This is a genomic window from Mycolicibacterium grossiae (assembly GCF_008329645.1).
Lineage (GTDB): Bacteria > Actinomycetota > Actinomycetes > Mycobacteriales > Mycobacteriaceae > Mycobacterium > Mycobacterium grossiae.
In genome coordinates, this window is record NZ_CP043474.1 from 1,895,699 (window position 1) to 2,006,301 (window position 110,603).

The 110,603-nt window shown below is 71.5% G+C and carries 118 protein-coding genes and 1 riboswitch (2 of these 119 running past the window's edge); of the genes, 68 read left to right on the top strand and 50 right to left on the bottom strand.

Annotation, left to right across the window (positions count from 1 at the left end; translation table 11 throughout):
• The 3 genes in view from FZ046_RS09060 to FZ046_RS09070 are tightly spaced (each overlapping or abutting the next) and all read left to right on the top strand, a layout consistent with a single transcriptional unit that may run on beyond the window.
• Positions 1 to 247 carry the 3' portion of a rhodanese-like domain-containing protein gene (locus tag FZ046_RS09060; protein ID WP_070355692.1) on the top strand. The gene continues 167 nt to the left of window position 1, outside the view, so 247 of the gene's 414 nt are visible here — the last part of the coding sequence; its start codon lies beyond the left edge, outside the window; the stop codon is at positions 245 to 247.
• Positions 244 to 1,467 carry an O-succinylhomoserine sulfhydrylase gene (locus FZ046_RS09065; RefSeq protein WP_070355693.1) on the top strand — a complete coding sequence of 408 codons (1,224 nt, stop codon included), beginning with the start codon at positions 244 to 246 and terminating at the stop codon, positions 1,465 to 1,467. The genes FZ046_RS09060 and FZ046_RS09065 overlap by 4 nt, the downstream gene beginning before the upstream one ends.
• Positions 1,468 to 1,881, top strand: coding sequence for a hypothetical protein (locus FZ046_RS09070; RefSeq protein ID WP_070355694.1), 414 nt, complete (start codon positions 1,468 to 1,470; stop codon positions 1,879 to 1,881).
• A gap of 4 nt (positions 1,882 to 1,885) precedes the next feature.
• On the opposite strand, the gene FZ046_RS09075 is transcribed toward FZ046_RS09070, so the two are convergent.
• On the bottom strand, positions 1,886 to 2,743 hold the full coding sequence (locus FZ046_RS09075) for an SDR family oxidoreductase (protein WP_070355695.1): 858 nt from the start codon (positions 2,741 to 2,743) through the stop codon (positions 1,886 to 1,888).
• A 160-nt stretch (positions 2,744 to 2,903) separates the two neighbouring features.
• Between FZ046_RS09075 and FZ046_RS09080 the strand changes: the two genes are divergently transcribed.
• The 3 genes from FZ046_RS09080 to FZ046_RS09090 are packed head-to-tail and all read left to right on the top strand — an operon-like array spanning position 2,904 to position 4,852.
• Complete coding sequence (locus FZ046_RS09080) at positions 2,904 to 3,407, top strand: GNAT family N-acetyltransferase (protein ID WP_070355696.1); 504 nt, start codon at positions 2,904 to 2,906, stop codon at positions 3,405 to 3,407.
• Positions 3,404 to 4,525, top strand: coding sequence for an LLM class flavin-dependent oxidoreductase (locus FZ046_RS09085; protein ID WP_070355697.1), 1,122 nt, complete (start codon positions 3,404 to 3,406; stop codon positions 4,523 to 4,525). Before FZ046_RS09080 ends, FZ046_RS09085 begins: the two co-directional genes overlap by 4 nt.
• Before the next feature lie 33 nt (positions 4,526 to 4,558).
• Positions 4,559 to 4,852 carry a hypothetical protein gene (locus FZ046_RS09090; RefSeq protein ID WP_070355698.1) on the top strand — a complete coding sequence of 98 codons (294 nt, stop codon included), beginning with the start codon at positions 4,559 to 4,561 and terminating at the stop codon, positions 4,850 to 4,852.
• Positions 4,853 to 4,862: 10 nt separating this feature from the next.
• On the opposite strand, the gene FZ046_RS09095 is transcribed toward FZ046_RS09090, so the two are convergent.
• The gene (locus tag FZ046_RS09095) at positions 4,863 to 5,597 is read right to left on the bottom strand and encodes a class I SAM-dependent methyltransferase (protein ID WP_083298535.1); all 735 of its coding nucleotides are present in this window, start codon (positions 5,595 to 5,597) and stop codon (positions 4,863 to 4,865) included.
• A gap of 14 nt (positions 5,598 to 5,611) precedes the next feature.
• A complete protein-coding gene (locus FZ046_RS09100) occupies positions 5,612 to 6,340 on the bottom strand; it encodes an MBL fold metallo-hydrolase (RefSeq protein ID WP_070355699.1) in 729 nt (242 codons plus the stop codon).
• Between the two features lie 89 nt (positions 6,341 to 6,429).
• Between FZ046_RS09100 and fgd the strand changes: the two genes are divergently transcribed.
• The 3 genes from fgd to FZ046_RS09115 are packed head-to-tail and all read left to right on the top strand — an operon-like array spanning position 6,430 to position 10,723.
• Complete coding sequence (fgd, locus tag FZ046_RS09105; RefSeq protein ID WP_070355700.1) at positions 6,430 to 7,440, top strand: glucose-6-phosphate dehydrogenase (coenzyme-F420); 1,011 nt, start codon at positions 6,430 to 6,432, stop codon at positions 7,438 to 7,440.
• Positions 7,441 to 7,457: 17 nt separating this feature from the next.
• Positions 7,458 to 9,581 carry a phosphate acetyltransferase gene (gene pta / locus FZ046_RS09110; RefSeq protein WP_070355701.1) on the top strand — a complete coding sequence of 708 codons (2,124 nt, stop codon included), beginning with the start codon at positions 7,458 to 7,460 and terminating at the stop codon, positions 9,579 to 9,581.
• Positions 9,581 to 10,723, top strand: coding sequence for an acetate kinase (locus FZ046_RS09115; protein ID WP_070355702.1), 1,143 nt, complete (start codon positions 9,581 to 9,583; stop codon positions 10,721 to 10,723). Before pta ends, FZ046_RS09115 begins: the two co-directional genes overlap by 1 nt.
• 10 nt (positions 10,724 to 10,733) lie before the next feature.
• Here the strand turns inward: FZ046_RS09115 and FZ046_RS09120 are convergent, their stop codons facing one another.
• The 4 genes from FZ046_RS09120 to glnX form a co-directional block, all read right to left on the bottom strand.
• Positions 10,734 to 10,976: a long chain fatty acid-CoA synthetase gene (locus tag FZ046_RS09120; protein ID WP_099046068.1), complete on the bottom strand. Its 243-nt coding sequence runs from the start codon at positions 10,974 to 10,976 to the stop codon at positions 10,734 to 10,736.
• A 68-nt stretch (positions 10,977 to 11,044) separates the two neighbouring features.
• On the bottom strand, positions 11,045 to 13,291 hold the full coding sequence (locus FZ046_RS09125) for a serine/threonine-protein kinase PknG (protein WP_083298534.1): 2,247 nt from the start codon (positions 13,289 to 13,291) through the stop codon (positions 11,045 to 11,047).
• The gene (locus tag FZ046_RS09130) at positions 13,291 to 14,283 is read right to left on the bottom strand and encodes a glutamate ABC transporter substrate-binding protein (RefSeq protein ID WP_070355704.1); all 993 of its coding nucleotides are present in this window, start codon (positions 14,281 to 14,283) and stop codon (positions 13,291 to 13,293) included. Before FZ046_RS09130 ends, FZ046_RS09125 begins: the two co-directional genes overlap by 1 nt.
• Positions 14,283 to 15,602 carry a protein kinase G-activating protein GlnX gene (gene glnX / locus FZ046_RS09135; protein ID WP_070355705.1) on the bottom strand — a complete coding sequence of 440 codons (1,320 nt, stop codon included), beginning with the start codon at positions 15,600 to 15,602 and terminating at the stop codon, positions 14,283 to 14,285. Before glnX ends, FZ046_RS09130 begins: the two co-directional genes overlap by 1 nt.
• A gap of 133 nt (positions 15,603 to 15,735) precedes the next feature.
• Here glnX and FZ046_RS09140 point away from each other — a divergent pair, with 133 nt between their 5' ends.
• Positions 15,736 to 16,239, top strand: coding sequence for an NUDIX hydrolase (locus tag FZ046_RS09140; RefSeq protein WP_070355706.1), 504 nt, complete (start codon positions 15,736 to 15,738; stop codon positions 16,237 to 16,239).
• Here the strand turns inward: FZ046_RS09140 and thiE are convergent.
• The gene (gene thiE / locus FZ046_RS09145) at positions 16,223 to 16,906 is read right to left on the bottom strand and encodes a thiamine phosphate synthase (RefSeq protein ID WP_070355707.1); all 684 of its coding nucleotides are present in this window, start codon (positions 16,904 to 16,906) and stop codon (positions 16,223 to 16,225) included. The genes FZ046_RS09140 and thiE overlap by 17 nt on opposite strands.
• Before the next feature lie 140 nt (positions 16,907 to 17,046).
• Here thiE and thiO point away from each other — a divergent pair, with 140 nt between their 5' ends.
• Genes thiO through FZ046_RS09185 form a run of 8 tightly spaced genes read left to right on the top strand, consistent with a single transcriptional unit; the run spans position 17,047 to position 24,435 of the window.
• Positions 17,047 to 18,060, top strand: coding sequence for a glycine oxidase ThiO (gene thiO / locus FZ046_RS09150; protein WP_070355708.1), 1,014 nt, complete (start codon positions 17,047 to 17,049; stop codon positions 18,058 to 18,060).
• Complete coding sequence (gene thiS, locus FZ046_RS09155; RefSeq protein WP_407664475.1) at positions 18,060 to 18,254, top strand: sulfur carrier protein ThiS; 195 nt, start codon at positions 18,060 to 18,062, stop codon at positions 18,252 to 18,254. The genes thiO and thiS overlap by 1 nt, the downstream gene beginning before the upstream one ends.
• Positions 18,255 to 18,306: 52 nt before the next feature.
• A complete protein-coding gene (gene thiG, locus FZ046_RS09160; RefSeq protein WP_407664476.1) occupies positions 18,307 to 19,014 on the top strand; it encodes a thiazole synthase in 708 nt (235 codons plus the stop codon).
• A 29-nt stretch (positions 19,015 to 19,043) separates the two neighbouring features.
• Positions 19,044 to 19,787, top strand: coding sequence for an SGNH/GDSL hydrolase family protein (locus tag FZ046_RS09165; RefSeq protein WP_149484354.1), 744 nt, complete (start codon positions 19,044 to 19,046; stop codon positions 19,785 to 19,787).
• Between the two features lie 13 nt (positions 19,788 to 19,800).
• The gene (locus FZ046_RS09170; protein ID WP_070356422.1) at positions 19,801 to 20,712 is read left to right on the top strand and encodes an ABC transporter ATP-binding protein; all 912 of its coding nucleotides are present in this window, start codon (positions 19,801 to 19,803) and stop codon (positions 20,710 to 20,712) included.
• Complete coding sequence (locus tag FZ046_RS09175; RefSeq protein WP_070356420.1) at positions 20,712 to 21,476, top strand: ABC transporter permease subunit; 765 nt, start codon at positions 20,712 to 20,714, stop codon at positions 21,474 to 21,476. The genes FZ046_RS09170 and FZ046_RS09175 overlap by 1 nt, the downstream gene beginning before the upstream one ends.
• Positions 21,477 to 21,490: 14 nt before the next feature.
• The gene (locus tag FZ046_RS09180; RefSeq protein ID WP_246182946.1) at positions 21,491 to 23,014 is read left to right on the top strand and encodes a M28 family metallopeptidase; all 1,524 of its coding nucleotides are present in this window, start codon (positions 21,491 to 21,493) and stop codon (positions 23,012 to 23,014) included.
• The gene (locus tag FZ046_RS09185; protein ID WP_149484235.1) at positions 23,014 to 24,435 is read left to right on the top strand and encodes a M28 family peptidase; all 1,422 of its coding nucleotides are present in this window, start codon (positions 23,014 to 23,016) and stop codon (positions 24,433 to 24,435) included. Before FZ046_RS09180 ends, FZ046_RS09185 begins: the two co-directional genes overlap by 1 nt.
• Here FZ046_RS09185 and ddaH read toward each other — a convergent pair.
• A complete protein-coding gene (gene ddaH, locus FZ046_RS09190) occupies positions 24,432 to 25,205 on the bottom strand; it encodes a dimethylargininase (RefSeq protein WP_070355018.1) in 774 nt (257 codons plus the stop codon). The genes FZ046_RS09185 and ddaH overlap by 4 nt on opposite strands.
• Before the next feature lie 56 nt (positions 25,206 to 25,261).
• Between ddaH and FZ046_RS09195 the strand changes: the two genes are divergently transcribed.
• Positions 25,262 to 26,689, top strand: coding sequence for an HNH endonuclease signature motif containing protein (locus tag FZ046_RS09195; protein WP_070355017.1), 1,428 nt, complete (start codon positions 25,262 to 25,264; stop codon positions 26,687 to 26,689).
• Here FZ046_RS09195 and FZ046_RS09200 read toward each other — a convergent pair.
• The 8 genes from FZ046_RS09200 to thiC form a co-directional block, all read right to left on the bottom strand.
• Entirely contained in the window at positions 26,644 to 27,936 is a 1,293-nt protein-coding gene (locus FZ046_RS09200; protein WP_070355016.1) for a uracil-xanthine permease family protein, read from the bottom strand. The two genes, FZ046_RS09195 and FZ046_RS09200, sit on opposite strands and share 46 nt — an antisense overlap.
• A 19-nt stretch (positions 27,937 to 27,955) precedes the next feature.
• Positions 27,956 to 29,119, bottom strand: coding sequence for an APC family permease (locus tag FZ046_RS09205; protein ID WP_083298447.1), 1,164 nt, complete (start codon positions 29,117 to 29,119; stop codon positions 27,956 to 27,958).
• A gap of 54 nt (positions 29,120 to 29,173) precedes the next feature.
• Entirely contained in the window at positions 29,174 to 29,440 is a 267-nt protein-coding gene (locus tag FZ046_RS09210; protein WP_070355014.1) for a DoxX-related protein, read from the bottom strand.
• Positions 29,441 to 29,473: 33 nt separating this feature from the next.
• Positions 29,474 to 30,964, bottom strand: coding sequence for a flavin-containing monooxygenase (locus FZ046_RS09215; protein ID WP_070355013.1), 1,491 nt, complete (start codon positions 30,962 to 30,964; stop codon positions 29,474 to 29,476).
• Positions 30,965 to 30,992: 28 nt separating this feature from the next.
• Complete coding sequence (locus FZ046_RS09220; protein WP_083298446.1) at positions 30,993 to 31,613, bottom strand: septum formation family protein; 621 nt, start codon at positions 31,611 to 31,613, stop codon at positions 30,993 to 30,995.
• A gap of 19 nt (positions 31,614 to 31,632) precedes the next feature.
• Positions 31,633 to 32,250 (bottom strand): alpha/beta hydrolase family protein, encoded by a 618-nt coding sequence (locus FZ046_RS09225; protein WP_070355011.1) that lies wholly within the window; start codon positions 32,248 to 32,250, stop codon positions 31,633 to 31,635.
• Positions 32,247 to 33,083 (bottom strand): bifunctional hydroxymethylpyrimidine kinase/phosphomethylpyrimidine kinase, encoded by an 837-nt coding sequence (gene thiD, locus FZ046_RS09230; protein WP_070355010.1) that lies wholly within the window; start codon positions 33,081 to 33,083, stop codon positions 32,247 to 32,249. The genes FZ046_RS09225 and thiD overlap by 4 nt, the downstream gene beginning before the upstream one ends.
• Positions 33,080 to 34,630, bottom strand: a complete 1,551-nt coding sequence (gene thiC / locus FZ046_RS09235) for a phosphomethylpyrimidine synthase ThiC (protein ID WP_083298441.1) — start codon at positions 34,628 to 34,630, stop codon at positions 33,080 to 33,082. The genes thiD and thiC overlap by 4 nt, the downstream gene beginning before the upstream one ends.
• Positions 34,623 to 34,733, bottom strand: a riboswitch (TPP riboswitch). It overlaps the preceding gene by 8 nt.
• Before the next feature lie 113 nt (positions 34,734 to 34,846).
• Between thiC and FZ046_RS09240 the strand changes: the two genes are divergently transcribed.
• From FZ046_RS09240 to mbp1, 4 genes are all read left to right on the top strand, one after another.
• The gene (locus FZ046_RS09240) at positions 34,847 to 36,586 is read left to right on the top strand and encodes an MFS transporter (protein WP_407664454.1); all 1,740 of its coding nucleotides are present in this window, start codon (positions 34,847 to 34,849) and stop codon (positions 36,584 to 36,586) included.
• Between the two features lie 101 nt (positions 36,587 to 36,687).
• Positions 36,688 to 37,461 (top strand): response regulator transcription factor, encoded by a 774-nt coding sequence (locus FZ046_RS09245; RefSeq protein WP_070355009.1) that lies wholly within the window; start codon positions 36,688 to 36,690, stop codon positions 37,459 to 37,461.
• Positions 37,462 to 37,511: 50 nt separating this feature from the next.
• On the top strand, positions 37,512 to 38,960 hold the full coding sequence (locus FZ046_RS09250) for a sensor histidine kinase (RefSeq protein ID WP_083298445.1): 1,449 nt from the start codon (positions 37,512 to 37,514) through the stop codon (positions 38,958 to 38,960).
• Between the two features lie 54 nt (positions 38,961 to 39,014).
• Positions 39,015 to 39,245: a microaggregate-binding protein 1 gene (gene mbp1 / locus FZ046_RS09255; RefSeq protein WP_070355007.1), complete on the top strand. Its 231-nt coding sequence runs from the start codon at positions 39,015 to 39,017 to the stop codon at positions 39,243 to 39,245.
• 99 nt (positions 39,246 to 39,344) lie between these two features.
• Here the strand turns inward: mbp1 and FZ046_RS09260 are convergent, their stop codons facing one another.
• Together FZ046_RS09260 and FZ046_RS09265 are read right to left on the bottom strand one after the other, a co-directional pair.
• Positions 39,345 to 41,204, bottom strand: a complete 1,860-nt coding sequence (locus FZ046_RS09260; RefSeq protein ID WP_070355006.1) for a glycoside hydrolase family 15 protein — start codon at positions 41,202 to 41,204, stop codon at positions 39,345 to 39,347.
• Positions 41,205 to 41,214: 10 nt separating this feature from the next.
• Positions 41,215 to 41,526: a hypothetical protein gene (locus FZ046_RS09265; RefSeq protein ID WP_125939810.1), complete on the bottom strand. Its 312-nt coding sequence runs from the start codon at positions 41,524 to 41,526 to the stop codon at positions 41,215 to 41,217.
• Between the two features lie 206 nt (positions 41,527 to 41,732).
• Here FZ046_RS09265 and FZ046_RS09270 point away from each other — a divergent pair, with 206 nt between their 5' ends.
• The 3 genes from FZ046_RS09270 to FZ046_RS09280 all read left to right on the top strand — a co-directional run bounded on the left by FZ046_RS09270 (position 41,733) and on the right by FZ046_RS09280 (position 43,047).
• Entirely contained in the window at positions 41,733 to 41,960 is a 228-nt protein-coding gene (locus tag FZ046_RS09270; protein WP_070355004.1) for a hypothetical protein, read from the top strand.
• Positions 41,961 to 42,004: 44 nt separating this feature from the next.
• Positions 42,005 to 42,235 (top strand): hypothetical protein, encoded by a 231-nt coding sequence (locus FZ046_RS09275; RefSeq protein ID WP_070355003.1) that lies wholly within the window; start codon positions 42,005 to 42,007, stop codon positions 42,233 to 42,235.
• 74 nt (positions 42,236 to 42,309) lie between these two features.
• A complete protein-coding gene (locus FZ046_RS09280) occupies positions 42,310 to 43,047 on the top strand; it encodes a YoaK family protein (protein ID WP_070355002.1) in 738 nt (245 codons plus the stop codon).
• Between the two features lie 5 nt (positions 43,048 to 43,052).
• Here the strand turns inward: FZ046_RS09280 and FZ046_RS09285 are convergent, their stop codons facing one another.
• Genes FZ046_RS09285 through FZ046_RS09295 form a run of 3 tightly spaced genes read right to left on the bottom strand, consistent with a single transcriptional unit; the run spans position 43,053 to position 45,337 of the window.
• The gene (locus FZ046_RS09285; RefSeq protein ID WP_070355001.1) at positions 43,053 to 43,847 is read right to left on the bottom strand and encodes an exodeoxyribonuclease III; all 795 of its coding nucleotides are present in this window, start codon (positions 43,845 to 43,847) and stop codon (positions 43,053 to 43,055) included.
• Between the two features lie 3 nt (positions 43,848 to 43,850).
• A complete protein-coding gene (locus tag FZ046_RS09290; RefSeq protein WP_070355000.1) occupies positions 43,851 to 44,741 on the bottom strand; it encodes an N-acetylglutamate synthase, CG3035 family in 891 nt (296 codons plus the stop codon).
• Positions 44,742 to 44,743: 2 nt separating this feature from the next.
• Entirely contained in the window at positions 44,744 to 45,337 is a 594-nt protein-coding gene (locus FZ046_RS09295) for a peptide deformylase (RefSeq protein WP_070354999.1), read from the bottom strand.
• A gap of 144 nt (positions 45,338 to 45,481) precedes the next feature.
• Between FZ046_RS09295 and FZ046_RS09300 the strand changes: the two genes are divergently transcribed.
• The 5 genes from FZ046_RS09300 to FZ046_RS09320 are packed head-to-tail and all read left to right on the top strand — an operon-like array spanning position 45,482 to position 48,780.
• Positions 45,482 to 45,790 (top strand): nucleoid-associated protein NapA, encoded by a 309-nt coding sequence (locus tag FZ046_RS09300; protein ID WP_070354998.1) that lies wholly within the window; start codon positions 45,482 to 45,484, stop codon positions 45,788 to 45,790.
• A 40-nt stretch (positions 45,791 to 45,830) separates the two neighbouring features.
• A complete protein-coding gene (locus FZ046_RS09305; protein WP_070354997.1) occupies positions 45,831 to 46,301 on the top strand; it encodes a LytR C-terminal domain-containing protein in 471 nt (156 codons plus the stop codon).
• A 10-nt stretch (positions 46,302 to 46,311) separates the two neighbouring features.
• Positions 46,312 to 47,013, top strand: a complete 702-nt coding sequence (gene sodC / locus FZ046_RS09310; protein WP_070354996.1) for a superoxide dismutase[Cu-Zn] — start codon at positions 46,312 to 46,314, stop codon at positions 47,011 to 47,013.
• A gap of 12 nt (positions 47,014 to 47,025) precedes the next feature.
• On the top strand, positions 47,026 to 48,141 hold the full coding sequence (locus tag FZ046_RS09315) for a glutamate--cysteine ligase (protein WP_070354995.1): 1,116 nt from the start codon (positions 47,026 to 47,028) through the stop codon (positions 48,139 to 48,141).
• Between the two features lie 18 nt (positions 48,142 to 48,159).
• Positions 48,160 to 48,780 (top strand): LON peptidase substrate-binding domain-containing protein, encoded by a 621-nt coding sequence (locus FZ046_RS09320; RefSeq protein WP_083298444.1) that lies wholly within the window; start codon positions 48,160 to 48,162, stop codon positions 48,778 to 48,780.
• A gap of 22 nt (positions 48,781 to 48,802) precedes the next feature.
• On the opposite strand, the gene FZ046_RS09325 is transcribed toward FZ046_RS09320, so the two are convergent.
• The 12 genes from FZ046_RS09325 to FZ046_RS09380 all read right to left on the bottom strand — a co-directional run bounded on the left by FZ046_RS09325 (position 48,803) and on the right by FZ046_RS09380 (position 61,493).
• Positions 48,803 to 49,141 (bottom strand): cation:proton antiporter, encoded by a 339-nt coding sequence (locus tag FZ046_RS09325; RefSeq protein ID WP_070354993.1) that lies wholly within the window; start codon positions 49,139 to 49,141, stop codon positions 48,803 to 48,805.
• Entirely contained in the window at positions 49,138 to 49,413 is a 276-nt protein-coding gene (locus FZ046_RS09330; protein ID WP_070354992.1) for a monovalent cation/H+ antiporter complex subunit F, read from the bottom strand. The genes FZ046_RS09325 and FZ046_RS09330 overlap by 4 nt, the downstream gene beginning before the upstream one ends.
• Complete coding sequence (locus FZ046_RS09335; RefSeq protein ID WP_070355022.1) at positions 49,413 to 49,946, bottom strand: Na+/H+ antiporter subunit E; 534 nt, start codon at positions 49,944 to 49,946, stop codon at positions 49,413 to 49,415. The genes FZ046_RS09330 and FZ046_RS09335 overlap by 1 nt, the downstream gene beginning before the upstream one ends.
• An 11-nt stretch (positions 49,947 to 49,957) precedes the next feature.
• The gene (locus tag FZ046_RS09340) at positions 49,958 to 51,574 is read right to left on the bottom strand and encodes a Na+/H+ antiporter subunit D (RefSeq protein ID WP_070354991.1); all 1,617 of its coding nucleotides are present in this window, start codon (positions 51,572 to 51,574) and stop codon (positions 49,958 to 49,960) included.
• On the bottom strand, positions 51,571 to 52,035 hold the full coding sequence (locus tag FZ046_RS09345; protein WP_070354990.1) for a Na(+)/H(+) antiporter subunit C: 465 nt from the start codon (positions 52,033 to 52,035) through the stop codon (positions 51,571 to 51,573). The genes FZ046_RS09340 and FZ046_RS09345 overlap by 4 nt, the downstream gene beginning before the upstream one ends.
• Positions 52,032 to 54,908, bottom strand: a complete 2,877-nt coding sequence (locus tag FZ046_RS09350; protein ID WP_070354989.1) for a Na+/H+ antiporter subunit A — start codon at positions 54,906 to 54,908, stop codon at positions 52,032 to 52,034. Before FZ046_RS09350 ends, FZ046_RS09345 begins: the two co-directional genes overlap by 4 nt.
• A gap of 84 nt (positions 54,909 to 54,992) precedes the next feature.
• Positions 54,993 to 55,448 (bottom strand): DUF1707 domain-containing protein, encoded by a 456-nt coding sequence (locus FZ046_RS09355; RefSeq protein WP_070354988.1) that lies wholly within the window; start codon positions 55,446 to 55,448, stop codon positions 54,993 to 54,995.
• A 62-nt stretch (positions 55,449 to 55,510) separates the two neighbouring features.
• Positions 55,511 to 57,745, bottom strand: a complete 2,235-nt coding sequence (locus tag FZ046_RS09360) for an AAA family ATPase (protein WP_070354987.1) — start codon at positions 57,743 to 57,745, stop codon at positions 55,511 to 55,513.
• The gene (locus FZ046_RS09365) at positions 57,742 to 58,623 is read right to left on the bottom strand and encodes a CDP-alcohol phosphatidyltransferase family protein (protein ID WP_070355021.1); all 882 of its coding nucleotides are present in this window, start codon (positions 58,621 to 58,623) and stop codon (positions 57,742 to 57,744) included. Before FZ046_RS09365 ends, FZ046_RS09360 begins: the two co-directional genes overlap by 4 nt.
• On the bottom strand, positions 58,620 to 59,330 hold the full coding sequence (locus tag FZ046_RS09370) for a phosphatidylserine decarboxylase (RefSeq protein ID WP_070354986.1): 711 nt from the start codon (positions 59,328 to 59,330) through the stop codon (positions 58,620 to 58,622). Before FZ046_RS09370 ends, FZ046_RS09365 begins: the two co-directional genes overlap by 4 nt.
• A 50-nt stretch (positions 59,331 to 59,380) precedes the next feature.
• Positions 59,381 to 60,568 (bottom strand): molybdopterin molybdotransferase MoeA, encoded by a 1,188-nt coding sequence (gene moeA, locus FZ046_RS09375; RefSeq protein WP_070354985.1) that lies wholly within the window; start codon positions 60,566 to 60,568, stop codon positions 59,381 to 59,383.
• A gap of 1 nt (position 60,569) precedes the next feature.
• Positions 60,570 to 61,493, bottom strand: a complete 924-nt coding sequence (locus FZ046_RS09380; protein WP_070355020.1) for an SDR family NAD(P)-dependent oxidoreductase — start codon at positions 61,491 to 61,493, stop codon at positions 60,570 to 60,572.
• A gap of 21 nt (positions 61,494 to 61,514) precedes the next feature.
• On the opposite strand from FZ046_RS09380, the gene FZ046_RS09385 reads away from it, so the two are divergent.
• Genes FZ046_RS09385 through FZ046_RS09395 form a run of 3 tightly spaced genes read left to right on the top strand, consistent with a single transcriptional unit; the run spans position 61,515 to position 64,303 of the window.
• Positions 61,515 to 62,000, top strand: a complete 486-nt coding sequence (locus FZ046_RS09385) for a PH domain-containing protein (RefSeq protein WP_070354984.1) — start codon at positions 61,515 to 61,517, stop codon at positions 61,998 to 62,000.
• A gap of 38 nt (positions 62,001 to 62,038) precedes the next feature.
• Positions 62,039 to 63,433: a PH domain-containing protein gene (locus tag FZ046_RS09390; protein WP_149484355.1), complete on the top strand. Its 1,395-nt coding sequence runs from the start codon at positions 62,039 to 62,041 to the stop codon at positions 63,431 to 63,433.
• 57 nt (positions 63,434 to 63,490) lie between these two features.
• Positions 63,491 to 64,303, top strand: coding sequence for an HAD-IIA family hydrolase (locus tag FZ046_RS09395; protein WP_070356406.1), 813 nt, complete (start codon positions 63,491 to 63,493; stop codon positions 64,301 to 64,303).
• A gap of 4 nt (positions 64,304 to 64,307) precedes the next feature.
• Here the strand turns inward: FZ046_RS09395 and FZ046_RS09400 are convergent, their stop codons facing one another.
• Complete coding sequence (locus FZ046_RS09400; protein ID WP_070356405.1) at positions 64,308 to 66,026, bottom strand: DEAD/DEAH box helicase; 1,719 nt, start codon at positions 66,024 to 66,026, stop codon at positions 64,308 to 64,310.
• Between the two features lie 186 nt (positions 66,027 to 66,212).
• The gene (locus FZ046_RS09405; protein WP_070356404.1) at positions 66,213 to 67,106 is read right to left on the bottom strand and encodes an SDR family NAD(P)-dependent oxidoreductase; all 894 of its coding nucleotides are present in this window, start codon (positions 67,104 to 67,106) and stop codon (positions 66,213 to 66,215) included.
• A gap of 106 nt (positions 67,107 to 67,212) precedes the next feature.
• Between FZ046_RS09405 and FZ046_RS09410 the strand changes: the two genes are divergently transcribed.
• Positions 67,213 to 67,773, top strand: a complete 561-nt coding sequence (locus FZ046_RS09410) for a TetR/AcrR family transcriptional regulator (RefSeq protein WP_070356403.1) — start codon at positions 67,213 to 67,215, stop codon at positions 67,771 to 67,773.
• A 19-nt stretch (positions 67,774 to 67,792) separates the two neighbouring features.
• On the opposite strand, the gene FZ046_RS09415 is transcribed toward FZ046_RS09410, so the two are convergent.
• Positions 67,793 to 68,284, bottom strand: a complete 492-nt coding sequence (locus FZ046_RS09415; protein WP_070356402.1) for a cupin domain-containing protein — start codon at positions 68,282 to 68,284, stop codon at positions 67,793 to 67,795.
• 93 nt (positions 68,285 to 68,377) lie between these two features.
• Between FZ046_RS09415 and FZ046_RS09420 the strand changes: the two genes are divergently transcribed.
• From FZ046_RS09420 to FZ046_RS09435, 4 genes are all read left to right on the top strand, one after another.
• The gene (locus FZ046_RS09420) at positions 68,378 to 69,175 is read left to right on the top strand and encodes a polysaccharide deacetylase family protein (RefSeq protein WP_149484236.1); all 798 of its coding nucleotides are present in this window, start codon (positions 68,378 to 68,380) and stop codon (positions 69,173 to 69,175) included.
• Between the two features lie 223 nt (positions 69,176 to 69,398).
• Positions 69,399 to 71,024, top strand: a complete 1,626-nt coding sequence (groL, locus tag FZ046_RS09425; protein WP_070354125.1) for a chaperonin GroEL — start codon at positions 69,399 to 69,401, stop codon at positions 71,022 to 71,024.
• A 149-nt stretch (positions 71,025 to 71,173) separates the two neighbouring features.
• Positions 71,174 to 72,172, top strand: coding sequence for a zinc-binding alcohol dehydrogenase family protein (locus FZ046_RS09430; protein ID WP_070354143.1), 999 nt, complete (start codon positions 71,174 to 71,176; stop codon positions 72,170 to 72,172).
• 10 nt (positions 72,173 to 72,182) lie between these two features.
• Positions 72,183 to 72,992, top strand: coding sequence for an SDR family NAD(P)-dependent oxidoreductase (locus FZ046_RS09435; RefSeq protein ID WP_070354124.1), 810 nt, complete (start codon positions 72,183 to 72,185; stop codon positions 72,990 to 72,992).
• On the opposite strand, the gene FZ046_RS09440 is transcribed toward FZ046_RS09435, so the two are convergent.
• On the bottom strand, positions 72,989 to 74,740 hold the full coding sequence (locus FZ046_RS09440) for an N-acyl-D-amino-acid deacylase family protein (RefSeq protein ID WP_070354142.1): 1,752 nt from the start codon (positions 74,738 to 74,740) through the stop codon (positions 72,989 to 72,991). The two genes, FZ046_RS09435 and FZ046_RS09440, sit on opposite strands and share 4 nt — an antisense overlap.
• A gap of 81 nt (positions 74,741 to 74,821) precedes the next feature.
• Between FZ046_RS09440 and FZ046_RS09445 the strand changes: the two genes are divergently transcribed.
• The 6 genes from FZ046_RS09445 (at position 74,822) to FZ046_RS09470 (ending at position 79,777) form a co-directional block, all read left to right on the top strand.
• Positions 74,822 to 75,217, top strand: a complete 396-nt coding sequence (locus FZ046_RS09445) for a VOC family protein (protein WP_070354123.1) — start codon at positions 74,822 to 74,824, stop codon at positions 75,215 to 75,217.
• 38 nt (positions 75,218 to 75,255) lie between these two features.
• Entirely contained in the window at positions 75,256 to 75,789 is a 534-nt protein-coding gene (locus FZ046_RS09450) for a mycothiol transferase (RefSeq protein WP_070354122.1), read from the top strand.
• Entirely contained in the window at positions 75,790 to 76,377 is a 588-nt protein-coding gene (locus tag FZ046_RS09455) for a phosphatase PAP2 family protein (RefSeq protein ID WP_099045966.1), read from the top strand.
• 9 nt (positions 76,378 to 76,386) lie between these two features.
• Complete coding sequence (locus FZ046_RS09460) at positions 76,387 to 77,916, top strand: aldehyde dehydrogenase family protein (protein ID WP_070354121.1); 1,530 nt, start codon at positions 76,387 to 76,389, stop codon at positions 77,914 to 77,916.
• 82 nt (positions 77,917 to 77,998) lie between these two features.
• Entirely contained in the window at positions 77,999 to 78,856 is an 858-nt protein-coding gene (gene ppk2, locus FZ046_RS09465) for a polyphosphate kinase 2 (RefSeq protein ID WP_070354140.1), read from the top strand.
• A 48-nt stretch (positions 78,857 to 78,904) separates the two neighbouring features.
• Positions 78,905 to 79,777, top strand: a complete 873-nt coding sequence (locus tag FZ046_RS09470) for a hypothetical protein (RefSeq protein WP_070354120.1) — start codon at positions 78,905 to 78,907, stop codon at positions 79,775 to 79,777.
• Here FZ046_RS09470 and FZ046_RS09475 read toward each other — a convergent pair.
• The gene (locus FZ046_RS09475; protein WP_070354119.1) at positions 79,774 to 81,804 is read right to left on the bottom strand and encodes a prolyl oligopeptidase family serine peptidase; all 2,031 of its coding nucleotides are present in this window, start codon (positions 81,802 to 81,804) and stop codon (positions 79,774 to 79,776) included. The genes FZ046_RS09470 and FZ046_RS09475 overlap by 4 nt on opposite strands.
• A gap of 26 nt (positions 81,805 to 81,830) precedes the next feature.
• Here FZ046_RS09475 and FZ046_RS09480 point away from each other — a divergent pair, with 26 nt between their 5' ends.
• Genes FZ046_RS09480 through FZ046_RS09500 form a run of 5 tightly spaced genes read left to right on the top strand, consistent with a single transcriptional unit; the run spans position 81,831 to position 84,842 of the window.
• Positions 81,831 to 82,328, top strand: coding sequence for a DUF779 domain-containing protein (locus FZ046_RS09480; RefSeq protein WP_070354118.1), 498 nt, complete (start codon positions 81,831 to 81,833; stop codon positions 82,326 to 82,328).
• A gap of 27 nt (positions 82,329 to 82,355) precedes the next feature.
• Positions 82,356 to 82,634 carry a putative holin gene (locus tag FZ046_RS09485; RefSeq protein ID WP_070354117.1) on the top strand — a complete coding sequence of 93 codons (279 nt, stop codon included), beginning with the start codon at positions 82,356 to 82,358 and terminating at the stop codon, positions 82,632 to 82,634.
• Entirely contained in the window at positions 82,627 to 83,124 is a 498-nt protein-coding gene (locus FZ046_RS09490) for a hypothetical protein (RefSeq protein ID WP_070354116.1), read from the top strand. Before FZ046_RS09485 ends, FZ046_RS09490 begins: the two co-directional genes overlap by 8 nt.
• A gap of 45 nt (positions 83,125 to 83,169) precedes the next feature.
• A complete protein-coding gene (lpdA, locus tag FZ046_RS09495; protein ID WP_070354115.1) occupies positions 83,170 to 84,564 on the top strand; it encodes a dihydrolipoyl dehydrogenase in 1,395 nt (464 codons plus the stop codon).
• Between the two features lie 8 nt (positions 84,565 to 84,572).
• Positions 84,573 to 84,842, top strand: coding sequence for a hypothetical protein (locus FZ046_RS09500; RefSeq protein WP_070354114.1), 270 nt, complete (start codon positions 84,573 to 84,575; stop codon positions 84,840 to 84,842).
• Here FZ046_RS09500 and FZ046_RS09505 read toward each other — a convergent pair.
• Positions 84,839 to 85,420 (bottom strand): carboxymuconolactone decarboxylase family protein, encoded by a 582-nt coding sequence (locus FZ046_RS09505; RefSeq protein WP_246182948.1) that lies wholly within the window; start codon positions 85,418 to 85,420, stop codon positions 84,839 to 84,841. The genes FZ046_RS09500 and FZ046_RS09505 overlap by 4 nt on opposite strands.
• Before the next feature lie 10 nt (positions 85,421 to 85,430).
• The gene (ramB, locus tag FZ046_RS09510; protein ID WP_070354138.1) at positions 85,431 to 86,858 is read right to left on the bottom strand and encodes an acetate metabolism transcriptional regulator RamB; all 1,428 of its coding nucleotides are present in this window, start codon (positions 86,856 to 86,858) and stop codon (positions 85,431 to 85,433) included.
• 139 nt (positions 86,859 to 86,997) lie between these two features.
• Here ramB and FZ046_RS09515 point away from each other — a divergent pair, with 139 nt between their 5' ends.
• The 3 genes from FZ046_RS09515 (at position 86,998) to FZ046_RS09525 (ending at position 90,278) form a co-directional block, all read left to right on the top strand.
• Complete coding sequence (locus FZ046_RS09515; protein WP_070354137.1) at positions 86,998 to 87,774, top strand: acyl-[acyl-carrier-protein] thioesterase; 777 nt, start codon at positions 86,998 to 87,000, stop codon at positions 87,772 to 87,774.
• 257 nt (positions 87,775 to 88,031) lie between these two features.
• Positions 88,032 to 89,318, top strand: coding sequence for an isocitrate lyase (gene aceA / locus FZ046_RS09520; RefSeq protein WP_070354113.1), 1,287 nt, complete (start codon positions 88,032 to 88,034; stop codon positions 89,316 to 89,318).
• A gap of 144 nt (positions 89,319 to 89,462) precedes the next feature.
• Entirely contained in the window at positions 89,463 to 90,278 is an 816-nt protein-coding gene (locus FZ046_RS09525) for a 3-hydroxybutyryl-CoA dehydrogenase (protein ID WP_070354136.1), read from the top strand.
• Between the two features lie 53 nt (positions 90,279 to 90,331).
• Here the strand turns inward: FZ046_RS09525 and FZ046_RS09530 are convergent, their stop codons facing one another.
• The 3 genes from FZ046_RS09530 to FZ046_RS09540 all read right to left on the bottom strand — a co-directional run bounded on the left by FZ046_RS09530 (position 90,332) and on the right by FZ046_RS09540 (position 92,896).
• Positions 90,332 to 91,207, bottom strand: a complete 876-nt coding sequence (locus FZ046_RS09530; RefSeq protein ID WP_070354112.1) for an endonuclease domain-containing protein — start codon at positions 91,205 to 91,207, stop codon at positions 90,332 to 90,334.
• 113 nt (positions 91,208 to 91,320) lie between these two features.
• A complete protein-coding gene (locus FZ046_RS09535) occupies positions 91,321 to 92,199 on the bottom strand; it encodes a polyphosphate kinase 2 family protein (RefSeq protein WP_070354111.1) in 879 nt (292 codons plus the stop codon).
• A gap of 4 nt (positions 92,200 to 92,203) precedes the next feature.
• Complete coding sequence (locus tag FZ046_RS09540; RefSeq protein ID WP_099045972.1) at positions 92,204 to 92,896, bottom strand: TetR/AcrR family transcriptional regulator; 693 nt, start codon at positions 92,894 to 92,896, stop codon at positions 92,204 to 92,206.
• Positions 92,897 to 93,013: 117 nt separating this feature from the next.
• Here FZ046_RS09540 and FZ046_RS09545 point away from each other — a divergent pair, with 117 nt between their 5' ends.
• The 6 genes from FZ046_RS09545 to deoC all read left to right on the top strand — a co-directional run bounded on the left by FZ046_RS09545 (position 93,014) and on the right by deoC (position 97,053).
• Positions 93,014 to 94,324, top strand: a complete 1,311-nt coding sequence (locus FZ046_RS09545; protein ID WP_246182949.1) for a DUF445 domain-containing protein — start codon at positions 93,014 to 93,016, stop codon at positions 94,322 to 94,324.
• A gap of 88 nt (positions 94,325 to 94,412) precedes the next feature.
• Positions 94,413 to 94,829, top strand: coding sequence for a helix-turn-helix domain-containing protein (locus FZ046_RS09550; protein ID WP_070354108.1), 417 nt, complete (start codon positions 94,413 to 94,415; stop codon positions 94,827 to 94,829).
• 63 nt (positions 94,830 to 94,892) lie between these two features.
• Entirely contained in the window at positions 94,893 to 95,603 is a 711-nt protein-coding gene (locus tag FZ046_RS09555; protein ID WP_070354107.1) for a heparin-binding hemagglutinin, read from the top strand.
• Between the two features lie 80 nt (positions 95,604 to 95,683).
• Positions 95,684 to 95,950, top strand: coding sequence for a DUF2516 family protein (locus FZ046_RS09560; protein ID WP_176749589.1), 267 nt, complete (start codon positions 95,684 to 95,686; stop codon positions 95,948 to 95,950).
• Positions 95,951 to 96,376, top strand: coding sequence for a DUF2599 domain-containing protein (locus tag FZ046_RS09565; protein WP_070354105.1), 426 nt, complete (start codon positions 95,951 to 95,953; stop codon positions 96,374 to 96,376).
• Positions 96,376 to 97,053, top strand: coding sequence for a deoxyribose-phosphate aldolase (gene deoC / locus FZ046_RS09570; RefSeq protein ID WP_070354104.1), 678 nt, complete (start codon positions 96,376 to 96,378; stop codon positions 97,051 to 97,053). Before FZ046_RS09565 ends, deoC begins: the two co-directional genes overlap by 1 nt.
• An 8-nt stretch (positions 97,054 to 97,061) precedes the next feature.
• Here the strand turns inward: deoC and FZ046_RS09575 are convergent, their stop codons facing one another.
• From FZ046_RS09575 to FZ046_RS09590, 4 genes are read right to left on the bottom strand one after another with little or no spacing between them, the layout of a single operon-like run.
• Positions 97,062 to 97,982 carry an LmeA family phospholipid-binding protein gene (locus tag FZ046_RS09575; protein WP_149484237.1) on the bottom strand — a complete coding sequence of 307 codons (921 nt, stop codon included), beginning with the start codon at positions 97,980 to 97,982 and terminating at the stop codon, positions 97,062 to 97,064.
• Entirely contained in the window at positions 97,979 to 98,794 is an 816-nt protein-coding gene (locus tag FZ046_RS09580; RefSeq protein ID WP_070354102.1) for a carbon-nitrogen hydrolase family protein, read from the bottom strand. The genes FZ046_RS09575 and FZ046_RS09580 overlap by 4 nt, the downstream gene beginning before the upstream one ends.
• Before the next feature lie 9 nt (positions 98,795 to 98,803).
• Positions 98,804 to 99,604 (bottom strand): methylase, encoded by an 801-nt coding sequence (locus FZ046_RS09585; protein ID WP_070354101.1) that lies wholly within the window; start codon positions 99,602 to 99,604, stop codon positions 98,804 to 98,806.
• 54 nt (positions 99,605 to 99,658) lie between these two features.
• A complete protein-coding gene (locus FZ046_RS09590) occupies positions 99,659 to 100,165 on the bottom strand; it encodes a DUF2505 domain-containing protein (protein WP_070354100.1) in 507 nt (168 codons plus the stop codon).
• Between the two features lie 53 nt (positions 100,166 to 100,218).
• Between FZ046_RS09590 and FZ046_RS09595 the strand changes: the two genes are divergently transcribed.
• Both FZ046_RS09595 and FZ046_RS09600 read left to right on the top strand, forming a co-directional pair.
• Positions 100,219 to 101,289 (top strand): UDP-N-acetylmuramate dehydrogenase, encoded by a 1,071-nt coding sequence (locus tag FZ046_RS09595; protein ID WP_070354135.1) that lies wholly within the window; start codon positions 100,219 to 100,221, stop codon positions 101,287 to 101,289.
• A 15-nt stretch (positions 101,290 to 101,304) separates the two neighbouring features.
• Positions 101,305 to 102,612 (top strand): L,D-transpeptidase, encoded by a 1,308-nt coding sequence (locus tag FZ046_RS09600; protein ID WP_407664455.1) that lies wholly within the window; start codon positions 101,305 to 101,307, stop codon positions 102,610 to 102,612.
• On the opposite strand, the gene FZ046_RS09605 is transcribed toward FZ046_RS09600, so the two are convergent.
• Positions 102,609 to 103,370 (bottom strand): SDR family oxidoreductase, encoded by a 762-nt coding sequence (locus FZ046_RS09605; protein WP_070354098.1) that lies wholly within the window; start codon positions 103,368 to 103,370, stop codon positions 102,609 to 102,611. The genes FZ046_RS09600 and FZ046_RS09605 overlap by 4 nt on opposite strands.
• 192 nt (positions 103,371 to 103,562) lie before the next feature.
• Here FZ046_RS09605 and FZ046_RS09610 point away from each other — a divergent pair, with 192 nt between their 5' ends.
• From FZ046_RS09610 to FZ046_RS09620, 3 genes are read left to right on the top strand one after another with little or no spacing between them, the layout of a single operon-like run.
• On the top strand, positions 103,563 to 104,894 hold the full coding sequence (locus tag FZ046_RS09610; RefSeq protein WP_070354097.1) for an ROK family protein: 1,332 nt from the start codon (positions 103,563 to 103,565) through the stop codon (positions 104,892 to 104,894).
• Positions 104,895 to 104,938: 44 nt separating this feature from the next.
• Positions 104,939 to 106,219, top strand: a complete 1,281-nt coding sequence (gene mshA / locus FZ046_RS09615; RefSeq protein WP_070354096.1) for a D-inositol-3-phosphate glycosyltransferase — start codon at positions 104,939 to 104,941, stop codon at positions 106,217 to 106,219.
• Positions 106,216 to 106,713, top strand: a complete 498-nt coding sequence (locus FZ046_RS09620) for a type III secretion system chaperone family protein (RefSeq protein ID WP_070354095.1) — start codon at positions 106,216 to 106,218, stop codon at positions 106,711 to 106,713. Before mshA ends, FZ046_RS09620 begins: the two co-directional genes overlap by 4 nt.
• Positions 106,714 to 106,770: 57 nt before the next feature.
• On the opposite strand, the gene FZ046_RS27345 is transcribed toward FZ046_RS09620, so the two are convergent.
• Positions 106,771 to 106,938 carry a hypothetical protein gene (locus FZ046_RS27345; protein WP_099045965.1) on the bottom strand — a complete coding sequence of 56 codons (168 nt, stop codon included), beginning with the start codon at positions 106,936 to 106,938 and terminating at the stop codon, positions 106,771 to 106,773.
• A 154-nt stretch (positions 106,939 to 107,092) separates the two neighbouring features.
• Between FZ046_RS27345 and FZ046_RS09625 the strand changes: the two genes are divergently transcribed.
• From FZ046_RS09625 to FZ046_RS09640, 4 genes are all read left to right on the top strand, one after another.
• Positions 107,093 to 107,842: a phosphoglyceromutase gene (locus FZ046_RS09625; RefSeq protein ID WP_070354094.1), complete on the top strand. Its 750-nt coding sequence runs from the start codon at positions 107,093 to 107,095 to the stop codon at positions 107,840 to 107,842.
• 166 nt (positions 107,843 to 108,008) lie between these two features.
• A complete protein-coding gene (locus FZ046_RS09630) occupies positions 108,009 to 109,205 on the top strand; it encodes a sensor histidine kinase (protein WP_070354093.1) in 1,197 nt (398 codons plus the stop codon).
• The gene (regX, locus tag FZ046_RS09635; protein ID WP_070354092.1) at positions 109,202 to 109,888 is read left to right on the top strand and encodes a two-component sensory transduction protein RegX; all 687 of its coding nucleotides are present in this window, start codon (positions 109,202 to 109,204) and stop codon (positions 109,886 to 109,888) included. Before FZ046_RS09630 ends, regX begins: the two co-directional genes overlap by 4 nt.
• A 230-nt stretch (positions 109,889 to 110,118) precedes the next feature.
• A protein-coding gene (locus tag FZ046_RS09640) for a glutamate-1-semialdehyde 2,1-aminomutase (RefSeq protein ID WP_246182950.1) crosses the window boundary here: on the top strand, positions 110,119 to 110,603 show its 5' portion. It continues 871 nt past the right edge of the window; only the first 485 of its 1,356 coding nucleotides appear in the window; the start codon lies at positions 110,119 to 110,121; its stop codon lies off the right edge, out of view.

Consider the following 110,603-nt stretch of genomic DNA (forward strand, 5'->3'; position numbering starts at 1 on the left):
CGACGGCAGCCACAACGACGGCTTCGTCGACGACCTGGTGGCCTCCGGCGTCACGCCCGGCGAGCGTCCCGTCGTGTTCCTCTGCCGCTCCGGAAACCGGTCGATCGGCGCGGCCGAGGCCGCCACCGAGGCCGGAATCGTCCCGTCGTTCAACGTGCTCGACGGCTTCGAGGGCAACCTGGACGCCGACGGGCACCGCGGCACCACCGGCTGGAAGGCCGTCGGCCTGCCGTGGCGGCAGTCATGAGCGAGCCCCAGCAGCCCGACGTGCCGTCGGTCCGGATCCCCGCACCGCTGCCCGACGGCGTCAGCCAGGCCACCATCGGGGTGCGCGGCGGACTCCTGCGGTCCGGCTTCGAGGAGACCGCCGAGGCGCTGTACCTCACGTCCGGATACGTCTACTCCTCGGCCGCCGACGCCGAGAAGGCGTTCACCGGCGAGATCGACCGGTACGTCTACTCCCGCTACGGCAACCCGACGATCTCGATGTTCGAGGAGCGGCTGCGGCTGATGGAGGGCGCAGACGCGGCCTTCGCGACCGCCACCGGCATGGCCGCGGTGTTCACCGCGCTCGGCGCGCTGCTCGGTGCCGGCGACCGCCTGGTGGCGGCGCGCAGCCTGTTCGGGTCGTGCTTCGTGGTGTGCAACGAGATCCTGCCGCGCTGGGGCGTCGAGACGGTGTTCGTCGACGGCGACGACCTCGCGCAGTGGGAGGAGGCGCTCTCCGTTCCCACCCAGGCGGTGTTCTTCGAGACGCCGTCCAACCCGATGCAGTCGCTCGTCGACATCGCCGCGGTGTGCGAGCTGGCCCACGCCGCGGGCGCGAAGGTGGTGCTGGACAACGTCTTCGCGACGCCGCTGCTGCAGCAGGGCATCCCGCTGGGCGCGGACGTGGTCGTCTACTCGGGCACCAAGCACATCGACGGCCAGGGCCGCGTCCTGGGCGGGGCCATTCTCGGCGAGAAGGACTTCATCGACGGCCCGGTGCAGAAGCTCATGCGCCACACCGGTCCGGCCATCAGCGCGTTCAACGCCTGGACGCTGCTGAAGGGTCTGGAGACGCTGGCCGTCCGGGTCGACTACTCGAACCGCTCGGCCCAGCGCGTGGCGGAGTTCCTGGAACGTCAGCGCGGGGTGGACTGGGTGAAGTACCCGTTCCTGCCGTCGCACCCGCAGTACGACCTCGCCACGCGGCAGATGTCGGGCGGCGGCACCGTCGTCACGTTCGCACTCGACGGCGGCAAGCAGCGCGCCTTCGAGGTGCTCGATCGGCTGCGGGTCGTGGACATCTCCAACAACCTCGGCGACGCCAAGAGTCTCATCACCCACCCGGCCACCACGACGCACCGCGCGATGGGCCCGGAGGGGCGCGCGGCGATCGGGCTCGGCGACGGGGTGGTGCGCATCTCGGTCGGCCTGGAGGGCACCGAGGACCTCCTCGCCGACCTCGACCAGGCGCTCGGCTGAGTGTCGAGGTCCAGCTCGGCGAAGAAGGCGCGCCGGCGCAAGCGGGTGGCCTCGCGCAACGCGCGCTGGGTGCCGTCGGACGTGCACGCCGACCTCAGCACGGTGGAGGCGCTCGACGCTCAGTTGACCGGCCGCGGTTGGGAATTCGACGAGGAGTACTCCACCGACGAGTTCGTCACGTGGTTCTACCCGCCGTCGGCCGCCGAGTTCGATGACGAGGAGACCGAGCCCGTCACCCGGATCTGGGTCACCGACGTGCGGCGGCCCCAGGTGATCCTGGTCGGCTCCACGGCGTCCGACGCCGCGTACGGCCTCGACGCCGATGGCCTGGACGCCGACGATCCCGAGGCGGACCTCGCCGGAGCCCTCGCCGAGATCGAGGGCTACCGGGCGGGCGATCCGCGGCCGTTCTGAGGCGTCAGCCGCTCTTCTCGACGACGCCCTGGGCGGCGCGGGCGCGGTCCTCGTAGCTCTGCCGCGCGGTCTTGTCGAAGTCGAGGAACGCGCGGTCCAGGCCGAGCTTGCGGTTCATCCAGCGGCGTCCGCGCGGTCCGAGCATCGACGCGGCGGCGGCGGTGAAGCGCAGTGGCGGCGGCACCGAGACGTGGGTCTTCGGCTTGTCGAGCGTCTTGACGATGGCGGCGGCGATCTGTTCGGGCTCAACGGGTTTCGAGCCGGGCGTCTCGGCGGTGCCGGAGATCAGCTGGGTGTTGGTGAACGGCGGCATGATGACCGAGACGTCGACGCCGTGGGGCGCCATCTCGTCGGCCAGCGCCGCGGACAGGCCCACCACCGCGAACTTCGCGCCGACGTAGACCACCTGGCCCGGCAGCGGGATCATCCCCGACAGCGACGCGATGTTGATGACGTGTCCGCGGCGGCGCTTGACCATCTCCGGCAGCACCAGCTGGCAGCCGGTCAGCACGCCGTAGAAGTTCACCTCGATCGACGAGCGGATCGACTGCTCGGACTCCTCGAGGAACGGGCCGATCGGCATCACGCCGGCGTTGTTGATCAGCACGTCGATGTGCCCGGCGCCGTCGGTGCGCGCCTTGTCCAGGAACGTCTCGAACGACTCGCGGTCGGTGACGTCGAGCGGATAGCCCGTGACCTGCCCGTAGCGTCCGAGGGCCGTCACGGCGGTCTCGAGCACCGCCACGTCCCGGTCACCGATGACCACGCGGGCACCGCGGGCCAGCAGCGCCTGCGCGGTGGCGTAGCCGATGCCGCGGGCGGCGCCGGTGATCGCGATGGTCCTACCCCTGATGTTGTCCATGCGGCGGAACTTTACACCTGTCAAGTTCGGTGCGGAAACCACCGGTCGCCGACCCGGGCGCGTTCGGCTCGTGTTGAGTGGAACGTGCCCACGCGGAATGCCGAGTCCTCCGATGCGTTGCACCTTTGCGTGAGCGCCCGAGTGTGGTGGTGTCGTGGTGATGAGTGAAACCGCCTCCCGCCAGCCGATCTTCGTCGCCGTAGGCCAGGACGACCCGCTGGCCGCACCCCTGCTCGCCGAATTGGCGGTCGAGTACGCCACCCGCTACGGCGGCGCCGTCGAGCGCGTCGACCGCTGGCTGCGCAGCTATCCCGCGGCGGAGTTCGCACTACCGTCGGGCGGCATGCTGGTCGGCGTACACGACGGCGTCCCGGTCACCGGTGGGGCGTTCCGCCGCTTCGATCCCGAGACCGCCGAACTCAAGCGGATCTGGACCGACTCGCGGTACCGCAGGCGCGGCTACGCCCGCCGGCTGCTCGCCGCGCTGGAAATCGAGATCGCCGCACGGGGCTACCGGCGGATCTTCCTCACCACCGGCGACCGCCAGCCCGAGGCCGAGGCGCTCTACCTCGCCACCGGCTACCGCCGGCTCGACGAACCGCTGCAGCCCGAGGACGGCGACACCGAGGTCTACCCGGTGGCGTTCCTGAAGGAGCTGGCGTGAGCGTCCCCCTCTCCGTCCTCGACCTGTCACCGATCAGCGCCGGCAGCGACGCGGCGACCGCGTTGCGCAACACCGTCGACCTCGCCCGGCATGCCGAGCGGTGGGGATACCGGCGCTACTGGGTGGCCGAGCACCACTTCGCGGCCGTGGCCGGATCCGCGCCTGCGGTGCTGATCGGCCAGATCGCCGCCGCCACCGAGCGGATCCGGGTGGGCGCCGCGGCCGTCCAGCTCGGGTTCACCACGGCGGTCGCGACGGTCGAGGCCTTCGGCACCATCGACGCGCTGCACCCCGGCCGCATCGACCTCGGCGTCGGCCGCAGCGGGCAGCGTCGCCGCGAGGCCCTCGCCCAGCGCGAGCCCGGCGAGTCGACACCGCGGCCCGCCGCCGAGTGGCGCGAGGTCGACGGGGTGGTGGTGCCGGTCCCGTTCGACGTCGCCGCGCTGATGCGCGATCCACGACTGCGGGCCCGCATGGCCGCCCTGCAGCAGCCCGGCGCGCAGGCCCCCGACTTCGCCACCCAGGTGGACGACATCCTGGCGATGCTCGACGGCGACTACGCCACCGACGGCCACCGGACCGACGTCGTGCCCGGTGAAGGAGCGTCGTTGCGGCCGTGGGTGTTCGGCAGCAGCAAGGGGCGCAGCGCCGAGGTCGCCGGGTCACGGGGACTGCCGTTCGTCGCCAGCTACCACATCACGCCGGCCACCGCGCTCGACGCCGTCGACGCCTACCGCGCGGCCTTCCGGCCGTCCGCCGCGCTCGCCGAGCCGTACGTCGTGGTGTCCGCCGACGTCGTGGTGGCCGACGATCACGACACCGCGGTGCACCTCGCCTCGAGCTACGGGCACTGGGTGTACTCGATCCGGGCGGGCGGCGGCGCGGTGCCCTATCCCGACCCGGACACCGTCGCGCCGCTGACCGCGGAGCAGACCGCGCTCACCCGGGACCGCACTGCGACGCAGTTCGTGGGCGACCCCGACGAGGTGGCGCACCGGCTGGAGGCGCTGCGCCGGGTGACCGACGCCGACGAACTGGTCGTCACCTCGGTCACGCACCGGCACGCCGACCGGCTGCGCTCGCACGAATTGCTGGCCCGCCGCTGGCACCACCGGTGAGCGGCGGCCGGCCGGCGGCTACGCTCGACCAGCGTGTCGACGCAACTCGTGGTGGGGTGGCTGCTGCTGCTGGCCGCCGTGCTGGTGTTCGTCGGTGCCTTCGTGGTGCGCGCGCTGCTGGGCCGCACCCGCGACACCGGCGTCGTGCGCCGCGGCATCCGGGCGCTGCGGGCCACCGTCGTGGGCCGGGTGCTGTTCGGGCCGGTCGCCGGTGACGCCCTGGACGACGAGGAACTCGACCAGATGGTCCTGATGCCCGCGCTCACCGTGTCCTGCGGGCTGGTGCTGACTTCGATCTTCCTGCTCGGCTACGCGATCCTCACCTGAGCCGGCGGCCTCACCCGAGGGTCCCCACCACCGCCAGCGACCGGTTGACGGCCGCGACGCCGTCGTCGGGGATCAGGGCCAGCAGCCGCGCGCGCAGCTCGTCGCGGTCGGCCGCCGGCAGCGTCAGCACGTTGGAATAGGTCGTCACCATGTCGACCCACTGTTCGGCGCCGTAGTGCAGGTCCTCGACCACCTCTCGGTGCTCCACGGCGAACCCGGCACCGGTCAGCAGGCCGTCGAGTTCCGGACTAACCTCCAGACCCGCCGACGGCCGCTGCCAGTCGTCGAGCAGCCCGGCGTAGGCGCGGTCGAATTCCGCACGGGTGGGTCGCACCGAGGTGATCCGGTTCCACAGCAGCGCCAGCCGCCCTCCGGGGTCCAGCACGCCGGCGACCGCCGCGACGGCGGGTTCCGGGCGCACCCAGTGAAACGACTGCGCGAACACCACGAGGTCGAAGCGCCGTCCGCCCGGCTCCCACTCCTCGAACGTCGCCACCTCGACCGCGATACCCTTGGCCGCGGCCAGTTCGGCCATCTGCGGATCCGGTTCCACGGCCAGCACGTCGGCGCCCGCCTCGGCGAGCTGCACCGACGCGATGCCGGTGCCGGCGCCCACGTCGAGCACGCGCAGCCCGGGCCGGTCGACGAGATGCGCGATCACCTCGCGGGGGTATCGCGGCCGGTGGTCGTCGTAGCGGGCCGCCGCAGCACCGAAGGACCCGGCGCGCCGGCGGTCGTCGTGCAGCGGTGACCGGTCGGTCACCGCGCGGCCTGCTCGGCCGCCGCGCGGATCGGGCCGCGCCACACCGGGCCGTGGCCGGGCAGCATGACGTCGGTGTCGAGCAGGCCCAGCGCCGCGAGGCTGCGCACGCACGCCGCTTGGTCGTGGTTGAACAGCCCGGGCAGCAACTGCGGCCCCGACACGGTGGACACCGGGTGGGCGGTCACCAACGCGTCACCGCTGACCAGCACGCCGTCGACGACGTAGGAGCAGTGCCCGCCGGTGTGGCCGGGCGTGGGGATCGCCATCGGGGTGCCGGGCAGTGCGGCCGCCACCTCCTCGGTGAGCGCGTGCGCGGTGGGGATGCCGTCGCGCACCAGGGCGCCCTTGCGTCCGATGGTCGCCGACCACCGGGCGTAGCGGGGCCGCCACATCTTGGCGGCGAGGTCGCGCAGCGAAACCTGCTCGAGATACTCGCGGTGCGCGTGGCCCACTTCGTGGGCGTGGCAGAACACCGGCGTGCCATGGGTTTTCGCGAACCAGATCGCCGAACCCATGTGGTCGACGTGGGCATGGGTCAGCAGGATCGCATGCACGTCGTCGATCCCGAAGCCGAGTTCGCGCACCGACGCGACAACCTCGTCGCGGTGGCCGGGGAATCCTGCGTCGATGATCACCACGCCGCTGCCGTCGCTGACCAGCGTCCAGTTGACGAGGTCGGTCCGGGCGAAGAACACGGAATCGGTGATGGCTTCGAGGGCCGCCATGCGCGCGAGTCTATCGACTACGGGGGAATACTCCGCGCACCCCGAGGGGTAGAAAGAGACGAACGCCGTCGACATCGAGGAAGTGGGACATGCCGGAACTCAAGCTGGGATACAAGGCGTCGGCGGAGCAGTTCGCCCCGCGTGAGCTGGTCGAGCTGGCCGTGGCGGCCGAGGAGCACGGCATGGACAGCGCCACGGTGAGCGACCACTTCCAGCCGTGGCGTCACGAAGGCGGCCACGCACCGTTCTCGCTGGCGTGGATGACGGCCGTCGGTGAGCGCACCAAGCGCCTGGTGCTCGGCACGTCGGTGCTGACCCCCACGTTCCGGTACAACCCGGCCGTCATCGCGCAGGCGTTCGCCACGATGGGCTGCCTGTACCCGGACCGCATCTTCCTCGGCGTCGGCACCGGCGAGTCGCTCAACGAGATCGCCACGGGCTACGAGGGCGAGTGGCCGGAGTTCAAGGAGCGCTACGCCCGCCTGCGGGAGTCGGTGCGCCTCATGCGCGAGCTGTGGCTGGGCGACCGCGTCGACTTCGAGGGCGAGTACTACCACACCAAGGGGGCGTCGATCTACGACGTGCCCGAAGGGGGCATCCCGATCTACATCGCCGCCGGCGGTCCGCAGGTCGCCAAGTACGCCGGGCGCGCCGGTGACGGCTTCATCTGCACCTCGGGCAAGGGCGAGGAGCTGTACAAGGACAAGCTCATCCCGGCGGTCAAGGAGGGCGCGGAGGCGGCCGACAAGGACCCCGACTCAGTCGATCGGATGATCGAGATCAAGATCTCCTACGACACGGATCCCGAACTGGCGCTGGAGAACACCCGGTTCTGGGCACCGCTGTCGCTGACCTCGGAGCAGAAGACCAACATCCACGACCCGCTGGAGATGGAGAAGGCCGCCGACGAACTGCCGATCGAGCAGGTCGCCAAGCGGTGGATCGTGGCGTCGGATCCCGACGAGGCGGTGGAGAAGGTCAAGGACTACGTCGACTACGGGTTGAACCACCTGGTGTTCCACGCGCCGGGCCACGATCAGCGCCGCTTCCTCGAACTGTTCCAGTCCGACCTGGAGCCGCGGCTGCGCAAGCTCGGCTGATTTGGCAGGCTGGGGGCGTGGCTCAGGGCAATGAGGGCGCCGGCACCCAGTCCCGCAACACCTCCATCTACATCGCGTCGCCCGAAGGCGACACCGGCAAGTCGACCATCGCGCTGGGCATCCTGGACCGCCTGACGGCGACGGTCGCCAAGGTCGGGGTGTTCCGGCCGATCACTCGGGGTTCCGGTGAGGATCGGGACTACATCCTGGAACTGCTGCTCGCGCACACCACCGCGGGGCTCGACTACGCCGAGTGCGTCGGCGTCGACTACCAGCGGCTGCACGACGACCCCGACGCCGCGCTCGGCGACATCGTCGATCGCTACCACCAGGTGGCCGAGCAGTGCGACGCCGTGCTGATCGTGGGCAGCGACTACACCGACGTCGCCTCGCCCAGCGAGCTGAGCATGAACGCCCGCATCGCGGTGAACCTCGGTGCGCCCGTCGTCCTCGCGGTGCGGGCGGCCGACCGGACGCCCGACGAGGTGGCCCAGGTGGTGGAGCTGTGCCTGGCCGAGATCGCCCACCAGCACGCGCACACCGCGGCCGTGGTCGCCAACCGCTGCGACCCCGACCGGCTCGACGCGGTCGCCGCGGCGCTGAGTGGGATCGGCGGCAGCAGTCCCACGGACAGCGGGCTGAAGACGTACGTGCTGCCCGAGGAGCCGCTGCTGATCGCGCCGTCGGTGGCCGAGCTGCGCGACGCGGTGGGTGGCACCGTGATCAATGGCGACGCCGACCTGCTCGACCGGGAGGCGCTGGGCGTGCTCGTCGCGGGCATGACCGCCGAGCACGTGGTCGAGCGGCTCACCGACGGCATGGCGGTCATCACGCCCGGCGACCGGTCCGACGTCGTGCTGGCGATCGCGAGTGCGCATGCGGCCGAGGGCTTCCCGTCGCTGTCGGCGATCATCCTCAACGGTGGGCTGTCGCTGCACCCGGCGATCGCCAAGCTGGTGGAGGGGCTGCGGTTGCGGCTGCCGATCGTGACCACCGACCTCGGCACCTACGACACCGCGCGCACGGTGGCTCAGGCCCGCGGCCGGGTGACGGTGCGCTCGACCCGCAAGATCGACACGGCGCTGAACCTGATGGCCGAGCACGTCGACACCGCCGACCTCGTCGCGCAGCTGTCGATCCCGATGCCGTCGGTGGTGACGCCGCAGATGTTCACCTACCAGCTACTCGACCAGGCCCGCGCCGACCGCAGGCGCATCGTGCTGCCCGAGGGCGACGACGACCGGATACTGCGCGCCGCGGGCCGGCTGCTGCAGCGCGCGGTGGCCGACCTGACGATCCTCGGCGACGAACCGGCCGTGCGCGCCCGCGCCGCCGAACTCGGCGTCGACATGTCCGCGGCCACCGTGCTCGACCCGCGCACCAGCGAGCTGTGCGACCAGTTCGCCGAGCAGTACGCCGAACTGCGCAAGCACAAGGGCGTCACGGTGGAACAGGCGCGCGAGGTCATCCACGACGTCTCGTACTTCGGCACCATGCTGGTGCACAACGACCTCGTCGACGGCATGGTGTCCGGTGCGCGGCACACCACCGCCCACACCGTGCGCCCGGCGTTCGAGATCATCAAGACGCTGCCCGACGTCGACACGGTGTCGAGCATCTTCCTGATGTGCCTGGCCGACGAGGTGCTCGCCTACGGCGACTGCGCAATCGTCCCCGACCCGACCTCCGAGCAGCTCGCCGACATCGCGATCTCCTCGGCCCGCACCGCCGCCCAGTTCGGCATCACCCCGCGGGTCGCGATGCTGTCCTACTCCACCGGTACCTCCGGTACGGGTGCCGACGTCGAGAAGGTGCGCGTGGCAACGGATCTGGTGCGCGAGCGAGAACCCGACCTGCTGGTGGAGGGTCCGATCCAGTACGACGCCGCGGTCGAGCCGTCGGTGGCTCAGACCAAGATGCCCGACTCCGAGGTGGCGGGCCGCGCCACGGTGCTGATCTTCCCGGACCTCAACACCGGCAACAACACCTACAAGGCCGTGCAGCGCAGCGCGGGAGCCATCGCGATCGGCCCGGTGCTGCAGGGCCTGAACAAGCCCGTCAACGACCTGTCCCGCGGGGCACTGGTGGAGGACATCGTGAACACCGTGGCGATCACGGCGATCCAGGCGCAGGGCCGCTGATGCCGGCGACCGTGCTGGTGCTCAACTGCGGCTCGTCGTCGCTGAAGTACGCGGTCGTGCAACCGGATACGGGCCGCCAGCTGGCCGACGGCATCGTCGAGCGGATCGGTGACGCCGAGGGCGTGCCCGACCACGAGGCGGCGCTGCGGGCGGCCTTCGACCAGCTCGCCGACGCCGGCCTGCGGCTCGACGAGCTGGGTCTGGTGGCGGTCGGGCACCGCGTGGTGCACGGCGGCCCGGACCTCTACCGGCCGACCGTCGTCGACGACGCGCTGATCGCCGAGGTGCGGTCGCTGTCGGCGCTGGCGCCGCTGCACAATCCGCCCGCACTGCTCGGCATCGAGGTGGCGCGCAAGGTGCTACCCGACCTCCCGCACGTCGCGGTGTTCGACACGGCGTTCTTCCACGACCTGCCCGCAGCGGCGGCGACGTACGCCATCGACCGCGACGTCGCCGAGCAGTGGCACATCCGGCGCTACGGCTTCCACGGCACGTCGCATCAGTACGTCAGCGAGCAGGCGGCCGAGTTCCTGGGCGTGCCGGTGGCGTCGCTCAACCAGATCGTGCTGCACCTCGGCAACGGGGCGTCGGCGTCGGCCATCGTCGGCGGCCGTCCGCAGGACACCACGATGGGCCTCACCCCGATGGAGGGGCTGGTGATGGGCACCCGGTCCGGTGACGTCGATCCCGGTGTCCTGGTGTACCTCTGGCGCACCGCAGGCATGAGCGTCGAGGACATCGAGACGATGCTGAACAAGCGCTCCGGCGTGCGCGGCCTGGGCGGCGAGATCGACTTCCGGGTCTTGCACCGCCGGATCGACGAGGGCGACGCGGACGCCCGCCTCGCCTACGACGTGTACATCCACCGGCTGCGCAAGTACATCGGCGCCTACCTGGCGCTGCTGGGCAACACCGACGTCATCACGTTCACCGCGGGGGTCGGAGAGAACGACGCCGCGGTGCGCCGCGACGCGCTGAGCGGGATGGCGCCGCTGGGCATCGAACTCGACGAGCACCTCAATGCGAGCCCCGGTCGGGGAGCCCGCCGCATCTCGTTCGAGACGTCACCGGTGACGGTGCTGGTGATCCCCACCGACGAGGAACTCGCGATCGCCCGCGCCTGCGTCGGCGTGCTGGGCTGACCGCGGTGGGTCAGTCGCGCACCCAGACCGCGACGAAGTTGACCGGGATGCCGGTGCGGGCGGCGATGCACGCCCGCGCGCTCACCTCGGCGTCGGCGCGGCGCTCGACGCGCGTGACGGCGTCGATCTCGGGAATGACGACCTCGTAGCCCAGGGCATCGGGGGTCACCGTGACCTCGAACAGCTGCCCTGCCATGGGGCGCAGCGGGGCCCGGCGGACCGGGCGGGGACGGTGGGCGAGGCTCGCGCGCATGGCTGTGCTTTCTCGATCCAGGAGTGGGCCGCGGGCCAAGATACCGAGCAGGGGGCGCCGACGCCAAATCAGAAGGTACTCATGGGCCGCACGCTGTTGGCGAGGTCCACCAGCGCGTACCGGTGCGCCTGCGTGGGTGCCAGCCGGGCCAGTCCGCGCAGCGACGCCTCGACGCCGAGTTGCAACCCGTGTTCGGTGAACGGGAAGCCAAGGATGTGGTTCGTGCTGGCCTCGTTGTCCACCAGCCAGTCCATCGCCGTGCCCAGCACCAGCGCCCGGATCTGCAGCACGCGCGGCTCGCTCTCCGGCAGCGCCTCGACGCGGCGGGCGGCGTCGCGGATCTGCTGTTCGGTGATCTCGCTGCCGGAGCGGCCGGACAGCAGCGTCACCGCGCTGGTGAGCCGGGCGGTGGTGAAGTGCCGCGACGTCGGCGGGACCTGGTCGAGCGTGCGGACCGCGGCGTCGCGCTCGCCACGCGACGACTGCGCGCGCGCCAGACCGAAACCCGCGGAGATCACGCCGTTGTCGGTGCACCACACCGTGCGGTAGAACGACGACTCGTCGGCGCTGCCGGCCAGCTCGGCGGTCGCGGCGAGCGCGAGCTTGGGCGCCAGCTCGCCGGGCAGCGTGTTCAGCACCTCGAGGAAGTGCGCGGTCGCGGCGTCGTAGTCGGCCGAGAGCAGTTGCGCCACACCGCGGAACCACGACAGCCGCCACCGCCTGCCGACCCGCTCGGCGAGGTCGTCGAGCTTGCGGTTGGCCTTGGCCACGTCGCCGAGGTCCAGCAGCGCGCGGGCCTCCATCAGCGGCAGCTCGACCGACTCCGACAGATCGATGCCTTCGGACTCGAGCGTGCCGTGCCGCGCGGCGCGCAGCGAGTCGAGGGTCTGCACCGGCTGGCTGAGCACGGTGGCCGAGAGCACCGCGGCGCCGACGTCGGCCGGGTCGACCATCGGCACCGGAAGCGCCCGGACGATCTCCTGGGCGGTCAGCTTCTCCGAGTGCACCTGCCCATCGAGGTAGACGTCGGTGTGCGCCACCAGCAGGTCCACGCCGAACGTCGACCGCGACGGGCTGAACACCGTGGACAGGCCCGGGCGCGGCACCCCGGTGTCCTTGGCGACCACCTCGCGGAGCACGCCGAGCAGCTGGCTGGACATCTCCTCGGCGCTGGCGAACCGGCGCCGCGGGTCGGGATCGATGGCGCGGCGCAACAGGCGACCGAACGAATCGTATTGCGTCAGAACGGGATCGTCGTCGGGCAGCCCGTCGACGTAACGGCCCCGGCGGGTGGTGAGGTTCAGCGTCAGGGCCGCCAGCGTGCGGCCCACGGTGTAGATGTCGGTGGCCACCGTGGGCCCGGTCTTGACGATCTCCGGAGCCTGGTAGCCCGGTGTGCCGTAGAGGTAGCCGTAGGACCCGATGCGCGACACCGCGCCGAGGTCGATCAGCTTCAGCTGCTCCTCGGTGACCATGACGTTCTCGGGCTTGAGGTCGTTGTAGACCAGCCCGATCGAGTGCAGGTAGCCGAGCGCGGGCAGGATCTCCAGCATGTAGCCGATGGCCTGGGCCACCGGGAGCTTGGATCCCTTGGCCGGTTTCAGCGACCGGCCGCCGACGTACTCCATGACGATGTAGCCGACGGGGTCGCCGTGCTTGTCGTCGTGCTCGACGAAGTTGAAGATCTTGACGATCGCGGGGTGCGTCACCTCGGCCAGGAACTGGCGTTCGGCCATTGCGATCGCTTGGGCCTCGGCGTCACCGGAGTGCACCAGACCCTTCAGCACCACCGGACGGTCGTTGACGTTGGTGTCGAAGGCCAGGTAGATCCAGCCGAGCCCGCCGTGGGCGATGCAGCCCTTGATCTCGTACTGGTCGACCACCATGTCACCCGGGACCAGTTGCGGCAAGAACGAATACGGGCTGCCGCAGTGCGGGCACCAGCCCTCCGACAGCGCCCGGCCGTCCGACGACGAGCGGCCCACCGGCTTGCCGCAGTTCCAGCAGAAGCGCTTGGCCTCGGCCACCACGGGGTTGGTCATCAGCGCGGCCAGCGGGTCGCGTTCATGCACCCGCGGCACCTCGACCAGCCCGCCGCCGAGCTTGCGAATCGGTGACCACCGGCGGGTCAGGGCCGTCGTCTGATCGCTGCGCGGCTCGGTCTCGACGCTGCTGACCATGGTGCCGACCGAGTCGTCGAAATTCGGCCGGAACACCGCCTGGGTGGCCATCGGCCGCACGGTGGCCTGCGAATCGTCGTCCAGGCAGTCCGCGGGCTGCGTGCCGGGGTACTCGTCGTCGGGTTCTGCGGACATCAGCCGTCGTACCTCGGGACCGGAGGTGCGGGGGAGGGACCGAGCACCGTCAACCACTTGCGGTACAGCGTGTTCCACGTGCCGTCGCGGCGGATCCGCTCCAGCGTGCCGTTGACGAAACGGACCAGTGGCTCGTTGTCCTTGTTCACGCCGATGCCGTAGGCGCCGGAGTCCATGCTCGGTCCGACGATGTGCAGGTACGGATCCTGCGCGACCAGCCCGGCGAGGATCGAGTCGTCGGTGCTGACGGCGTCGACCTGGCGCTGCTGCAGCGCCACCAGGCAGTCGGCCCACGTCACCACCTCGACGACCACCGGCGGCGGGTCGATCCGCTGCACCCGCTTGAGCGACGTGGTGCCCTTGACCGCGCACACCCGCGTGCCCGGCAGATCGGACTCGCTGGTGATCGGGGAGTCGCGCGGTGCCAGGATGCGCTGGTCGACGGAGAGGTACTCGGTGGAGAAGTTCACCAGCTCCTTGCGCTCGCACGTGATGCTCATGGTCTTGACCACGATGTCGACCTGGTTGTTCTGCAGGGCCGCGATGCGGTCCGCCGAACTCAGGATGCGGTACTCCACCTGCGACGGCGTCCCGAAGATGTCGCGCGCCACCTCCCCGGCGATGTCGACGTCGAAGCCCGTGATCTCCCCGGTGATGGGGTCGCGGAAGCTGAACAGGTTGCTGCCGATGTCGAGGCCCACGATCAGTCTGCCCCGGTTGCGGATGGTGCGCACGGCGGCTTGGGCGTCGGCCCGGTTCGTGAACGGCCGCAGGCTCGCCGTGCAGGAGTCCTCGTCGACCTCCGGGGCGGTCACCCGCTGTGGCGGCACCTCGGCCATGCCGGCCGGCGTCGGCGGGGTGAGCATGACCGTGGGTGTGCTGACGCTCGGCGCCGACTCGCTGCACCCGGCGAGCAGCAGCACCGCGGCCAGTCCGGCGAGCGCCTTCGAGACCCTCATCAGCAGCCGTCTCTTCTTCGCGCAAGCGCTCATCAGCGGTACTCGCTGAGTCGCGGCCACAGTCCCAGCGCCACCGTGACGGCGGCCAGCACGCTGAGCGCCGCCGCACCCACCGTCGCGCCGGACAGCACGCGCCGGGCGTTGACGATGTCGTCGCGCAGCTGCTGGCGGCTCTCGCCGATGCCCTTCGTCAGCGCGGCGTCGAGCTTGTCGAATGCGGGAGTGGAGTCGTCCTCGCCGGTGCCCAGGGCCACCTGGGTCGCGGCCTGATAGTTGCCGACGGCGATGTAGGCGTTGATGCGGTCGTCGGCGGCGCGCCACCGGCGCAGCAGCTGCTCGGCGTCCGCGAGGTCGGCCTTGTCGATCGCGTCCTCGCGTCCCAGGTAGGCCGACAGCTGCTGGGCCATGGCGTCGATGCGCTGGTAGTAGGACTGCTTGCGCACGCCCTCGTCGCCGCGGCGGATCAGCGACAGCGTCTCGTCGGCGCGGGCCTGCTGCGCGGTGATTGCCATCGTGGTGACGGTCTTCAGCGACTCCGCCGCCGTGCTCTTCGCGCTGCGGCTGTCGAGCGTCGAGATGATCAGCGCGGTGCCCACCCACACGATCATGATCAACACCGCCATGCCGCCGGCGACGAACCCGATGTTGACGCGTCGCCGGGTGTGCCGCGCCAGCCACCGGTTGGCGAACACGCCGAACAGGATGGTCGCCAGCACCACCAGGATCACCGGCGCCGGGATCCTGGTCGACGCCGTGGTCTCGACGTCGACGCGCCGCGAGGTCTCCTCGTAGAGCCGCTGGGCGTCGGGGAGGATCTGCGTCTGCATCAGCGCCGACGCCTCCGACAGGTAGGAGCTGCCCACCGGGTAGCCGGCCCGGTTGTTGGTGCGGGCGGTCTCCACCAGCCCGGTGTACACGGCGAGCTGGGCGTTGATCCGGCCGAGCAGCTGCACCATGTCCTCGTCGGTGAGCCCGCTCGACGCGCGCGTAACGGCCACCGCGGCGTCGGTGATGGCCTGTTCGTAGCGCTGCCGGACGGGCCGGGGCTCGGTGCCGGCGATGAAGGCCGTCGCGGCGGCCGCGTCGGCCACCGACAACGTGGTGTACAGCTCACCCGCGGCGAAGGCCAGTGGCTCGGTGTGGTCGAGGACGGTGGTCAGCGCCTGCTGGCGGTCGTTGATCGTCGTCGACGTCGCGAAGGCACAGGCGATGACCAGGGCGGCCAGCACCACGCCGATGGTCAGGATGCGGCCGGGCGTCGTCCAGAGGAACCACCAGCGGGGGTGGGCCGGAGAGGTCGGCGACCGCGACGCCAGCGGCTCGGTCGACGGGTGCGCCAACTCCACGGTCACGGGTGCGCGGACCTCAACTTCCCAGCGGGCGGATCAAGCGTGCCAATTCTATGAAGGAATTCTAAGAGCTGTCGGCGCGACGCGAGTGCGTTCGGCGCGAAGCCGCCACCGGCGGTTCTCTATCCTGAAACCCGTGCGGGGCGACGGAGACGGCTGGGTGCTGTCGGACAGCGGTGCTCACTTCTGGGGTCGGCACGGCGCGGCGGGCCTGCTGCTGCGCGCCCCGTGGCCCGACGGCCGCACCGTCGTGCTGCTGCAGCACCGCGCGCCGTGGAGTCATCAGGGCGGGACGTGGGGACTGCCGGGCGGTGCCCGCGACAGCCACGAGACGCCCGAGGAGGCCGCAGTCCGCGAGGCGCACGAGGAGGCCGGGCTGACCGCCGCGGCCGTCACCGTCCGCACCACCGTCGTCACCTCCGAGGTGCCGGGCGCGGGCGGGCCGGCCTGGACCTACACCACGGTGATCGCCGACGCCGCCGCGCCGCTCGACACGACGCCCAACCGGGAGAGTTCGGAGCTGCGCTGGGTGGCCACCGACGAGGTCACCGCGCTGCCGCTGCACCCCGGTTTCGCCGCGAGCTGGGAGCGGCTGTCCGCATTGGTCGCCGAGATCCCGCTGCTCACCGGGCAGGACTAGCCGCCCGCAGCGCCGACTTCAGGTCCGCCGCCGCGGCGCGGGGATCCTCGGCCCCGGTGATCGCGCGCACCACCACCACCCGCGTCGCGCCGGCGGCAAGCACCTCGGGCAGTCGCTCGCCGTCGATGCCGCCGATCGCGAACCACGGCTTCGCCGACCCGGTCTGCCCGGCCGCGGTCCGGACGAGGTCGAGGCCCGGCGCCGGGCGGCCCGGCTTGGTGGGCGTCGGCCAGCAGGGGCCGACGCAGAAGTAGTCGACCTCCTCGGCCGCCGCGGCGGCGACCTGCGCGGCGTCGTGGGTGGACCGGCCGATCAGTGGGCCCGGCCCGACCACGTCGCGCGCCAGCAGCAGGGGGAGATCGTCCTGGCCGAGGTGCAGCACGTCGGCGCCCGCGGCACGCGCGATGTCGGCGCGGTCGTTGACGGCCAGCAGCGCGCCGTGCCTGCGGGCCGCGTCGGCCAGCACCTCGAGCGCCTCGAGTTCCTGGCGTGCCTCCAGCGGGCCGAACTGCCGCTCGCCCGCGGAGCCTTTGTCGCGCAACTGGATGAGGTCCACCCCGCCGCGCAGCGCCGCGTCGGCGAACTCGGCCAGGTCACCGCGCTCCCGACGGGCATCGGTGCACAGGTACAGCTGGGCGTCGGAGAGACGTTGCCGGGGTTGTCGCACGCTCGCGAGAGTAGGCTAGGCCGAACGTCACGGGAGTCCCGGGAGCAGGGACTGAGAGTGGGCGCCGACACCGAACGCGGGTGTCCCGGCCCTGACCGTCACACCTGATCCGGGTCATGCCGGCGAAGGGAGCAGGAGAGATGTCCCCGAGGAGCCTGGCCGTCGTCGGCGGCGGCGTCATCGGTCTGTCGGTGGCCCGCCGCGCGGCCCGCGACGGCTGGTCGGTGCGCGTGCACCGCGCCCCGGTGCGTGGCGCGTCGTGGGTGGCGGGCGGCATGCTCGCGCCTCACAGCGAGGGCTGGCCCGGCGAGGAGGAACTGCTCCGCATCGGCCTCGACTCGCTGCGGCTCTGGCACGACGGCTTCCTCGACGGGTTGCCCGCGGAGGTGGTGACGGCCCGCGAATCCCTGGTGGTCGCGGTCGACCGCGCCGATGTCCAGGACCTGCGGACGGTCGGGGAGTGGCTCGCCGCGCAGGGCCACCCGGTGACGCCGACCACCGCGGCGCGCGACGTGGAACCCCTGCTCGCGCACGGCATCCGGCACGGCTTCGTCGCGGCGACCGAACTGGCCGTCGACAACCGCGTGCTCGTCGACGCGCTCGAGGCGGCATGCGAGGACCTCGGCGTGGAGTGGGCGGCGCCGGTCGACGACCTGGCGGCCACCCGGGACGCCGAGGTGACGGTCCTGGCCAACGGCATCGACGCGCCCACGCTGTGGCCGGGGCTAGCCGTGCGTCCGGTGAAGGGCGAGGTGCTGCGGCTGCGCTGGCGCAAGGGCTGCATGCCGGTGCCGGACCGGGTGATCCGCGCCCGGGTGCACGGCAGGCAGGTCTATCTCGTCCCCCGCCCGGGCGGCCTGGTGGTCGGCGCGACGCAGTACGAGCACGGTCGCGACACCGCCCCGACGGTGTCCGGGGTGCGCGACCTGCTCGACGACGCCTGCGAGGTGATACCGGCGCTCGGTGAGTACGAACTCGCCGAGACCGCAGCGGGTCTGCGCCCGATGACCCCGGACAACCTGCCGATCGTCGGCAGGCTCGACGAACGCACGCTGGTGGCCACCGGCCATGGCCGCTCGGGGTTCCTGCTCGCGCCGTGGACGGCCGAACGGATCGCCGCCGAACTGACAGTGGAAGTAGGAGTGCCCTCGTGATGGTGACGGTGAACGGCGAGGAGGTGCCGGTCGACGAGAACTGTTCGGTCGGAGCGCTTCTCGAGCAGCTCGACTTTCCGGAGAAGGGGATCGCCGTCGCGCTGGACGCGACGGTGCTCCCGCGCTCGCAGTGGGACCGCACGCTGTCCGACGGCGCGACGGTGGAGGTCCTGACGGCGGTGCAGGGTGGCTGAGGTGACCGAGAAGCTGACCATCGGCGGGCGCAGCTTCGGCTCGCGGCTGATCATGGGAACCGGCGGCGCCGCGAACCTCGCCGTGCTCGAGGAGTCCCTGGTGGCCTCGGGCACCGAGCTGACCACCGTGGCCATGCGGCGCGTCGACGCCGAGACCGGCACCGGTGTCCTGGAACTGCTGAACCGCTTGGGCATCACGCCGCTGCCGAACACCGCGGGCTGCCGCGGCGCGGCCGAGGCGGTGCTGACCGCGCAGTTGGCGCGCGAGGCGCTCGGCACCGAGTGGGTGAAGCTCGAGGTGATCGCCGACGAGCGCACGCTGCTGCCCGACGCCATCGAATTGGTCCGCGCCGCCGAACGACTGGTCGACGACGGGTTCACCGTGCTGCCGTACACCAACGACGATCCGGTGCTGGCGCGTCGCCTCGAAGACGTCGGCTGCGCGGCGGTGATGCCGCTGGGGTCGCCGATCGGCACCGGGCTGGGCATCGCCAACCCGCACCACATCGAGATGATCGTCGACCGCGCCGCGGTGCCGGTGATCCTCGACGCCGGCATCGGGACCGCCAGCGACGCCGCCCTGGCGATGGAACTGGGCTGCGACGCCGTGCTGCTCGCCACCGCCGTCACCCGGGCGGCCGATCCGCCGGCCATGGCGCGGGCGATGGCCGCCGCCGTGCACGCCGGGCACCTGGCCCGGCACGCCGGCCGCATCCCCAAGCGGTTCTGGGCGCAGGCCTCGAGCCCCACCGGCCCGTGACCGGGCGCTACGTCGCCCTGGGCTCGTCGATGGCCGCGGGCCCCGGCATCCGGCCCGCCGCGCCCGGTGCGCCGCGCGGCTTGGGCCGCTCGGCCGCGAACTACCCGCACCTGGTCGCCGACCGGCTGGGTCTGGACCTCGTCGACGTCACGTTCTCCGGCGCCACCACCGCACACGTTCTGGCGGAGCACCAGCGCGGCGCGCCGCCCCAGGTGAGCGCGCTCGACGGTTCCGAGGACCTGGTCACGGTGACGATCGGCGGCAACGACGTCGGCTACGTGCCGTTCCTGTTCGCCGCCGGGCTGCCGCGCCCGGCGGCCCGGGTGCTGTCTGCGCTGCCCGTCGTCGGGGGCGCGCTGCGCGACGTGCTCGACCCGGCCGCCCGGACGGCGGCCCTGGCCGAGGTCCGCGACGCGCTCGTCGCCGTCGGCGACGCCATCCGGGCGCGGGCGCCGCGGGCCCGGGTGCTGTTCGTCGACTACCTGACGCTGCTGCCGCCCGCCGGGACACCGGCGCCGCCGTACTCGCCCGCCGAGGCGGACCTCGGCCGCCACCTGGCCGACACGCTGAAGCGTCACACCGCGTACGCCGCCTCCGCGACGGGGTGCTCGGTGGTCGCCGCCGCCGACGCCAGCAGCGACCATCACGCGTGGTCAGCGGTGCCGTGGACCACCCGGTTCGGGGTGCCGCTGCCCGGGCGGCCGGCGCCGCTGCACCCCAACGCCGCGGGCATGCGGGCCGTCGCCGACCTGATCGCCGCCGAGCTGGGCTGAGATCATGGGGCACGTGATCGAGCTGGCGGGCCTCACCAAGACCTTCGGCCGCAAACGTGCCGTCGACGACCTCACCTGCACCGTCGAGCCCGGCGTGGTGACGGGCTTCCTGGGCCCGAACGGCGCGGGCAAGACCACCACCATGCGGATGATCCTCGGCCTGGACCGGCCGACCTCCGGCACGGCCACCATCGACGGGAGGCGCTACCGCGACCTCACTGAGCCGCTGCGCACGGTCGGCGCGCTGCTCGACGCCAAGCAGGTGCACCCCAGCCGCTCCGCGCGCAACCACCTGCGCTGGTTGGCCGCGAGCAACCGCATCCCCGTCACCCGCGTCGACGAGGTGCTCGAGATCGTCGGGCTGGAGTCCGCGGCCGACACCAGTGCGGGGACGCTGTCGCTGGGCATGGGGCAGCGGCTCGGCATCGCCGCGGCGCTGCTGGGCGATCCGCCGGTGCTGCTGTTCGACGAGCCGGTCAACGGCCTCGACCCCGAGGGCATCCGCTGGGTGCGCACCTTGATGCGGGCACTGGCGGCCGAGGGGCGCACGGTGTTCGTCTCGAGCCACCTGCTCGCCGAGATGGCCAACACCGCCGACCGGCTGGTGGTGATCGGCCGCGGCCGGCTCATCGCGTCGACGACGGTCACCGAGTTCATCGCCGGGTCCGGCGCCAGCGTCGTGCGGGTGCGCAGCCCGCAGCTCGACGCGCTGCTCGAGCTGCTCTCCAACGCGGGCATCGACACCCGCGTCGAGGCCAACGGCAGCACGCTCGCGGTCCGCGGCGCGGCCATCGAGGTGATCGGCGAGCTGGCCGCCCGCAACGCGATCACGCTGCACGAACTCAGCACGCAACGCGCGTCGCTGGAGGAGGCCTACCTGAAGCTCACCGACGACGACGTCGAGTACCGGACGGCGGCGCGCTGATGACCACCGGGCTGACCTCGACGCTGCACTCCGAGCGCATCAAGTTCACCAGCATCCGGTCGCCGCTGTGGACGGCGCTGGCCGCGGCGGTGCTGAGCCTCGCCGTCGCCGTCCTGCAGGGCGCGACGGCCTACGGCGCGGCGGGCATCCGGCCGCAGCAGGCGGCGATGGGCGTGGCGGTGTTCGCCGTCCCGCTGCTGATGGTGGTGTCCGCGCTGACGGTCACCGGCGAGTACCGCAGCGGCACCATCCGGTCCACCTTCGCCGCGACCCCGCAGCGAGCCGTGGTGGTTGCCGCGAAAGCCATTGTCGCGGCGTCGTTCTCGGCCGTCGTCATCGCGGCCACCACGGTGGCGTGCATCGCGGTGGCCCGCGTCGCCGCGGATCCACTGGTGGGGGCGGGACTCTCACTCGCCCTGCCGGCGACGTGGCGGCTGGTGGTCGCGCTGGCGGTGTACGCCGCGGTCGCGGCGGTCCTGGGCGTGGCGGTCGGCGTGCTCCTGCGGCATGCGGCCGGAGCGGTGGCGGTGCTGCTGCTGTGGCCGCTGGTGATCGAGCCGATCCTCGGCAACCTGCCGAACCTCGGGCCGAGGGTGGGCCCGTTCCTGCCGTTCCTCAACGCGTTCGTCTTCACCGACGTGCAGTGGCTCTATCCGACGTACCCGATGCCGTGGGGACCGTTCGCGTCGCTGATCTACTTCGCCGTGGTGGTCGGCGTCGTGCTGGCCGCCGCCACCGCATCGGTGCACCGGCGCGACGCGTGACTAACGTGGGTCGGGTGCGACGGACGACGGCGGTGGCGGGGCGGAACTCACGGATCGCGGTGGCGCTCCTGACGGTGGCGGTGACCGGTCTGGCCGGCTGCGGCCGGTCGGGGCAGCCGGAGGAGAAGCCCGAGGCCGCGCCGCCCGCGGCGTCGCAGCCCGCCGCCGACTTCGCCGTGGGACAGCAGAACAAGGTGACCGTCGACGCGATGATGGCGCACCTGGGCAAGCTGCAGGAGATCGCCGACGCGAACGGCGGCAACCGTGCACTCGGGACGCCGGGCTATCAGGCCAGCGTCGACTACGTCGCCGGAGTGTTGCGGGACAAGGGCTTCGACGTCGCCACCGATGAGTTCGAGGTGCGGCTGCCGTTCGCCGACGAGCCGGCGTTGACCGCCGACGGCAATCCGGTGAAGGCCGCCGCGCTGAACTACACCATCGGTACCCCGCCCGAGGGCGTCACCGGCCGGCTGGTGCCCGCGCCCGCCGAACCGACGCCGGGCTGCACGGCCGCCGACTACGACGGTCTGCAGGTCCGCGGCGCCGTCGTGCTGGTCGACCGCGGGTCGTGCCCGTTCGGCGTCAAGCAGCAGGTGGCGGCCGAGAAGGGCGCCGCCGCCCTGATCGTCGCCAACACCGACGACGAGCCGATCGGCGCGACGTTGGGCGCCACCACCGACGTCGAGATCCCGGTGGTGGGGATCGGCAAGTCCGACGGGGCGAAGCTGCGGGCGGTGCCCGCGAACATGTCGCTCAAGCTCAACGCCGGCGTGCGAACCGAACGCACCCGCAACGTCGTCGCGCAGACCAAGACCGGGGACACGCACAACGTCGTCATGGCCGGCGCGCACCTGGACTCGGTGCCGGAGGGCCCGGGCATCAACGACAACGGTTCCGGGGTGGCGGCGGTGCTGGAGACCGCGGTGCAGCTCGGCAGTTCGCCGCCGGTGCGCAACGCCGTCCGGTTCGGCTTCTGGGGCGCCGAGGAACTCGGGCTCATCGGGTCGACGAAGTACGTCGAGTCGCTCGACGTCGAGGCGCTCAAGGACATCGCGCTGTATCTCAACTTCGACATGCTGGGCTCGCCGAACCCGGGATACTTCACCTACGACGGTGACCAGTCCGCGCCGCCGACGCCTGCGGTGCCCCGGGTGCCGGAGGGCTCGGCCGGCATCGAGCGGATGCTGGCCGCGTACCTCGGCGGTGCGGGAAAACCCGCCCAGGACACCGACTTCAACGGTCGCAGCGACTACGACGCCTTCACCCAGGCCGGTGTGCCCGCCGGCGGGTTGTTCGCCGGGGCAGAGGACAACAAGACCGCCGAGCAGGCCGACCTGTGGGGCGGGCAGGCCGACAAGCCCTTCGACCCGAACTACCACAAGCCCGGCGACACGATCGAGAACATCGACCGCACCGCATTGGAGATTCAGGGCCGCGGGGTCGCGTACGCGCTGGGGCTGTACGCCCAGGACCTCTCCGGGCGCAACGGCGTGCCGATCCGCGAGGACCGGACCCGGCACCGGGTCTCCGAGCAGTGATGCGGCGCGGCGCGGTGCTGGGTGCCGTCGTCGCGCTGACCGTGGCGGCGTGCGGATCCGCCGACCCGGCGCCGGCCCCGGCCGCCGACCCGGGGCGCGTACTGGCCGACGCCGTCACCGTCGACGCCATGATGGGCCACCTGCAGCGGCTGCACGACATCGCGGCCGCCCACGGCGGCTCGCGCGCCGACGGCACGCCGGGCTACGACGCCAGTGTCGACTACGTCGCGACGGTGCTGCGGGACAACGGGTTCGACGTCGAGCTGGCCGACTTCGAACGGGTGGTGCTGGCGGCACCGGGCAGACCGACGCTGACGGTCGCCGGGCGAGCGCTGCCCGTCGACCAGGCGTCGCTGCTCACCCCGACCCCGCGCGAGGGACTTCAGGCCCGCACGCAGCGCCCGCGCCGGGCCGCCGGGTGCACCACCGCCGACTACGGCGACGCGACGGTGCGGGGTGCGCTAGCGGTCGTCGACGACACCGGCTGCTCACTGGTGGAGAAGCAGAACGTGGCCAGTGACGAGGGCGCCGTCGGGCTCCTGGTCGTCAGCGAGGGCGGCGTGCCGGGACTGTTCACGCCCGGGTACTACCAGCAGCTCAAGGCGCCGGTCGCCGTGATCGGCCGGGACGTCGACGCACAGCTGCGCCGCACGTCGTCGCCCGTGCGCCTGGTGCTCGACGCGAAGGCCGGCACCGTGCGTTCGCGAAACGTGCTGGCACAGACGAAGACCGGTGACGTGCACCGCGTCGTCGTCGCGGGCGCGCACCTGGACTCCGCGCCGGACAGTCCCGGCATCAACGCCGATGGCTCCGGCGTGGCGGCGGTACTCGCGACGGCGGCGGCGCTCGGTGCCTCGCCCGGCGTCACCAACGCGGTGCGGTTCGCGTTCTGGGGTGCGGGCGAGGCGGGCGGCGAGGGTGCGGCCAAATACGTGGCGGGCCTAGGCGGTGACGGCGTGGCCGACCTCGCGATGTACCTCGACGTCGACCAGATCGGCTCGACCAACCCCGGCTACTTCACCTACGACGGCGACCAGTCGGGTGCCGCCAACCCGCAGGTGCCTGCGGCTGCCGTGCCGGCCGGGTCGGCCGGCATCGAGCGCACGCTCGCCGGCTACCTCAACCTCGCCGGGGTGCGGCCCGCCGACGTGCCGCTCGGTCGCAGCGGCGACTACGCGCCGTTCCTCGCCGCCGGCGTGCCGATCGGCGGCGTGACCACCGCCGCCAGTGGCCGCAAGACCGACGTGCAGGCGCGGCTGTGGGGTGGGCAGGCGGGGCGACCGTTCGACCCGAACTACCGGACGCCGCGCGATGACGTGACCAACGTCGACCGCGACGCCCTCGCGATCGTGGGTCCCGCGGTGGCGTTCGCGGTCGGGACGTACGCCCGGTCGACCGACGGGCGCAACGGCGTGCCCTAGCGGCGCAGGCGCACCGACAGGCAGGTGACGCAGCCCTCCAGCTTCTCGAACTCCGAGATGTCGACCGCGACGACGCGGTAGCCGCGGGACTCGAGCAGTTCCCTGGTGCGGGGTGCGGCGGCCGACAGCAGCAGGGTGTCGTCGCCGAGCAGGACGACGTGCGCGCCGGCTTCCTCGGGGACGGCGAGGAAGTGCTCGCCCCAGATGCCGGGGTCGTCGACGAGCGGCTCGTAGCCGATGACCGTGCCGTCCGGCAGCGCCGTCACCGCGGACTTCAGGTGCAGTACCCGCGACAGCGGAACCGCGACCACGTTGGCGCCCAGGGGCTGTAGGTGGGCGCGGAGTTGTTCGGCGCCTTCGTCGTTCGTGCGGCCCCCGACGCCGACCCAGACCATGCCGCCGTGCTTGAGGACGTCGCCGCCGTCGAGGGTGCCGGGCGCCTCGATGCGGACGATGCGGTAGCCCTGCTCGCGCACGGCGTCCTCGGCGGCCGAGATCTCCGGCCAGCGCTCCTCGGCGCCGGGGCGGCAGATCACCGCGAGGTCGCCGTAGACGACCATGGTGTCCTCGACGAACACGGCGTCGGGGCAGTCGGGCGCGGCCGGCACCTCGCTGGTGGTCCAGCCGGCGGCGTGCAGGGCGGAGACGTAGTCGTTCCACTGCCGCTCCGCCAGGTCCACGTCGACGTGCTCGCTGCGCTCGATGTGGGTGACCAGGCCGTGGGCCAGCAGGGGGGAGGGGCGTCGGATCAACGCGTGACGGGCGAGCATGGCGCAATGGTGTCACGGGCACATTCCTGTCGGTGCTCCCACCTACAATCGAACACGTGTTCGCATGGACGCCACCTGCCGAAGGAGCCGCGCTGCTCGCGCGTGCCGCCGAGGCGGCGCGTGCGGAGGCATCGGCGGCCGCCGCCCGGCTCGATGCGGTCGGTGCGTTCGTCGACGCGTGCACGAGCGCCGCGGGCGGTGCCACCGAGGAGTGGGCGGTCGACGTGGTGGCGGCCGCCGCGGCGGAGGTGGCTGCCGCGCTGCGGATCTCGCAGGGCCTCGCGGAATCCCAGGTGCGCTACGCCGAGGCGCTGCGCCACCGGCTACGCGAGCTGGGCGCCCGCTTTGCCGCCGGCGACGTCTCCGAGGCGGCGTTCCGGGCGGCCGTCTTCCGCACCGGGCTGATCGAGGACGCCGAGATCCTGGCGCGCGTCGACGCGACGCTGGCCCGCCGCATGCCGACGTGGGGGTCCGCCGGTCGCAGGGAGATCGACAAGCGCATCGACCGAGTGGTGGCCAGGGTGGACCGCGACGCCGTGCGCCGCCGCAAGGACTTCGTTGGGGGCCGCGGCGTCACCATCTCGCAACTCGTCGACGGGCTGAGTGAGGTGCACGCGACCGTGTACGCCACCGACGCCGAGGCGATCGCGCAGCGGATCGCCGCACTCGAACGGTCCGTGTGCGACGCGGATCCGCGTACCGCCGCCGAACGCCGCGCCGACGCGCTGGCCGTCGCAGCCCTCGGCGGTGACCGGCTGTCCTGCCGGTGCGACCTCGACGGGTGCACGGCCGGGGGTCGGGTCGTCGGCCCGGTCGTGGTCCACGTGGTCACCGACCAGGCGACCCTCGACGGTTCGGGTGACGGTGGAGCCGTCGTCCCGGGCTACGACGGACTGTTCCCGGCGGACCTCGTGGCCGAGATCGCCGCCGAGGCGAAGCGACGCCCGCTGCTGCCCCCGACCTCCGAACCCGAGCCGCGGTACCGCCCGTCGAGCCGGTTGGCGGAGTGGGTCCGCTGGCGAGACCTGACCTGCCGGTTCCCGAATTGCGACGTACCCGCGCACGGCTGCGACCTCGACCACACCGTCCCGTACGGCGACGGCGGGTCGACGCGGGCGTCGAACCTAAAGTGCCTGTGCCGTTTTCACCATCTCGTCAAGACGTTCTGGGGCTGGCGTGACGAGCAGTTCGACGACGGCACCGTGCTGTGGACTGCGCCGACGGGCGTCCGCTACGTCACCGTCCCGGGCGGTGTCGCGTTGTTCGGCGGGCTGGCCGCGCCGGGGACCGCGACGCCTGCGCCGAGCCCCGAGGGCCCGTGCACCGACCGGACCGCGATGATGCCGCACCGCCGCCGGAGCCGACGCCAACAACGGGCGGCCGACGTCCTCGCCGAGCGCACCGCCAACCACCGCGCCCGGATGGAGCGGCTGCGACGCTATGCCGGGGGCGGCACCCGTGACGGCACGCCACCACCGTTCTGAGCGGCGGTGCGGAAGCCCAGCGCCCGCATGCCGTGGTAGACCACCAGCGCGGCGATCGATCCCAGGGCGATGCCGGTGAACGTGAGATCCCCGGCTGTCCAGGTGAAGTCGGCGATGCCGATGATGAGCGGGATGGCCGCCGTCATCTGATTGATCGGCAGGCCGAAGTCGACGTGGTTGGTGAGCCAGATGCGGATGCCGAGCACCCCGACGAGCCCGTAGAGCACGACGGTGGCGCCGCCGAGCACGCCGGCGGGAATGGCGGAGATCAGCGCACCGATCTTCGGGCACATCGCCAGCACGATCGCCACCACGGCCGCCACCCAGTACGCCGCGGTCGAGTACACCCGGGTGGCCGCCATGACACCGATGTTCTCCGCGTACGTCGTGGTGGCCGAGCCGCCGCCCAGCCCGGCCAGCGTGGTGGCGACGCCGTCGGCGGCGATCGCGCGCCCCAGCAGCGGGTCGGTGTCGGTGGCGGTCATCTGCCCGACCGACTTCACGTGGCCGATGTTCTCGGCCAGCAGGGCGATCACCGCGGGCAGGAACAGCGGCAGCACCGCGAGGGAGAAGGTGGGCGTGGTGAAGTCGGGCAGGCCGATCCAGGCCGCGGAGTCGATGGCCGCCTTGGCGGCGGGGTCGACGTCGTCGAGGATCCACGCCAGCACGTAGCCCAGCACCACGGCGATGAAGATCGCCAGGCGGCCGATGATGCCGCGGAAGAACGCCAGCGTCGCGACCAGCAGCACCAGCGTCACGATGGCGACCAGCGGGCCCTTCTCGAAGTTGGCCTTGGCCGCAGGGGCCAGGTTGAACCCGATCAGCGCCACCACGGCGCCCGTCACCACCGGTGGCAGTGCCGCGTTCAGCCAGCGCGTCCCGACGACGTGCACCACGCCGCCGACGACGACGAGCACCAGGCCGAGCGCCACCAGTCCGCCGAGCGCACCGCCCGGGCCCTGCGAGCCGACGGCCGCCACCACTGGCGAGATGACGGCGAAGCTCGACCCGAGGTAACTCGGCAGGCGGTTGCCGGTGATGATCAGGAACAGGATCGTGCCGATGCCGGAGAACAGCAGCGTCGTGGCGGGCGGGAACCCGGTGAGCACCGGGACCAGGAACGTCGCGCCGAACATCGCCACCACGTGCTGTGCGCCGATGCCGATCGTCCGTGGCCAGCTCAGCCGCTCGTCGGGTGCGACGACCACGGCGTCGCGGGCCACGGGGGTCCAGCGCAAAGCGTTCACGAATGGGAACTACACACCATCACGGGGCGGTGTGCACGCCGATCCGGCGGCGCACGCCGAACGCCAGCGCGCCGAGCAGCACCACCGCGGCCCCGGACAGCACCGCGGCCGTCGGCAACGCGAACGCGACCACCACGCAGCCGATCAGCCCGATGGTCGGCACCACGCGGCGCCCGAGGGTGAACGCCGAGGCGTTGGCGATCGCGTAGTAGACCAAGACCGCGAACGACGAGAAGCCGATCGCCCCGCGGACGTCGACCAGCGCCACGACGACGGCGACCACGACGCCCACGGCGATCTCGGCGCGGTAGGGCGTGTCGAACCGGGGGTGGATGGCCGCCAGCGTGCCCGGCAGATGCCGATCACGGGCCATGGCCAGCGTCGTGCGCGAGACGCCCAGGATGAGTGCGAGCAGCGACCCGAGGGCGGCGACCACCGCGCCGACCCGGACGACGGGTGCGAGCCCGGGATGGCCGGCCGCCGTGACCGCGTCGGCCAGCGGCGCCGTCGCCGACGCCAGGCCCGAGGCGCCCAGTGCGGACAGCACCGTCACCGCCACCGCCGCGTAGACCACCAGCGTGATGGTCAGCGCGGTGCTGATGGCCCGGGGGATGACGGTCGCGGGGTCGCGGACCTCCTCGCCGAGCGTCGCGATCCGGGCGTACCCGGCGAACGCGAAGAACAGCAGCCCGGCCGACTGCAGCACCCCGCCCACGCCGACGCTGCCCTGAAACGTCGTCGAGCCGATGCGGCCCGGGTCGACGGCGACCACGACGACCATCACGAGGACGGCGAGCACCACGGCCACGATGACGCGGGTCAGCAGCGCCGACTTCTGGACGCCGGCCACGTTGACCGCCGTCAGGGCGAGCACGGCGGCGACGGCGACGGCGTTCGCGTGCGCCGGCCACGCGTAGGCGCCGACGGTGAGGGCCATCGCCGCACACGACGCCGTCTTGCCGACCACGAAGCTCCAGCCCGCCGCGTGACCCCAGAACGGGCCCAGGCGCTCCCGGCCGTACACGTAGGTGCCGCCGGACTGGGGGTAGCGGGCGGCCAGCCGGGCCGACGACGTCGCGTTGCAGTACGCCACCAGCGCCGCAATGGCCAGGCCGAGCGGCAGCCAGCTCCCCGCGGCGGCCGCGGCGGGCGCCATGGCGACGAAGACGCCCGCCCCGATCATCGAACCGAGGCCGATGACGACGGCGTCGAACGTGCCGAGGCGGCGCTTCACCGCCTAACGGTTGCGGACGATGTTGATCGCGAGATACGCGCCGTAGCCGACGAGGCCGGCGAGGGCCAGCTTGCGGGTGGCGGGCACGGCGATCCCGAGGCCGATCGCCGTCTCCAGCCCACCGTTGACGTAGATGAACTTCTGAGTGTCACGCGGAAAGGCATTGCGGGTGATCGACTCGAACGCGTCCGGCTTGACGAAGTGCGCCACCCCGGTGCCGGCGACGGCGAGTCCGGCGATGGTTGCGGCCTTCGAATTCTGTTCTGGCACGGTGAAACCCTTCTCTGCTACGGGCGAATCGGATCAGGCGATGCGGTAGTCGTCGAGCGGGAACTCGGAGGCCTCCCGGATGGCGGTCTGCGTCGACATCGGTCGCAGCAGGCTCGGCTCACCCTGGGGATTGAAGTAGTAGGACCGTGACGAGGTGCAGTTGCCGATCGTCCACAGCGAGCCGCCGAGCAGTTCGGTCATGCGGTCGAGGTAGGCGGCGTTGGCCTCCTCGGTGACCTCGAACGTCGTCGCGCCGCGGCGCTTCACCTCGCCGAACAGCCGCTCCATCAACCGCATCTGGTATTCCATCGTGTTGAAGAAGTTCAAGCCGAGGAACGCATACGGGCTGGCGAGACTGAGGTAGTTCGGGAAGTACGGCATGGAGACGCCCTGGTAGGCCTGGAAACGCGTGTCGCGCCACCACTTCCCGAGGTTGCGGCCCTCGCGGCCGATGACCTCGATGGCCGGGAAGTTGGCCTCCCACAGGTCGAAGCCGGTGGCCAGCACCAGGGTGTCGATCTCGGTCTTGGTGCCGTCGGCGTTGACGATGCCGTCGGTCGTGACGTGGTCGATGCCGGCGTCCTGCAGGTGCACGTGCGGCTTGGTGAACGCGCGGAAGTACTTGTTGGAGAACGTCGGTCGCTTGCAGCCGATGTCGTAGTCCGGCGTCAGCCTGCGCCGCAGGTCCTTGTCCCGGATCTGGATGAACTGGTGGATCTTGCACAGGTCCATCGCCGAGATGTTGAGCCGCCGGAAGAACGGCACCCGGTAGTTCACCACGCCGACGGTGATCATCGCCTCGTAGATCGTGTCGGTGATGGCGCGGACGATGCGCTGGGTGAACGGGATCCGCGCGAAGATCCGCTTGGTGCGCTCGGAGAACTCCAGGTCGACCTTGGGCGCGACCCAGATGGGCGTGCGCTGGTAGACGGTCAGCTCGGCGGCCGACGCCGCGAGTTCGGGGATGAGCTGCACGGCGGTGGCGCCGGTGCCGATGATCGCGATGCGCCGCCCGCGGGGATCGAAGTCGTCGTCCCACTCGGTCGTGTGGATGACGGTGCCCGCGTAGTCGGCGATGCCCGCGATGTCGGGCACCTTCGGCTGGGACAGGAAGCCGGTGGCGGTCAGCAGGTAGGTGGCCGTCAGCGTCGAGCCGTCCCCGAGCGCGACGCGCCACACCGAGGCGTCCTCGTCCCAGCGCGCGCCCTGCACCACGGTGGAGAAGCGGATGTGCTTGCGCACGTCGTACTTGTCGGCGACGTGATCGGCGTACCGCTTGATCTCCGGGCCGGGAGTGAACAGGCGCGACCAGTTCGGGTTCGGCTCGAAGAAGTAGGAGTACGTCGTGGTGGGGACGTCGACGGCGAGACCCGGGTAGTGGTTGACGTACCAGGTGCCGCCGAGGTCGTCCTCGCGCTCGAGGATGACGAAGTCATCGATGCCCAACCGCTTGAGCTGGATGGCCGCGCCGATGCCGGCGAAACCGGCGCCCACGATGACCGCGTCGTGCTGCTCCGAAGTCATGGAAGGACGGTACCAGGGGTAACGGCTACTACTTCAGCGTGCCGGTGCGCGGCTGGTCGAACGTGGCGATGCACGTCACGGCGCGGTCGCCGACGTCCCAGGTCTCCTTCGTCGGGTACAGGACGAACACCCCGACCGTCTCGTCGAGCATCGCGTCGGGGGAGTAGGTCGCCAGCTCCTCGGGGCACTTGTTCTGCCACTCGTCGATCGCCGCCGCGCCCGGGTAGTCGCCGTCGGGCATGTTCAGCACGGCGTACACCTCGCCGCCGTGCGGCTTGGCGCAGTCGACCGTCGGCAGGGTCATGATGCGCGACTCGGTCGGCACGTCGGTGATGCAGCTGCCGACCTGGACGTCGGTGGCCACGACGCGGTCCTTGAAGGCGAATGTCAGGACCGCGACGACGCCGATGCCGACCACGGCCAGTACGCCGACGACGACCAGGGCGATGATGAGCGGCTTCTTCGACTTCTTCGGCGGCGGCTGCGGCGGGTAGCCCTGCGGGTACGGCGTCCCGTAGGGACCCTGCTGGTAGGGCAGCGGCGGGGGAGGCGGGGGCGGGTAGCCCGGCTGCTGCGGATACCCCGGACCGTACGGCGGCGGCGGCTGCTGCCCGTAGGGCTGGTTCGGGTCTCCGGACGGCCAGGTCACCACCGGAACATAGCAGCAATCAGGGCAGCAGACCGATCGCCGCCGTGACCGCCAGCGCGGGCACGTCGAGGGTCTTCGAGCCGAGGTCGTGCCGGGCTCCGGTCACCTCGACGACTCTCGTCGGCGCGCCGACGAGAGCGGCCGCCGCGCGCACCTCGTCCACCGTCCCGAACGGGTCGGACGTGCCGTGGGTGAAGACCGTCGGCGCCGCGATCGCCGGCAGGTGTGCGGTGCGGGCGCGTTCCGGCTTGCCCGGGGGGTGCAGTGGATAGGAGAACAGCGTCAGCACGGCGACGTCGAGCCCGTCGGCGACCGCCATGGACGTCATCCGTCCGCCGTAGGAGTGGCCGCCCGCGAGCACCGGGCGGTCCGGGACCAGGGTGCGGGCGAGCGCGACGGCCTCGGCCACGCCCTCCTGATCGGCCGTCGCCGATCCGGACGGCGGGCCCTTCGGGCGGCGCCTGCGGTAAGGCAGGTCGTAGCGGACGGCGAGCCAGCTGCGGCGCGCCCACTCGTCGCACACGCGCACCAGCATCGGCGCGTCGCGGTTGCCGCCGGCCCCGTGCGTCAGGACCACCGCTCCGGCCGGCGTGCCGTCCGGGTGGTGCGCGACCCCGGCGATGGCGTCGAGTGTCACGACGCCGACAGCCGGAACAGCGCCGAGACCGGTCCGTGCCCGTGGCCCAGGGGATAGGCCGCGCGGAGACACTCGGTCACCCACCGCTTGGCGAAGGCGACCGCCGCGGGGACCTCCATGCCGTGCGCCAGCGCGGACGCGGCCGCCGCGGCCAGGGTGTCGCCCGCGCCGTGGTCATGGCCGGTGTCGATGCGCTCGGCGACGAACTCGTGGAATTCGCTGCCGTCGAACAGCAGGTCCGGGCTGTGTGCCGACGACCGCAGGTGCCCGCCCTTGACCAGCGCCCAGGCCGGACCGAGGGCGTGCAGCGCACGGGCCGCGTCGCGCTGGGTGGCGTCGTCGACGACCTCGATGCCGGTGAGGTGGCGCACCTCGTCGAGGTTCGGCGTCACCAGCGTGGCGAGCGGGAGCAGTTCGGAGCGCAACGCGTCGAGCGCCGACGGGTGCAGCAGGGGGTCGCCGTGCATCGATGCGCACACCGGGTCGACCACCAGCGGGGCGTCGGTGCCGAGGCCCCGCCACGTCTCGGCGACGCAGCCGATGATCTCCGACGACGCCAGCATGCCGGTCTTGGCCGCCTGCATGCCGATGTCGCCGACCACCGACTGAATCTGGCCGGCGATGACGTCGACCGGGATCTCGTGGAAACCCTGGACCCCGACGGAGTTCTGCACGGTCACGGCGACCACCGCCACCAACCCGTGCACGCCCAGCATCGCGAAGGTCCGCGAATCGGCCTGGATGCCCGCGCCGCCGCCGGAGTCTGTGCCGGCGATGGTCAGCACTCGCCGCGGGGCCGCGCCGGGCGGGGACAGGGGCAGGAAGTCGGTCACGGCGTGGCCTCCGTCAGGGGCAGCGGGATCCGGTCGCCGTGCTCGGCGCGGATGTCGTGACTGATACGCATCGAGCAGAACTTCGGGCCGCACATCGAGCAGAAGTGCGCCGTCTTCGCGGGCTCCGCCGGCAGCGTCTCGTCGTGGAACTCCCGCGCGGTGTCCGGGTCGAGCGCCAGGGCGAACTGGTCGTGCCAGCGGAAGTCGAAGCGCGCCTTGGACAGTGCGTCGTCGCGCTGCTGCGCGCCGGGGTGGCCCTTCGCGAGGTCGGCGGCGTGCGCGGCGATCTTGTAGGTGATGACCCCGTCCTTCACGTCCTTGCGGTTGGGCAGTCCGAGGTGTTCCTTCGGGGTGACGTAGCAGAGCATGGCCGTCCCGGCCGCGGCGATGATCGCGGCGCCGATCCCGGACGTGATGTGGTCGTATGCCGGCGCGATGTCGGTGGTCAGCGGACCCAGCGTGTAGAACGGCGCCTCGTCGCACAGTTCCTCCTCGAGGCGGACGTTCTCCACGATCTTGTGCATCGGCACGTGGCCGGGACCCTCGGTCATCACCTGCACGCCGTGCTCCCTGGCGACCGTCGTCAGCTCCCCAAGGGTGCGGAGTTCGGCGAACTGCGCCGCGTCGTTGGCGTCGGCGATCGAACCCGGCCGCAGTCCGTCGCCCAGGGAGAAGGTCACGTCGTGGCGGGCGAGGATCTCGCACAGCTCGCCGAAGTGCTCGTAGAGGAACGACTCGCGCTGGTGGGCCAGCATCCAGGCGGCCATGATGGAGCCGCCGCGGCTGACGATGCCGGTGACCCGGCGCGCGGTCAGCGGAACGTGGCGCAACAGCACCCCGGCGTGCACCGTCATGTAGTCGACGCCCTGCTCGCACTGCTCGATCACGGTGTCGCGGTACAGGTTCCACTCCAGCCGGGTGGGATCGCCGCCGACCTTCTCGAGTGCCTGGTAGATGGGGACCGTCCCCACGGGCACCGGCGAGTTGCGCAGAATCCACTCCCGCGTCTCGTGGATGTCGCGGCCGGTGGAGAGATCCATGATGGTGTCGGCGCCCCAGCGGGTGGCCCACACCATCTTGTCGACCTCCTCGGCGATCGAGGACGTCACCGCCGAGTTGCCGATGTTGGCGTTGACCTTGACCGCGAACGCCTTGCCGATGATCATCGGCTCGCTCTCGGGATGGTCGTGGTTGGCGGGGATCACCGCCCGGCCGCGGGCCACCTCGTCGCGCACCAGTTCGGCCGGCATGCCCTCGCGTGCCGCGACGAAGGCCATCTCGGCGGTGATCTCGCCGCGCCGGGCGCGCTGCAACTGGGTGCCGCGGTCGCGCACGACGCCCGGCCGCGACGGCAGGCCGGCATCGAGGTCGATGGCGGCACGAGCGTCGGTGTACGGGCCCGACGTGTCGTACAGGTCGAGGTGGTCGCCGGTGGTGAGGTGCACCCGGCGGAACGGCACGCGGCCGCCGTCGGGCAGCACCCGGTAGGTCTTGGTGCTGCCCGTGATGGGGCCGGTGGTGATGGTGGGTTCGCTGAAGACAGCCATTCTCGACACTCCCTACGCCGGCATTACCCGGTCAGGTTCATACGGTCGACGGCCCGCTAGCCGTCCTCTCAGCGCACTGGTGTGCGCTCCCGCGCGGACGTCACACAAGCTACCCCAGCTTCCTCGGGTGTGCGTGACATCGGGAATGCGCATCGACGCGGACTCATTAACTTAGGTAACGTATGTGTTTTGGGGACCGAGGCGAAGAGCGGTGACGTGACCACAGAGATCGAAGCGACGACCAGAACCGACGCCGAAGGGGTGCGGACGGCGCGCCGACGCCTGCGGATGGACCACGATCACCCGCACTACAAGTGGATCGTGTTGTCGAACACCACGCTCGGCACGCTGTTGGCCACCATCAACGCGTCCATCGTCTTGATCTCGCTGCCGGCGATCTTCCGCGGCATCGGCCTGAATCCGCTGGCCCCGGGCAACGTGAGCTACCTGCTGTGGATGCTGATGGGCTACCTCGTCGTCACGGCGGTGCTCGTCGTGCCGTTCGGGCGGCTCGGCGACATGCTCGGCCGCGTCCGCATCTACAACCTCGGCTTCGTCGTGTTCACCGTCGCCGCGGTGGCGTTGTCCTTCGACCCCTTCCACCTCGGCGGCGGCGCCGTCTGGCTCATCGCCTGGCGCGTCGTGCAGGGCGTCGGCGGCGCGATGCTGATGGCGTCCTCGTCGGCGATCCTCACCGACGCCTTTCCGGCGAACCAGCGCGGCATGGCGCTCGGCGTCAACATGGTGTCCGCCGTGGCGGGGTCGTTCCTCGGCCTGCTGATCGGCGGCGCGCTGTCGGAGTGGCACTGGAAGGCCATCTTCTGGGTCGGCGTGCCGATCGGCCTGGCCGGCACCATCTGGAGCCTGCGGTCGCTGCGCGAGCTGGGCGCCCGCACCCCGGGCCGCCTCGACTGGGCGGGCACGTTCACCTTCGGCATCGGGTTGACGGTGCTGCTCACCGGGATCACGTACGGCATCCAGCCCTACGGCGACTCGTCGACCGGCTGGACCAACCCGTGGGTGATCGGCGCCATCGGCGGTGGCCTGCTGCTGCTGGTCGTCTTCTGCCTCGTCGAACTGCGCGTGGCGCAACCCATGGTCGACGTCCGGCTGTTCCGGTCGGCGACGTTCGGCATGGGCAACCTGGCCGGCCTGATGTCCTCGGTGGGGCGCGGCGGGCTGCAGTTCATGCTCATCATCTGGCTGCAGGGCATCTGGCTTCCGTTGCACGGCTACGACTTCGAGTCGACGCCGCTGTGGGCTGCCATCTACATGCTGCCCGTCACGGTGGGCTTCCTGATCGCCGGTCCGCTGGCCGGCTCGCTGTCGGACCGCTTCGGTGCGCGCCCGTTCACCGTGGGCGGCATGGTGCTCATGGCCGGGTCGTTCGTGGCGCTGGTGCTCATCCCGGTCGACTTCGACTACTGGGTGTTCGCCGTGCTGATCTTCCTCAACGGGCTGGGCGGCGGCATCTTCACCGCGCCGAACACCGCGGCCATCATGTCGAGTGTGCCTGCCGCGCAACGTGGTGCGGCCTCGGGCGTGCGGGCGACGTTCTTCAACGCCGGGTCGTCGCTGTCGATCGGCATCTTCTTCTCGCTGATGATCGTGGGCCTCGCGAACACGCTGCCCTCGGCGCTCAGCTCGGGCCTCCAGGACCAGGGCGTCTCGGCCGACGTGGCCCACCAGGTCGCCGGGCTGCCTCCCGTCGGCAGCCTGTTCGCCGCCTTCCTCGGGTACAACCCGATGGCCGAGCTGCTGGAGCCGTACCACGCCCTGCAGCAGCCCGGGGTCGACGCCGCGGCCCTGACCGGCAATGCCTTCTTCCCGCACCTCATCGCCGGTCCGTTCCACAGTGGCCTGGTGGTGGTCTTCGTCGCCGCGGCGGTCATGATGGCGATCGGCGCGGTGGCGTCGATGTTCAACCCGGGGCGGTACGCGACGCCCGACGCGTGACCTCTCGCGCGTGCCCGCACCAGATGTGAACTTGGTATGACCATCGGCGAGGAACGTTCAGGATTCGAGACGAACGGCTATTGACCTCGCATGAGGTTCACATGACGACCGCTCCGGTGCGGCCGCGCGCGCAGCAACCGCGGGCCGCCATCCTCGGCAAGTTGCCCCCCATCCGTCGCGAGGACGGGTCACCGATCCGGGTGCTGTTGGTCGACGACGAACGGGCCCTGACCAACCTGGTCAAGATGGCGTTGCACCACGAGGGCTGGACCGTGGAGACTGCGCACGACGGCCGGGAGGCGCTCGCGAAGTTCGGCTCGGTCGAGCCCGACGTGGTGGTGCTCGACATCATGCTGCCGGGCCTCGACGGACTGCAGATCCTGCAGCGCCTGCGGACCGCGGAGAGCTACACGCCGGTGTTGTTCCTGACCGCCCGCGACACGGTCGCCGACCGCGTCGTGGGGTTGACGTCCGGTGCGGACGACTACATGACGAAGCCATTCAGCCTCGAAGAACTCGTCGCTCGACTGCGTGGTCTGATCCGCCGCACCGGCGAGCCCGCACCGCGCGAGGACACCGAGCTGGTCGTCGGCGACCTGACGCTGGACGGGGCGAGCCGTGACGTCACCCGGGCGGGGGAGCGCATCGAACTCACCACCACGGAGTTCGAGCTGCTGCGCTTCATGATGCGCCACCCGCGGCGCGCCCTCAGCCGCGAGGAGATCCTCAAGGAGGTGTGGAACTACTCGTTCGACGGGCGCACCAGCATCGTCGACCTCTACATCTCCTACCTGCGCAAGAAGGTGGACGCCGGCCGGGCGCCGATGATCCACACGGTGCGCGGAGTGGGGTATCAGCTCCGGCCGCCGTCGTGATCCGGCGGCGTCCCGGCCGCTGGCGGCTGCGCTCGCTGAGCAAGCGCCTGATGGTGGGCGTCTGCACGCTCGTCACCACCGTGGTGCTGGCCGTCGGTGCGCTGTCGATCGTCACGATGAACAGCTACGTGACCTCCGTCAGCGACGCCGACCTGCGGCACTCCCTCGCCGCGCTCGACCACGTCTACGACGAGCAGCGCCTCGACGCCGGCGCACGGGCCGGCCTGCTGACCGACTTCACAGGTCAGGCGCCCGGGACGGTCATCGCGGTGACGCGTGGCGGCGTCGTCACGCGGTCGGCCGAATTCGACGACGACGGACCACGCCCCGCGCCGGAGGCGGCGATTCGCGCCCTCGAGTCGCTGCGGTGGACCGACGGCGCGCCGCGGACCGTCGACCTCGGCGACCTCGGCAGGCACCGGGTCGCGGGCCTCGACCGCGGGGACGGCACCCGCTTGATCTCGGCGGTCTCGCTGGAGAGCGCCGAGGCGGCGATCCTGCAGAAGATCGGCGCCGTCGCGCTCATCACGGCTCTCGCCGCGGCCGTCGCGGCGGTCGGCACCGTCCTGCTGGTCCGCCGCGAGCTGCGGCCGCTGCGGCGGGTGGCGGCCACCGCGGCGCGGGCCGCGCGGATCCCACTCGGCGACGAGGAACACCGCATCACAGCGCGCGTGCGCCGCTCGGACTCCGATCCGGACAACGAGGTCGGCATCGTCGGCGAGACGCTGAATCGACTACTGGCGAACGTGGATTCGGCGCTCGCCATGCGTGCCGAGGCCGACCGGAGGATGCGCCGCTTCCTCACCGACGCCAGCCACGAACTGCGGACACCGTTGGCGGCGATCTCCGGCTACGCCGAACTGACGCGGCAGGAGGCGGCCGCGCTGCCGCCCACCACCGAGTACGCGCTGGCGCGCATCGAGGCCGAGTCCCGCCGCATGAGCGCTCTCATCGGCGACATGCTCCTGCTGTCGCGTCTCGACGAAGGGCAGGGCCTGGACGTCGAGATCGTCGACGCGTGCAGTGTCGTGGCCGATGCGGTCAACGACGTCACGGTCACCGCAGCCGACCATCGGTTCGTGACCGACCTCCCCGACGATCCGGTGTGGGTGCGCGGCGACGGACCGCGGTTGCACCAGGTGCTGACCAACCTGCTCACCAATGCCCGCAACCACACTCCGGCGGGTACGACCGTGACCACGACGGTCCGGACCGGAGCCGACGGCGTCGAACTGTCGGTCGTCGACGACGGCCCGGGCATCGACCCGGAGATCGTGCCGCACCTCTTCGGCCGCTTCGTCCGCGCCAACAAGGCCCGTTCGCGCGAGGCCAACAGCACGGGCCTCGGTCTGGCGATCGTGTCGTCGATCGTCGAGGCGCACGGCGGCACCGTCTCGGTCGACTCGCGCCGCGGTCGCACCGAGTTCCTCGTCCGTCTCCCGGCCGCCGACCTCGACGCGGAGTTGCAGGACGCCGCATCGGATCTCGCGCGCGTTTGAAGACGCGACCCGAATGGGTAGATGCTTCACCACCTGAAACGAAAGGGAACCACCATGAGCGACAGCGGACCCGAGAACGCCGTCAAGGGCATCGTCGAGGACGTCAAGGGCAAGGCCAAGGAGGTCATCGGCACGGTCACCGACCGTGACGACCTTCGCGAGGAAGGCCGCGCGCAGCAGGACAAGGCCGACGCGCAGCGCGACGTCGCCCAGAAGGAAGGCGAGGCCGACGCCGCACGCGCCGCTGCCAGTGCCGCCGAAGCGCGGCAGAAGGCTGCCGAGTAAGACGCAGTAACCCAACAACGCCGCGGCCGGAAATCATTCCGGCCGCGGCGTCGTCGTGTGCCGCAGAGTCAGCCCAGCGGCGTCAGCGGGCCTGCCCAATCACCCACGGCGCGAACCCATTGCGCGGGTCAGGCGGTGACCACTGGCGATGACCCCGATGTGGCTGAACGCTTGCGGAAAGTTGCCGAGGAACGAGCCGTCGCGCGGGTCGATCTCCTCGCTGAGCAGGCCGACGTGGTTGGCGCGTGCGCACAGCGAGTCGTATAGCGACAACGCTTCGTCTATGCGGCCCTGCCCGGTCAGGTTGTCCACCAACCAGAACGAGCACAGCAGGAACGCGCCCTCAGGACCGGCGAGCCCGTCGGAGGACACGTCGTGCCGGTAGCGGTAGAGCAGGCCATCGCCGGCGTCGAGGTCGCGTCGGACCGCCTCGACGGTGGCGATCATCCGCGGATCGGTGAAGTCGACGACGCGCCGCAGCGGCAGGGCGAGCAGTGCGCCGTCGAGACCGCCGCGGTGCGAACCGTCGCCGGACAGCTGTTCGGTGAACGTGCCCCGCTCGGCATCCCAGGCGCCGTGGTCGAGCGCGTAGCCGATCTCCTTCACCGAGCGCCGCCACCGCTCGACCGAGGACGTACGGCCGGTGGCCTCGGCGATGCGCAGCGCGCGGTCGACCGCCACCTGACACATCGCCACCGAGTAGGTGAAGGGACGACCGGTGTCCCGGATCTCCCAGATGCCGTGGTCGGGTGACCGCCACTGGGCCGCGGCCGCGTCGGCGAGTCCTGCGAGGATGGACCACAGGTGGTCGTCGACGTGACCGCCGGCCCGCACCCACTGGTAGGCGACGTCGAGCAGTTCGCCGTAGACGTCGTGCTGGGTCTGACCGGCAGCTCCGTTTCCCCACCGCACCGGTGCGCTGTCGCGCCAGCCGGACAGCGTCGGGTCGGTGTGCTCCGCGGGCGGCTGTCCGCCGTCGAGTGCGTACATGATCGACGGGCCGCCGTCGCGTTCGGCGCAGCCCAGCGTCCAGGCGAGGAAGGCGTCCGCCTCGCTGGTCAGCCCGATGCGGCGTAATGAGTACGTCGAGAACGCGGCGTCGCGGACCCACGTGTAGCGGTAGTCCCAATTGCGTTCGCCGCCTACCCATTCCGGCAGCGATGACGTCGCGGCAGCCATGATTCCGCCGGTGGAGGAGTGGTCGAGGAGCTTCAGCGTCAGCGCCGAGCGGCGGACGAGATGCCGCTGCGGACCCTCGTAGTCGATGTGGGTGGCCCACTGCCGCCACGCCCGTTCGGTGCGGGCCAGGAGCGTGGCCGTCGGGGTGCCGACCTCGATCCGACGCTCGGGCGCCCACACCAGGGACGTCTCGTAGGTCTGGCCGGCCCGCAGCGTCACCGTCGCCGCCAGCGTCCCGTCGCCGTCGTCGTGCAACGGATGCGAGGACCGCAACCGCAGGGGCAGGACCGGGTGGTCGGGTGACGCGATGGTCCAGTCCCCGCCGTGCCGGCCGAATCGCCCGTGGCGCGGGGTGAAGGCGATGCGCAGCCGCACGGAGCCCGACACGACTCGGGCCACGCGCACGAGCTGGCCACGGGCCGCGGTGCCGAGTTCGGTCAGGTCGGCACCCGAGCGCAGCGCCTGGAAGTCGGTGACCTCGACGGTGCCGCCGGCGCCGCTCAACGTGGTGATCACCACGGCGGTGTCGTCGACGTAGCGCTGCTCACCGCCGCTCAGTCCTTCCGGGGCGATGCTCCAGGATCCGCCGCGACGTGCGTCGAGGAGACCGGCGAAGAGCGGCGGCGCGTCGAACCGAGGTACGCACAGCCAGGGCAGCGCGCCGTCGCGCCGGACCAGGGCGCACGTGCTGCCGTCCCCGAGCACTGCGTGGTCGGAGATCGGCAGCTGGCCGTCGCGCGGTCCGAAGGGGCGGGTGGGAGGCACTCCGTAAGCGGTCATCGCGACCGGCTCAGCACTGCACGCCGACGTGCACGACGGTGACCGTGGGCGCGAACGGCAGCGCCGGTCGCAGGCCGCCGGACGGCTGTTCGCGCACCTGCACCGGGCGCACGGAACTGACGCTGCATTCGCTCAGCGAGCCGGTGCCCACCTTGTTGACGACGACGCGGTTGCCCTCCGCCTGCAGGCGGGCGATGGTGTCCGCGGCCGACGATCCGGTGGGTGCGGCCACAGCGGTGGGTCCACACGTGAGCGCGATCACCATGGCGGCCGCCCCCGAGAGGGCGAATGTGCCGAGCCGTTGTGCGCGTGAGGCTTTCATGATTCCAACGGTAGGGACGCCGTGCCGCGACGACCACGCCGCGCGGCGGTCTCATAGCGATTCCATGGACTTATGCGTTGTCTATGAGGACCTTTGGCGACCGTTTCCGGTGGCCGGAATCTCGGGTACATCTGGAGTGACCCGCTCAGAGCGGACAACCAAAACCAGCCAGACACAACGGATCTGGACCGAAGGAAAGGTACACCATGAAGATCAAGGCTCTCGGAATCCCATTCGTCGCCGCCGCGGGCATGGCGTTCGCCCTCGTCGCCGCACCCGCCGCTGCCGCCGTGGACCCCTGCCGCACCGCGGTCTCGTCCTCGCGCTGCCTCGGCCCGCAGGGCGTCGACGGGTTCATGGTCCCCAGCCCGAACGCCGGCGCCCAGAACGGTCCCTACGGGCCGTGGGGCTCGGTCCCGCCGATCGGTCGCTGAGCGACCCCCGCCATCCACCACGATACGAAGGAAGTGCATTGACCATGTCTCTCAAGCTCATCGGCATCCCGTTCATCGCTGCGGCCGGCGTGGCCGTCGGACTCGCCGTCACCCCGGTCGCCGACGCGTCCGTCGACCCGTGCCGTAGTGCCGTCTCGACGTCGCGCTGCCTGGGTCCCCAGGGCATCGACGGCTTCCAGGTACCCAGCTCCGGTGGCGGCGGCGCGCAGAACGGTCCGTACGGATCGTGGGGCGCCATCCCGCCGATCGGCTGATCGCCGAGCACACGTGGCCGAGGTCTCGACCTCGGCCACGAGTCGTGTCCGCCCCCTGACCACCGAGGACTTCCATGCCCGACAAAGGCTTCCCGGCCGACCCGAGGACGCGGTTCCGCTTCGCGGTCGCGCTGGCCACCATCGCCGGCATCGCCGACGCGATCGGCTTCATGCAGTATTCGCAGCTGTTCATGTCCTTCATGAGTGGCAACACCACCCGGATGGGCGAGGCCGCCAGCTCAGCCGACTGGGTGGGCGTCGCGCGCTTCGGCACCGTCATCGCCGTCTTCTGCTTCGGCGCGTTCGCCGGCACGCTCATCGCCGCGTGGTCGGGGCGGTGGCGACTCCCCGCGCTCCTGCTCACCCAGGCGACGCTGCTGCTCACCGGCATCCTGATTCCGCACGGCCCCGAGGCGGTCCCGTGGCACGTCTACCCGATCGTGCTGGCCCTCGGGCTGCAGAACGCGACTCTGCAGGACGAGTCGGGGCGCAGCCTGGCCCTCACCTACGTCACCGGCTCCATCGTGCGGTTCGGGGCCGGTCTGGCCAACATGCTGCTGCACAAGCCGTCGCCGTCGTTCTGGATCCAGGGCCCGCTGTGGGCCGGCCTCGCCGGCGGCGCGGTGATCGGCGGCGTCCTGCAGCGGGCGTTCGGCGAGGCGGCCTTCGCCGTCCCCGCCACCTTCCTGCTGACGCTCGCGGTGATGGCGCTGCTGCTGACCATCAGGCACCCGACCAACGACCTCGTCACCAGTGCGCATGCGCCGCAACCGGATGCGCATCCCGAGGCGAAGCCGACCGTCTCGGTGTGAGTTCCTCAGGTGAGGTCGACGAGGACCGGCGCGTGGTCGCTGGGCGGCGGGGTGCCCTTCTTGCCCGGCTTGCGTTCGGCGCGCACGATCTCGGCGTGCCCGACCCGCTCGGCCAGTGCGGGGGAGCCGAGCACGAAGTCGATCCGCATGCCCTCGCGCCGAGGGAAGCGCAGCTGGGTGTAGTCCCAGTAGGTGAAGTTCTCCGGACCGGGCGCGAAGGGCCGCACCACGTCGGGGAATTCGGCCTCGATGGCGCGGAACGCCGCGCGCTCGGGCTCGGTCACGTGGGTGCTGTGCCGGAACACCTCGATGTCCCAGACGTCCTCGTCGGTCGGCGCGATGTTCCAGTCGCCGACCAGCGCGATCTGCGCGCGCGGATCCTCGGCGAGCCACCCGGACGCCGTGCGCCGCAGCGCGGCGAGCCAGTCGAGCTTGTAGGCGTAGTGCGGGGAGTCGACGGTGCGGCCGTTGGGCACGTACAGGCTCCACACCCGCACGCCGTCGCACGTGGCGCCGAGCGCGCGCGCCTCGGAGGCCTCCTCCCACGTCGGCTGCCCGTCGAAACCGACCGCGACGTCGGTGATCCCGACGCGCGAGGCGATCGCCACGCCGTTCCACTGGCTGGACCCGGTGTGCACGACCTCGTAGCCCAGCGAGGCGAAGGGCAGCGTCGGGAACTGCTCGTCCTTGCACTTCGTCTCCTGCATGGCCAGGACGTCGACGTCGGCGCGCTCCAACCAGGAGGTGACGCGGTCGATGCGCGAACGGATGGAGTTCACGTTCCACGTGGCCAGGCGCATCGGTCAGAGCCTACGGGCGTCGACGTAGCGGCTGCCGTGTTGGGTGCGGAAGCCCATGGCCGCGTAGAGCCTCAGTGCGGCCGCGTTGTCGTCGAGCACCTGCACGTACGCGCGGGTCGCGCCGTGGCCGGCACCCCAGGCGAGCAGGGCGTCGCAGATGGCCCGGCCGTGCCCGCCGCGCCGGGCGGACTCGACCACGTGCACCGCCGACAGGCCCACCCAGCGGGTGCCGTCGGGAGCCGAGGTGACCGCGCCGCGCGCCGCGGCGACGCCCTCGATCGTCGCGAAGGCGACGACGCCGTCGACGACGGCCGTCAGCACCTCGTCCGGCACGGCGCGCGGGTCGACCGACCGCCAGTTCTCGTCGGGGGCGTTGGTGATGACGACCGAGACCGCCGGCGGGCCGGGCGCGACGTCGGCCACCAGCACGGCGTTCGCGCCGTCGGCGGGGACGTCCGGGCGTAGCCGCAACAGTCGGTCGGGTGCCGCGAGCAGCGGGGTGACGCCGCGCGCGCCGTACCAGTCGACGATCGCGGGCACCGTCGCCGGCGACGCCCATGCCTCGACCGGGACCGCCGAGTTGGCGCGACGGGTGTGGCCGTCGCCGAAGCGCAGGAACCAGCCGTCCAGCCAGACGTGCTCGGTCCCGGGCCAGGCCAGCGCGGCGGCGTGCTCGAGGTTGCGGATCTGCGACGTGCGCACCGGCATTTCCGGGATGACGCGCACCGCCAGCACGTCGTCGGCCGCCACCTCCACCAGGTCGCCGTGCCGGGTGCGGACACCGACCGTCGCGTCGGCGCGCTCGACGTGCCCGACGACGTCGGTGTGCGGCGGCACCTCGCCCTCGGGCAGCCGGTAGCGCAGGCTCACCCGGGATCCGAGCGGCGGCAGCATCGCTAGTGGCCGAACGGGTCGGGATCCTCGCCCGGCATCCAGGTGTGCCCGGGCACACCCCAGCCGTGCGACTTGACGGCGCGCTTGGCGGCGCGGGCGTGCCTGCCGATCAGCCGGTCGAGGTAGAGGAAGCCGTCGAGGTGGCCGGTCTCGTGCTGCAGCATGCGGGCGAACAGGCCGTTGCCCTCCAGCGTGATGGGCGTGCCGTCGCCGTCGAGCCCGGTGACGCGCGCCCAGGTGGCGCGCCCCGTCGGGAACGACTCGCCGGGCACCGACAGGCAGCCCTCGTCGTCGTCGTCCGGATCGGGCATCGTCTCGGGGACCTCGGAGGTCTCCAGGACCGGGTTCACCACCACGCCGCGGCGGCGCAGCGTCTTGCCGCGGTCGTCGGCGCAGTCGTAGACGAAGACGCGCGTCGCCACTCCGATCTGGTTGGCGGCCAAGCCCACTCCGTGGGCGGCATCCATCGTGTCGAAGAGGTCGGTGATGAGCGAGGCGAGGTCCGCCGGCAGCGAACCATCGGCGCCGACGGGCACCGGGGTGGTCGCGGTGTGCAGGACGGGATCTCCCACGATGCGGATCGGGACGACGGCCATGGGAGGAAATGCTAGTGAGCCGGTACCGGCGATCCGACTCGCGGGTGATGATCACGGCTCAATCACGAACCCCGTGGTTGAATATCGCCGAACCAGAGGAAATCCAGTCCTCGGCAGCCACTGCGGAAGGGTCCCCAGAGCGAAATGGACGGCGCCATCGCACGGACTGATCAGTCCGGAGACGACTCTGCGCTCACCGATGGTCTGACCCGCCGCGAACACGACATCCTGGCCTTCGAACGGCAGTGGTGGAAGTACGCGGGCTCCAAGGAAGACGCCATCAAGGAGCTGTTCTCCATGTCGGCCACGCGGTACTACCAGGTGCTCAACGCGCTGGTGGACCGCCCCGAGGCACTCGCGGTGGACCCGATGCTCGTGAAGCGGCTGCGCCGCCTGCGCGCCAGTCGGCAGAAGGCGCGGGCCGCTCGCAAGCTGGGTTTCGACCTCACCTGAGCTTTTCGCGCCACGCGGACCGACGAATACAGTGGGTGCGATGAACCAGCGAGAGACCTCCGGGTTGCCCCTGCGCGCCATCGTGATGGTGCTCCTCTTCCTGGGCGTGGTGTTCCTGCTGGTCGGGTTCCAGTCGATGGGCTCCGACGACGACGCCGCCGACAGCACCTCCTCCAGCGTGGTCAGCACCGTCACCCCCGCCCCGAGCACGTCGGCCGCGGCGTCCGGCCAGGCCGCGCCGCGCGCCGAGGTGCGGGTCTTCAACGTCTCCGACGTCGCGGGCGCCGCGGAGAACGTGGCCAACCGGCTGCGCGACGACGAGTGGAACGTCGTCGAGACCGGCAACCTGCCGCCGGAGGGCGTGACGGCCACCACCGTCTACTGGGGCGAGGCCGCCGGTGAACGCCAGTCCGCCGAGCAGATCGGCAAGCTCCTCGACGCGCCGGTGGCCGAACGGACGCCCCCGCTGGCAGACCGACCGCCCGGCGTCATCGTCGTCGTCACCGGCTAGGCTTTCGGGCATGCCGATCTCTGCTTCGCTCCGCCTCGTCGCCGCCACGGCGCTGCTCGTTCCGGTCGCGGCAGCATGCACGCCCAACGAGCCCGTCGCCACCCAGCCCGGCACCACCCCGTCGGTGTGGACCGGTTCGCCGGCACCGTCGGCCGGTGCGCAGGAGGGCGAGGGCGGCGCGGCTCCGGCCGGCGAGACGCTGACCGCCGAGATCAAGACGCCCGACGGCACCACCGTCGCGACCGCCGAGTTCGCGTTCGAGGGCGGGCACGCCAACGTCACCGTGCAGACCACCGCGCCGGGGCAGTTGGCGCCCGGCTTCCACGGCATGCACATCCACTCCGTCGGCAAGTGCGAGGCCGCGTCGGTGGCCCCCACCGGCGGCGCGCCCGGCGACTTCCTGTCCGCGGGTGGGCACTTCCAGGTTCCCGGCCACAGCGGTCACCCGGCCAGCGGCGACCTCGCGTCGCTGCAGGTCCGCGAGGACGGCTCGGCGATGCTGGTGACGACGACCGACGCCTTCACCGCCGAGCAGCTGCTCGCCGGGCAGAAGACGGCGATCATCATCCACGAGAAGTCGGACAACTTCGCCAACATCCCGCCGGAGAAGTACCAGCAGACCAACGGCACGCCCGGCCCGGACCAGGAGACGCTCGCCACCGGCGATGCCGGCAAGCGCGTCGCCTGCGGCGTCATCTCGCCCTCCACGTAGGCGGCGACGCCGGTGTCGCAGCGCATCGACTTCGCCGGATCGGCCCGGCCGACCGTGGGCGTCGAGTGGGAGTTCGCGCTCGTCGACCCGGTCACGCGCGACCTGAGCAACGAGGCCGCCGCGGTCATCGACGAGATCGGCGAGACACCGCACGTGCACAAGGAGTTGCTGCGCAACACCGTCGAGGTGGTCACCGGCATCTGCGACAACGCCGGTGAGGCGATGGACGACCTGCGCGGCACGCTCGGCACCACGCGGCGAATCGTGGAGGCCCGCGGCATGGAGTTGTTCTGCGCGGGCACGCACCCGTTCGCGAACTGGTCGGCCGCGCAACTGACCGACGCGCCGCGCTACGCCGAGCTGATCAAGCGCACCCAGTGGTGGGGGCGGCAGATGTTGATCTGGGGGGTGCACGTGCACGTCGGCGTGTCCTCGGCGCACAAGGTGATGCCGATCATCACGTCGCTGCTCAATCACTATCCGCACCTGCTGGCGCTGTCGGCGTCCTCGCCCTACTGGGCCGGACACGACACCGGGTACGCGAGCAACCGCGCCATGATGTTCCAACAGCTGCCGACGGCCGGCCTGCCCTTCCACTTTCAGAAGTGGTCGCACTTCGAGCGCTTCGTGGCCGACCAGAAGAAGACCGGCATCATCGACCACATGAACGAGATCCGGTGGGACATCCGGCCGTCGCCGCATCTCGGCACCGTGGAGGTGCGGATCTTCGACGGCGTCTCCAACATCGACGAACTCGGCGCGCTCGTCGCGCTGACGCACTGCCTGATCGTCGACCTGGACCGGCGGCTCGACGCCGGCGAGCAGCTGCCGACGATGCCGCCGTGGCACGTGCAGGAGAACAAGTGGCGCGCAGCGCGTTACGGCCTGGACGCGGTCATCATCCTGGACGCCGACAGCAACGAGCGGCTGGTCACCGAGGACCTCGACGAGGTGCTGAACCGGCTGGAACCGGTCGCCGCGTCGCTGGGCTGCTCCGACGAACTGGCCGCGGTGTCGTCGATCGCCCGGGGCGGTGCGTCGTATCAGCGGCAGCGCCGCGTGGCCGAGGACAACGACGGGGACCTGCGCGCCGTGGTCGACGCGCTCGTCGGCGAGTTGGTGCTGTAACCCGTGGCCAGCACGCCGATGTTCCCGCTGGAGTCGGTCCGGCTGCCGGGCGAGGACCTGCCGCTGCGCATCTTCGAGCCGCGGTACCAGGCGTTGGTGCGCGAATGCCTCTCCGGCGACCGGCAATTCGGTGTCGTCCTGATCTCCGCCGGACGCGAGGTGGGCGGTGCCGACGCGCGGCTCGACGTCGGTGTCATGGCCCGGATCGTCGAGGCGCAGGACCAGGGCGGCGGGCTCTACCGGATCGACTGCGCCATGACCGACCGGATCCGGGTGGTCGAGTGGCTGCCGGACGATCCGTTCCCGCGCGCCACCACCGAGCCCTGGCCCGACGAGCCGGGGCGTGCCGTTGGCGGCGCGGAGATCGCCGACGTCGAGGACCAGGTGATGGCGTTGTTCGAGCGGGTCGCCGAGGCCCAGGGCGCCACGCTGCCGCCGAAGCGGGACCTGCTCGGCGAGCCGGAACCGGGGCAGGACGCCGGGGAGCGGCTCTACGCGCTGGCCTCGCGGATCCCGATCGGTCAGGCCGACCGGTACGCGCTGCTCGCCGCGCCGTCGGCGGAGAAGCGACTCGACGCGCTGCGGGACGCCGTCGAGACCGTCGCCGCGCTGGTGGAGTTCCAGCTCGCCGAGGACTGAGCGCGCGCCCTTCCGACGGGCGTCAGTCCTCGCTGCGTTCGGCCATCTCGTCGCGCGTCAGCAGGTCGTCGCGGTAGCTCTGCTCGCGGTAGGCGAGCTGACCGACGCGGTTGGCGACCACCGGCGCGGTGATGAGGGTGAACATTCCGGTGAGGATCACCATGCCGACGTCGGCGTGGCCGCGCAGCCGGATGGCGGCCCCGGCGAGCACCAGCAGTAGTCCGAGCACCTGCGGCTTGGTGGCCGAGTGCATGCGCGACATGGTGTCGCCGAAGCGGACGATGCCGATCGCGGCGGTCAGCGCCAGCGTCGAGCCGGCGAGCACCAGTGCGCCGGCGAGGACGTCGAGGACGGTGGTCACCGCTGGCTCCCTTCGTCGCGGTCGCGCACCCGGAAGCGGGCGACGCTGACCGAGCCGACGAAGCTGATCAGGGCCAGCGCCGTCAGGCTGTACGTCACGGTGGTGTCGAGGCTGAACGCCGCCCACGTGCCGATCGCGCACATCGTCACCGCGACGAACGTGTCCAGCGCGACGAGGCGGTCCAGCGTGCCCGGTCCGGCGAGCAGCCGGTACATCGTGATGGCCGCGGCCGCGGTCAGCAGCACCGCCGACACCGTCCATACCCAGGTCATCAGCCGACCTCCCGTTCCGGCGCCGGACGCCAGTGCGTGTCGCGTTCGAAGGTCGCGATCATCAGCCGCTCGATCTCGGCGACCTGGTGGTAGAACTGGCGCACCGTGCGCTCGGTGCTGACGTCCAGCACGTGCACGTAGATCAGGCGGCGGGCCTGGTCGATCTCGAGCACGATGCCGCCGGGGATCAGGTTCAGCACGTTCACCGCGAGCGCCAGCACCAGGTCGGACTTCAGCGCGAGATGCGCCCGCAGCACCGCGGTGGCCGGCGGGGGACCGGGCCGGACCGCCAGCCAGGCCACCTGGATGGAGGACTTCACCAGGTAGTAGCCGATCTGGGCGGTGAGCCGCAGCAGCGACAGCGGGTGCAGCCGCCCCTCGATGGGCACCGGCGGCAGGGGCAGCAGCACCGTGATGACGAGGGCCACCACCAGGCCGCTGAGGACGTTGGCCGCCGACACGTCGCCCCACAGCAGCTGCCACACCAGGACCAGCCAGCACACCACCCACAGCCGCAGCGCGATCTTGCGCAGCGACGCCCCGGTCACGGCGTCACCCCCGGTCCGAGGACCGCCGACACGTACTGGCCGCGGTCGAGCACCTGGTCGGCGGCGCGCTCGCTGTACCCGAAGATCGGGCCGGCCCACACCGTCAGCGCCAGCCCCACCGCGATCAGCGCCGCGGTCGGCAGCACCATGCCCACCGGCATGCGCCCGACGTCGTCGCGGTCGGCGAACGAGACGTCGGCCTCGGCGTCGTCGAGCAGTGCCGACGGCGTGGCGGCCGACAGGTCGCCCTGCGGCGCGTCGGCCCGCGCGCGCCAGAACGCCTTCGTCCACACCCGCGCCACCGCGTAGAGCGTCAGCAGGCTGGTCAGCACGCCGCCGCCGACCAGCAGCCAGGCCAGCACCGAGCCGTCCCGGGTGCCCGCCTCGAGCAGCGCCACCTTGCCGATGAAGCCCGAGAACGGCGGGATGCCGCCGAGGTTGAGCGCCGGGACCAGGAACACGAACGCCAGCAGCGGGCTCGCGGCGGCCAGTCCGCCGAGGCGCTGCAGCGTCGAGGCGCCGGCCTGGCGCTCGATGAGGCCGACGACGAGGAACAGCGTGGTCTGCACGACGATGTGGTGTGCGACGTAGTAGATCGCGCCGGACATGCCGAGGTCGTTGGACAGCGCGACGCCGAACACCATGTAGACGATGTGGCTGACCAGGGTGAAGGACAGCAGCCGCTTGATGTCGCTCTGCGCGATGGCGCCGAGGATGCCGACCAGCATCGTGAGCAGCGCGGCGACGAGCAGCACGCCGTCCATGCTCCCGCCGGGGAACAGCAGCGAGTGCGCGCGGATGATGGCATAGACGCCCACCTTGGTGAGCAGGCCCGCGAACACCGCGGTGACCGGCGCGGGTGCGGTGGGATAGGAGTCGGGCAGCCACGCCGACAGCGGGAAGACGGCGGCCTTGATGCCGAAGGCCACCAGCAGGACGGCGAACAGCGCGTTGCGGGTGCCGTCGGGGACGTCGTCGAGGCGGACCGCGACCTCGGCCATGTTGAGCGTGCCGGTCGTCGCGTACACCAGCGCGATGCCGGCGAGGAAGATCAGCGACGACACCATGGACACCATCACGTAGGCGATGCCGGCCCGGACCCGCTCGGCGCTCGCGCCGATGGTGAGCAGCACGAAGCTCGCCGACAGCAGCACCTCGAAGCCGACGAACAGGTTGAACAGGTCGCCGGCGAGGAACGCCGTGCACACGCCCGCGGACAGCACCAGGTAGGTCGGCAGGAAGATCGACACCGGTTGGCGTTCGTCGCCGTCGCGGATGCCCTGCCCGATGGCGTAGAAGACCACGCCCAGCAGCACGATCGCCGACACCAGCAGCATGAGTGCCGACAGCCGGTCGGCCACCAGGCTGATCCCGAGCGGTCCCATGCCGGGTTCGGTGGAGCCCCAGCCGCCGACGTGCACGACGATCGTCCCCAGCCGGTCGGCGTAGTACACCAGCGCCGCACACACCGCGACGACGGCCGACAGCGCGATGACCGCGATCGAGCGCTGCAGCCGCGCGCTGCGCCCGGCGAGCAGCGTCGCCGCCGCGGCGAGCGTCGGGATCAGCACGGGCAGCGGCGTCAGCACCGCGGCGATGCTCTGCGCGCTCATCGGGACCCCTCGTGTCCGGGCAGGGCGTCGAGTTCGTCGGGGGCGTCGGTGTCGCGGGAAGGCACGTGCTCGGGCAGGTCCTCGTCGATCGCGGTGCCGGACTGCTCCGAGACGCGGGTGTCCTCGGGGTCGTTGGCGACCTCCTCGGCACGCGACAGCCGGTAGGAGCGGTAGGTCAGTGCCAGCACGAACGCCGCGACGCCCATCGAGATGACGATCGCAGTGAGGATCATGCCCTGGGCCAGCGGGTCGGCGGTGGTGGTCTCGCCGGAGCTGGTGCGACCCCGGATCGGTGGATTGCCCGACGAGCCGGCGACGGTCAGGATCAGCAGGTTCACGCCGTTGCCGACGAGCAGCAGACCCAGCAGCATGCGGGTGAGATTGCGTTCCAGCAGCAGGTACACCCCGGCGCTGATGAGTCCGCCGACCAGGATCAGCGGGACGAGGTAGGTGACGTTCACCGCGACACCTCCAGCTGGCGCTGCTGGGCCATCGCGTCGTCGACGCGGGCGCCGAGGCTGCGCAGCACGTCGAGGACCAGGCCGACCACGATGAGGTAGACACCGAGGTCGAAGAACAGCGCGGTGACGAACTTGATCGTGCCGAGCACGGGCACGTCGAGTTCGATGACGGCCGACGACAGCACCGGCGCACCCAGCAGCAGCGACGTCACCGCCGTGCCCGCGGAGAGGGCGAGGCCCGCGCCGAGCACCTTGCCGGCGTCCAGCGGCAGCGCCTCGCCGAGTTCGTAGCGGCCACCGGCGAGGTAGCGCAGCACCAGCGCCAGCCCGGCGGTCAGCCCGCCCGCGAAGCCGCCGCCCGGGGTGTTGTGGCCGGCGAAGAAGAAGTACGCCGAGAGCACCATGATCAGCGGGAAGATGATGCGGGTGGCGACCTCGAGGACCAGCGAGCGGTACCGCGGGTCGCGCAGCTCGCTGCCGCGCAGCCAGGTGATCTCGCCGACCGCGGGGCTCGTCGGCACCACCGGGATGCGTCCGATGTCGGGCTGTCCGGCGTCCGCGACCCGCGGCGCACTGCCGAAGCGGCGGTTGCGGAACACCATCGAGGCGACGCCGGTGGCAGCGACGAGCAGCACCGAGATCTCGCCCATGGTGTCCCAGGCGCGGATGTCGACGAGCAGCACGTTGACGGTGTTCGCGCCGTGCCCGCGGTAGTAGGCGGCGTCCGGGAGCAGTTCGGCGATGGGCCGGGTGGAACGGGCGGCCATCGCGAACGCGGCCAGCGTGGTGACCGTGGCACCGACGGCCAGAGCCAGTGCGGCGCGCGGCAGGCGCTTGCGTTCGACGTTCGCGCGGTCGGCTTCGGCGGGCAGCGTGCGCAGCACCAGCACGAAGATGACCAGCGTCAACGTCTCGACCAGGAACTGCGTCAGCGCCAGGTCCGGTGCGCCGTGGAAGACGAAGACGACGCCGCAGCCATAGCCGGTGACGCCGACGACCAGCACCGAGGCCAGCCGGTTGCGCATGACGGTGGCCGCGAGCGCGGCGGCGAGGATGATGAGGCCGACGACCGCCTGCAGCGGCGAGTCCCACAGCCGAAGTTCCGGGCGGTCGGAATTGCCGAGGACGAGCATGGCGGTGGGCAGCAGGACCAGCGTCGCGAGGATCACCGACTGCGTGGCGGGGATCGAGCCGCGCTGCGTGGACGCGGTGAGCCGGACCGCCAGCACGTCGATGCCGCGGATGACGGCGTCGTAGATGCGGTCGGCGTTGCCCAGCGGCAGGTAGCCCAGGCGGACCTCTCGCAGCCGGCCGCGGGCGAAGAACGCGGCGATGCCGAGGCCGAGGACCAGCGCCGACAGCAGCAGCGGCACGGTGAAGCCGTGCCACAGCGCGAGGTGGTAGCCCGTACCGCCGGGCACGGTCCGGGCGTAGTCCGCCAGCACGTGGTCCAGTCCCGCCGGCCAGAGGCCGAACAGCAGGCCTGCCACCGAGAGCACGGCGGGCGCGACGAGGAACGCGGCGGGTGGGCGGTGCATCTCGGCGACGCGCTGGCTGGGGGCGTCGCGGCCCTTGCGGGCGAAGGCGCCGTAGACGAACCGCAGGCTGTAGATGGTGGTGAACACCGACCCGAAGACCACCCCGCCCAGCACCCAGGGGGCGGTCGAACCCAGCGTTGCGCTGTGCGCCAGTGTCTCGAGGTCGGCCTCCTTGGCGACGAAGCCGAAGAACGGCGGCAGCGCGGCCATGCTCGCCGCGCCGCCCACGGCGATGACGAGCAGCGGGCGGTGCGCGTCGCCGAGCCACGCCAGCCGCCGGATGTCGCGGGTGCCGGTGGCGTGGTCGATGACGCCGACGACCATGAACAGCGTCGCCTTGAACATGGCGTGGGCGCACAGCATCGCCAGACCGGCGAGCATGACGTCACCGCCGCCGGTGCCGACCATCACGGTGATCAGGCCGAGCTGGCTCACGGTGCCGAAGGCGAGGATCAGTTTGAGGTCGTACTCGCGCACCGCGCGCCAGCCGGCCAGCAGCATGGTCGCGAGCCCCAGCACGACGATGGTCGGCCGCCAGCCCGGGGAGTCGGCGAAGCCCGGGGTCATGCGGGCGATGAGGTAGACGCCGGCCTTGACCATCGCCGCGGCGTGCAGGTACGCGCTGACCGGAGTGGGGGCGGCCATCGCGCCGGGCAGCCAGAAGTGCAGCGGGACGATCGCGGACTTGCTCAGCGCGCCGACGAGCACCAGCAGGACCCCGGCGGTGACGGCGGTGCCGGTGGGCGGTGCGGCGATCAGCTCCGACAGCAGGTAGGTGCCCGCGGACTCGCCGAGGATGACGATCCCGACCAGCATGGCCAGCCCGCCCGCCGTGGTCACCAGCAGCGCCTGCATGGCGGCCCGCCGGCTGGTCGCGCGCTCGGCGTAGTGCCCGACGAGCAGGAACGACAGGACGGTGGTCAGCTCCCAGAACAGGTAGAGCACCAGCATGTTGTCGCTGGTGACCAGACCGAACATGGCGCCGGAGAACGCGACCAGTTCGGCGGCGAAGCTGGGCAGGCGCTTCTCGGTGTGCCCGTCGTGGTGGTGGAAGTACTCGGCGCAGTAGCAGAGGACCAGGGCGCCGATGGCGAGGACCAGCACGCTCATCACCGCCGCCAGGGCATCGAAGCGCAGGGTGACGTCCATCGAGAGGGCGGGCACCCAGTCCAGCTGCGCGCGCTGCGCACCGGCGCCCGGCCAGTTCGCGACGACCCACGCGAGCGATCCGAGGGGGACCAGCGCCAGCGGGTAGAACGCCATGCGTCCCCAACGCTGCACGAGCAGCGGCGCGATGGCGGCTGCTGCCGCGTGCGCGCAGAGGATGGCGAGCATGGCACTCCGATCGTGCGGGTCGGGGTGTCAGCCGTCGTGTGGCGTGGCTGGACGTGTCCTGATCGAGCTTACGTGGCGGTGCCGTCAGCGCCGTCCGGCCGTGGCGAGCCGCACGGGGATCGCGTGTGCTAGCACCCCGATGCCGGCGCCGAGGATGGGCCAGACGGGCCAGAAGTACCACGTGCCGCCGCACAGGGCGACGGCCAGCCAGACCGTCAGCACCGTGACGACCATCAGCGCGTAGGCCGCCAGGTGCAGCCGCACCGACAGCTCGGCCTTCGCACGGGACGCCGCGCGGCGGGACGGGTCGTCGCGCAGCAGTCGATGCACCGGCACGTCGGCGAGCAGCGCGTCGAGGTCGGCCCGGGTCGCGGCGACGTAGGCGGCCCGCACGCGCCGCTCGTACTCGTCGAGGTCGAGGTACCCCTGGGAGAGCGCCTGCCCGAGGTGGCTTGCGGTCCGGTCGCGGTCGCGGTCACCGGCGCGCAGGGCGGTCCGGGCGGACGTGGTGCGGGTAGGGGTCGCGGGGAGCACGATCATGGGGTCCTCCGGTCAGGGGTCCGTCATCGACATATCAACACTGACATGTCGATGATGGAACGTCAACCCTGGCGACCGTCGGCGAATGCGCGCAGCGACGCGACCTGCGCGGGGTCCAGGGAGGGCCGGACCGCGGCGCGGGCCGTCGCGACGTCGGCGGCCGTGACGTCGGCCGCGTCGATCGAACGACGCATCGCGGCGAGGGCGGACTCCCGGAGCACTGCCACGCAGTCCGCGGCGCTGTAGCCGTCCAGCTCGGCGGCGATGGCGTCGAGGTCGACGTCGGGGTGCAGCGGGATGGACTTCGCCGCGGTGCGCAGGATGTCGCGCCGCGCGTCGGCGTCGGGCGGCTCGACGAAGACCAGCCGCTCCAGCCGGCCGGGTCGCAGCAGCGCCGGGTCGATGAGGTCCGGGCGGTTGGTGGCGCCGAGCACCACCACGTCGCGCAGCGGATCGATCCCGTCGAGTTCGGTGAGCAGCGCGGCGACCACCCGGTCGGAGACGCCGGAGTCCGAACTCTGACCGCGGCGGGGCGCCAGCGCGTCGACCTCGTCGAGGAAGACCAGCGATGGCGCGGAATCCCGTGCGCGACGGAACAACTCGCGCACCGCCTTCTCCGAGGCGCCGACCCACTTGTCCATCAGCTCGGCGCCCTTGACGGCGTGCACCGACAGCCGGCCGGTGCTGGCGAGGGCTCGGACGACGAACGTCTTGCCGCACCCGGGCGGCCCGTACAGCAGCACGCCGCGCGGCGGGTCGACGCCCAGCCGGGTGAAGGTGTCGGGATGCTGCAGCGGCCACAGCACGGCCTCGGTCAGCGCCTGCTTGGTCTCGACCATGTCGCCGACGTCGTCGAGCGTCACCGAGCCGACCGAGATCTCCTCGGTCGCCGACCGGGACAGCGGACGGATCACCGACAGCGCTCCGAGCACGTCGTCCTGGGTCAGCACCGGCGGGTGTCCGTCGGCGCTGGCCCGCGCGGCCGCCCGCAGCGCCGCCTCGCGGACGAGGGCCGCGAGGTCGGCCACCACGAAACCCGGTGTGCGCTCGCCGATCCGGGCCAAGTCGAGGTCGCGTACCGGAACGTCGCGCAGCAGCACCTCGAGCAGGGCTGCGCGGGTGGCGCCGTCGGGGAGGGGGAGGCCGAGTTCGCGGTCGCAGAGGTCGGGCGCGCGCAACCGCGCGTCCACGGCGTCGGGTACCGCGGTCGTCGCGACGAAGGCGACGCCCGCCGTGGCGACCGCGTGCCGCAGCTCGGCGAGGATCAGCGTGGCGACCGGTTCGGCGGTCGCCGGGAGCAGCGCGTCCACGTCGGTGATCAGCAGGACGCCGCCGCGCGTGCGGGCGTCGGCCGCGGCGGCGGTCACCGCGGCGAGGCGGTCCTCGGCGCGTAGTGCGCCGGTGTCGGGGCCGTCGAGTTCGACCAGCCGGCGCTGCGCGCACACCGCGCGCACCAGCGTCGCCTTGCCCACACCCGCCGGACCGGAGACCAGGACACCGAGATTGGGTGCCGCGCCCAGGGTTTCGAGCAGCTCGGGTTGATCGAGCGCCAGCTTCAGCCATTCGGCGAGCCGGGCCGCCTGGTCGCGGGCGCCCTTGAGGTCGTCGACGGCGACCACCGGCGCGGCACGCTCGGGCGCCGTCACGGTGAAGCGCTCGGCGTCGGGTGGGGCCGGCGGCGTGGTGCCGACGGTGCCCGGCCCGTCACCCCACGTGACCGAGGTGTTGGGCTGCACGCTCACCGGGCCCGCGGGATCGGTGCCGGTGACGGTCAGCAGCTCCGAAGTCCAGGTGATGCCGACCGAGGAGGCGAGCGCCGACGTGGCGGCGGTGGTCGAGGTGCCCGGTCCCAGGTCGCGGGGCAGCAGGGAGACGGTGTCCCCGACCGTCATGACCTTTCCCAGCAGAGCCAGTCGCAGCGTCGCCGACGAGAGCGACGTGCTGGCCAGCCGCGACCCGGTCAACGTGACCGACCGGGCGCCGTACACCGTCACGGGCGCGACCAGCACCGCGGCGTCCTCCCGCAGTCCCGCGTTGGACAGGGTGACGTCGTCGAGCAGGGCCGTGCCCGGCGGGACGTCGCGACCGGCGAGGCCGGCCACGGCGGCGGTGGTCCGCGACCCCGTCAGCGCCACCGCGTCCCACTCCCGCAGCCCCAGCGCGGCCAGGACCTCGGGGTGCAGCCGCACCACGCCGCGGCGTGCGTCGAGCGCTGAGGTGTTGAGCCGTGCGGTGAGTCGCAAGTGGGTCAGCGGCGTCTCGCCGGACTCCTCGGCGAGGCCGTCGGCCCAGGTCATCGCCCGGTGTTCCGCGGCGGCTGTCCGGAGCCGGGCCGGCGCAGGCCCAGGCGGGCGGCCGAGCGGCGGTGCGGCTGGGCGGCGCGGCGGATCGCGCGGCGCGCCTGCCGCTGCACCTTCGGCTTGTCGTCCCACACCTCGGGATGCTTGGCGAGCCAGCCCTTGTAGCGGACGGCGAACGGGATGTGGATGACGTAGGCGACGATGATCACCATGATGACGATGTAGCCGTACTGGATCGACGCGGCGACCAGGATCGCGAGCCCGGCCAGCAGCGGCGCCACCATGTTCGGCTTCACCGCGAAGGTGTGCACCTTGCGCATGGGGATGGCGCTGACCGCCAGCAGCGACACCCCGATCATCCACACGATGACGGCCCACTCCGCCCAGTGCGTGTCCCACCACGGGCCGGGGAACTGCAGCTTGGCCGCGATCGGGCCGATCGAGCCGATGGCCCCCGCCGGGGCCGGCATGCCGACGAAGTAGTCCTTCTCGTAGGCGGGGGCGTCCTGGTTGAGCATCGCGTTGTAGCGCGCGAGCCGCAGCACGATGCACACCGCGTACACCAGCACCACGATCCAGCCGATCTGCGAGTGCTGCAGCAGCGTGGCCCACACGATCAAGGCCGGGGCCACGCCGAAGTTCACCGCGTCGGCGAGGCTGTCGATCTCCTCGCCCATCTTCGACGTGGCGTTGAGCATGCGCGCCGCCCGGCCGTCGAGGGCGTCGAGGACGGCGGCACCCGCGAGCAGCGCCATGGCCTCGGTCGGCCGGCCGTCGAGCGCGAACTTCACCGCCGACAGACCCAGGCAGATGGCCGCGACGGTCATCGCGCTGGGCAGGATCCGGACGCTCGGCGGCCGGATGCGGGCTCTCATCGCCACTCCGCCAGCGGGGTCTCGGCGCCGATCGCGCGCTGGCCCGGCTCGACGAGCACCGTCGCGTCCCTCGGTACGTACGTGTCCAGCCGGGACCCGAACCGGATCAGACCGTAGGTCTCCCCGAGTGCGAGCGTGGCGCCCGCATGGGTGTCGCAGACGATGCGCCGCGCGATGAGGCCGGCGATCTGCACCACCGCGACGTCGACGCCGTCCGGCGTGCGCAGCCACATGCTGTTGCGCTCGTTGGCGTCGCTGGCCTCCTCCTTGTCGGCGGAGAGGAACGCGCCCGGCCGGTACTTCACCGAGACGACGTCCCCGGCGACCGGCGCGCGCTGCACGTGCGCGTCGAAGATCGACAGGAAGATGCTGATGCGCGTCATCGGCTCGGCCGGCATGCCGAGTTCCGCGGGCGGCGGCACCTCGTCGATGAGCGTGACGCGGCCGTCGGCGGGCGCCACGACGAGGTGCGGCCGGGTCGGCGGCACGCGCGGCGGGTGGCGGAAGAAGACGGCGCTCGCGCCCGCGGCCGCGAGGCCGGCGGTGCGGATCACCCGGCTGCGTCGACCGACCGCCGCCACGCCCACCCCGGCGCCGACGAACGGCAGGCCGGCACGGTGCAGCGGCGGGAACTGGGTGCGGACGAGATCGACCAGGCGGGAGGCCTCGGACTGGGGATGGTCTGGTGGACGCGCGGGTCTGGCCATGGGATTGCGATATTACCGACCACGCCGTGCGGCGCGGGTCGACCCGGGGATCAGCGCAGGTCCCACACCCGCACCGCTGAGCCTTCGGCGATGTCGGTGACGTCCTCGTCGATCTCGAGCAGGCAGTTCGCCGACGCCAGCCAGCGCAGGTGGTGCGAGGCCGGCGGGCCGTAGCTGGTGACGGCGTCGCCGTCGAGCACGCCGCGGCGGAACTGCCGCCTGCCCTTCGGCGACGTCAGCGACTCGGTCAGCGTGGCGGTGCGCACCGGTCGCTCGGGCGACGGCAGGCCCATCGCGGCGCGCAGCGGGGTGCGGATGAACACCTCGAAGGACACCAGCGCACTGACCGGGTTGCCCGGCAGCGTCACGATCGGGGTGCCGAACACCCGTCCCGAGCCCTGCGGCATGCCGGGCTGCATGGCGACCTTGACGAAGTCGACGTCGTCGGCCAGCGAGTCCTTCACCACCTCGTAGGCCCCGGCGCTGACCCCACCGGTGGAGACGATGAGGTCGGCATCCGCGGCGTGCCGTTCGAGCGCCGCGCGGAACGTCGGGACGTCGTCGGACGTCATCGCGACCGTGACCACCTCGCCGCCGGCGTCGCGCACGGCGGCGGCGAGCATGACGGCGTTGGACTCGTAGATCTGGCCCGGCAGCAGCGGCGTTCCGGGCGCCACCAGCTCCGATCCCGTCGACATGACCAGCACTCGCTGGCGCGGCACCACGCTCACCTCGCCCAGCCCCAGCGCGGCGACCAGGCCGAGGGCCGCCGGGGTGAGCCGCTGGCCGGCGGTGAGCACCGTGGTGCCCGCCGCGACGTCCTCGCCGGCGCGGCGGACGTGCTGCCCGTCGCGCGCGGTCGCGCGGATCGTCACGGTGTCGGTGCCGCCGTCGGTCGCCTCGACCGGCACCACCGCGGTGGCCCCGGCGGGTAGCGGTGCGCCGGTCATGATGCGGTGGGCGGTGCCGGGCGCGAGCGTCAGGGCGTCGGTGCGGCCCGCGGGGATGTCCTCGGCCACGGGGAGGCGCACCGGCTCTTCGTCGGACGCGGCGGTGACGTCCTCGACGTGCACGGCGTAGCCGTCCATCGCCGAGTTGTCGAAGCCGGGCAGTGACAGCGGCGCGACGACGTCGGCGGCCAGCACCAGACCCAGGGCGTCGGAGACGGGGAGGGACTGCGGCGCGCGCGCGGCGATCAGCCCGGCGACGACGCCCTGGTGCTCGGGGACCGACCGCATGTCAGAGGGCGTAGGTGACGCCGGTGAGTTCCTCGGAGACCGACCACAGGCGCTCCTGGACGTCTTGGTCGTGCGACTGGTCGCTCGACGACACCAGCACCGGGTGGCCCATCAGCTCGCGGAAGCCGTCGGGGCCGTAGTACTGGCCGCCGGTGACGGCCGGGTCGGTCGCCGCGCGCAGCGTCGCCAGCGCTCCGGTGGCCGCGCTGTTGGTGACCAGACCGGCCAGCTTCGAGAAGCCGGGGAGGCTGCTGCCCGGGATGTGCCGCATGAGTTCGGTGTTCGAGACACCCGGGTGCGCGGCGACCGCGATCGTCGTCGCGTTGGCCGCGGCGAGCCGGCGCTGCAGGGCATAGGCGAACATCAGGTTCGCGAGCTTCGACTGGCCGTAGGCGGCGACGCGGTTGTAGCTCTGCTCCCACTGCAGATCCTCGAAGTGGATCCCCGCCCGGATGGTGTGGGCGATGCTCGCCACCACCACGATGCGCGCATCCCGCACGGGCAGAACGTTTTCCAGCAGCAGGCCGGTCAGGGCGAAGTGGCCGAGGTGGTTGGTGCCGAACTGCAGCTCGAAGCCGTCGTCGGTGTGTCCCTTGGGCGGGTACATCAGCCCGGCGTTGTTGATCAGCAGGTCGATGCGCGGATGCGCCGCCGCGATCTCCTCGGCGGCGGTGCGCACCGATCGCAGCGACCCCAGGTCCAGCCGCTGCACCGACACGTCCGCGCCGGGCGCGGTCTTCGCGATCGCGGCGGCCGCCTCGGCGCCCTTGTCGACGTTGCGGACCGCGAGCACCACCCGGGCGCCGCGCTCGGCGAGCACGCGGGCGGTCTCGAGTCCCAGACCGGTGTTGGAGCCGGTGATGACGGCGACGCGGCCGCTCTGATCGGGCACGTCGGCCTTCGTCCACTTCGTGTTGCCACTCATGCGCACGACCATACTCAGGGGGTGCCGTCGCTCGCCGACCCCGCGAACCCGCCCAGCCGCCGGGCGCCGCTGCTCTGGGCCGTGTCGGCGGCCGTCCCGTGGGCGGTGCTCGCGGTCGCGCAGGTGGCCTGGTGGCTCGTCGACGACCGCCTTCTGGCGGTGCACGCCGCGGCCGCCGCGGCGACGGTCGCGGGTGCGGCGCTGTTCGTCGGGGTGGTGCCGGTGTGGCGGTATCGCGTGCACCGGTGGGAGATCGGCGAGCACGCCGTGTACACCCGGTCGGGCTGGCTGATGCAGGAGCGGCGCATCGCGCCGATCTCGCGCGTGCAGACCGTCGACACCGAACGCGGGCCCCTGGACCGGTTGTTCGGTCTGGCCAGCGTCACCGTCACGACCGCGTCGTCGGCCGGCGCCGTGCGCATCGCGGCGCTCGACGCCGACGTCGCCGACGCGGTGGCCGCCCGGCTGACCGACGTCGCGGCGCTGGGCGAGCAGGATGCGACGTGACGGACGTGCCGACGCCGTGGCGCCGGCTCAGCCCACGCATGCTGCTGGTCCATCCCCTGCATGAGGTGCTTCGGCAGCTGCCGCTGCTGATCGGCTCGGTGGTGCTCGGGACCGCGACCGGCAACCCGCTGTGGTCGGTCGCGGCGCTGGCGCTGTTGGTCGTCGTCGGGCTGGCGCGGTGGTTCACCACCGCCTACCGGATCGCCGACGACCACGTCGAGCGGCGCGAGGGCGTGCTGGCCCGCCGGGTGCTCTCGTTGCCGCGCAACCGCATTCGCTCGGTGTCGACCGACGCCCGCGTGCTGCACCGGCTACTGGGCCTGACGGTGGTGACCGTGAGCACCGGGCAGGAGGGCCGCGGTGACACCGCGTTCGCGCTCGACGCGGTGCGGGTCGAGGAGGTGGCCGGGCTGCGGGCGCTGCTGCTGCCGTCGGCCGCCGTGCCGGCTGATGCTCCCGACGGGGATCGCGTGCTGGCCCGCTGGCAGCCGCCGTGGCTGCGGTTCGGCCCGTTGAGCTTCACCGGTCTGGCGATGATCGCCGCGGCGCTCGGCGTGGTGTACCAGACCGGAGTGGTTGCAGCGCTGCGGGATTCGCCGCTGGTGCGTGCCGGTCTCGACGCCACCGAGCGGGCCGGCGTCGTGGTGGCCGTGGGGACGCTGGCCGGCGGGGTGCTGCTGGCGTCGGTCGTGCTCTCGGTGCTGCGGTCGCTGGTGACCTACGGCGATCTGGTGCTGTCCCGGTCGGAGCACGTCCTGCGCCTGGAGCACGGGCTGCTGCGGCGGCGTCAACACGCCTATGACACCCGGCGGTTGCGGGGTGGCACCCTGCGCGAACCGCTGCTGGTGCGCCTGTTCGGCGGGGCCCGGCTGGATGCCGTGATGACTGGGGTCGGCGGTTCCGGTGAGGCGTCGCTGCTGCTGCCGCCCTGCCCGCGGGACATCGCGGGGGCGGTGCTCGCCGAGCTGACCGACCCGGACGCCGCCGCGGGTCCGCTCCGGGAACACGGCCCCGCCGCGCGGCGTCGCCGCTGGACGCGCGCGCTGCTGCTGCCCGCCGCCGTCGCCGTCGTCCTGCTGGTGTCCGGGGCGCCGGGCTGGACCTGGGCGGCGCTGGCCGCGCTGACCGTTTGCTGTGGCGGCCTGGCCCACGACCGCAGCCGGGCGCTCGGCCACCGGGTCGACGCGGACTGGTTGGTCGCCCGGTCGGGCAGCGTCGACCGGCGGCGGGACTGCATCGCCGCGGCCGGGGTGATCGGATGGACGGTGCGGCAGACGCCGTTCCAGCGTCGGGCGGGCGTGGCGACGCTGGTCGCGGCGACCGCGGCCGGTGTCAAGGGTTACCGCGTCCTGGACGTGCCCGCCGAGCTGGCCTGGCAGGTGGCGGCGACGGCGTCGCCGTGGGTGGCCGGAAGCGAGTGGCTGCGCGGCTGACCGCGTTCCCCGCGGGGCCCGAGTTGCGTCCGGGCGCGTGCCGTTTACCTTGGCACCATGGCGATCGGCGGGGTGCTCTTCGACATCGATGGCGTCCTGGTGACCTCCTGGCAGCCCATCGAGGGTGCGCGGGAGACGTTGCGCGTGCTCGCCGATCACCAGGTGGCGCGCTCCTATTTGACCAACACCACCACGAAGACCCGGGTGCAGATTGCCGAGCTGCTGGCCGACGCCGGGATGGACGTGACGGCCGACGAGGTCATCACGGCGGCGGTGCTCACGGCCGAGTACGTGCGGGACCGGTACTCCGGCGCGCGCTGCTTACTGGTCAACAGCGGCGAGATCGGCGAGGACATGACGGGCATCGACCTGGTGTACGCCCACGACGTCCGCGATGCGGTGCCCGAACAGCCCGACGTCGTCCTCCTCGGCGGCGCGGGACCGGAGTACGACCACGTCACGCTCAGCCGGGTGTACGACTGGATGGCCCAGGGCGTGCCGGTGGTCGCCATGCACCGCAGCACGGCATGGAACACCACCGAGGGCCTGCGCATCGACACCGGCATGTACCTGCTCGGCATGGAGGAGACCTCCGGCCGCAAGGCCGTCGCCGTCGGCAAGCCCGCCCCGGAGGGCTTCCTCGCGGCGGCGAACCGCCTCGGCGTGGAGCCCGAGGAGATGTACATGGTCGGCGACGACCTCAACAACGACGTGCTCGCCGCTCAGGTGGTCGGCATGGCCGGGGTGCTGGTGCGCACCGGCAAGTTCCGTCAGGACACGCTCGACCGTTGGGCGGCAGACGAATTCGCGATGCAGCCCAGCCACGTCATCGACTCGGTCGCCGACCTGCCGGAGCTGCTGGGGCTGTAGCCGGCTACGTCCGCAGCGTGCGGACGGCCTCGATGCGGGCGGCGAGCTGCTCGGAGTTCGCCGCCGCGACCACCGGGCCACCGCAGAGGCGGCGCAGCTCGTTGTGGATCCAACCGTGCGGCTTGCCGGTGCGGTGGTGGGCGAGGGTCACGAGAGCGTTGAGTTCGCGGCGCAGGTCGCGCAGCTGGCCGTGGGTGGTGACCGGCGCCGCGACCGCGGTCTGGCCCTCGCCGGTGGCGGCCCGTGACCGGCGGTCCATCTGCTCTTCCTGCCTGCGGCGCAACAGGTCTCGCATCTGCGCGGCATCCAGCAGGCCGGGGATGCCGAGGTAGTCGGCCTCCTCCTCGCTGCCCGACGGGGTAGCAGTGCCGAACGACGAGCCGTCGAAGATGACCTGGTCGAGTTCGGCGTCGGCGCCGATCATCTCGTAGCCGTTGTCCAGGTCGCCGGCTTCGTCCTTGGTCTTGTTGGCGTCCTCCAGCGCGGCGTCGTCCCACTCGTCGCCCTGGGACTCGCGGTGCGGCTTGCCCAGCACGTGGTTGCGCTGCGCCTCCATCTCGCTGGCGAGGCCCAGGAGGTTCGGCACCGACGGCAGGAAGATGCTCGCGGTCTCGCCGGCCTTGCGGGACCGCACGAAGCGGCCGATCGCCTGGGCGAAGAACAGCGGGGTCGACGCGCTGGTGGCGTACACGCCGACCGACAGCCGTGGCACGTCGACGCCCTCGGACACCATGCGCACCGCGACGAGCCAGGGGGTGGTGGCCGCCGAGTACTGCGAGATGCGGTCCGACGAACCGGGGTCGTCGGAGAGGACGACCGTGGGCGCCTCGCCGGTCAGGTCGGTCAGCAGCTTCGCGTACGCCCGCGCGGCGGTCTGGTCGGAAGCGATCACCATGCCGCCCGCGTCGGGAACGTGCTGGCGCTTCTGCCGGAGCCGCTTGTCGGCGGCCGCCAGCACCGCTGGCATCCACTCGCCGGCGGGGTTGAGGGCGGTCTTCCACGCCCGCGCGGTCTGCTCGGCGTTCAGCGGCTCGCCGAGCCGGGCCGCGTGTTCCTCGCCGGCGCTGTCGCGCCACCGCGACTCCCCGGAGTAGGCCAGGAAGACCACCGGCCGGACAACACCGTCGGCGAGCGCGTCGGAGTAGCCGTACACGTGGTCGGCGCGCGAGTGCTTGAGACCATCGGGGCCCAGCTCGTAGTCGACGAACGGGATCGGGCTGTCGTCGCTGCGGAACGGCGTCCCGGTCAGGGCCAGCCGGCGGGTGGCGTCGTCGAACGCCTCGCGGATCGCCTCGCCCCAACTCTTGGCGTCACCGCCGTGGTGGATCTCGTCGAAGATCACCAGGGTCCGACGGTTCTCGGTGCGCACCCGGTGTCGGCCAGGGTGGCTGGCGACCTGGGCGTAGGTGACGACGACGCCGTGGTACTCGTCGGAGTTCTGCGCGCTGGAGTTGCTGAACTTCGGGTCGAGCGACAGCCCGACCCGCGCGCCGGACGCCGCCCACTGCACCTTGAGGTGTTCGGTGGGCACGACGATCGTGATGCGTTCGACGACGTGCTGCGACAGCAGTTCGGCGGCGATGCGCAGCGCAAACGTGGTCTTGCCCGCACCGGGGGTCGCGACGGCGAGGAAGTCGCGGGGAGCGGCCGTCAGGTACTTCACCAACGCTCGACGTTGCCAGCCCCGCAGTGCCTGGGTGCTGGGCGCTGTGTCAGCCGGCACCCAAGAGCTCCTATCGATCGAAGGCCACTCTAGGTCAACGGGTTCCGGGATCGCATCTCCGCCGGGCGTGTCTCGCCGCGGCGCGTGTCGGGCAGCGCGCAGGGGCAACGACCGCCGGCCGGCGCAGTGCCACGGCGAGCGTGGCCAGGGCCACCTGCACCCCGACGATCAGCAAATCACCGGCGGTCACAGCGGGTACGTCACCCCGGTGAGTTCCTCGGACACCGTCCACAGCCGCCGGGCGACGGCGGCGTCGTGCGAGCGTCGGTTCGAGTCGACGGCGACCGGGAAGCCGCGCATCTCGGCGAACCCGCCGGGGCCGTAGTACTCGCCGCCGGAGACGCCCGGGTCGGTGGCGGCGCGCAGCGTGGGCAGCGCCCCCATCTCGGTGGGCTGCTCGAGGAGCGAGAAGGCCGCGCGCAGCGGGCCGGGCAGGTGCCGGGACAGTTCCGAGGCGGATCCACCGGGGTGCGCCGCGACGGCGATGGTCTCGGTGCCCTGCAGGCGCCGCTGCAACTCGTAGGTGAACAGCAGGTTCGACAGCTTGGACCGACCGTAGGCGCCGCCGCGGGTGTAGCGCCGGCGGTAGTTCAGGTCGTCGAAGTCGATGCGGCCCATCCGGTGGCCGATGCTGCTGACGGTGACCACCCGCGACAGCGGCGTGGCGAGCAGCCGGTCGAGCAGCAGGCCGGTGAGCGCGAAGTGACCGAGGTGGTTGGTGCCGAACTGCAGCTCGAAGCCGTCCTTGGTCGCCGACTTCGGCGTCATCATCACGCCGGCGTTGTTGATCAGCAGGTCGATGGCGTCGTGCGTGGCCCGCAGGCTCTCCGCGGCGGCACGGATGGAGTCGAGCGAGGTCAGGTCGAGTTCCTGCAGTGAGATCTCCGCGCCGGGCGTGCGGCGGGCGATCAGGTCGGCGGCGGCCTTGCCCTTGTCGAGATTGCGCACGGCGAGCACGACGCGGGTGCCCGCGGCGGCCAGTGCGGCGGCGGTCTCATAGCCCAGTCCGGTGTTGGCGCCGGTGATGATCGCCGTGCGGCTGGTCTGGTTCGGGATGTCGACGGTGGTCCAGCGGGTCATGGGTGCTCCTCTACAATCGATTCGGAACGCACGCTCCGTTTGGGTCGACTATACGGAACGTCCGCTCCGTTTTGTCAACGGTCGGGGATGTCCGGGAGGTGACACAGTGACGCAGACGACACGCCCGCTGCGGGCCGACGCCGCGCGCAACCGCGCCCGTCTGCTCGCGGTGGCCTACGAGACGTTCGCCGCCGAGGGCCTCGGCGTGCCGATCGACGAGATCGCTCGGCGCGCCGGCGTGGGCCCGGGCACGATCTACCGGCACTTCCCGACCAAGGAGGCGCTGTTCGGCGCCGTCATCGCCGACCGCGTGCGCAGCATCGTCGAGACCGGCCGGACGATGCTGGCGGCCGATCCGGGCGGCGCGCTGTTCGACTTCATCTGCGAGATGGTCCGCACCAGCGCCGCCGACCACGGCCTCGCCGACGCGCTGGCGGGCTACGGCATCGACTTCGACGCCGCCGCGCCCGGTGCGGAAGCCGCCTTCGTCGACGTGATGGGCGAGCTGCTGGCCGCCGCGCAGCGCGCCGGCACCGCGCGCGCCGACGTCGGGGTCGCCGAACTCAAGGCGTTGCTCATGGTGTGCAAGGCTCCGTCGAGCCACGGCGACGGCGTCGCCGAGCGGGTGGCCGCCGTCGTGGTCGACGGGCTGCGCGTCACGCGCTGAGCGGGTCCTCGGCGGGGGCTCACACGAAGAAGTTGTCGTTCGCGATGAACCACTCCCGGCGTTCGTCCTCGGACATTTCGCCGAGGTGGGCGAGACCCTCGAAGTAGTGCTCGCGCGGCGCGCCGGGCGCGAACAGCATGAGCATCGACGCCGGCGCGTCGGTCTCGTTGCGGAACCCGTGGATGCCACCGGGCGGCACGTACAGGAAGTCCCGAGGTCCGGCGGTGCCCCAGTTGCCGTCGTGGATGGCCACCTCTCCGGACAGCACGAAGAACGCCTCGGACATCGCGCGGTGGAAGTGCGGGCCCGGGCCGCCGGCACGCGGTGCCAGGTCGACGCGGTAGAGGCCGTAGTCGCCGCCGGTGGCCTCCTGGTTGGCCAGGTAGTGATACCGAACCATCCCGAAGGCGTCGTAGTCCGGCGCCTCGTCGCCGCGGCGCACCCAGGCGCTCGCCTCCGGCTCGTCCGCGGTGTAGCGGGCCGGTGGGTAGGGCGGCACGATCAGCGACATCGCCGTCAGCCTGCCACGAAGTCAGCGGAACGTTCAGACGTTTGCCATCGCGGCACCAGCGGGTGGCCAGCCGCCCGGCTTACCGTCCGGCGGATGACCGATCGGCGAACCTTCCTGCGCGCGCTCGCCGGAGCGGCCGTCGTCGGCGCGGCCGGAGCCGTGGGACGGCCGGCGGTGGCGGCGGCCGGGGCGGACGTCGACCCCGCGGCGGTCGCGGCGCTGGACGCGGGCCAGGTCCCCGGTCAGTGGGGGACGTCGCTGCCGGGCATCGTGACGTCGTTCGCCCCGACCGGCAAGCAGCTGGCGCTGACGTTCGACCTGTGCGACCGCGCCTGCGACGACGCGCTGCTCGACACGCTGCGGACGCACGGTGCGCCCGCGGTCCTGTTCGCGTGCGGCAAGTGGATCGCCGACCAGCCCGGGCGCGTGGAGCGCCTCGCCGCCGAGCCGCTGTTCGAGATCGGCAACCACGGCACTCGCCACGTGCCGCTCTCGGTCACCGGCAGGTCCGCCTACGGGATCGCCGGCACGCGCTCGGTCGCCGAGGCCGTCGACGAGGTGTGGGCCAACCAGAATCGGATCGCCTCGCTCACCGGGACGGCGCCGACCTGGTTCCGCACCGGCACCGCCTACTACGACGACGTCGGCGTGCGGCTGGTCCGGCAGCTCGGGCTGACGCCGGTCGGGTTCGCGGTCAACGCCGACGCGGGTGCGACGCTGCCCGCGGCACGGGTGGCCGCCGCGGTCACCCATGCGGCGCCGGGATCGATCGTGCTGGCGCACGCCAACCACCCGGAGGGCGGCACCGCCGCCGGCATGGCCGCGGCGATCCCGGCCCAGCAGGCGGCGGGCTGGGAGTTCGTCCGGTTGTCCGGCCAGGCGGTGCGGTAGCACCGGATCTGCGCATTCGCTCCACGGCGGAGACGAGATCCGACCTTGCACTCACCTGGGTCGAGTGCTAAAACTGAGCTTGGCACTCGCCATCAGGGAGTGCTAGGTCGGGACGGTGAGGCTGGGGCCGCACCTGCGGGAGCACACTCACAGCCGTCCGTCGCGGGCACTGCTTCCGACCACCGAAAACGTGCGATCCCCTAACCGGAGGAATCACTTCGCAATGGCCAAGACAATTGCGTACGACGAAGAGGCGCGCCGCGGCCTCGAGCGGGGTCTGAACAGCCTCGCCGACGCGGTGAAGGTGACGCTGGGCCCCAAGGGCCGCAACGTCGTCCTGGAGAAGAAGTGGGGCGCCCCCACGATCACCAACGATGGTGTGTCCATCGCCAAGGAGATCGAGCTGGAGGACCCGTACGAGAAGATCGGCGCCGAGCTGGTCAAGGAGGTCGCCAAGAAGACCGACGACGTCGCGGGCGACGGCACCACCACCGCCACCGTGCTGGCTCAGGCCCTGGTTCGCGAGGGTCTGCGCAACGTCGCGGCCGGCGCCAACCCGCTCGGCTTGAAGCGCGGCATCGAGAAGGCCGTCGAGAAGGTCACCGAGGGTCTCCTCGCGTCGGCCAAGGAGGTCGAGACCAAGGAGCAGATCGCTGCCACCGCGGGCATCTCCGCCGGTGACCAGTCGATCGGCGACCTGATCGCCGAGGCGCTGGACAAGGTCGGCAACGAGGGCGTCATCACCGTCGAGGAGTCCAACACCTTCGGCCTGCAGCTCGAGCTGACCGAGGGCATGCGCTTCGACAAGGGCTACATCTCGGGGTACTTCGTGACCGACGCCGAGCGTCAGGAAGCGGTCCTCGAGGATCCCTACATCCTGCTGGTCAGCTCCAAGGTGTCGACGGTCAAGGACCTGCTGCCGCTGCTGGAGAAGGTCATCCAGTCCGGCAAGCCGCTGCTGATCATCGCCGAGGACGTCGAGGGCGAGGCCCTGTCGACCCTGGTGGTCAACAAGATCCGCGGCACCTTCAAGTCCGTCGCCGTCAAGGCCCCGGGCTTCGGTGACCGCCGGAAGGCCATGCTGCAGGACATCGCCATCCTCACCGGTGGCCAGGTCATCAGCGAAGAGGTCGGCCTCTCGCTGGAGACCGCCGACGTCTCGCTGCTGGGTCAGGCCCGCAAGGTCGTCATCACCAAGGACGAGACCACCATCGTCGAGGGCGCCGGTGACTCCGACGCCATCGCCGGCCGCGTGGCGCAGATCCGTGCCGAGATCGAGAACAGCGACTCGGACTACGACCGCGAGAAGCTGCAGGAGCGCCTGGCCAAGCTGGCCGGCGGTGTTGCGGTGATCAAGGCCGGCGCTGCCACCGAGGTGGAGCTCAAGGAGCGCAAGCACCGCATCGAAGACGCCGTCCGCAACGCGAAGGCCGCCGTCGAGGAGGGCATCGTCGCCGGTGGCGGCGTGGCCCTGCTGCAGTCGGCTCCCTCGCTGGAGGAGCTGAACCTCACCGGTGACGAGGCGACGGGCGCCAACATCGTCCGCGTCGCGCTGTCGGCTCCGCTGAAGCAGATCGCCTTCAACGGTGGTCTCGAGCCGGGCGTCGTCGCCGAGAAGGTGTCGAACCTGCCCGCGGGTCACGGCCTCAACGCCGCGACCGGTGAGTACGAGGACCTGCTGGCCGCCGGCGTCGCCGACCCGGTCAAGGTCACCCGCTCGGCGCTGCAGAACGCGGCGTCCATCGCGGCGCTGTTCCTCACCACCGAGGCCGTCGTCGCCGACAAGCCGGAGAAGGCCGCCGCACCCGCCGGCGACCCGACCGGTGGCATGGGCGGCATGGACTTCTAAGTCCTGCTCTACGAGAGGGGCCCGGCGTTGCGTCAGCAGCGCCGGGCCTCTTCGCGTCTCGGCGATTCGTGCACGGATCGGGCGGGAGCGCGCCGGCGGGAAGAATCACGCCGGTGCCGGGGTTGTCGCTCGACGTGACCGCGAACCGGATGCGCGCCGTCGGCTCCTACGCCGGCGGCCCCGTCGACGACCCCAGGACCCTGCAGGACGTCACCGTCGAGGTGCCCGAACTCCGCCCCCGCGACGTGCTCGTCCGGGTGCTCGCCATCTCGGTCAACCCGGTGGACGTCAAGCGCCGCTCCGCGCTCGAGCCCTCGGACGTGCCCACGATCCTCGGCTTCGACGCCGCCGGCGTCGTGGAGGCCGTCGGGTCCCAGGTCGAGACGCTCGGCGTGGGGGACGAGGTGTGGTACGCCGGCGACATCACCCGGCCCGGCAGCAACGCGGAGTTCCAGGCGGTCGACGAGCGCATCGTGTCGCGCAAACCCACCAGCCTGTCCTTCGCCGAGGCCGCCGCGCTGCCGCTGACGACGATCACCGCGTGGGAGTCGCTGTTCGACCGCTTCGGGCTGACGGCGGACTCCACGGGCGACCTGCTGGTGATGGGCGCCGCCGGCGGGGTGGGGTCGATCATGATCCAGCTGGCCAAGGCGCGCACCGGCGTTCGCGTCATCGGCACCGCCAGCCGCGACGAGTCGCGGGCGTGGGCCACCGCCATGGGCGCCGACGCGGTGATCGACCATCACCGGCTGCGGGAGGAGGCGTCGGCGGTCGCACCCGACGGCGTCGACTACCTGTTCTCGCCGCACTCGGCGGGCAACGTCGAGCACTACGAGGCCATCGTCAAGCCGTTCGGCGAGATCACGGCGATCGACGAGCCCGAGGGCCTCGAACTGTCCGTGCTCAAGGCGAAGAGCATCGCGTGGCACTGGGAGCTGATGTTCACCCGCGCGATGTTCCAGACGCCCGACATGATCGCCCAGCAGCACCTGCTGGCCGCCACCGCCGACCTCGTCGACCGCGGCGTCCTGCGCACGACCGTCACCAAGACGATCGACGACTTCAGCGCGGCCGGCCTGGCCGAAGCCCACCGTGACGTCGAATCCGGCCGGATGACCGGCAAGGTCGTCGTCACCCGAACGAGTTAGGTTCTCCACCATGGCACTTCCCGCACCCGCTCCGAACGTCACCGCCGTCGTCACCGGCGCCTCCTCGGGCATCGGCGCCGACCTGGCCCGCGAACTCGCCGCCCGCGGGTACGGCGTCACCCTGGTGGCGCGCCGCGAGGACCGACTGCGCGCGCTCGCCGCCGAGCTGGGCACGGCCGTCCGCGTGGAGGTCGTCGCGTGCGACGTCGCCGACCCCGACGCCCGCGCGGCCCTGTTCGACGAGATCGCCTCGCGCGGACTCGAGATCGGCGTGCTGGTGAACAACGCCGGCCTCGGCACCGTCGGCGCGATCGCCGATGCGGACGTCGACGCCGAGATCGCGCAGGTGCGCGTCAACGTCGAGGCCGTCGTCGATCTCACCACCCGGGCGGTTCGCCAGATGGTGCCGCGCGGCCGCGGCGCGATCCTCAACGTCGGCTCCGTCGCCGCGTTCCAGCCGTTCCCGGGCCAGTCGAGCTACGCGGCGACCAAGGCGTTCGTGAAGTCCTACACCGACGGTCTGCGCGCCGAGCTGGCGGGCACCGGCGTCACGGTCGCGACGCTGCATCCCGGCCCGGTGAAGACCGAGTTCTTCCAGGCCGCGGGCGTCGCCGACGACGTCTTCGACGACGTGTTCCCGAAGTTCATGTGGATGCCGTCGCGCGCGGTCGCCGCGGCGGGCATCGACGCCCTCGAACACGACCGCGGCGGCGTGATCCCGGGTCTCGCGAACCGCATCGGCAAGGAGCTGATGGGGCTGCTGCCGCACCGCGTGCTGCTGCCGCTGCTGTCCAAGCAGCATCCTGCGCTGAAGGGTTAGGCGGGCGCCGCCTGGCGGCCGCGGACCAGCCGGCCCGGCCGCGCGGCGGTGGGGGCGCCGTGTTCGGCGATCACCTCGCCGGAGACGAGGGTGGCGACGTACCCGTCGGCGGTCTGGTCGAGCCGCCGTCCGCCGGCGGGCAGGTCGTGGGCGACGACGGGCTTGTGCAGGCGCAGCGCCGCGGGGTCGATCACGTTGACGTCGGCCTTGTAGCCGACCGCCAGCCGACCCCGGTCGGCGAGCCCGGCCACGCGGGCCGGCACCGAGGTCAACTGGCGCACGGCCTCCTCGACGGGCAGCCGCCCGGTCGGGCGGTCCCGCACCCAGTGCGTCAGCAGGTACGTGGGAAAGCTTGCGTCGCAGATCATTCCGTAGTGTGCGCCGCCGTCGCCGAGGCCAAGCACGACGTCCTCGCGGCGGATCAGGTCGGCGACGGTGTCGAGCGTGCCGTCGCGGAAGTTGGCCAACGTGATGAGCAGCATGGCGTGGCCGTCGTCGTCGAGCAGGCGGTCGTAGGCCTCCTCCAGTGCGGTGACGCCGCGTGCCCGGGCCCGGGCGGCGATGCTGTCGGCCGGGTCCGGCTCGTAGTTCGGGGGGTCGCCCAGCGGGAAGATCCAGTCGAACGCCTGCACGGCGAACATCAGCGGGTGGCCGTCGCTGGCCGGGGTGTCGTTCAGGATGCACTGACGCACTTCGGGTTTGCGCATCTCGGCGACGCGCTCGGCGAGCGGCAGATCGGCGATCGCGCGGTAGCTGGGATACAGCACGAAGGGGTTGCCGGACAGTTCGAGCCCGATCACCAGACCGATGGGGCGCGGGAAGATCTGCGCGGTGACGTCCCCGCCGTCGCCGTTGGCCTTCTCGACCATCCGCAGCGCGTCGAGGTAGAACGGCTCGCCGGCGTTGCCGATGGCCAGCGTGAACGTGACCGGCAGACCGGTCTCGGCGGCGACGTCGAAGACGGTCTTCAGCGCGGGCTCGTAGTCCCCGGCCACCAGGTCCGGCACGAACTGCAGCAGCCCGCCGCCGGCGTCGCGCACCCCGCCGGCGATGGCCTCGAACTCCGCGTACGCCGCGCCGTAGCTCGGGATGGGACTGCCGCTGGCGGACTTGTGCAGCGTCAGCTGGGACGACGCGAAGCCCAGCGCGCCGACGGCGACGGCCTCCTCGGCGAGCTTGCGCATCAGCGCGAGGTCCTCGTCGGTGGCGGGCTCGCGCTCCACGCCGCGGCGGCCCATGACGTACACCCGCAGCGGGGAGTGCGGCAGCAGGGCCGCCACGTCGATGTCCCTGGCGCGCCCGTCGAGGGCGTCGAGGAACTCCGGGAACGTCTCCCACGTCCACGGCAGGCCGTCCACCATCACGACGCCGGGGATGTCCTCGACGCCGGCCATGACGTCGACGAGCGTGGCGTGGTCGTCCGGGCGGCACGGCGCGAACCCGACCCCGCAGTTGCCCATCACCGCGGTGGTCACGCCGTGCGCCGAGGACGGCGTCATGCGGTCGCTCCAGATCGCCTGCCCGTCGTAGTGGGTGTGCAGATCGACGAAGCCCGGGGTGACGAGCAGTCCGGTCGCGTCGATCTCGCGCCGGGCCACCACGTCGAGCGCTCCGATCGCGACGATGACACCGTCGCGGATCGCGACGTCGGCGACGTGGGGGGCGCCGCCCAGCCCGTCGACGACGGTGCCGTTGCGGATGAGGACGTCGACGGTCGTCGGCGCGGCGGTCACGGACTCGGAAGTCATGCCTCGAATGTACGACCGGACCCGCACCAAGGAGCCGTGGATGCCGCCGGGCCGTGATCCGATTCGTGCGACCATGGCCGGATGATCGACCACGTCGGCATCAACTGCGCCAACTGGGACGCCTCGAAGGACTTCTACGACAAGGTGCTGGGGGTGCTCGACTACACCCGGCAGATGGACGTGGAGGTGGCGATCGGCTACGGCACCGGCGGGCATCCGACCTTCTGGATCGCCGACGCCTCGGCGGGCGGCGCCGCCGGCCCCAACCGCGAGGTGCACACCGCATTCGTCGCCCCGAGTCCCGAAGCCGTGCAGGCGTTCTTCCGGACCGCGCTGGCGCTCGGCGCCGAACCGCTGCACGAGCCGCGACTGTGGCCGGAGTACCACCCCAGTTACTACGGCGCCTTCGTCCGCGACCCCGACGGCAACAACGTGGAGGCGGTCTTCCACGGCGGGGGGCCGGGGTCCCAGCACTGACGGGCCGTCGCCGGCGCACAGGCGTAGCGTCGGGATCCATGGCCGACACCGCATCCGACGCAACCCCGTCCGACGCCGTCCGCGAGCTGCTGCGTGACGCGTTCACCCGGCTGATCGAGCACGTCGACGACATCACCGACGGGCTCACCGACGAGCTGTCGTCCTACCGGCCGACCCCGGAGGCCAACAGCATCGCGTGGCTGCTGTGGCACAGCGCCCGCGTGCAGGACGCCCAGCTGTGCGACGTCGCCGGCACGGAGCAGGTGTGGTTTCGCGAGGGCTGGGTCGACCGCTTCGGCCTCGACCTGCCGCGCGACGCGCACGGGTATGGCTTCACCCCGGAGGAGGTCGGCAAGGTGCGCGCGCCCGCCGACCTGCTGTCCGGCTACTACCACGCGGTGCACCGCGTGACGCTCGAGTTCGTCGCGGGCGTCACCGCCGAGGAACTGAACCGCATCGTCGACCGGCGCTGGACGCCGCCGGTGACCGCCAGCGCCCGGATCGTCAGCATCATCGACGACTGCGCGCAGCATCTCGGTCAGGCCGCCTACGTTCGGGGCATCGCCGGCTGAATGAACGGGCGCGTCGTGCGCTGGTGGCCGTTCATCGGGTTGCCCGCGCTGGTCCTGCTGGGCCTGGCGGTCGGCACGCGGTCCACCCGGGTCGACGACTGGTTCATCCGCACCGGCGCCGAACACCGCGGTCTGCACCGGCTGCTGATCTTCACCGAGCCGACGCTCGTCGTCGGGCTGCTGCTGGTGGCGTTCGCGGTGGCGCTGTGGCGGCGGCGATGGCGGCTGGCCGCGGCGATGGTGGTGACGCCCGCGGTGGCGCTCGTCGCGATGCGGGTGCTCAAGCGGGTGTTCGGCCGGACCAAGGGAGAGCACCCGCCGAGCCTCGCGTTCCCGAGCGGACACGTGACGATGACCGTGGTGGTGCTCGCCATGGCGGTCCTGGTGCTCGGTGCCCGGGTCTGGGCCATGGCCGCCGCGGCGGTCCTCGCGGTGCTCGCGGCGCTCGGTCAGGCGTTCACGTACCACTACTTCACCGACACCGTCGGCGCGCTGCTGCTGGCGACGTCGGTGGTGTGCCTGGCCGTCTGGGCGTTCGGACTTGACGGGTGTCAACCCCGCTGCGATCTGCGTCACAGAAGTGGTTAACATGGCCCCATGACTGCAACTCCCGAGGTTGACACCAACCCGAGTTACGAGGGCACCGCCACCATCCTCAACCCGGCCACCGGAGCCGTCGCCGGCACCGTCCGGTGGACCGATCCGGCCGACGTCACCCGCATCGCCACGGGTCTGCGGCAGGCGCAGCGCAGCTGGGAGGCCCGGGGGGCCGCCGGGCGCGCGAAGGTGCTGGCGCGGTACGCGGTGTGGCTGGGCGAGCACCGCGACGAGATCGAGGCGCTGCTCATCAAGGAGACCGGCAAGTCGGCGGTGGACGCGGCGCAGGAGGTGCCGCTGCTGTTGATGATCCTGTCGTACTACGTGCGCACCATGGAGAAGGCGCTGGCGCCCGAGCCGCGCAGCGCGTCGCTGCCCTTCCTGTCCATCAAGAAGGTCACCGTGCACTACCGGCCGCGCCCGGTCGTCGGCATCATCGCGCCGTGGAACTACCCGGTGGCGAACGCCCTGATGGACGCCATCGGCGCGCTCGCCGCCGGCTGCGCGGTGTTGCTCAAGCCGTCCGAGCGCACACCGCTGACCGCCGAGGTCCTGATGCGCGGCTGGATCGACTCCGGCGCCCCCGAGGTGCTGGCACTCGCCCAGGGCGCCCGCGCGGTGTCCGAGGCCGTCATCGACGTCAGCGACTACATCCAGTTCACCGGCTCGTCGGCCACCGGCGCGAAGGTCGCCGAGCGCGCGGCCCGGCGCCTGGTCCCGGTGAGCCTGGAACTCGGCGGCAAGGACCCGATGCTGGTGCTCGAGGACGCCGACGTGGACCTCGCCGCGCACGCCGCGGTGTGGGGCGCGTTCTTCAACGCCGGGCAGACCTGCGTGTCGGTCGAGCGCGTGTACGTCCTCGAGCAGGTCTACGACCAGTTCGTCGACGCCGTGGTGCGCGACGTCCGCAAGCTCAAGGTGGGTGCCGGTGAGGGCAACGCCTTCGGCGCGCTCATCGACGAGAGCCAGGTGGCGGTCACCGAGCGGCACGTCGCCGACGCGCTGGCCAAAGGCGCCAAGGCACTCACCGGCGGGTCGCGCACGGCAGGCCCGGGCAGCTTCTACCCGCCGACCGTGCTCGTCGACGTCGACCACTCGATGCTGTGCATGACCGAGGAGACCTTCGGCCCCACGCTGCCGATCATGAAGGTGCGTAGCGTCGCCGAGGCCGTCCGCCTGGCCAACGACAGCCCGTACGGGCTGAGCGCCGCGGTGTTCTCGAAGGATCTGGAACGCGCCAACGACGTTGCGCTGCAACTCGACTGCGGTGGCGTCAACATCAACGACGTCATCTCCAACCTGATGTGCACCACCGCGCCGATGGGCGGCTGGAAGTCCTCCGGGATCGGCGCGCGGTTCGGCGGGCCCGAGGGACTGCGCAAGTACTGCCGCATCGAGACCGTGGTGGCGCCCAGGACCACCGTCGGCGCCGGCGGCAACTACTACAACAACAGCCAGCGCGCCCTGAAGACGATGAACACGATGATGACGAAGCTCGCGCTCATCCGGCCCAAGCGCATGGCGAAGTAGGGCCGCCGCACCGTGGTAGCGGCCACCGTCCGTTCACCTCGACGACACCGCCGCGTACGCGGCGGTGGCTAGCTTCTGGCAGGTGACCTTGGACTCGACCGGCTACACCGTCCGCGACGACGATGACGACGACCCCCTGCTGGTGCTGCAGCCCAGCGGGGAGGTCGTCGACACGTGGCGGGAGAACTATCCGTACGACGAGCGCATGCACCGCGACGAGTACGAGACGCAGAAGCGGCTGCTGCAGATCGAGCTGCTGAAGCTGCAGAAGTGGAGCCAGGCACACGGGCACCGGCACGTCATCGTCTTCGAGGGCCGCGACGCCGCGGGCAAGGGCGGCACCATCAAGCGGTTCATGGAGCACCTCAACCCCCGCGGCGCGCGCGTCGTCGCGCTGGAGAAGCCCACCGAGCGGGAACGCACGCAGTGGTACTTCCAGCGCTACGTCACGCATCTGCCGGCCGCCGGCGAGATCGTCCTGTTCGACCGGTCCTGGTACAACCGCGCCGGCGTCGAACGGGTGATGGGCTACTGCACGCCCAAGCAGCACGCCGAGTTCATCCGCCAGGCACCGCTGTTCGAACAGATGCTCGTCAACGACGGGATCAGCCTGACCAAGCTGTGGTTCTCCGTCACCTCCGCCGAACAGCGCACCCGCTTCACCATCCGCCAGGTGGATCCGGTGCGGCAGTGGAAGCTCTCGCCCACCGACCTCGCGTCGCTGGACAAGTGGGACGACTACACCGCGGCGAAGGAGGACATGTTCGCCTGGACGGACACCGAGATCGCGCCGTGGACCGTGGTGAAGAGCAACGACAAGAAGCGCGCCCGCATCAACGCCATGCGCCACGTGCTGAGTAAGTTCGACTACGACAACAAGGACCCCGAGGTGGTCGGTAGACCCGACCCCCTCATCGTGGGACGCGCGCTCGGCGACTGAGGCGGTCCCCCCGCCGGGGTCCACGCCCAGGACAGGGAGGACGCGTCGGTGCGCTTCGTCGCGACGCTGCTGACGTGGCTGCTGGCGACGGTCGCGCTCGCCGTGGCCGTCCCGGCCACGTGGGCGCAGCACACGATCGTCGACCGCGACGGCTACGCCGACTTCGCCGCGTCCGCGGCCCGGGAACCGGCCCTGCAACGGGCGATGGCGTCGCTGCTGACCACCGAGATCGTCTCCTTCGCCGCGGACAACGGCTACGGCAACCTCAACCCCGAGCTGGTCGACAGCGTCACGACGGGCTACACCCAGAACGCCGGGTTCCCCGGCCAGTTCAGCCAGGCCAACCGCATCGCCCACACGTGGATGTTCACCGATGCGGTGCGCCGCGACGAGACCGGCGACGACCGCTGGCTGGTCGACATCGCGCCGATGCTCAAGGACCCCTCGCTGCGCGAGACGCTGGGCAACCTGAACCTGCAGGTGCCCGACACCCTCAACGTGCCGATCACGGTCCCCGAGTCCTCGGCGCTGCGCCCCGGCCAGCTGCGTCCGATCGCGACCTGGGGGCCGTGGGTCAGCGTCGGCGCCGCGGTCCTCACCGCCGTCTTCGCGCTGCTCACCCTCGCCGCCGCACGCTCGCGCGGCAGGGCCTTCGCCGCGCTCGGCGTCTCCGCGCTGCTCGTCGGCGCGGCGGGCTGGGCGGCCATCGAGGTGCTGCGCGGCCGGATCGACGCCGCGCTGTCCCGGACCGAGGGCGACGTGCGCACCGTCGCCGACGTGATGGTCGGGCACGCCATCGACAGCCTGCACACCTGGCTCAACCTCACCCTGCTCGGCGGCGTCGCGCTGGTCGCCTTCGGCGTGGTGGTGTCGATGCTCGGCGGGGTGCGCAAGCGCACCGTCACCGAACCGGTGCGCTAGGCGGTCCCGCCGAGCGTCCGGTGCAGGAACTCGTAGACCAGTGCCGAGCGGAACGCGGTCTGCGCGTTGTCGGCGGCGCCGGCGTGGCCACCCTCGACGTTCTCGTAGTAGGCCACCGTGTGCCCGGCGGCCTCGAGCGCCGCGGTCATCTTGCGGGCGTGCCCGGGGTGCACGCGGTCGTCGCGCGTCGAGGTCGTCATCAGCAGCGCCGGGTAACGACGGTCGGCCGAGACGTTCTGATACGGCGAGTACCGCGAGATGAACGCCCAGTCGTCGGGGTCGTCGGGGTCGCCGTACTCGGCCATCCACGACGCCCCGGCCAGCAGCAGGTGGTAGCGCTTCATGTCGAGCAGCGGAACGCTGCACACCAGCGCGCCGAACAGGTGCGGGTAGCGCGTCAGCATCACGCCCATCAGCAGTCCGCCGTTGCTGCCGCCCTGGGCGCCCAGCTGCTCGACGGTGGTGATGCCGCGCGCCACCAGATCGGCGGCCACCGCGGCGAAGTCCTCGTAGGCCAGGTGCCGGCCCTCCCGGATCGCCTGGGTGTGCCAGCGCGGACCGTACTCGCCGCCGCCGCGGATGTTGGCCATCACGTACGTCCCGCCGCGGGACAACCACAACCGGCCGAGTACACCGCCGTAGGCCGGCGTGTTGGACACCTCGAAGCCGCCGTAGCCACCCAGCAGCGTCTTGCCCGGTCCCGTCGAATTCCGGTGTCCGACGACGAAGTAGGGCACCCGGGTACCGTCGTCGGACGTCGCGAAGTGCTGCTCGACGGTGATGTCGGAGGCATCGAAGAAGGCCGGTGCGCTCTTCACCTCGACCAGCTCGCCGCCCGCAGGTCCCCACAGCAGCCGCGACGGCGTGTCGAATCCGCTGGAGTCGTAGAACACCTCGTCGCCGTATTCGTCGGCCGCCACGACCGACACGCTGGTGTTGGGCGGCAGCCCGACGACCGGCTCGCGCGTCCAGGTCCCCGGCGTCACCACCTCGACGCGGCTCACCACGTCGGCCAGCGTGACGAGGATCAGCCGGTCGCGCGTCCAGGTGTAGGCGTCCAGGCTGGTGTGCTCGTCCGGGGTGAAGACGACCGCGAGATCCCGTGCGCCGGATAAGTATTCGTCGTACTGGGCGGCGAGCAGCGTGCCGGCGACGTACGTGGTGTCGCCGACGGTCCAGTCGCTGCGCGGCCGGATCAGCAGCCACTCCCGATGGATCGACGTGCCGGCGTCGGTGGGCACCTCGATCTCGAGGAGGTCGCCCGCGCGCAATTCGTAGCGGCGGCGGTTGAAGAAGTCGGTGGCGCGCGTGATGAAGATGCGTTCGAAGCCGGGCGTCGGGTCGAAGCCCGCCCCGACGCTGACATCGGATGCCTCACCGGCGAATACCACCTCGGCCCGCTCGAGCGGCTGCCCGCGGTGCCAGCGCTTCACCACGCGGGGGTAGCCGGAGTCGGTCAGTGACCCCGGCCCGAAGTCGGTGCCGACCAGCACGGTGTCCGGACCCTCCCAGCCGACATCGGTCTTGGCTTCCGCGAGCGTGAAGCCGTCGGGTACGAATTCCCTTGTACGCATGTCGAATTCGCGGACCACGGTGGCGTCCGAGCCGCCGCGCGACAGGCTGACCAGCGCCCGCTCCAGACCGGGCTCGACGACGTCGGCGCCGGCCCACACCCAGTTCTCGCCGTCGGTCGCGGCCAGCGCGTCGACGTCGATCACGACGTCCCACTCGGGGGTGTCGCTGCGGTAGCTCTCCAGCGTCGTGCGGCGCCACAGGCCGCGCGGGTTCGTCGCGTCGCGCCAGAAGTCGTACAGGTGCTCACCCCGCCGCCGGACGTACGGGATGCGGGCATCGGTGTCGAGCACCTCGAGGGCTTCGGCGCGCATCGCCTCGAACCGCTCGCCGCTCAACTCGGCCAGCGTCGGCGCGTTGTGGTCGGCCACCCACGCGAGTGCCTCGTCGCCGGTGACCTCCTCGAGCCAGAGGTACGGGTCGTCGGTCGTGCGCTCGTCGTTCACGGGACCCATTGTGGCCGCCGGACTAACCTGGGGTGATGGGCGCACCGAGCAGGGCACTGATCACCGAGGCCGCGGCCGACCTGCTGCGACGGCTGGCCGACCGGCACGGGCCGCTGATGTTCCACCAGTCCGGCGGGTGCTGCGACGGGTCGTCGCCGATGTGCTACCCGGCCGGTGACTTCATCGTCGGCGACCGCGACGTGCTGCTGGCCGTCCTCGACGTCGCCGACGGCGTCCCGGTGTGGATCTCCGGGCCGCAGTTCGACGCGTGGAAGCACACGCAGCTCGTGATCGACGTGGTGCCCGGGCGCGGCGGCGGCTTCAGCCTCGAGTCGCCCGAGGGCATGCGGTTCCTCTCCCGTGGCCGGGCCTTCACCGCCGAGGAGAACGGCGCGCTCGCCGAGCAGCCCGCGCTGACGGGCGCGCAGTACGAGGCGGGCGCACGGCCCGAGTCGGCCGGGACGCACGTCGTCGCCGACGCGGTCGACGCCTGCGCGCTGCCCGCGGCACGCCCGGCCGGGCTCCACGGCTAGCGCCGCGGACGGGCTTACCGTTATGGGGTGATACCGCTACCGCGGGCGTGGCTCCTGACCAGCGCGATGCTCACCGGCGTTGCCGTGGGTCTGCTGGCCGGTATCGCCTCCATGCTCGTCGTCACCGCCACCGTGCGCCCCGATCTCGTCATCGCCGCCGTCGTCGGCGTGCCCAGCGTCGTCGGCCTGCTGCTGGTGCTGCTGTCGCACCGGCGCTGGCTCACCACCGCCGGGGTTTTCGTGCTGTCGATCGCCCCGGGCTGGTTCGGCGCGCTCGCGGCCGTCCAGGCGGTGTCCGGTGCGTGACACCGGCGAGCCCACCCAGCACTGGGCGCCGCTCTTCGACACCGGATCGCTGGAGACGCTGACGCCGCACGGCGGTGGGTCGACGACTCTGACGGCGGCTGTGGCCCAGCCGATCACCGCCACCGAGCCCGTCGAACCGCCGTCGAAGCCCATCCCGGCGTTCGCGCCGCCCGAGGTCGTCCCCGGTACCTACGCCTACCTCAAGCGCTGGACCTTCGTCGCGGTGCTGCTGGGCGTGTGGGTGGTCGCCGGCGCCGCCGGTGCGGGCCTCTACGAGTGGTGGTTCGCCGCGCTGGACAAGACCGCGCCGGTGTTCGTCACGCTGGTGTGGGTGGTGCTGTGCACGGTGGGCGGGCTGATCGCCTCGACGGCGCCCCGCAGGCCGCTGCTGTCGGCGCTCGGGATCGCGCTGATGTCGTCGCCGCTGGCGTCGACGGTGGCCGCCGCGGTGCTCTACGGGTCCTACGTCTTCGGGTGGTTCGGCCGGTAGCGGATCGCCCGCCGGTGCACGGGTCGCGACCACTAGGCTGGACGCGTGACTCACTATGACGTCGTCGTGATCGGCGCGGGACCGGGCGGGTACGTCGCGGCCATCCGTGCGGCCCAGCTCGGACTCAACACCGCCATCGTCGAACCCAAGTACTGGGGCGGCGTCTGCCTGAACGTCGGCTGCATCCCGTCGAAGGCGCTGCTGCGCAACGCGGAACTGGCGCACATCTTCCACAAGGAGGCCAAGCAGTTCGGCATCAGCGGCGAGGCGTCGTTCGACTACGGCGTGGCGTTCGACCGCAGCCGCAAGGTCGCCGAGGGCCGCGTCACCGGTGTGCACTTCCTGATGAAGAAGAACAAGATCACCGAGATCCACGGCTACGCCAAGTTCACCGACGACCACACGCTCACCGTCGACCTGAACGAGGGCGACACCGAGACCGTCACGTTCGACAACGCCATCATCGCGACCGGTGCGCACACCAAGCTGGTGCCCGGCACGAAGATGAGCAAGAACGTCATCACCTACGAAGAGCAGATCATGGAGCGCGAGCTTCCCGGCTCGATCGTGATCGCCGGCGCGGGCGCCATCGGCATGGAGTTCGCGTACGTGATGAAGAACTACGGCGTGGACGTCACCATCGTCGAGTTCCTGCCGCGCGCGCTGCCCAACGAGGACGCCGAGGTCTCCAAGGAGATCGAGAAGCAGTACAAGAAGCTGGGCGTCAAGATCCTCACCGGCACCAAGGTCGAGTCGATCACCGACGACGGGTCGACGGTCACCGTGAAGATCAGCAAGGACGGCAAGTCCGACGAGTTGAAGGCCGACAAGGTCATGCAGGCCATCGGCTTCGTGCCCAACGTCGACGGCTACGACCTGAAGAAGGCCGGCGTCGAACTCACCGAGCGCGGCGGCATCGCGATCGACGACTACATGCGCACCAACAAGCCGCACATCTACGCCATCGGCGACGTCACCGGCAAGCTGCAGCTCGCCCACGTCGCGGAGGCCATGGGCGTGGTGGCGGCCGAGACCATCGCCGGTGCGGAGACGCTGCCGCTGGGCGACTACCGGATGATGCCGCGCGCGACGTTCTGCCAGCCGCAGGTCGCGAGCTTCGGCCTCACCGAGGAGCAGGCCCGCGACGAGGGCTACGACGTGGTGGTCGCGAAGTTCCCGTTCACCGCCAACGCCAAGGCGCACGGCATGGGCGACCCCAGCGGCTTCGTGAAGCTGATCGCCGACGCCAAGTACGGCGAGCTGATCGGCGGGCACCTCATCGGGCACGACGTGTCCGAGCTGCTGCCGGAGCTGACGCTGGCGCAGAAGTGGGACCTCACGGCCACGGAGCTGGCGCGCAACGTGCACACCCACCCGACCATGTCGGAGGCGCTGCAGGAGTGCTTCCACGGCCTCGCCGGCCACATGATCAACTTCTGACCGCCACCGTGCGGTCCTTGGTCGTCGCCGGGATCGGCGGGCTCGTCATCGGCCACGCGCTGTGGCTGGCGGCGATCTCGCTGGCCATCGACACGACGTCGGTGAGCAGCTGGGTGCTGGCGGTCTCCGGCGCGGTGCTGATCGTCGCCGTGCTCGCCGGGCTGCTCGGCAAGCGCTACCACCGGCGTCAGGCCGACGCGAAGGCGTGGTTCCTGTGGTGCCTGCCGGTGGCGCCCGTGCTGTTCACCGTGATCGTGCTCGGGGTGACCTACCTCTAGTCGGGGAAGTCCAGCGGGATCCGCAGCGTCGCCATCGTGGCGGCGAGCCCGTCGTAATTGCTGGCGAGCATGCAGAATTCGATGAGCTGCTTCTTGGTGAGCAGCGCGGAGAGGGCCGACCACGTCTCGTCGGACATCGAGCGGGTGATGACGAACTCGTCGGTCGCGGTGATCAGCGTGCGCTGCCGCGGGCTGAGGCCCTCGGCGTCCGGGCCTTCGAAGATCCGTGCCTGCGTCGCCTCGTCGACGCCGCGGCTGCGCGCGAGCCGGCGATGCTGCTGCAGTTCGTACTCGCAGTTGCGCAGGTGGCCGACCCGCAGGATCACCAGCTCGGCGTCCTGGCGGGTCAGCTTGCCGCGGCTGAGCAGCAGCCCCGAGTAGGGCAGCCAGGTCAGGAACAGCAGCTGGTGCTGGCCCACGACGTTGAACAGGGCGAACCGCGGCGCGCGGATGAACTTGGCGCCCAGCTTGGCGATCACCCAGTTGAGCGGGCCGAGTTCGCGCAGACCGCCGGGCTGGATCCGGGGCGGGGCCTGATCGGGGATGCGGGCCGCGGTCTTGTCATCGGGTGTGCTCACGGGTCCGAGTCTAGGGATGCTTGACCAGATACGGGGACACCGTGCTGCGGTGCTCGTCGAGGTCGAGCGCGCGGCCGAGCGCGGGAAAGGCGCGCTGCGGGCAGTTGTCCCGCTCGCACACCCGGCAGCCCGCGCCGATCGGCGTCGCCGCCTCCCCCGACAGGTCGAGGCCCTCGGAGTAGACCAGCCGGTGGGCGTGCCGCAACTCGCAGCCGAGCCCGATCGCGAACGTCTTGCCGGGTTGGCCGTAGCGCCGGGCCCGGCGTTCCACGGTGCGGGCCACCCACATGTAGTCCCGGCCGTCGGGCATCTGGGCGACCTGCACCAGAATCTTGCCCGGGTTCGCGAACGTCTCGTAGACGTTCCACAGCGGGCACGTGCCGCCGGCCGAGGAGAAGTGAAAACCTGTAGCGGACTGACGTTTCGACATGTTGCCGGCACGGTCGACGCGGACGAACGACAGCGGCACCCCACGCACCGACGGCCGCTGCAGGGTGGACAGCCGGTGGGCGATGGTCTCGTAGCTCACCGCGTAGAACGCCGAGAGCCGCTCGACGTCGTAGCGGAACTCCTCGGCCACGCCGTGGAACTGGCGGTAGGGCAGCACCGTCGCGGCGGCGAAGTAGTTCGCCAGCCCGAGCCGCGCCAGCGTGCGGGACTCGTCGCTGGTGAACAGTCCCTCGTCGACCAGGGTGTCGATGAGGCTGCCGTACTCCAGATAGGCCAGCTCCGAGGCGAGCCGGAAGACGAATTGCCCCGACGAGAGGTGCGCCCCGATCTCCAGCGTCCGGGTCCGGGGGTCGTAGCGGTGCAGCACGTTGTCGCCCATGTCGATGCGCCGCACGATGCGCACGTCGTGCACGGAGGTGAGCCGGTCGGACAGATCCCGCGCCAGGTCGCCGCGGTGCATCCGCATCCGGTCGGTGAGATCCTCGGCGGCCGAATCGAGTTCGTGAAGGTAGTTCTGCCGTTGGTAGAAGTAGTCGCGCACCTCTTCGTGCGGCATCGTGATGGCACCGGTGCCGGAACTGATGCCGCTGCCGTCGGAGAACCGGTTCTCGGTGGCGGCCGCGAGCTGCGTGGTGGTCAGCCGGTAACGGCGGTGCAGGTTGACCATCGCGCGGGCCATCGTCGGGTGGGCGGCGACGATGTCGGCGATCTCGGCCGGATCGACCTCCACGCCGATGTCGCGGTCCAGCGACACCTCGCGCAGCTCGGCGATCAGGCGGGTGTCGTCCTGGGAGGCGAAGAACGTTGCGTCGACGCCGAACACCTCGGTGATGCGCAGCAGCACCGCGACGGTCAGCGGCCGGACGTCGTGCTCGATCTGGTTGAGGTAGCTGGGGGAGATGTCGAGCATCTGGGCGAGCGCAGCCTGGCTGAAGCCGCGTTCGCTGCGCAGCTGGCGCACCCGCGCCCCGACGTAGGTCTTGGCCACCCACTCCACGCTACGCCGCTGCGAAGTGCGGCTTCGCAGCCTTGGCACGGCCCGGACGGGGTGCGGGCTCGTGGCAGCATGGGGGTCCGTGAGCAGCAGTGACGCGTCGCGCGGTGGGGTCCAGGGGCTGGCGAAGACGATGATGCCGGTGCCCGACCCGCATCCCGACGTCTTCGACGTGCAGTGGCCGTTGCGGGTGGCCGACGTCGACCGCGAGGGTCGGCTGAAGTTCGACGCCGCGACCCGGCACATCCAGGACGTCGGCTCGGACCAGCTGCGCGAGATGGGATTTCAGGAGACCCACCCGCTGTGGATCGTGCGGCGCACGATGATCGACGTCATCCGGCCGATCGAGTTCCAGGACATCCTGCGCCTGCGACGGTGGTGTTCGGGGACGTCGAACCGCTGGTGCGAGATGCGCGTGCGGATCGACGGACGCAAGGGCGGCCTCGTCGAGTCCGAGGCGTTCTGGATCAACATCAACCGCGAGACGCAGGGCCCGGCCCGCATCTCCGACGACTTCCTCGCCGGGCTGCGTCGCACCACCGACGTCGACCGGCTGCGCTGGAAGCCCTACCTGACCGCGGGCCGGCGCAAGGACGCCGACGAGCGGCGCGACTACCCGGTGCGGGTCAGCGACATCGACATCTTCGACCACATGAACAACTCGGTGTACTGGAGCGTGGTGGAGGACTACCTGGCGGACCACCCCGAGCTGATGCGCGCGCCACTGCGCGTGGTCATCGAGCACGACCTGCCGGTGGCGCTGGGTGACCGGCTGGAGATCCTGACGCACACCCATCCGGCCGGCAGCACCGACCGTTTCGGCGCCGAGCTGAGCGACCGCACTGTTACAACGCTCACATATCTGGTCGGCGAGGAGACCAAGGCGGTCGCGTGCGTCTTCCCGCTCTGATCACGATCGTTTAACAGTACGAGCGTACTGACCTGCGCATATCGGCTACCCAGCGGTAACTTCTGAACCGGTTCAGCACTTCGCGGTCTTCGCAAACTTAACGGACAAGCGTTATGTATTGGCAAAAGATGGCAAGCGAAACGACTGGACCTGCGGTTATGGCGTAGTGCATGCTCGAATCAGCACAGCAGTGAAGCCGCGTTGAAGTTAGCAAGACTTCAGCTCGACGTCCCTAGTGACGAACCGAAGGAGCACCAATGTCCACCGTGGGCACGCCGAAGAGCCCGGAGCAGATCCAGCACGATTGGGACCACAACCCCCGCTGGAAGGGCATCACCCGCACCTACACCCCGGCCGACGTCGTCGCGCTGCAGGGCACCGTCGTCGAGGAGAACACCCTCGCCCGTCGCGGCGCCGAGGTGCTCTGGGACCAGCTGCACGAACTCGACTACGTCAACGCGCTGGGCGCGCTGACCGGCAACCAGGCCGTGCAGCAGGTCCGCGCCGGCCTGAAGGCCATCTACCTGTCGGGTTGGCAGGTCGCCGGTGACGCCAACCTCTCCGGCCACACCTACCCCGACCAGAGCCTCTACCCGGCCAACTCGGTGCCGCAGGTCGTCCGCCGCATCAACAACGCGCTGATGCGCGCCGACCAGATCGCCAAGGTCGAGGGCGACCGCTCGGTGGAGAACTGGCTGGCCCCGATCGTCGCCGACGGCGAGGCCGGTTTCGGTGGCGCGCTGAACGTCTACGAGCTGCAGAAGGCCATGATCGCGGCCGGCGTCGCCGGGTCGCACTGGGAGGACCAGCTGGCCTCGGAGAAGAAGTGTGGCCACCTCGGTGGCAAGGTGCTGATCCCGACCCAGCAGCACATCCGCACCCTGACCTCGGCCCGCCTGGCCGCCGACGTCGCCGACGTGCCGACCCTGGTCATCGCCCGCACCGACGCCGAGGCCGCCACCCTGATCACCTCCGACGTCGACGAGCGCGACCAGCCGTTCATCACCGGTGACCGCACCGCCGAGGGCTTCTACCGCGTGAAGAACGGCCTGGAGCCGTGCATCGCCCGCGCCAAGGCCTACGCGCCGTACGCCGACCTGATCTGGATGGAGACCGGCACGCCGGACCTCGAGCTGGCCAAGAAGTTCGCCGAGGGCGTCAAGAGCGAGTTCCCGGACCAGATGCTGTCCTACAACTGCTCGCCGTCGTTCAACTGGAAGCAGCACCTCGACGACGACACGATCGCCAAGTTCCAGCGCGAGCTGGGCGCGATGGGCTTCAAGTTCCAGTTCATCACCCTGGCCGGCTTCCACGCGCTGAACTACTCGATGTTCGACCTGGCCCACGGCTACGCCCGCGAGCAGATGAAGGCGTACGTCGAGCTGCAGGAGCGCGAGTTCGCCGCCGAGGAGCGTGGCTACACCGCGACGAAGCACCAGCGCGAGGTCGGCGCCGGCTACTTCGACCGGATCGCCACCACCGTGGATCCCACCTCGTCGACCACCGCGCTCGCGGGCTCGACCGAAGAGGGCCAGTTCCACTGACCCTGGAGCCACTGAGTCGTTGACGCATGACAGCATGAGCCCCGCCTGGGCTTCCCGGGCGGGGCTCATCGCTGCGACGGTAGGAGAGATGTGAGCATCGAACGAGTCGGCATCGAGCGTGTCGGCATTGTCGGCGCCGGGCAGATGGGCGGCGGCATCGCCGAGGTGTGCGCCAAGGCCGGAGCACACGTGGTGGTCTACGAGCCGTCCGCGGAGTTGGTGGAAGCCGGCCGGGCTCGCATCACCGCGTCGCTGGAGAGGGCGAAGGCCAAGGGCAAGCTGGCCGCCGACGACTTCGAGATCACGCAGGCGCGGCTCGTCTACACCAGCGACCTCGCCGACCTGGCCGACCGCCAGCTGGTGATCGAGGCGATCATCGAGGACGAGGCCGTGAAGGCGACGCTCTTCGCCCAGCTCGACGAGGTGATCACCGACCCCGACGCCGTCCTCGCGTCGAACACCTCCAGCATCCCGATCATGAAGATCGCCGCTGCGACGAAGAACCCGGCCCGCGTGCTCGGGCTGCACTTCTTCAACCCGGTGCCGGTGCTGCCGCTCGTCGAGCTGGTCAGCACGCTCGTCACCGCGCCGGAGGCGGCCGACCGCGTCGAGGCGTTCGCGAGCCAGACGCTCGGCAAGAAGGTCGTGCGCTGCGCCGACCGGTCCGGCTTCGTCGTCAACGCGCTGCTGGTGCCCTACCTGCTGTCGGCGATCCGCATGGTCGAGTCGGGCGTCGCGTCGGTCGAGGACGTCGACACCGCGATCGTCGCCGGGCTCTCGCACCCGATGGGCCCGCTGCGGTTGAGCGACCTCATCGGCCTCGACACCATGAAGCTCATCGCCGACGCCATGTACGACGAGCTCAAGGACGCCCACTACGCCCCGCCGCCGCTCCTGCAGCGCATGGTCGAGGCCGGCCAGCTGGGCAAGAAGTCGGGCCAGGGCTTCTACCGCTACTAGGCCCTCGGCGCGCCGAGCGCACGCTTGTCGTACCTAAACGCCGAGTAGCACCGTCAACAAGCGTGCAGTCGCGGGTCCATGCCGGCAGCGACGAGTGCTCGCAGCGCCCGGTCGACGATTGCCGGGCCCTGGTAGCGCAGCTGCCGCCCGCTGACTCGCACGATGCGCCAACCGCGCTCGGCCAAGAACTCGAGTCGGACGATGTCGTTGGCGTAGTCGTCGGGACCGGTGAAGTGCTGCTCGCCGTCGTACTCCACCCCGACCTTCCACGTCGGCCACCCCATGTCGATCCGGCGGCGCACGCGACCGGCCTCGTCACGGACGGGAATCTGCGTCGTCGGCCTCGGCAGGCCCCCGTCGACGAGCAGTAGGCGCAGGCGCGTCTCCTGCGGCGACTCGGCGCCGGCGTCGACGAGTTCGAGAGCCCGTCGCAATCCTCGGATGCCACGTGCGCCGGGATAGCGCTCAGCGACCGCCTCGACCGCTCGAACGTTGGTGCGCGTGGCGTTCAGCAGTGCGTCGATCCGGATCACGCCGAGTTCGAGCGGTAGTCGGCGGCCGAGATCGTAGGCGGTTCGCGCCGGCGTGGTGCACGTGATCCCGTCGACGGTGCACAGCTCATCGGGCCGAAAGCAGTTGCTGCGCAGCAGGATTCCATTGGGAACGCCCCGTCGGGCGTGGGCGACCTCGGGCGGCGATTCCGGCGGTATCCACTTGCTGCCGAGTATCGCGGCCGCCGAGTGTCCGACCAGCGTCGCCCGTCGCCCCGACCACAGCCAGGCGGCGCGGGCGCGATCGGTTGCGCTCAGGTCGACTCCGGTGCGCGAGTACACGTTGCGGTGCACCTTGGTGTAGCGCCGTCGGAGATCTCGACGGGTCAGCAGCCCCGAGGCAAGGGCGTCGGTGGCGACGATCAGCGGATCGGACACGCATCCATCGTCGGGGCGTTCGGGCTACCCACTCGACACCAATCGTCGAGCGCACGCTTGTCGAACCCGAACGTCGAGTAGCCCCGCCAACAAGCGTGCACTCCGCGCAGGTACTACGCCTCGGCGAGGCGCTTCTTCTCGGCCTCGACGTCGAAGTCCGCGGGCGGCCAGGAGAGGTCCAGGCCGTCGAGGGCCTCGATCAGCAGCTCGGTGATCGCCAGGCGCGAGTACCACTTCCGGTCGCACGGAATCACGTGCCAGGGCGCCCAGTCGGTGGAGGTCCGCTCGAGCATGGCCTGGTAGGCCTCCTGGTACTTGGGCCACAGCAGCCGCTCGTCGATGTCGGCGGGGTTGTACTTCCAGTACTTGTCCGGCCGGTCCAGCCGCTTGGCCAGCCGGTCGCGCTGCTCGTCGAGCGAGACGAACATCGCCACCTTGACGATCGTGGTGCCGTCCAGCACCAGGCGCCTCTCGAAGTCGTTGATGATGTCGTAGCGCGTGCTCCACACCTCGGGCGCCACCAGGTCGTGCACGCGGACGATCAGCACGTCCTCGTAGTGCGAGCGGTCGAACACCCCGATGTGGCCGGGCGTCGGCAGCTGCCGCTCGATGCGCCACAGGAAGTCGTGCGACAGCTCCTCCTCGGTGGGCTTGCCGAAGCTCGCATATCGGATTCCCTGCGGATTGGCTGCTCCGACGACGTGTTTGACGATGCCACCCTTGCCCGCGGTGTCCATGCCCTGCAGCACCACCAGCACCTTGCGGTTGTCGCCGGCGCGGCTGGCGGCGTACAGCTTCTCCTGCAGGACGGCGAAGCGCTCGTTGCGCTCGGCCTGCAGCGCTGGCGCGTCGGACTTCGAGCCGCGGAAGCCGGGCGTCGCGCGGGTGTCGATCGCCGCCACCGAGTCCCCGGGTTTGAACGCCAGGTGCACGTGCGGCTCGTGGGTCCACAGGTCCGGAAGGTCCTCCGCGAGGGCCGTGCTGTCGGTCACCCGGTCAGTCAAGCAAACGGCGGGGCAACACGGGCGACGGATGCGGCATCGCGTTGAACCGCTCGAGCGATCCGCCGACCTCGACGATGCCGCACAGCGCGTTCCACGACAGCATCGTCAGGTAGTCGATGAGTTCGCCCGACGTCATCCGCGGGTTCGACATCCAGGAGTGCGTCGCCAGCTGCACCCCGCCGACGGTGTGGAAGGCCCAGGGCTCCACGCCGCTGGTGTCCATGCCCGCCGCGGCCATGCGGCGCCGCAGCATGACGGCCAGCATGCGGGCGATGATCTGCTCGGAGTTCGCGACGGCCTTGTTCTTCGACGCCGAGCTGTTCGCCATGACGAAGCGGTACGGCTCCGGCTCGGCGGCGACGGTGTCGACGTAGACGCGGATGATCTCGCGCGTCAGCGCGAAACCGTCGAGGTTGCTCATCAGCGCCGCGGCCATGTTCGGGATAAGGGTGGTCTGGGCGAACCGCATCATCACCGCGGTGGTGAGGTCGTTCTTGTCGACGAAGTACCGGTAGAGCACGGTCTTGGAGACGCCGATCTCGGCGGCGATCTCGTCCATGGAGACGTTGCTGCCGAGGCGGCGGATGGCCTCCAGCGTGCCGTCCACCAGCTCGTTGCGGCGGTCGACCTTGTGCTGGTGCCAGCGCCGCTTGCGACCGTCCGTCTTCGCCGGCCGCGTCTGCATCTGCTGTGCCACTGCTCCCCGAATCCCAATTGCGTGTCGTCTCGATAGTACGGAAGTTATCTGTAACCGGCCTGGCGGGAGGGTTGAGCGCGGCCGATCTGGGGGATCATGGTGGGCGTGAGCCTTCGACCCACGTCCGAGCAGCGCCGCAGCTTCGCCGAATCCTTCGCGGGGGCGGACAGCGCGGCCGATGCCGAACGCCGCCGCGCGCTGCGCCGCATGAAGGCCGTCGCCCTGGGCTTCTTGCTCGGCGCGACGGTGATCTTCCTCGGCTGCACCTGGGCGCAGTCCCAGGGCGCCCCCGGCTGGGTGGGGTACGTGCGCGCCGCCGCCGAGGCCGGCATGGTCGGCGCGCTGGCCGACTGGTTCGCGGTGACGGCGCTGTTCCGGCACCCGCTGGGCCTCCCGATCCCGCACACCGCGATCATCAAGCGCAAGAAGGACCAGCTCGGTGAGGGCCTCGGCGAGTTCGTCCGGGAGAACTTCATGTCCCCGGAGATCATCGAGACCAAGGTGCGCGACGCCGACGTCGCCAGTCGCACCGGCAAGTGGCTCGCCGAGCCGGTGAACGCCGAGCGGGTCGCCGGCGAGGCCGCCACCGTGCTGCGGGTGCTGGTGGAGATGCTGCGCGACGACGACGTGCAGCAGCTGCTGGACCGCATGATCGTCAAGCGCGTCGCCGAGCCGCAGTGGGGCCCGCCGATCGGCCGGGTGCTCGCGTCGCTGCTGGAGGAGGACCGCCAGGAGGCGCTGCTGCAGCTGCTGGCCGACCGCGCCTTCGAGTGGTCGCTGAACGCCGGCGACACCATCGAGCGCGTCATCTCCCGCGATTCGCCGACGTGGTCGCCGCGCTGGGTGGACAACCTGGTGGGCGACCGCATCCACCGCGAGCTGATGGACTTCACCGACAAGGTGCGCCGCAACCCCGACCACGAGCTGCGCCGCTCGGCGACCAAGTTCCTCTTCGAGTTCGCCGACGACCTGCAGCACGACGACGCGACCATCGCGCGGGCCGAGAGGGTCAAGGACCAGATCATGGCGCGCGACGAGGTGAGCCGCGCCGCGGAGACCGCATGGGGTGCGGCCAAGCGGATCATCCTCGAGTCGGTCGACGATCCCTCGTCGGCACTGCGCCAGCGGGTGGCGGACTCCACCGTCCACATCGGGGAGTCCCTGCGCGACGATGCCGAGCTGCGCGACAAGGTGGACGCCTGGATCGTGCGGGCGGCCAAGCACCTGGTCGCGCAGTATGGGACGGAGATCACGGCGATCATCACCGAGACCGTCGAGCGGTGGGACGCCGAGGAGGCCAGCCGCCGCATCGAGCTGCACGTCGGCCGTGACCTGCAGTTCATCCGCATCAACGGCACGGTGGTCGGCTCGCTCGCGGGCCTCGTCATCTACTCGATAGCCCAGCTGCTGTTCTGACCTGCGCTAGCAGGTGCTTGCAAAAGTTAGCACCTCGACCTACGGTTGATGTCGACGACGAACGGACAACCACGGACGAGGGGGTGACATGTCGCAGGACGAGAACCTGGCCACGGTCGTCACCTCGGCTGCGTCGAACGCCGCGCAGGACATCGGCAGCTTCATCCGCGCCAAGCGGGAAGCCGCGCAGGTCTCGGTGCGGCAGCTCGCCGAGCAGGCCGGGGTCAGCAACCCCTACCTCAGCCAGATCGAGCGGGGTCTGCGCAAGCCGTCGGCCGACGTGCTGAGCCAGATCGCCAAGGCGCTGCGGGTGTCCGCGGAGGTCCTCTACGTGCAGGCCGGGATGCTCGAACCGGCCGAACGCGGCGAGGTCCGGGACGCGATCGTGGGGGACACCACGATCACCGAGCGGCAGAAGCAGGTGCTGCTCGACATCTACACGTCCTTCCGTCAGCAGAACGAGGCGTTGGCCCTCGAAGCCGGTGAGGAGCCAACGACGGAGTGACGAACGTTCGACGACACCGACCGAAACACCGACCCACCACCACCCAAGAAGGGAATGCCTGACATGGCCGAGAAGAACCAGCCCAACATCGACGACCCCAAGGCCCCGCTGCTCGCCGCCGTCGGCGCCGCCGACCTGGCGCTCGCCACGGTCAACGAGATCGTCGCCGCGCTCCGCGATCGTGCCGGCGAGGCCCGCACCGACGCCGAGGCCCGCGTCGAGGAGGCCCGCGCCAATCTGACCAAGCTGCAGGACGAGCTGCCCAGCCAGGTCGACCAGATCCGCGACCGGCTCAACTCCGACGAGCTGCGCAAGGCGGCCGAGGGCTACGCCGAGACCGCGACGGCCACCTACAACCGGCTCGTCGAGCGCGGCGAGGCCGCGCTGGAGCGGCTGCGCAACCAGCCGGCCCTCGAGGACGCCGCCACCCGCGTGGAGACCGTCACCGACCAGGCCGTCGAGCTGACCCAGGAGGCCCTGGGCACCGTCGCCACCCAGACCCGCGCCGTCGGCGAGCGCGCGGCCAAGCTGGTCGGCGTCGAGCTGCCCAAGCGTGCCGAGAAGGCCGCCGAGCCGGTGAAGCAGGCCGCCGAGAAGGCTCCGGCCAAGGCGCCCGCGAAGGCCCCGGCCAAGAAGGCTCCCGCCAAGAAGGCCGCCGTCAAGGTGCCTGCCGCCGAGGCCCCCGCCGTGACCCCGGCGAAGGCTCCGGCCAAGGCCCCCGCCAAGAAGGCCCCGGCCAAGAAGGCGCCGGCCAAGAAGGTCACCCAGAAGTAGGTCCGACGGGCCGCCCGCGGCCCCGATGGCACGAGGGGACGTAACCCGCTTAGGCTTGAGGCGTGGAGCCTCAGTACCTGATGGGTTACGTCCTCTTCGCCATTCAGGTGGCGGCCCTCGCCATGGCCGCGTACGCCTTCGTGCACGCGGCCAGCCAGCGTCCCGACGCCTTCACCGCGGCCGAGAAGCTCAGCAAGCCGGTCTGGCTCGCCATCATCGGCGGCACCGCGCTCCTGGCATTCATCCTCGGCGCCCCGGTCGGCTCCGCGATCGTCGCGTGCGCCGCGGGCGTCTACATCGTCGACGTCCGGCCCAAGGTGCTCGACGTGCAGGGCAAGTCCCGCTAAGTGACCCGCACCCGCTCCCTCGCCGCGGCCGCCGTGCTCGCGGCCTCCCTCCTGTCCGCCGTCCCGACCGCCGCCCCGGCGTCGGCTGACCCGGTGGCAGATCCGCCGTACGTCGCCCGCGCCGTGTGGGCGAAGTGGGGCGACCTCAACAGCCTGCGGGTCTACCCGACGCCCGCCGGCCGGGCGACGTCCGCCGTCCCCGGCACCATTGCCCAGGGCGACGAGGCGTGGCGCGAGGTGCTCGCCCTGGCGCCCGACGCCGACGTGCCCGGCATGCGCGCGCAATTCCTGTGCCACTGGCAGTTCGCCGAGACCGCCCAACCCGGCAAGACGAGCTGGAACCTCGAACCGTGGCGTCCCGAGGTCGACGACGCGACGATGTTCACCACCCGCTGCAACCCCGGCGGCACCGAAGAGCCCTTCTGATGGCGTGGACGCGGGCCCGGGTCGCCGGGCTGGTCGACCACACCCTGCTCAAGCCCGAGGCCACCGCGGCCGACGTCGCCGCGCTCGTCGCCGACGCCCGCGCCCTCGGGGTGCTGGCGGTCTGCGTGTCGCCGACGATGCTGGACGCCGTCCGCCACGCCGGCCCCGCCGACCTGACCGTGGCGGCCGTGGCCGGCTTCCCCTCGGGCAAGCACGCCGCGGAGATTAAGGCCCGTGAGGCCGCGCTGGCGGTCGCCGCGGGTGCCGGTGAGATCGACGTGGTCATCGACGTCGGAGCCGCCGTGGCCGGTGACGTCGCGGCCGTCCGCAACGACGTCGCCGCAGTCCGCGCCGCCGCACCCGACGCCGTGCTCAAGGTGATCGTGGAGTCCGCGGCGCTGCTGGCGCTCGCCGGCGCCGACGCGCTCGCCGCAGCCTGCCGTGCGGCCGTCGACGCGGGCGCCGACTTCGTCAAGACCTCGACGGGGTTTCACCCGGCAGGTGGCGCATCGTTGGACGCGGTGCGCCTGATGGCCGCCACCGTCGGGCCGGCGATCGGCGTCAAGGCCAGCGGCGGCATCCGCACCGCGGCCGACGCCGTCGCGATGCTCGACGCCGGAGCGACCCGGCTGGGTCTGTCCGGTACGCGCGCCGTGCTGGACGGACTGCCCGACTAGACCCTCGCCTAGACCCCTGCGAAGCAGGCGTCGTCGCTCTGGCCGCCCTTGGGCATCGTCGCGTTCTGCGCGGAGAACTTGCTGGTGATGCCGGTGTCGGTGACCTCGATGCTGTCGGCGCGCACGTTGAGCGGGTAGTCCTTGGTCAGCGTCGCGCTGAAGGCGTCGAGCGCGGGCTGCACGGCCTCGCGCGGCAGGGTGAAGCCCAGCCCGGTCAGTGACACCACCTCGAGCGAGATGGCGCCGTCGACCACCTTGGGCTTGCTGACGATGTCGCCGAGCGCTCCCTCGAGCGTGACGGTGCCCTCCGACGCGTCGGTGCTGATGCCGTTGATGAAGCTGCCGATGAGCGGGATGTTGCTCTGCAGCGTCTCCTTGATGCTGTCCGACGGCCAGGTGATGGTGGCGTTCAGCGACCCGATGGTGCCTGCCGTGTCGGCGCTGTCGGACACCCGGACGTCGTCGATCACGATGTCGGCCTTCATGCCCTTGGCCTCGCGCAGCTGGTTGCCCGCCGTGGTGATGTGGATGCCGCTGTAGTGGCCGCTGAAGTGCTGCAGCAGGAACGGCCGCGGTCCGAACGACACCGAGACCTCGTCCTGCACCACGCACTCGGTGGCCCGGGCGACCTCCTGGTCGCCGAGGTGGCGAGCGTACAGCTCGGCACCGACGATGCCGGCGAGTACCAGGGCCAGCACGATCACCACGACGAGCGTGATCGACAGCGGATCGCGGAAGAGCCGGCGCAACCGCGAGCCGCGCCGCGGCGACTCCGGCGGCGGCGGAACCTGCCCGGACGGACCCTGGCCCGGCGGCGGGGGAGGGGGCGGTGGGTTCCCCGGCGTCCCGAACTGCTGGGTCGGCGCGTCACCCGACGGGTGCGGCCCCTGCGGGGGCTGATTGGCCGGACGGGCCCACGGATCGGTCACGCCCGCGATTCTGCCCTACTCCACCGAGCGGCCTCGGTGCGGTTGCGCAGCACCCCCAGCGTCTCGCGGGCCTCCGGCACGCCCGAGAGGTCGACGTCGGTGACGAGGAGTTCGGGTTCGGCGCCGGCGTCGGCGAGGACCTCGGCGAACGGCGACACCACCAGGCTGCCGCCGACCCCGGTCGGTCCCTTGGCGGCGATCTCGTCGCCCGGATACCCCTGGCCGACCGCCGCGACGACGGTCCCGGTGTCGAGCGCCCGGGCCCGCGCGAGCAGGGTCCACTGCTCGAGCTTGCCCGGGCCCGACCCCCACGACGCGTGCACGGTCACGAGCAACGCGCCGCGTCGGGCCAGCTCGACGTACAGCTCGCCGAACCGCACGTCGTAGCACGTGGTGAGCCCGACGACGGTGCCGTCGACGCTGATCGTGACGGGCTCGAAACCCGGTGCGACGGTGCGTGATTCGGCGAAGCCGAACGCGTCGTAGAGGTGGATCTTGTCGTAGTGCGCATCGACGCCCGCGCCGGTCGCCAGCAGCGTGTTGGTGACCCGGCCGTCGGCGGCGGGGCGGAACATGCCGGCCACGACCACCACGCCGGCACGCCGGGCGATGTCGCGCACGGCGGTGGCCCACGGCCCGTCCAGCGGTTCGGCGACCGGCCCCAGCGGCACGCCGAACCGGCACATCGTCGCCTCGGGGAACAGCACCAGTGAGGCGCCGTCGCCTGCGGCCCGCCGGGTGTACTCCTCGACGAGGTCGAGGTTGGCCGCCGGGTCGGTGCCGGACGTGATCTGCGCCAGGGCGATCCGCATGCGACCAGGTTACGGACGGTGCTGCAGGGGGGCCACGGTCTCCCACGGCACCGACAGCACTCCGTCGCGCATCCGCCGCCGCGGCGGAGCCACCGGCCAGCCCTGCCGGCGCAGCACGTCGAGCATCGCCCGCCAGCGCACCCGCGAGCCGAACACGCCGTGCGCCGCGGCCGTCGCCCACGCCCGGTCGGCGGCGGCGAGCAATGCGTGCACCGGCTCGCCGTCGACGTTGTGGTGGATGAGGACCTTGGGCAGCCGCTCGGCGAGGTCCGACGGCGTCTCGATGGCGAACGGGTCGCACGCCAGCACCAGGCTCACCGGCCCCACCGCGTCGAGCAGCACCCAGCAGCACCGCCTGCCGAGTTCGTCGCACGTGCCGTCGACGATCAGCCCGCCCGGCGCGAGGCTGCGCATCATGCGGTCCCAGGCGTCCGGCACCGCGGCCTCGTCGTACTGCCGCAGCACGTTGAAGGCGCGCACCAACACCGGTGTGCGACCGCCCAACTCGAAGCCGCCGAGGTCGAATTCCACGTCGGTGCGCGCGCCGGCGACGGTGCGGGCGAGCCGCACCCGCTCGGGATGGATCTCCAGGCCGACCACGCGGACGTCGGGTCGCACCACGCGCAGCCGCGCGGCCAGTTCGAGCGTCGTCACCGGCAGCGCCCCGTAGCCGAGGTCGACGACGAGGGGGTCGGCGGCGGACTGCAGCGCGGCGCGCACCCGCGCCGAGTGCACCAGCCACCGGTCACTGCGGCGCAGCCGGTTGTAGCCGGTGGTGCCGCGGGTGAGCTGTCCGATGGGCCCAGCCATGACGTCGATCGTAGGGTCGGCGCAGCGCAGCGACCCCGCCCCACGCCGGGGGGCTCAGCCGTTGGCCTGGATCCACCCGGTGGTGAAGCGTTGCTCGGCGATCATCAGCTCCGCCAGCTGGCTGCCGACGAAGTTCTCCACCTTGCCGCCGACGAGCGGGATGCGGACCTCGACGGTGGCGGTGAACGTCAGCCGGGAGCCGGTCGGGGCGCCGGACAGCACCGCGGTGCCGCTCAGCGACGCCGGCGCGCCCGGAATGGTGCCCGTCACCGCGGCCGTCGCCTCGCCGTCGCGCAGCGCCGTCCAGCGTTCCTCGCGCACGAAGCTCAGGTCGCCGTGGTGGAACTGCGCCACCAGACCGGGCAGCCGGCTGGCCCACAGCGTTTGCGTCGTCACCACCGCGAGACCACCGTCGGCGTCGACGGTCATCGTGTCGAGGGTGGCGTCGTCGGCGCCCGAGTCGGCGAGCCGCGCCAGCCAGTACCGGCGGTCGCCGAACGCCGCGAACACCTGATCGACGCTGCCCTCGTAGTCGGCGGACATGTCGAACGAACGTGGCATGGGTGGTCACGCTACCGTTGGGGCCCGTGGTGGCGGAGCACGTGGCGGGATACATGGCGGGCGCGTCGGTGACGCACGACGTGCCGCTCGCGCCGCTGACCACGCTGCGCGTCGGGCCCGTCGCGCGTCGGGTCGTCACGTGCACGACCACCGAGCAGCTGATCGCCGTGCTGCGCGACCTCGCCGACGCGCCGGGGGTGCTGATCCTGGCGGGCGGCTCGAACGTCCTGCTCGCCGACGACCTGGCCGACCTCACCGTGGTGCGCGTTGCCACCACCGGCGTCACCGTGGACGGCCCCGTGCTGCGCGCCGAGGCGGGCGCGGTGTGGGACGACGTCGTCGCGACGTCGCTGCGCCACGGCCTCGGCGGGCTGGAGTGCCTGTCCGGCATCCCCGGCTCCACGGGAGCGACGCCGGTGCAGAACGTCGGGGCCTACGGCGCCGAGGTCGCCGACACCATCACCGCGGTCCGGCTGCTGGACCGGCGCACCGGTCGCGACGCCTGGGTGCCGCCGGCCGACCTGGAGTTCGGCTACCGGCACAGCGTGCTGAAGAACTCCTGGGGCGAGCGAAGCGACGGGAAGGGGATCCGCGATGCCGTCGTGCTGGAGGTCGAATTCACCCTCGACCCCGCCGGCCGCAGCGCCCCGATCCGGTACGGCGAACTCGCCCGCACCCTCGGCGTCGACCCCGGGACGCGGACCGACCCGGCGCGGGTGCGCGAGGCGGTGCTCGCGCTGCGCGGCGCCAAGGGCATGGTGCTCGACGCCGCCGACCCGGACACCTGGAGCGTCGGCTCGTTCTTCACCAACCCGGTGGTCAGCGCCGCCGACTTCGACCGGATCCGCGCCGCCAGCGCGGTGGCCGTGCCGAACTACCCGGCGCCCGACGGGGTGAAGCTCGCCGCGGGCTGGCTGGTCGAGAACGCCGGTTTCGGCAAGGGGTTCCCGGGTGCGGACGCGCCGGCGCGGCTGTCGACCAAGCACGCGCTGGCCCTCACCAACCGCGGCGCGGCCACCACCGCGGACGTGTTGGCGCTGGCCAGGACGGTGCGCGACGGGGTCCGCGCAGCGTTCGGGATCGATCTCACACCGGAGCCGTGCCTGATCGGCTGCAGCCTCTAGGTACCCTTGGTCCACGTGACCATCAATCGCCGCCGTGCGCTCACCGCGATCGCCGTGGGCACGTCGGGATTCCTGGCCGCATGCGCGGGCAAATCCCTGACCGGAGACGGCGGCACCGCATCCTCCGAGGCCCCCAAGCCCGTCGAGGTCGCCCTGAACCCCGCGGACGCGGCCGCCGACGTGGCGCCCACCGCGCCGGTCGGCGCGCAGGTGAAGAACGGCTGGTTCCAGAAGGTCGCGCTGACCAACGCCGCCGGCAAGGTGGTCGCCGGCGCGGTGAACCGCGACCGCACGGCCTTCACCGTCACCGAACCGCTCGGCTACGGCGTCGAGTACACCTGGACCGGCTCGGCCGTCGGTCACGACGGCAAGGCCGTGCCGCTGCGGGGCAGCTTCACCACCGTCGACCCCAGCAAGCAGGTCAGCGGGCAGTTCCAGCTCGCCGACGGGCAGACCGTCGGCGTCGCCGCGCCGATCATCCTGCAGTTCGACGCCGCGATCGACGACGCCGACAAGCCGGCGGTCGAGAAGGCGCTGCAGGTGACCACGGAGCCGGCCGTCGAGGGCAGTTGGGCGTGGCTGCCCGACGAGGCCGGCGGCTCGCGCGTGCACTACCGCACCCGGGAGTACTACCCGCCCGGCACGCAGGTGCACGTCAAGGCCAACCTGTACGGCGTGCCGTTCGGCAACGCCGCCTACGGCGCCTCCGACGTCAGCCTGGACTTCGCGATCGGCCGCCGTCAGGTGGTCAAGGCCGAGGCGTCCAGCCACCGCATCCAGGTGCTCGACGAGGGCGGCTCGGTGATCATGGACTTCCCGTGCAGCTACGGCGAGGGCGACCTGGACCGCAACGTCACGCGCAGCGGCATCCACGTGGTCACCGAGAAGTACGAGGACTTCTACATGACCAACCCCGCCGCGGGCTACGCGAACGTCCGCGAGCGTTTCGCCGTGCGGATCTCCAACAACGGCGAGTTCATCCACGCCAACCCGGCCAGCTCGGGCGCGCAGGGCAACAGCAACGTCACCAACGGGTGCATCAACCTGTCGATCACCGACGCCGAGCAGTACTTCAACACCGCCATCTACGGCGATCCGGTGGAGGTCACCGGCACCCGGCTGCAGCTGTCCTATGCCGACGGCGACATCTGGGACTGGGCCGTGCCGTGGGACGAGTGGACGTCGATGTCGGCGCTCAACGACTCGGCCAAGCCGACCAACATCCCGGACTCCGCGCCCGCGACGCCGAGCGACGCCCCGACACTGTCCGGCACCCCGACCACCAGCACCCCTGCTCCGGTGACGTCGGCGCCCGGCGGCTAGGTCGTTCGGTTGAACCGGCCGTTGGGGGCCTGATCGCGCGGCCGGATGACGATCTGGTCGAGGTTGACGTGCGACGGTCGCGCCGCCACGAACCCGATCACCTCGGCGACGTCGTCGGCCACCAGCGGCGTGATGCCCCGGTAGACGCCGGCGGCGCGGTCCTCGTCGCCGGCGAAGCGCACCAGGGAGAACTCGGTCTCGACGGCGCCGGGCGCGATCTCGGTGAAGCGCACCGGCTTTCCGAGCAGCTCACCGCGCAGCGTGCGGTGCAGGGCGCCCTGGGCGTGCTTGGCCGACGTGTAACCCGAACCGCCGTCGTAGGTCTCGAACGCCGCAATCGAGGTGATGGTGACCACCAGGCCGTCGCCGGAGTCGACGAGCTGACCCAGCAGCGCGCGCGTGACCCGTAGCGTGCCGAGCACGTTGGTCTCCCACATCCACCGCCAGTGCTCCACGTCGGCGTCGAGCACTGGCTCCAGACCCTTGGCGCCGCCCGCGTTGTTCACCAGGACCGCGAGTGCGCCCGGCAGGTCGGCCACCGCGGCCGCGAGCGCGTCCACCGCCGCCTGGTCAGTGACGTCCGCCACAATCGCGGTGCCGCCGATGTCCGTCGCCAGGGCGGCGATGCGGTCCTCGCGGCGCGCCACGCAGACCACGTGAAAACCCTGCGCCGCAAGGGTTCTGGCGGTCGCCTCACCGATGCCGGAACTGGCGCCGGTCACCACGGCGACGCGCGGGGAAGCAGAGGATGCGGTCATTCCCCCGACTCTAGTCAGCGTGCTACGTTCTCTCTCGTGTCCGCTCGTCAGGCTTCCCGCATCGCCGTTCGGCGTGCGTGTTGTTGTTGTCGCGCTTCGCGCCGCGCCTGACCAGACCCGGACTTCCTCCGTCCCGCTGAGTCGCAGGTGTGGCCCCGCCCCACCAGCCCGACTCGACACCAGGACGACATCATGGCCGCACCGGCTTCTCCCCGCACCACCCTCACCACGACGATCGCCCCGGTCGTGCCGGCCACTCGGCAAGCGCCGGCGACGCACGCCAAGCGCGCGCTGCTGGCCCGCCACCACATCGTCGCGCCGTCGCTGCGGGTGGCCGACGCCGCCGCGGCGGCCGTCTTCGGCGCCGCCCGTGTGCGCGGACCCATCGCCCGCGACGTCATCGCCAAGGTCACCGGGCTGAGCATCGCCACGGTGAACCGTCAGGTGACGGCGCTGCTCGACGCCGGAGTCCTGCGCGAGCGCGCCGACCTCGCGGTGTCCGGCGCGATCGGCAGGCCCCGCGTGCCGGTCGAGATCAACCATGAACCGTTCCTCACGCTGGCCCTGCACATCGGCGCCCGCACCACCAGCATCGCGGCCACCGACCTGTTCGGCCGCACGCTCGACGTGGTCGAGACCCCGACCCCGCACGGCTCCCAGGGGGTGGCGCTGAACGCCCTGGCGGCCAGTGCCCGTCGCTATCTGAGCCGCTGGCACCGCCGCCGCCCGCTGTGGGTCGGCGTCACCGCAGGTGGCGTCGTGGACAGCGTCACCGGGCTGATCGATCACCCGCGGCTTGGCTGGTCGGGCGCACCCGTCGGCCCCGTGCTCGCCGAGGCCCTCGGCCTGCCGGTGTCGCTGGCCTCGCACGTCGAGGCGATGGCCGGTGCCGAACTGCTGCTCGGTGCCCGGCGTCCCGCGGGCCGCAACGCCGACGCCGCCCGCGACGCCGGCACCAGCCTCTACCTGTACGCCCGCGAGACCGTCGGCTACGCGCTGTCCATCGGCGGCCGGGTGCACTCGCCGGCCAGCGGCCCCGGCACCATCGCGGCGCTTCCGGTGCAGTCCGAGAAGCTCGGCGGCTCAGGGCGATTGGAGACCACCGTCAGCGACGAGGCCGTGGTGGCGGCGGCGCGCCGGCTGCGCATCGTGCCCGCCGAGGGTCCGTCGTCGACCATCGGCGGGGTGTTCCGGGCGGCCCGTCAGGGCAACGCGCAGGCCGCCGACCTGCTCGCCGAACGCGCCCGGGTCCTCGGCGAGGCCGTCGCGCTGCTGCGCGACATGCTCAACCCGGACGACCTGGTGGTCGGCGGCCAGGCCTTCACCGAGTACCCCGAGGGCATGGCGCTCGTCGAGGCCGCCTTCGCCGAGCGCTCGGTGCTCGGCGCCCGCGACATCCGCCTGACGTCCTTCGGCAACCGCATCCAGGAGGCCGGCGCAGGCGTCGTGTCACTCGGCGGCCTGTACGCCGACCCGATCGGCGCGATGCGGCGGGCACAGAGCCGCCGCACCGAGTCCGCCTGACCGACCGCCCGACGAGGGCCGATCCGCCGCGGTGTAAGGATGGGATGGTGCGCGTCGCCGTCCTGTCCGTCCATACCTCGCCGCTGGCCCAGCCGGGTACCGGCGACGCGGGCGGGATGAACGTCTACGTGCTGCAGAGCGCGGTCGAGCTGGCCCGCCGCGGCGTCGAGGTGGAGATCTTCACCCGGGCCACGTCGTCCTCGGACGAACCGGTCGTGCGGGTGGCACCCGGGGTGCTGGTGCGCAACGTCGTCGCCGGCCCCTTCGAGGGTCTCGACAAGAACGACCTGCCGACGCAGCTGTGCGCGTTCACCGCGGGCGTCCTGCGCGCCGAGGCGACCCACGAGCCCGGCTACTACGACGTCGTCCACTCGCACTACTGGCTCTCCGGACAGGTGGGCTGGCTGGCCCGCGACCGCTGGGCGGTGCCGTTGGTGCACACCGCGCACACGCTGGCGGCGGTGAAGAACGCCTCGCTCGCCGAGGGCGACCAGCCGGAACCGCCGATGCGCGCCATCGGCGAGCAGCAGGTGGTCGACGAGGCCGACCGGCTGATCGTCAACACCGATTACGAAGCACGACAACTGGTTTCGCTGCACCACGCCGACCCGGACCGCATCGACGTGGTGCATCCGGGAGTGGATCTGGCGACGTTCACCCCCGGCGACCGGCAGGCGGCCCGCGCCGCGCTCGGCATCGATCAGCGCGAACGGGTGATCGCGTTCGTCGGCCGCATCCAGCCGCTCAAGGCCCCCGACGTCCTGCTGCGCGCGGCGGCCGAACTCCCCGGCGTGCGGGTGCTGATCGCGGGCGGACCGTCCGGGTCCGGGCTGGCCAATCCGGACGGGCTGGTTCGGCTGGCCGCCGACCTGGGTATCACCGACCGCGTGACGTTCCTTCCCCCGCAGAGCCGCGAGCGGCTCGCCGAGGTCTACCGTGCCGCCGACGTGGTGGCGGTCCCGAGCTACGCCGAGTCCTTCGGGCTGGTCGCCGTCGAGGCGCAGGCCTGCGGCACGCCCGTGGTGGCGGCGGCGGTCGGCGGGCTGCCGGTGGCGGTCGCCGACGGTGTCAGCGGCGCCCTGGTGCGCACCCACGACGCCGGCGACTGGGCCGCCGCGCTGCGCGGCGTGCTGGACCGCGGACCCGGCGCACTGTCCGGTGCGGCGCACGCGCACGCGGCCAACTTCTCCTGGTCGCACACCGTCGACGGACTGCTCGCCAGCTACGGCCGCGCGATCGGCGACTACCGGTCCCGCCACCAGCGCCGCGACGCCGCACCGCGCCGCGGCCGGCGGCTGCCGCTCCGGCGGGGCGTGCGGCTGTGAGCGTCCAACGGGTCATCGAGGACACCCTGGCCCAGCACGACCTGGAGTACCAGGTGCTCGACCGCGAGGAGCACGGCCACGACGGCGTCGTGGTGGCGCTGCCGGGGGAGCGCAAGCTGAAGACCAACACGCTGCTGCGCGTCGGAGACCACTCGGTGCGCGTGGAGTCGTTCGTCTGCCGCAGGCCCGACGAGAACAACGAGGGCGTCTACCGCTTCATGTTGCGGCGCAACCGCAAGCTCTACGGCGTCGCCTACACCCTGGACAACGTCGGCGACATCTACCTCGTCGGCCGGATGGCCCTGCACGCCGTCACGCCCGAGGAGGTCGACCGCGTGCTCGGCCAGGTGCTCGACGCCGTCGACTCCGACTTCAACACCCTTCTCGAACTCGGCTTCCGCTCCTCGATCCAGAAGGAGTGGGAGTGGCGCGTCGCGCGAGGCGAGTCGCTCAAGAACCTCAAGGCCTTCGAGCACCTCATCGACGACGACTAACCCCTGACACCACGAAGGGCACCCCGGTCGGGGTGCCCTTCGTCGTGGTGTCGCCAGTCAGCGACCGTTGCCCACGGTCGAGGTGACCGCGCCGACGCTGGCCTGCTGCTGGATGTCCTGGATCCAGTCGTGGTGGGTGACGTCGGCATTGGCGGTGCCGGCGAGACCCAGGACGGCAGCGGCGAAGCCGGCGGCGATGACACTGGTGATGGTGGTCTTCTTCATGATCTCTTCCCTCTCCTCGAACCGCTGCTGCGGTGGTCTGACCCCAACAACCAGCAGGTCAGCCCATTGATTTCCGGTGGCAGTGATTGACCGGCCGGTGGCAGGAATCGACCGGTCGGTCCTCGCCGGACACGGCGGGAACGGCCGTGGAAGGATGAGGCGCATGGCCACGCTGGTGCTGCTCCGCCACGGCGAGAGCGAATGGAACGCACGCAACCTGTTCACCGGCTGGGTGGACGTCGACCTCACCGACAAGGGCAGGGCCGAGGCCACCCGCGGCGGGGCGCTGCTCGCCGAGGAGGGCGTGCTGCCCGACGTGCTCTACACCTCGCTGCTGCGGCGGGCCATCACGACCGCGCACCTCGCGCTGGACGCCGCCGACCGACTGTGGATCCCGGTGCATCGCAACTGGCGTCTCAACGAGCGGCACTACGGTGCCCTGCAGGGGCTCGACAAGGCCGCCACCAAGGAGAAGTACGGCGAAGAGCAGTTCATGGCGTGGCGGCGCAGCTACGACACGCCGCCGCCGGCCATCGAGAAGGGCAGCGAGTTCAGCCAGGACGCCGATCCGCGCTACGCCGACATCGACGGCGGCCCGCTCACCGAGTGCCTCGCCGACGTGGTCGCCCGCTTCGTGCCGTACTTCGAGCAGACCATCGCGCCGGACCTTCGCGCCGGCCGCACGGTGATGATCGCCGCGCACGGCAACTCGCTGCGCGCACTGGTGAAGTACCTGGACGGGATGTCCGATGACGACGTCGTCGGACTGAACATCCCGACCGGCATCCCGCTGGTCTACGACCTCGACGCGGACCTGACGCCGACCCAGGCCGGCGGGCGCTACCTCGACCCGGACGCCGCCGCGGCGGGCGCCGCCGCCGTGGCTGCCCAGGGCGCCAAGTAGACCGGCCGCCCACACACCTCGCCCGCCCTGCGCGCCGGACCCCCGAGACCAACGTTGGGTGAACTCCGGTGAACGGACGTCGAACACCTGTCTTTGCGTTTGTGACTTGTCCCGATTTGGCCGCACGCTGCTGGGATGACGTTCACCGGCTGCGTACGATTCGGCTGTGAGTGTGGGGTCCGCACTGCTGTTGTCGGCAGTCGTGGCACTGCTCGCGCTGGCGCTCGGCGCAGCGGTCGGAGCGGTGCTGATGGCGCGGCTCCGCGAACGCCGAGAACGGCGCGCCGCCGATCAGGGCGGCATCACGATCTCGGAGATGCTGCAGCACGTCACCGCCCTCTCGCCGATGGGCATCGTGGTGGTCGACGTCTACCGTGACGTGGTCTACATGAACGATCAGGCCCGGGAGTTGGGTCTGGTCCGTGACCGGCTGCTCGACGACCGTGCCTGGTCCGCGGCGCAGCGCACGCTGACGACGGGGGAGGACGCCGAGGTCGACCTCGCGACGTCGCGCTCGCAGAGCGCGGGGCGGCACCGACTGCACGTGCGCGGGCACGTCCGGCGGCTCACCGAGGAGGACCGCCGCTTCGCGGTCATCTACGTCGACGACCAGTCCGAGCACGCCCGCATGGAGGCCACGCGCCGGGACTTCGTCGCCAACGTCAGCCACGAACTGAAGACGCCGGTCGGTGCGATGGCGGTGCTGGCCGAGGCGCTGCTGGCGTCGGCCGACGACCCCGACACCGTGATCCGGTTCGCCAACAAGATGGTGGTGGAGTCCAACCGGCTCGGCAACATGGTCGGCGAGCTGATCGAGCTGTCCCGGCTGCAGGGCGCCGAGGCGCTGCCCGACCTCGGCCCCGTGGAGGTGGACACGGTGGTGTCCGAGGCGCTGTCGCGCTACAAGGTGGCCGCCGACAACGCCGACATCGCGATCACCACGGACGCGCCCACCGGCTACCGGGTGTACGGCGACCAGGCGCTGCTGGTGACGGCGCTGGCGAACCTGGTGTCGAATGCGATCGCCTACTCGCCGAAGGGTTCGCCGGTGTCGATCTCGCGCCGCCGGCGGGGCGACAACGTCGAGATCGCCGTGACCGACCGCGGCATCGGCATCGCCCGCGCCGACCAGGAGCGGGTGTTCGAGCGCTTCTTCCGCGTCGACAAGGCCCGCTCCCGCGCGACCGGCGGCACCGGTCTCGGTCTGGCGATCGTCAAGCACGTGGCCGCCAACCACAACGGATCCATCCGGCTGTGGAGTCAGCCGGGAACGGGGTCGACGTTCACGCTGTCGATCCCGGCCTACCCCCATCACGATGACGAACCGGAGCATCGTGAGGACCGAGAGGACCACGAGAAGTGACCAGTGTCTTGATCGTCGAAGACGAGGAGTCGTTGGCCGATCCGCTGGCGTTCCTGCTTCGCAAGGAGGGCTTCGAGGCGACGGTGGTCACCGACGGCCCGTCGGCGCTCGCCGAGTTCGAGCGGGCCGGCGCGGACATCGTCCTGCTCGACCTCATGCTGCCGGGGATGAGCGGAACCGACGTCTGCAAACAACTCCGGTCGCGTTCGAGCGTCCCGGTGATCATGGTGACCGCGCGGGACAGCGAGATCGACAAGGTGGTCGGGCTGGAACTCGGTGCCGACGACTACGTCACCAAGCCGTACTCGGCACGGGAGCTGATCGCCCGCATCCGGGCCGTGCTGCGGCGCGGCGCGGACACCGATGACGCGGGCGTCGCCGACGGCGTGCTGGAGGCGGGTCCGGTCCGGATGGACGTGGAGCGGCACATCGTCAGCGTGAACGGCGATGCGATCACGCTGCCGCTGAAGGAATTCGATTTGCTCGAATACCTCATGCGCAACAGTGGTCGGGTGTTGACCCGCGGCCAGCTGATCGACCGGGTGTGGGGTGCGGACTACGTCGGCGACACCAAGACCCTCGACGTCCACGTCAAGCGGTTGCGCAGCAAGATCGAGTCGGACCCGGCCAATCCGGTGCACCTCGTGACGGTCCGGGGATTGGGCTACAAGCTGGAGGGCTGAGCCCCGACTCCTTCTCGCACATCCGTCGCACGATGCGGATTCAGCAACGGTCGCCCGCTTAGCTGCGTCCTGTTACCCTTCGCGTAGTCGCCTGCCGGCGGCGGTGTCCCACCGCCGCGGTAGCCGACCGCGTGTGGCGCCGTCGGCACCGCCCGTGACCACGACGAAGAGGCGGGGGCCCGGCACGTGGCGAACACAGCGGCGCAGCGGGCGCGGGGGGCGGTCACCCCGTGATCGAACCCGGTCCGGTCACCCGGAGTTTCGCGCGGTCGCGCGCGCTGCAGGACAGGTTGCACGAGCTGGTCCCCGGAGGTGCGCACACCTACGCGCGCGGCTCGGACCAGTACCCCGAGTTCATGGCGCCGGTCCTGGTACGCGGTCGCGGCTGCCGCGTGTGGGACGTCGACGGCAACGCCTACGTCGAGTACGGGATGGGCCTGCGGTCGGTGACGCTCGGCCACGGCTACGCGCCCGTGGTGGAGGCCGTCACCCGCGCGGTCGCCGACGGCGTCAACTTCAGCAGGCCCACCGAACTCGAGGTCGCCGCGGCCGAGGACCTGCTGGCGCTGGTGCCCGCCGCCGACATGGTGAAGTTCGCCAAGAACGGCTCCGACGTCACCACCGCGGCGGTGCGGCTGGCCCGGGCGGTGACCGGCCGCACCCGCGTCGCGGTGTGCCGGCAGCCGTTCTTCTCCACCGACGACTGGTTCATCGG

Excerpts from the sequence above, each read along its gene's own strand:
- FZ046_RS09265 (WP_125939810.1), bottom strand. The coding sequence starts at position 41,526 with ATGAAAGCCTCACGCGCACAACGGCTCGGCACATTCGCCCTCTCGGGG.
- FZ046_RS09625 (WP_070354094.1), top strand. The coding sequence starts at position 107,093 with ATGAGGCGCATGGCCACGCTGGTGCTGCTCCGCCACGGCGAGAGCGAA.
- FZ046_RS09550 (WP_070354108.1), top strand. The coding sequence starts at position 94,413 with ATGTCGCAGGACGAGAACCTGGCCACGGTCGTCACCTCGGCTGCGTCG.
- FZ046_RS09215 (WP_070355013.1), bottom strand. The coding sequence starts at position 30,964 with ATGACTTCGGAGCAGCACGACGCGGTCATCGTGGGCGCCGGTTTCGCC.
- FZ046_RS09075 (WP_070355695.1), bottom strand. The coding sequence starts at position 2,743 with ATGGACAACATCAGGGGTAGGACCATCGCGATCACCGGCGCCGCCCGC.
- FZ046_RS09560 (WP_176749589.1), top strand. The coding sequence starts at position 95,684 with ATGGGTTACGTCCTCTTCGCCATTCAGGTGGCGGCCCTCGCCATGGCC.
- thiC (WP_083298441.1), bottom strand. The coding sequence starts at position 34,630 with ATGGCTGTCTTCAGCGAACCCACCATCACCACCGGCCCCATCACGGGC.
- FZ046_RS09115 (WP_070355702.1), top strand. The coding sequence starts at position 9,581 with ATGCCGGCGACCGTGCTGGTGCTCAACTGCGGCTCGTCGTCGCTGAAG.
- FZ046_RS09595 (WP_070354135.1), top strand. The coding sequence starts at position 100,219 with ATGGCGGGCGCGTCGGTGACGCACGACGTGCCGCTCGCGCCGCTGACC.
- FZ046_RS09245 (WP_070355009.1), top strand. The coding sequence starts at position 36,688 with ATGACGACCGCTCCGGTGCGGCCGCGCGCGCAGCAACCGCGGGCCGCC.
- FZ046_RS09250 (WP_083298445.1), top strand. The coding sequence starts at position 37,512 with ATGGTGGGCGTCTGCACGCTCGTCACCACCGTGGTGCTGGCCGTCGGT.
- FZ046_RS09405 (WP_070356404.1), bottom strand. The coding sequence starts at position 67,106 with ATGACCCGCTGGACCACCGTCGACATCCCGAACCAGACCAGCCGCACG.
- FZ046_RS09460 (WP_070354121.1), top strand. The coding sequence starts at position 76,387 with ATGACTGCAACTCCCGAGGTTGACACCAACCCGAGTTACGAGGGCACC.
- FZ046_RS09355 (WP_070354988.1), bottom strand. The coding sequence starts at position 55,448 with ATGATCGTGCTCCCCGCGACCCCTACCCGCACCACGTCCGCCCGGACC.
- FZ046_RS27345 (WP_099045965.1), bottom strand. The coding sequence starts at position 106,938 with ATGAAGAAGACCACCATCACCAGTGTCATCGCCGCCGGCTTCGCCGCT.
- FZ046_RS09280 (WP_070355002.1), top strand. The coding sequence starts at position 42,310 with ATGCCCGACAAAGGCTTCCCGGCCGACCCGAGGACGCGGTTCCGCTTC.
- FZ046_RS09480 (WP_070354118.1), top strand. The coding sequence starts at position 81,831 with ATGGGCGCACCGAGCAGGGCACTGATCACCGAGGCCGCGGCCGACCTG.
- FZ046_RS09330 (WP_070354992.1), bottom strand. The coding sequence starts at position 49,413 with ATGACCTGGGTATGGACGGTGTCGGCGGTGCTGCTGACCGCGGCCGCG.
- FZ046_RS09360 (WP_070354987.1), bottom strand. The coding sequence starts at position 57,745 with ATGACCTGGGCCGACGGCCTCGCCGAGGAGTCCGGCGAGACGCCGCTG.
- FZ046_RS09120 (WP_099046068.1), bottom strand. The coding sequence starts at position 10,976 with ATGCGCGCGAGCCTCGCCCACCGTCCCCGCCCGGTCCGCCGGGCCCCG.
- FZ046_RS09340 (WP_070354991.1), bottom strand. The coding sequence starts at position 51,574 with ATGAGCGCGCAGAGCATCGCCGCGGTGCTGACGCCGCTGCCCGTGCTG.
- FZ046_RS09420 (WP_149484236.1), top strand. The coding sequence starts at position 68,378 with ATGACCGATCGGCGAACCTTCCTGCGCGCGCTCGCCGGAGCGGCCGTC.
- FZ046_RS09165 (WP_149484354.1), top strand. The coding sequence starts at position 19,044 with ATGGCCGCGGGCCCCGGCATCCGGCCCGCCGCGCCCGGTGCGCCGCGC.
- thiG (WP_407664476.1), top strand. The coding sequence starts at position 18,307 with ATGGGAACCGGCGGCGCCGCGAACCTCGCCGTGCTCGAGGAGTCCCTG.
- FZ046_RS09285 (WP_070355001.1), bottom strand. The coding sequence starts at position 43,847 with ATGCGCCTGGCCACGTGGAACGTGAACTCCATCCGTTCGCGCATCGAC.
- FZ046_RS09590 (WP_070354100.1), bottom strand. The coding sequence starts at position 100,165 with ATGCCACGTTCGTTCGACATGTCCGCCGACTACGAGGGCAGCGTCGAT.
- FZ046_RS09455 (WP_099045966.1), top strand. The coding sequence starts at position 75,790 with ATGAACGGGCGCGTCGTGCGCTGGTGGCCGTTCATCGGGTTGCCCGCG.
- FZ046_RS09395 (WP_070356406.1), top strand. The coding sequence starts at position 63,491 with ATGGCGATCGGCGGGGTGCTCTTCGACATCGATGGCGTCCTGGTGACC.
- FZ046_RS09450 (WP_070354122.1), top strand. The coding sequence starts at position 75,256 with ATGGCCGACACCGCATCCGACGCAACCCCGTCCGACGCCGTCCGCGAG.
- FZ046_RS09555 (WP_070354107.1), top strand. The coding sequence starts at position 94,893 with ATGGCCGAGAAGAACCAGCCCAACATCGACGACCCCAAGGCCCCGCTG.
- FZ046_RS09130 (WP_070355704.1), bottom strand. The coding sequence starts at position 14,283 with ATGAGCGCTTGCGCGAAGAAGAGACGGCTGCTGATGAGGGTCTCGAAG.
- FZ046_RS09525 (WP_070354136.1), top strand. The coding sequence starts at position 89,463 with ATGGGCGGCGGCATCGCCGAGGTGTGCGCCAAGGCCGGAGCACACGTG.
- ddaH (WP_070355018.1), bottom strand. The coding sequence starts at position 25,205 with ATGCTCGCCCGTCACGCGTTGATCCGACGCCCCTCCCCCCTGCTGGCC.
- FZ046_RS09430 (WP_070354143.1), top strand. The coding sequence starts at position 71,174 with ATGCGCGCCGTCGGCTCCTACGCCGGCGGCCCCGTCGACGACCCCAGG.
- FZ046_RS09435 (WP_070354124.1), top strand. The coding sequence starts at position 72,183 with ATGGCACTTCCCGCACCCGCTCCGAACGTCACCGCCGTCGTCACCGGC.
- FZ046_RS09350 (WP_070354989.1), bottom strand. The coding sequence starts at position 54,908 with ATGCTCGCCATCCTCTGCGCGCACGCGGCAGCAGCCGCCATCGCGCCG.
- aceA (WP_070354113.1), top strand. The coding sequence starts at position 88,032 with ATGTCCACCGTGGGCACGCCGAAGAGCCCGGAGCAGATCCAGCACGAT.
- FZ046_RS09415 (WP_070356402.1), bottom strand. The coding sequence starts at position 68,284 with ATGTCGCTGATCGTGCCGCCCTACCCACCGGCCCGCTACACCGCGGAC.
- FZ046_RS09295 (WP_070354999.1), bottom strand. The coding sequence starts at position 45,337 with ATGGCCGTCGTCCCGATCCGCATCGTGGGAGATCCCGTCCTGCACACC.
- mbp1 (WP_070355007.1), top strand. The coding sequence starts at position 39,015 with ATGAGCGACAGCGGACCCGAGAACGCCGTCAAGGGCATCGTCGAGGAC.
- FZ046_RS09390 (WP_149484355.1), top strand. The coding sequence starts at position 62,039 with ATGCTGCTGGTCCATCCCCTGCATGAGGTGCTTCGGCAGCTGCCGCTG.
- FZ046_RS09540 (WP_099045972.1), bottom strand. The coding sequence starts at position 92,896 with ATGCAGACGCGGCCGGCGAAGACGGACGGTCGCAAGCGGCGCTGGCAC.
- FZ046_RS09475 (WP_070354119.1), bottom strand. The coding sequence starts at position 81,804 with ATGGGTCCCGTGAACGACGAGCGCACGACCGACGACCCGTACCTCTGG.
- FZ046_RS09205 (WP_083298447.1), bottom strand. The coding sequence starts at position 29,119 with ATGATCGGGGCGGGCGTCTTCGTCGCCATGGCGCCCGCCGCGGCCGCC.
- deoC (WP_070354104.1), top strand. The coding sequence starts at position 96,376 with ATGGCGTGGACGCGGGCCCGGGTCGCCGGGCTGGTCGACCACACCCTG.
- sodC (WP_070354996.1), top strand. The coding sequence starts at position 46,312 with ATGCCGATCTCTGCTTCGCTCCGCCTCGTCGCCGCCACGGCGCTGCTC.
- FZ046_RS09270 (WP_070355004.1), top strand. The coding sequence starts at position 41,733 with ATGAAGATCAAGGCTCTCGGAATCCCATTCGTCGCCGCCGCGGGCATG.
- groL (WP_070354125.1), top strand. The coding sequence starts at position 69,399 with ATGGCCAAGACAATTGCGTACGACGAAGAGGCGCGCCGCGGCCTCGAG.
- FZ046_RS09605 (WP_070354098.1), bottom strand. The coding sequence starts at position 103,370 with ATGACCGCATCCTCTGCTTCCCCGCGCGTCGCCGTGGTGACCGGCGCC.
- FZ046_RS09445 (WP_070354123.1), top strand. The coding sequence starts at position 74,822 with ATGATCGACCACGTCGGCATCAACTGCGCCAACTGGGACGCCTCGAAG.
- FZ046_RS09365 (WP_070355021.1), bottom strand. The coding sequence starts at position 58,623 with ATGAGAGCCCGCATCCGGCCGCCGAGCGTCCGGATCCTGCCCAGCGCG.
- FZ046_RS09320 (WP_083298444.1), top strand. The coding sequence starts at position 48,160 with ATGTTCCCGCTGGAGTCGGTCCGGCTGCCGGGCGAGGACCTGCCGCTG.
- FZ046_RS09580 (WP_070354102.1), bottom strand. The coding sequence starts at position 98,794 with ATGCGGATCGCCCTGGCGCAGATCACGTCCGGCACCGACCCGGCGGCC.
- thiO (WP_070355708.1), top strand. The coding sequence starts at position 17,047 with ATGTCCCCGAGGAGCCTGGCCGTCGTCGGCGGCGGCGTCATCGGTCTG.
- FZ046_RS09175 (WP_070356420.1), top strand. The coding sequence starts at position 20,712 with ATGACCACCGGGCTGACCTCGACGCTGCACTCCGAGCGCATCAAGTTC.
- FZ046_RS09290 (WP_070355000.1), bottom strand. The coding sequence starts at position 44,741 with ATGCTGCCGCCGCTCGGATCCCGGGTGAGCCTGCGCTACCGGCTGCCC.
- FZ046_RS09610 (WP_070354097.1), top strand. The coding sequence starts at position 103,563 with ATGGCCGCACCGGCTTCTCCCCGCACCACCCTCACCACGACGATCGCC.
- FZ046_RS09440 (WP_070354142.1), bottom strand. The coding sequence starts at position 74,740 with ATGACTTCCGAGTCCGTGACCGCCGCGCCGACGACCGTCGACGTCCTC.
- FZ046_RS09370 (WP_070354986.1), bottom strand. The coding sequence starts at position 59,330 with ATGGCCAGACCCGCGCGTCCACCAGACCATCCCCAGTCCGAGGCCTCC.
- FZ046_RS09275 (WP_070355003.1), top strand. The coding sequence starts at position 42,005 with ATGTCTCTCAAGCTCATCGGCATCCCGTTCATCGCTGCGGCCGGCGTG.
- thiS (WP_407664475.1), top strand. The coding sequence starts at position 18,060 with ATGGTGACGGTGAACGGCGAGGAGGTGCCGGTCGACGAGAACTGTTCG.
- moeA (WP_070354985.1), bottom strand. The coding sequence starts at position 60,568 with ATGCGGTCGGTCCCCGAGCACCAGGGCGTCGTCGCCGGGCTGATCGCC.
- FZ046_RS09100 (WP_070355699.1), bottom strand. The coding sequence starts at position 6,340 with ATGGCGGCCCTCGAAGCCATCACCGATTCCGTGTTCTTCGCCCGGACC.
- FZ046_RS09260 (WP_070355006.1), bottom strand. The coding sequence starts at position 41,204 with ATGACCGCTTACGGAGTGCCTCCCACCCGCCCCTTCGGACCGCGCGAC.
- FZ046_RS09065 (WP_070355693.1), top strand. The coding sequence starts at position 244 with ATGAGCGAGCCCCAGCAGCCCGACGTGCCGTCGGTCCGGATCCCCGCA.
- FZ046_RS09125 (WP_083298534.1), bottom strand. The coding sequence starts at position 13,291 with ATGTCCGCAGAACCCGACGACGAGTACCCCGGCACGCAGCCCGCGGAC.
- FZ046_RS09585 (WP_070354101.1), bottom strand. The coding sequence starts at position 99,604 with ATGGCTGGGCCCATCGGACAGCTCACCCGCGGCACCACCGGCTACAAC.
- fgd (WP_070355700.1), top strand. The coding sequence starts at position 6,430 with ATGCCGGAACTCAAGCTGGGATACAAGGCGTCGGCGGAGCAGTTCGCC.
- mshA (WP_070354096.1), top strand. The coding sequence starts at position 104,939 with ATGGTGCGCGTCGCCGTCCTGTCCGTCCATACCTCGCCGCTGGCCCAG.
- FZ046_RS09185 (WP_149484235.1), top strand. The coding sequence starts at position 23,014 with ATGCGGCGCGGCGCGGTGCTGGGTGCCGTCGTCGCGCTGACCGTGGCG.
- FZ046_RS09380 (WP_070355020.1), bottom strand. The coding sequence starts at position 61,493 with ATGAGTGGCAACACGAAGTGGACGAAGGCCGACGTGCCCGATCAGAGC.
- FZ046_RS09515 (WP_070354137.1), top strand. The coding sequence starts at position 86,998 with ATGATGCCGGTGCCCGACCCGCATCCCGACGTCTTCGACGTGCAGTGG.
- FZ046_RS09300 (WP_070354998.1), top strand. The coding sequence starts at position 45,482 with ATGGACGGCGCCATCGCACGGACTGATCAGTCCGGAGACGACTCTGCG.
- FZ046_RS09080 (WP_070355696.1), top strand. The coding sequence starts at position 2,904 with ATGAGTGAAACCGCCTCCCGCCAGCCGATCTTCGTCGCCGTAGGCCAG.
- FZ046_RS09305 (WP_070354997.1), top strand. The coding sequence starts at position 45,831 with ATGAACCAGCGAGAGACCTCCGGGTTGCCCCTGCGCGCCATCGTGATG.